Source organism: Massilimicrobiota sp. An142, from assembly GCF_002160725.1.
Taxonomy (GTDB): Bacteria; Bacillota_I; Bacilli_A; order Erysipelotrichales; family Coprobacillaceae; genus Allocoprobacillus; species Allocoprobacillus merdigallinarum.
This window is the reverse complement of sequence record NZ_NFLD01000008.1, coordinates 1-101,147: the sequence shown is the minus strand read 5'-3', so window position 1 is coordinate 101,147 and position 101,147 is coordinate 1. Positions and strand designations below refer to the sequence as shown.

The following is a 101,147-nucleotide window of genomic DNA, read 5'->3' as shown; positions in this document are numbered from 1 at the left end:
TGATTATTCGCATGTAAAAGCACTGGTAGTCGCAGACATCTGCACCACCTCAATCGCATAAAGTGCACCACTTATATTTATACACAATTATAGTCAATCATGTCCAAACATGATTGACCTTTTTAAAAAATTATTTTTTGATTCTAAAGTTTTCATTACCCATATACACATCTATTCTATTATGAATGATTCTATCAAGCAATGCCTCTGTTAATGTCGATTTATGTAATTTATCATACCAGTCTCCTGATGGATACTGACTGCAGAAAATTGTTGAACATTTATCATGTCTTACCTCCATAAGCTCAGATATAAACTGTTTTTCTTTATCAGTCATTTCATACATTAACCATTCATCTAATACAAGCAGATCGTATTTTGCGTATTTCTTAACTACTTGTGATAGACTTTTACCCATATTCCTCAGTTCATTATACTTTTCTAATAGCTCAGGCATTCTAATGTAAAATATTTTATATTTTTGTTTTGCCGCTTCATTTGCTAATGCACATGAGAGCCATGTTTTCCCTGTACCACATGGTCCATGAATAATGATGTTGGTTTTTAATGTAATATAATTACATGTAGCCAGTGAGCTAATCAGTTGATGTGTAATGCTTCGATTGTCAGTATAGTGAATATCTCTTAGATCTGCATCTACATAGCGTAATTTAGCCGATTTCTTTAATCTTCTTACCGTTTCGTTATATCTTTGCTGATAAACAAAGTCGATGACCATATTTATTTTTTCATCAAATGTCAAAGTAATATAAGCAGGATTTGTTTCAATCAATTTAATGGCATCTACAACATCTATAATCCCAATTTCTGATGCTTTTCTTACAGTTTCATTATCTATCATTTTGATTTGCCTCCGTAGAACTCTGCACCTCTCAGGTGTCCTGTCGTTTTTCTTTCTTCAGATGCATTTCCTTGTTTTCCTAGTTTATCTTGATTGTTAGATAGAATGGCATTAAGATGTTTATATCTAGGTGATGGATATTTACTTAAAGCTATCTGGCAGGATAATTCAAGTCTTTCATTTGAATATTTATCACTTAGATGTAATACGCTCATTGCAGGGTTATAACCCTGTTCCTTAACTTTACATCTTTCAAATATAATCTCTACAACCTTTCTTGTGTAGGGTCCGATTTTGCTCGCCCATTTTTTTATACGCACATCATCCCACTCACTTACTTTCACTGATTCAGGCATATCCTGTTCATAGGTAGAATATTTATTCTTTATATAGGCAGGAAACAGCTTGTGGATGTTGATTCGCTTGTTTTGATAATAAATAGTCAATGTTGTTTCTGACACTTTTAGATCAACGGATTTGCCTACATATTCATAAGGAACTGAATACCAGTTTTTTTGATAGGTGATATGGCAATTGACTTGTACTTTTCTGGAATAAAACCAATGACATACTTCAAAAGGTATTTCAGGAAGTGGTTTAAGTGCCTGCTTTTCAACAGCTTCAAATATTTCTTTTCTGCTTCCATCTCTTTTCTGGAATGGAGTAGTATTAAACTCATCAAGCTTTTCTCTTACTGCTTGATAAAGTTCTTCGAATGAATGAAACTCTACATTTCTTAATGATGCAATAATGGTTGTAGCTATTTTGCCAATGGTACCTTCGACACTCGCTTTCTGCTTAGGTTTTCTGACTTGTGCAGGCATAATAGCTGTCATATAATGATTTCCAAAATCAGAATACATATCTGTGAGAATGATTTCTCCTTCTTTAGGATGACTGACAACACCTGTTTTAAGATTGTCACATACAATTCTAACTGTTGAACCACCGAAGTATTCAAACATATGTTTATTACAGTTAATCCATGTATTCATTTTCATATCCTTGGTAGGTTCCACATAAGAATATTGAGAAAATGGTAAAGTTGCGACAAACAGATAAACTTTAACCAATTCACCAGTAGAAGGAACCATGTAATGCATTGTAGGCCCGGACCAATCAATTTCTGTACGAATCCCAGGTTTGTGTTCAATGTGGTTGGTATAGTTGTGTCTTTCGACATGTTGAGCATAACCTCTACAATATTTTGAGTAACTTACTGGATATTTACCATCCTTAGCACTCAAGCAATATTCTTTCCATAATAGTTTTAAGTTAACACCAGGCTTAGACAATTCTTTATGAACATAGTCATAATCCACTGCTAAATAAATGTTTTCAGATTCGTACATTTCAGGGAAAAATAATTTACCCAGCTCATCATCTGAGTACTGATCAATAGTACTGATATCGAATTGAAGCACCTCCATTCTATGTTTTGTTTTGGATGAGGTATGTTTACTAATATGATATTGTTTGGATATCGTATTGAGGGATATGCCTCGATCAATCAATTGTAAACATAGTCTCAAATTGAATTTTACAGCCATAATAAAAGCTCCTTTCATATAATATTAGAGACAAAGTCTCCAACATTATAATAATATAAAAAAGACCACCTATAATATAAAAGGTGGTGCAGTTGCGTATATTCAATAATATCATCTCAGTGGTGTAGTTATTGAAATTGGTGGTGCACTTTATGCTATTGATGGTGCAGTTTATTGCAAATAATCAATGAATGTAAGCATATGTTTTCCCTTCTTTCATCCTTATTAAACACTATAGAGTAACTACAAGGTCAAGAATTTTTATAAAAAAGTTCTCTTTCTACTTATATAATACACCTATACATAAATAATTAAAATAATTTATGCAATAATGAAATAAAAAAATAAATTGATTTTTTCTCTATCAAATATGGTTTTAAAAACTACATTTATATTGACATTCCCATATATATTTGTTAATTTATAATTAAGAGATTATGGATACGAGGAGATTGGATATGAAGATTATTACGGATACGGGAGCTTTACTATCACCAAAGGAAGGGGAAAAAATAGGGGTTGATGTTCTTCCTTTAAATGTTATAGCTGATAAAAAGAGTTATAAAGAATATGTTGATGTGACAAGTCAGGAATTTTTAGATATTGTCAAAGAAGGACATGTACCTAGTTCATCACAGCCTTCTATTGGTGAAACAATGGAATTATTTGAAAAATATCCAGAGGAAGACATTTTGGTTATTAATATGGCTGATGGATTATCAGGAACATATCAAAGTACAGTGAGTGCAAAGGAAAGTGTAGAACATAGTGAAAATATTCATGTTATTAACTCTATGACTTTATGTGGACCACAAAGGTACTTAGTAGAAAAAGCTGTTGCTTTAAGAGAACAGGGATTGGATATTCATCATATTATGAAAGAATTACATAAAAGCATTGCATGTGAAAAATCATTTTTAATTCCTCAAGACTTTGGCTTTTTAAAACGTGGAGGACGCTTAACACCACTTGCAGCAACACTTGGTGGTATGTTGAAGATTACACCTATTATGACAACTACAAAAGATGCTAAAAGATTAGAAAAATATGCTATGAAAAAGACTTTTAAAAGTGCTGTTAAAGAAATTATGAAAGCTTTCCAAGAATTAGGTGTGAATGAAGACTTTAAAATTTATGTGACACATGCAGGGGTTTTGAAACAGGCTCAAGATGTTGTCAAACAGTTACAGACTGTTTTTGAAAATACAGTCATTGAAATGTATGATCTTTCTCCTGTTTTTATAGCTCAAGGTGGACCGGGTTGTATTGCTGTTCAAGCGATTAGAAAATAAAGGAATAAGGCTGTTAATGATGTCATTAACGGTCTTTTATTATATAATGAAAAAGAGGTGATGATGGTGAACTGTCAAGATATATTAGAGTTTCAAGGTGTTTGGAGAGATTATCAACAAAGAGTATTGAATCAATTAGATATTTATAAAAAAGATCATAAAATTCATATTGTCGCTGCGCCTGGTTCAGGAAAAACGACTTTAGGTATTGAAATTATCAGACGCGTTAATAAACCAGCATTAATTCTTGTACCAACAATTACTATTCGACAACAATGGGTGACAAGAATCAAAGAAGCTTTTTTAAAAGCAGGATTGAAAAGTGAGGAATATATATCACAGGATTTAAAACATCTTCGATTGATTAATGTTTCAACGTATCAATCTATTCATAGTGCCATGCGAAAGGTTAAAGATCAAGAAGATGAAGAAAATGTAGATTATCAGGATTTTTCTTTAATTGAAGCTATAAAAGAAGCAGGAATAGAAACATTATGTTTAGATGAATGTCATCATTTAAGAACTGAATGGTGGAAAGCGTTGGAGGATTTTAAAAAGCAAATCACTACTGTTTTTACAATTTCCTTAACTGCAACACCACCATATGATTCTTCCATAGCCATGTGGACAAGATATTTAGATATGTGTGGAGACATTGACATAGAAATTACAGTACCTGAATTAGTCAAAGAAGGGAGTCTGTGTCCACATCAGGATTATGTTTATTTTAATTATCCAACAGCTAAAGAAGAAGCAAAGATGAAAGAATTTCAAGATGATGTACAAAATGTTTTTTCATTTTTCATGCATCATCAAAAATTCCAACAGGCTCTTTTATCACATCCATATGTGAGATCTATTCAAAATTTAGATAAAGCATTAGAAAATCCAGCGTATTTATCTTCTCTATTGATTTACTTGGAAAGTCAACAACTCTCTTATCCAAGAGAATATTTAAAAATATTGGGAACAAAGAAGTTGGAGAAGATGTCTATAAAATGGATGGAAATTTTATTGCAGGGATTTTTCTTTGATGACAGGGATTCTTATATTATCAATGAGGAAGATTTTGAAGAGCTTTACAAATATGTCAAATCACATGGATTGATTGAGAAAAAGAAAGTCATTATGCAAGTTGATATTGCTTTTGAAAAGATGCTGATTTCTTCGGTTGGAAAATGTGAAAGTATTCGAGATATTGTATGCCATGAATACAAACATATGAATAGAGAGTTAAAATTATTAATTTTAACGGATTATATCAAAGGTGAATATGAAAAAGCTATTGGTGATGATACAATGAGTGTGCATGCTTTAGGGGTTCTTCCTTTCTTTGAAATGTTAAGAAGAGAAAGTATTCAACATCATCAACCATTTCATTTGGCAGTCTTATGTGGATCTATGATTATCATTCCTGCTTTTTTAAAAAATCAATTAAGACAACTTGTCTCACAACAAATAGAAATGACATTTCAGCCATTTAAGGCCATTGATGATTATGTTAAAGTGAATGTGAAAGGAAATCATCATGAAATCATAGAAGCAGTGAGTGATTTATTTGAACAGGAAGATATTCAAGTTTTAATTGGGACAAAGTCATTGCTTGGTGAAGGTTGGGATTCACCTTGCGTAAATACTTTAATTCTCGCAAGTTTTGTTGGTTCATTTATGTTAAGTAATCAAATGCGTGGAAGAGCCATTCGTACCTATCATAAAAATCCTGATAAAGTGAGTCATATCTGGCATCTTGTCTGTGTTCCTCCTCAAAAAGGAATTATCAATCATAGACAGGAGATTAATCAGACTGAAAGTGATTTTGAAAACTTGAGAAGAAGGATGGAACATTTCTTAGGCCTTCATTATGATAAAGACTTTATTGAAAATGGTATTGAAAGATTGACAGCAATTCAGTATCCATTAGATCGTTCACATATTAAAAAAACCAATCAAAAAATGTTAGAATTATCCTCTCAAAGAGAACAGTTAAAAGAAAGATGGGATCGTTCTTTAGCTATATATGATAAGATTGAAGTTGTTGAAGAAGTAGACATGGAAGATCAAAATATGACAAGTGTCTTATTGTATGATGCGATTAGACATGTGTTATTAACTATACTGAGTTTTGTACTTACAGGTATTTTGATATGTGTACTAGCAAGGCTTTTACACATTCAAAGCAAGTCTATGATTTATGTTTTATTTTCTTGTATTTTCATTGGTGTTGTGAGCGTGTTATGGAGATTAAAAAAAGTATTTACATGGATGAATCCTTTGAATCGTTTACAGTCTTTTGGTGATGGTATTTATCAGGCTATGTTAAATATGCATTTGTTTGAAATGTTGAATTGCCGTGTACAAACTGAATCACAGGCGGTTTTATACTCTATTTATTTAAGTGGAGGAACTGCTCATGATAAGGCTTTATTTGCAAAATGTGTGAATGAATTTTTTGATGAAATTGATAATCAACGCTATATCCTTTACAACAAACATCAAAGAAATAAGATGGATAGATACTTTGTCGTTCCTGATATTTTTTCTAAACGTAAAGAAGATGCGATGATTTTTGCGCAGTGTATGCAGCCTTATATAGGAAAATATCAATTGATTTATACAAGAAATGAAGCAGGAAGAAAGATTTTGCTTCAAGGAAGAAAAGATGCTTTAGCTAATAGACAAAATAGACTCTTAACAAGAAAGAAAGTTAAAGGGACTTTGGAATAGATTTATTTTGATGTCAATGCCTATATAAAATTTATTTCAGTGTTTGAAAATAAGAAGAAATCATCTGGTTTTGATTTAAGATTATTGGACTATTGTTATTGTCAATAGTCCTTTGTGCTATAATAAGAAAAGGAGAGGATTATGATGCAGGAATTTTCAAATATATTTTTAACAGGTGGATTCATTATATCATTAATAAGTATCATAGCGTGGTGGCAATTATTCAAAAAGGCTCGTTTAAAAGGATGGTATGCATTGATTCCTATTTATAATATTTATTCTTTTTGTAAGATGGTTACAAGCTCTGGATGGACAATGTTGATAGTCCTGATTCCTTTTATTAATATCATATTTATCATTTATCTCCTTATGAGATTATCTTATGCTTTTGGGCATGGATTATTATTTGCCTTAGGATTATTTTTCTTTTACCCAATCTTTATTTTGATTTTAGCTTTTGGGCAGTCAAGATATATAGGTTAAAGACTTTCAAGTTATGAAAATGAATATGAAAAAATGGGAATATTGATTATAATATGGAAAAAGGAGGAATGAAAGATATGAGTTTCCCAAGTGGATTTTATTGGGGTGGAGCAACTGCTGCTAATCAATTAGAAGGTGGATGGCAAGAAGGTGGAAAAGGTATTTCTTGTCCAGATATCTGTACAGGTGGTACAGCAACAACAAGTAAAAGAATTACACCAGTTTTAGAAGAAGGAACTTTTTATCCTAGTCATGATGCAATTGATCATTATCATAGATATAAAGAAGATATTGCATTATTTGCTGAAATGGGATTTAAAATGTATCGTTTTTCAATTGCATGGACAAGAATCTTTCCAAATGGTGATGAAGAACAGCCAAATGAAGAAGGATTAAAATTTTATGAAAGCTTAATTGATGAATGCTTAAAATATGGTATTGAACCAATGGTCACTATTTCTCACTATGAAGTTCCATTTAATCTGACAAAGAAATGGAATTCATGGGTAGACCGTAGAATGATTGATTGTTATTTAAGATTCTGTAAAGCTATTTTTACACGTTATAAAGGTAAAGTGAAATATTGGTTGACATTCAATGAAATCAATAGTGCAACAACACCAATGGGTGGATTCTTATCACAGGGAATTTTAAATGAAATCAAAGCTATGGACTTTATGGATCAGGTTGATAATCCAAACAATCGTTTCCAGGGATTACATCACCAATTTTTAGCAAGTGCTTTAGCTGTGAAAATGGCACATGAAATTGATCCAAATAATCAAGTTGGATGTATGCAAATTATGGCAACAAGTTATGCTTTAACTTGTCATCCTGAAGATGAAATCGTGAACCAACAAAAAGGGCATTTAATGAACTGGTTCTGTAGTGATGTGCAATGTCGTGGAAAATATCCTAACTATATCAAGAGATATTTCAAAGACAACAACATTACTGTACATATGGAACCTGGTGATGATGATATTTTAGCGGCAGGACCTGTTGATTTCTATACATGTTCATATTATATGTCAAATTGCCAAACTGCTGACGAATCAAAAGGAACTGGTAAAGGTAATATTTTAGGTGGGGTTCCAAACCCATACTTAAAAGCAAGTGACTGGGGATGGCAAATTGATCCAATTGGACTTCGTTATTCATTAAATGAAATCTGGGATCGTTATCAAAAACCAATCTTTGTCGTAGAAAATGGTTTAGGTGCTTATGATAAGATTGACGAAGATGGAAAAGTTTGTGATGATTATCGTATAGACTATTTAAGAAGTCATATCCAACAAATGCATGAAGCTGTTTTAGATGGTGTTGATTTAAGAGGTTATACACCTTGGGGATGCATTGATTTGGTTTCTGCTTCTACTGGTGAAATGGCTAAACGATATGGATTTATCTTTGTTGAAAGATATGATGATGGAACAGGAGATTTCTCTCGTCGTAAGAAAGAATCTTTCTATTGGTATAAAAAAGTCATTGAAACAAATGGTGAAGATTTAGATTAAAAAATAACCGCGCTTTGAGTGCGGTTATCATTTTATAAAGCTATTTATTGAAGTTGATGATTTGATAGCTTTTCAGGTATAAGTTTTTGATAAGTTTGTTGAATCCATTCTTTTGTCAGACCATTATGATAATGATAATGTGATGTTTCATATTGAGTTGTATATTGATCATAAGGAATAAGTTTAAAGTTTTGTAAATGTTCATCATAGTAATTGATAACAGGGATATAGTCAATGTTTTGAATAGAAATTTGATTATTTTCTTCTACAATGTCAAGTGAAACCATCATTGAAACATTATATGCATTTTTAAATTCCTGGTGAGTACGATCGACAATAGGGTCTGCACTTACAAAATTTCCTAGAGAATACATACATAAAGTGCGATTATTATTGATCCATTCCATAGGCTGTGAACAATGAGAATGATTACCAATAATAATATCAACACCTAAATCACTAAGCAATTGAGATACTTCTTCTTGTTGAGTTGAAATATCATATGTAAATTCATTTCCCCAATGCATCATTGCAATCAAGACATCACAGTTTTCTCTAGTTTGAGTTACTTCTTTCGTTAATAAATCTTTATATGCCTGTGTCATTTTTCGGTCACTAGGACGATTAAATAAAGCAACTTTGGCTTGATTTTCATCACTGACAATTTGATTTGTTGCATATGTATAAGATACAAAACCAAACTTTATTCCATGAATAGTCATATATTTTCCTTGATCTCTATCATCTTGATTATAGTAAGTTCCCACAGCTAAAATATCTTTTTCTTTTAAGAAATCAAGGGTATTATCAATGCCTTGATTTCCTCGATCATTAGCGTGGTTATTAGCAGTTGAAACGACTTCTAAATCAAGCGATGCTACCTGTTTACCAATTTCACGAGAAGCATTAAAAGAATAGCCTGTCCCAGAAATGTTCAGTTCTTTACCACCAATAGGTGTTTCCAGATTAGCAATAGATAAATCATCATTTTGTAGATAAGGTCTTACCAAATCATAATAGCCTTTATCTTGGCTATCATCTTCGATCCAGTCATAATAAGGCTTCTCATATAATAAATCACCAATAAAATGACAGCTTACTGTGTTTTTTGTTTCTTCTTTTTGAGGTTGTGTTTGTGGTTGCGGTTGACATCCAACAAGCAAAAGGACCAAACAAACAAATAATTTTATTTTTTTCATGAAATCACCATAATGATTGTATAATATTGTCGAAAGCTGTTCAATACCTATGATATAATAAAATATAGAGAAAAGAGGGTTTATATGATTGAAAAAGCAAGATTAGAAGATTGTGATGAGATTTATGACTTAATGTGTATATTAGAAAATCAAAAATTGGATTATGATCATTTTAAACAAACTTATCACCAGGGAATCAATAGTAATGATGTGATATATCTGGTTTATCGACAAGACAAAATATTAGGGTTTTTAAGCTTTCAGATTCATCATTATTTACATCATAATCAAGATACAGGAGAAATTGTTGAACTGGTTGTTTTACCAGAAAGTCAAGGTCAGAGAATTGGCGGACAGTTATTACAGGCTATCGAAGCTAAGGCCAATGAATTGCGTTTAGAACAGATTGAATTATCAACATCGACTTATAGAAAACAAGCTCATCACTTTTATGAACAAAATGATTATGAGATGTTGCATTATAACTATACAAAGAATTTATAGAACTATAAGATAGTTCTTTTTTTGTATATAACAGTATATATCAGTTGACAACAGTTTCATACTGTTATATACTGTTTATGAACAGGAGGGAGAAAATGAAAATGATTATTAATCATTCTTTAATGACACCTATATATGAACAAGTTGTTGATCAAATCAAAACAATGATAAGAAAAGGAGAACTTAAAGAAAATGATCAGTTACCATCTGTTCGTACTCTCTCAAAAGAGTTGAAAATAAGTGCCCTGACTGTCAAGAAAGCGTACGATAACTTGGAAGAAGAAGGGTTTGTAGTGACAGTTCATGGAAAAGGAACATATGTGAGTGCGAATAATCGTGAATTGTTATTAGAAGAACAAAAAAAGGAAATCGAAGCCGATTTGGAAATGGCCATTCAAAAAGGTAGAAGATGTGGAATCAGTGATGAAGAATTAAAGAGTTTATTTGAGATGATTCTGGAGGGTTAATTATGTTAAAGGTAAAACATTTAAAAAAGAATTATGCTTCATTTTCATTAGACTGTTCTTTAGAAGTCAAACCAGGTTATGTCACTGGCTTGATAGGACAAAATGGAGCTGGAAAGAGTACAACATTTAAAGCTATCTTAGGATTAATTCAATGTGATGGTGAATCAATTGAAATATTTGGTCAATCTGCTTTGAATGAAGAGGATAAACAGTTATTAGGTGTTGTTTTATCGGATTCAGGTTTTAGTGGATATTTAACAATATCAGATATTATTCCTATATTAGAGAATTTATATAAACGATTTGATAAATCATTCTTCTTACGTATGGTGAATCAGTTTGAATTGCCTAAAAATAAGAAAATCAAAGAATTTTCTACAGGGATGAAAGCAAAATTGAAAATTATCGTTGCGATGAGTCATCAGGCTCAACTGTTGATTTTGGATGAACCAACAGCGGGGCTAGATGTGATTGCGAGAGATGAATTGCTTGATATGATGAGAGATTATATGGCAGAAGATGATCAAAGAGCTATTTTAATCAGTTCTCATATTTCCAGTGATTTAGAAACACTCTGTGATGATGTCTATATGATTCATGATGGTCAAGTGATCATGCATGAAGAGACGGATGTCTTATTAAGTGAGTATGCTTTATTAAAGGTAGATGATCAACAATTTGAACAGTTGGATAAGGCGTATATCTTAAAATACAAAAAGGAAAGTTATGGTTATAGCTGTTTGACTCATCAAAAACAATATTATAGAGAAAATTATCCTAATATTGTATTAGAAAATAGTCATATTGATGATGTGATGACAATGATGATTAGAGGTGAAAAATCATGAAAGGTTTATTGATTAAAGATTTTAAATTGATGTTGATGCAAAAGAATTTCTTTATCATTATTATTGTTGTGGCATGTTTGATATCAATCAGTTCGCAAGATCCAACTTTTATGATTGGTTTTATAACATTGATTTTATCATTATTTACCGTCAGTACGATTTCTTATGATGAATTTGATAATGGTTATCCATTCTTATTAACACTTCCTTTTTCTAGAAAAACTTATGTTTTAGAAAAGTATGTTTATGGATTGATTTTAGGAACAGGAGCCTGGATAGTATCAGTGATAATATGTGGTTTGATGCTTATTGTTCAGGGGAAGCCCGTGACTTCAGATATGTTGATTGGAGCTTTTGTGATTTTACCGATGTTTCTTGTCATAGAATCATTGATGATACCTGTTCATCTGCGTTTTGGTGGAGAAAAAGGAAGATATGCTCTCATTGCTTGTGTAGGGGTCCTTGTTGTGATTGGATTTGTGGTGATGAAAATAGTGGAAATCTTTCATATCGATGTTCTTCCATTGATTTTAGCTATTGATGCTTTAGGTCCAGTAATGTTTATGGTGATTCTTTTGATGATTGGATTTTTAATTATGTTGGTTTCTTTAAAAGTCAGTCTATCTATTATGAATAAAAAAGAATTCTAGGAGAATCATCAATGGATTTTACAATACTCATGGTTGTGTTGCTTTTAGGGGTTGGGATACCGACGAGAAATAAGGCTATTCGAGCTTATCGTCAAAGAAAGAATCGAAAGAATAGAAAAAATGATCAATGAAAAAAGATTATCAGTTTTTGAGGCTGATAATCTTTTATGTTTATAAATTGTCAATATAATCAATCACTTGATGAAGTGAATCAAGAATACAAGTTGTTTTGTTAGCATAATCTTCATCAGGGTATTTCATATCTGGAATACAAATCACAGATATATGAGCGTTATGGGCTGCTTGTATACCTGCTTCACTATCTTCTAAGACAAGTGCTTCACTTGGCTGAACATTTAACTTTTGACAAGCGTTCAAGAAAACATCGGGAGCAGGTTTTCCATGTTCGACCTCATCACCACAGATGACATCATCAAAATAATTGAGAATGCCATTATCAGTTAATAAAGCATTGACTCTTTCACGACGACTTGAAGTAGCAATCATTGTTTTATAATGATGTTCCTTTAAATAAGTCAACAATTTCACAAGACCATCTTTTAATGGAACACCTTCTCTTGCAAATTGTTCATCCATTAACTGATGTACCTTTTTCGCAACTTCTTCAATAGGAAAATCTTCGCCATATTGATCAAACATTGCACGTCTTGTTGCTTCCATAGTACGCCCTAATAAAGTTGTATAAAACGCTTTTGTCATTTCTAAGTTCATCGTTTTTAAAACATCTTTATAACATTGATAAGTGACATTTTCTGTATCAATCATTAATCCATCCATATCAAAAATAACCGCTTTTAACATTTTTTATTCCTCCACTTTATATTGAGTATAAAAAAATGATCTATCTGTGTCAATGAAAAAACAAAGATTATGACAAGATTATTTTGCTTATTTTAAATGTTTATATTATAATGGTAACGGTTTGGAGGTTAGCGTATGAATAATATGATGGAAAGATTGGAAACAATCGCAAGAAGATATGAAGAATTAAATGAAATATTAATGGATCCAAGCATTGCAAATGATGTTCAAAAGATGACAGAAGCCTCTAAGGAACAGGCAAGTCTGGAAAATGCTTATCAGTTATATCAAGAATATAAAAAGGTTTTAGATGGAATTGAAGAAGCGAAAGAGTTAATGAAGGAAAATGATCCTGAAATCAAAGAAATGGCTGAATTGGAATTAAGTGAATTGGAAGAAAAGAAACCTCAAATTGAAGAAAAATTACATTTAGAATTAATTCCTAAAGATCCAAATGATAATAAAAATGTTATTGTAGAAATTCGTGGAGCCGCTGGTGGAGATGAAGGGAATATCTTTGCAGGTGACTTATATAGAATGTATGTCAAATATGCAGAATCACAGGGATGGAAGATTGAAGTTTTGGAAGCACAGGATAGTGAAGCTGGGGGCTATTCTTTGATTTCCTTTATGATTAAAGGGGAAGGTGTTTATTCAAAATTGAAGTTTGAATCTGGTTCACATCGTGTACAACGTGTACCAAAGACAGAAACACAGGGACGTGTGCATACTTCTACAGCGACTGTGCTTGTGATGCCTGAAGCAGAAGAAGTTGATTTTGAATTAAATCCATCTGATTTAAGAATTGACACATATCGTGCATCAGGTGCAGGAGGACAGCATATCAATAAAACAGATTCAGCAGTACGTATTACACATATTCCTACTGGTGTTGTGACAACTTCTCAGGATGGACGTAGTCAGCATGACAACAGAGATAAAGCAATGCGTGCAATGCGTACAAAATTATATGAAATGAAATTACGTGAACAGGAAGAAGCAATTGGCAGTGAACGTCGTAGTAAGATTGGAACTGGAGATCGTAGCGAAAAGATCAGAACATATAACTATCCACAAAATCGTGTCACTGATCACCGTATTGGATTAACAATTCAGCAGTTAGACCGTATTATGGAAGGGAAACTGGATGATATTATTGAAGCTTTGATGAATGAAGATCAAAGATTGAAACTTCTAGGAGAAGAACAATGATTTTAAGAGAACTGATTCGTCAAAGTGAAGCCATGCTTGATGAAAAAGATAAAGACTGTAATGTTGCGAAAGTTCTGTTTTATCATTTGGCTCATAAAGAGCCTCATCAATTGTATCTGATGATGGATGAAGAAGTTGATGAAGAATTATTAAAACAGTTTCAGGATGGTATGCAAAGATATATGAATGGGGAACCTATTCAATATATTAATGGAAAAGAAAACTTTTTCTCTAGAGATTTTATAGTCAATGAAAATGTGTTGATACCACGTTATGAAACAGAAGAACTGGTAGAAAATATTCTTTATAAAATTGATGATTATTTTGATGATTATTCATCTATTGATTTATGTGATGTAGGAACGGGTTCAGGAGCGATTGCGATTACTTTGGCATTAGAAGAACCAAAATTAAATGTCGTCGCAACAGATATCAGTGAAGAAGCATTAGAGGTCGCTAAAGCGAATGCCAGTGAATTAGATGCCCAAGTGACTTTTTATCAAGGGGATATGTTAGAGCCATTGATAGACCGTCAACAGAAGTTTGATATATTTGTATCCAATCCACCTTATATTCCACAAGATCAGGAAATTGAAAGTGTTGTGAAAGATAATGAACCCCATGTGGCTTTATTTGGTGGAAATGATGGTTTGTATTTTTATCGAAAGATCTTTAAAGATGTTCGTCATGTTTTAAAAGACCGTGCTTTACTTGCTTTTGAAATGGGATTTGATCAAAGAGAACTCATGTCACAGGCAGTTGAACAGTATTTTCCAGGTATTCCTTATGAAATTATCAAGGATATCAATGGAAAAGATCGCATGTTGTTTATTTATTATCATTTGAGTTAACATTATGGAAAAGATTTTAGAAACATCAAGATTATACTTAAGACGTTTAGAAGTTACAGATGCTATGCGTATGAGTGAGTATCGTCAAAAAAAGGAAGTCGCTTATTATCAATCATGGAAAAAGTATTCAGTAAAAGATGCAACAAAACGTATTCAGCAATGTTTAAAGTTAACAGATTTGAATTTACCAAAAACAAATTATCATTTAGCAGTTATCTTAAAAGAGAATGATCAGATGATTGGTGATTTATTTGTAGATGTGGCTAATGAAAAGGTTTTTGTTTTGGGATATACAATAGATAGTATTTATTGGTCTCAAGGTTATGGAAGTGAAATTGTGGAAGCTTTTTGTGTGTTTATGAAAGAACAGTATCATTTTCAAAGAGTGATTTGTTATGTTTATAAGGATAATCAGCGTTCAAAACATTTGTTAAAAAAACTTGATTTTCAAAAGTTTGAAGAATCTTTCTTCTATCATGATGAAGGGTATGTCAAATATTTATAGCTCTATGTCAACAGCGATATGGATGCCTAGTTAAATAAGTAGCATATATTGCTTCAAATGATTGAATGAGGACTAAATATCCTCATTTTTTTTATTTTTCATATTTTTTCCATAAATTTATATTATAATAAAGAAAAATAGGAGGTGTTTATATGAAAGTCTTATTGGTTGAAGATGAAAAACTAATACGTCAGTTCATTGTAGAGTATTTTCAAAAACAGGGAGAAGAAGTTATTGAAGCCAGTGATGGATATGAAGGTTTATCACTATTAGATGATAGCTTTGATCTTGTTTTATTAGATATTATGATGCCTGGTATTGATGGTTATGAAGTTTGTAAACAGATTCGTCAAAAGAATGATATTCCTATTTTATTTATTAGTGCTTTAAGTGATGATGATAATAAATTAAAAGGATATGATCTTGGTGCTGATGATTTTATATCTAAGCCATTTACACCTTCATTATTATATGCAAAATGTAATGCTTTATTAAAACGCTTTAAAAAAGATGAGCAGGGGATGATTATTGAAGAAGGAATCATCCGTATTAATGATGATACGCATGAAGTTTATATTGATGGAGAAAAAGTATCTTTATCACATAAAGAATATCAGATGTTGATGTATTTTATTGATAATAAACGTAAAATTTTATCTAGAGATCAGCTTTTAGATCGTATCTGGGGTTATGATTATTATGGTGATCAGCGTATTGTTGATACTTATGTCAAAAAATTAAGAAAAAAATTAAAAGCAGCTTCAGTCTATATTCAAACGGTAGTCAAAATTGGCTATATGTTTGATTCTAAGGGGTAATCTATGAGAAAATTAAACTTTAGTTTAGTTATCAAAATAGCCTGTATTATTTTATTAGCTTTTTTAGCAGTATTAGGTAATGAAATTCGTTTAGGGATTGAGCGCTATATTAAAAACACATTAGAAACTGATGCTGAAATAACGATTCGTAACTTAGATAAGTTTGCCAAAAATTATATTGAAAGAATTGCAGTGAATCCAGTTGATTTATCTTCCCAACAATTTTTAAGATTATATCATCATGCGCTTTCTGGGGATTTAACGAAAGTCAAATGTTTGGTTGATGCTGATGGAAAGATTTTAGATATGTCTAGAGATGGGGTTGAAGGACCATCATTATCTTTGATTGTTGAAAAAGATGATACGAATTATTCTGTTGGTATTGATTTTTCTTCATTGAGCCAAAAAGATTTGGAAAAATTGGAGAAGGTCATTATACAACATCAAAATTCACAATTAGATATATCTATTGATGTTCATATAGGCCAATATAATGAATTTAATGGTGAAATGAGAGATTTGGATTTTAAAGAAATAAAAGTCAACAATCAGACAGTTATTGAGCATCAGGTTGAAGGTGAAATAACACATATAGAAGGTGTTGCCAGTTCTTATATGAGTGCCAAGATGGAGCTGTTGTTTCCATATTCAGCAGATGGTTTATCATATTCTTCTAATTTAACGCAAAAAGCAATGTTAACTGATTATCATGATGCTTTTAATGGATTAAAACAGCAAATTCAAAAAAACTTTGAACAATTTAAGGATTCAGGAAAAGAATTTAATTCATCAATTTATGATTATACACAATACTATTTGATTAATCCTTATGAATATAATGGTAAATATTATTCTACCATTATGATGCGATTAGAAGATTGGATCACACCTAATCAAACGCAAGAAGAAGTCACTGTAGATGCAGCAACAGTAGGTTATATTTTTATAACGCAGGAATATGAAAATCTACGTATGAAAAGTTTACAACAATTTATGTATGATAATTCATCAACGTATATTTTAGCTATTGTTTTGATTATTATTATGTGCTTTATTGTGGCTTATATGATTGTTCGTCCAATCAAACAATTAGAATTAGCTGCCTGGCGTATTTCTCGTAAGCAGTTTGAATATCCTATTGATACCTCACGCCATGATGAACTTGGTGATTTGGCTCGAAGTGTTGATAAGATGAGTAAGGAATTAGAAAAAACAATCAATGATTTGCATCAGGAAATTGAACGTGTTCAACAACTAGAGGTTGTCAGAAAAGAGTTCGTTTCTAATTTTACACATGAAATTAAAACACCACTAGGCATTATTAATGGTTTTAGTGAAATGGTTGAACTGGAACAGGATGAAAAGAAACGTAATGAATACATACAAATCATTCAAAATGAAACAAGACGCATTAATGAACTTGTTTTAGCTATGTTAGACTTATCAAAACTAGAATCTCAAAATATGACATTGGATCTTGAAGAAGTAGATTTATTAGATATCGTTGACGAAGCTTTAGAATCAATGGCTTGTCTGTTTGAAGCACAGAAAGTTCATTTGAAAACTGATTTAGATTCTAGTATTATCCAAGCCGACCCTTTTAAGATAGGAATGGTTATTACAAATTATATAAGTAATGCTTTGCGTTATACAGAAGCAGGCGAAGAAGTCATTATTCATTTGGACGAACATTGCTTCTCGGTAGAAAATACAGGGGCCCATATCCCAGAAGAAGACATACAAAAAATCTGGCTCTCTTTTCATAAAGTTGATAAAGCCAGAAATGAAGGTGGAACTGGTTTGGGGTTAGCTATCTGTAAAGCTATATTGGAATTGCATCATTTTGAATATGGTGTTGAAAATACACCACAGGGTGTCCTCTTCTATTTTAAATATTAGTTCCCTTTAGGGGGAACTTTTCTTATTGACAAACATCTATCCAGTCTTGAGGATGGCAACATTCTTCTAGTTCATGACAAGATAAACGAATCGCACTATGATCATTACCAGCTGCAGGGTAGACGTATGCTAACTTTTGTAAAGAGATATCAAGATAAATTTGTACATTGTCTTTGACTGCAAAAGGACATACACCACCAGGACTATGTCCAATATAGGATTCAACAAGTTCATTAGGAATCATTTTTGCTTTTTTATGGAAGTATTGTTTATATTTTTTATTGTCAATTTTGGCATCACCAGCCATAACAATTAACAAAGGTTGTTCATCTATTAAAAAAGATAAAGTTTTAGCAATCTGTTGAGGTTGACATCCTAATGCTTTTGTGGCTAATTCAACAGTTGCGCTAGAATCCTTTAAATCAATAATACGATCTGCTAAATGAAGTTGATGAAAATATGTTTGAACACGTTTATATGACATAGTTATGACCTCCTTTGATGTCTCTCAGTTTTAGTATAATCTTTTGAATAGGATAAGTAAAATCTATAGAATGATGACTGTTTAAAAAAATAATGATTGTCTTTTAAATATGACAAATAATGCAAAAAGGAACCTCTATAATAATGGCAAGAGGTGGGAAAAATGGAACTGATTCTTAGTCCTAGTCGTATGAAAAAGATTAGGTACCAATTTATTTTTTATATAACTTTAATTTCTTTTTTAATTTCTATTGTACATATTTATTCAACATCATTATTATTTGCATTGCCTTTTTTTTATGTGTGCTTTATGTGTGGGTATCAGTCTATTATAGGTTATGCTATAGGGCTTGGTATAGGGGTTATATTCTTAGATGTTCCTTATGATGTTTTTGTGATAAGTGCTATATCTTTTGTTATTTTAGAATTCTGTTTACTGTTTCAATCCATGAAATCAAGATATGTGCCCTATCTTTTAACATTGATTGGAGGCATCTATTATGCTTATATTCAAATAGATTTACTTTCAACTTTATTACTCACTATTTTAACATATATCAATACAATGATTTTCACATCTTTAACACCGATATTTATGCATGGCGAAGCTGAGCTTTTGACTCATGAAAGAATGAAAGCTTTAACAGTTGTAATTCTTATATGTACAATGGGGTTATTGCCATATTCTCAAATGTCAACAATGATATTAATTCGTATTTTTATTTTAATTATGATTTATCATGAATGTTTAGATGATTTATTGCCAGGATTATTTTATAGTGCTATGTTGATGCTGTTGATGGATCTAGGATATAAAGATGATATTTTATCTTTTTTACTACCCCTTTTCTTTTTCTATATGATTCCTTGTCATAAAAAATCAACTATCGTCTCTCTGTATTTTGTATCTCATCTTATTTTGCCATTCTTTTTAGATTTTCAATATACATATCATGGATTTATTGTCGTTGCCAGTGGCTTGATTTTTTTCATTTTACCGATGCGTTTACATAAACCTGTCTTATCTTCAAGTTACCAGGAAATGACTTTTAAACAACAATTATCAAAACAGGTTGATTCTTTCTGTCATTTATTTGAACAGATGACAGCTCTGTTTACGAAAGCACCTGCACCTAATCGTTCTTTAGAATATGTGGGTTATATTTATGAAGATATGTGTCAGAATTGTTCAAGTCAAACCACTTGCTTTCATAAAAAATATGGACCACACCGTTTAGTCAAATTAATGAATAAAGGATTAAAAGAAAGTTATAGTGAAGCTGATGAAGATTTTATTCATCAATATTGTTTAAATCCAGAAAAATATCTAGCTTTAGTACAGCAGTATCGTAAAGATTATCGGAAAATCAGACGAGTTCAGGAAGAATATAAAGTGATGAAAAATGATCTCTACCATCAATTTTCATTATTAAATCATGTTTTTCATCAGTTTTCTCATCAACTGGAAATTGGACATATTGAAGAAAAGCATATTTATGAACATATGGAAGGTTATCATTTTCAATTGGCACATCTTAAAAAATACTATGAATCACAATCAGTCTATTATTTAGAAATAGGTCTATATGATATGACTAGAGAAGAAATTGAAAATGAATTTATACCGATTCTTGAAGCTTATCTTAATGAAACATTGGATATAGAAGTTATCAAAACACCCATGCATCAGTTAGGTTATACATATCTTGTTTTAAAACATCATACCCGTTATTTTATTCAATATGGAGTCTCACAATGTGCTAAAGAAAGTATTGCCTGTGGGGATAGTTATACGATTTTTTCTATGAATGAAAATGACTATTTTGCCTTGAGTGATGGTATGGGACAGGGACAAAAAGCAAGTGATGATTCAAGCTTGACATTAGATGTCATGAAACAGTTAATTACAAATGGCATTTCTTTAAATGATACCATTCAATCAGTGAATGCTTTATTAAAGATTAAAAATCGTAATGATATGTTTACTACGGTTGATATGATAGAAATCAATCTGGTCAATGGAGTGACAACATTTATGAAATATGGAGCTTGTCCAACCTATATTTTACGTGATCATGAAATCATAGAAGTAGAATCTAAAACGTTACCGATGGGTATTATTTCACCACTTGAAACAATGATTCAAAAACAAACTTTGAAAGAAAATGATATGATTTTTATGGTAAGTGATGGTTTTTCAGGACATTTTAGAGAATTTTTAAAGGATAATGAATATTTGATTGGTGATGATCATCCTAAAGATATTGCTCATTTATTTATGACATTGGCAAATGATGAACAAAGGAATGATGATATGACCATCATGGTTTTAAAAATATGTAAGCAATAATCCCAAAATATTGGGATTTTTGTTTTGGAATTATCATTTCTTTGATATAATGTCCTCATGGAGTGATAGCATGAATTTAGAGTTATTAGATCGTTCAAAATATTACGTGATTGGTGTGTCTGGTGGATGCGATTCAATGTATCTTTTAGATACTTTAAGAAAGGAAGGGTATCATTTACTGGTGGCTCATGTGAATTATAATTATCGTCATGATAGTTATATGGATTATGAGTTAGTCAGTGATTATTGTGCAACGTATGGAATTCCTTTCTATTATAAAGAATTTCATCCTCAAGATTATCATCAGGGTAATTTTCAAAATCAGGCAAGAACGTTAAGATATAATTTTTATAAAGAAATCTATGATCTTTATCATGTTGATGGTGTGATTTTAGGTCATCATTTAGATGATCATCTGGAAACTATTTATATGCAGTTATCCCATCATAATACGGTTCACTATTTAGGAATTAAACAGGAAACACATGTTCAAAATATGCGCATTATTAGACCTTTAATGTGTCTATATAAAGAAGAAATCATTAAAAGATGTCAAGATGGGCATATTCCTTATCATGATGATTATACAAATTTTGAAACGGATTTTGAAAGAGATAAAGTTCGTAATACTGTTTTGAATCATTATACATTACAACAAAAAGAAGAACTTTTAAAAAAGGCTGAAGCACATAATCAAAGAATCAAAGAATTAGAGTTTAAAGTTCAAACCTATTACCAACAATATAAAACAGATGGCATTATTTACTATTATTATATTCCTAAAGAGTTAAGAGAAATCTTCCTTTATTTAATTTTACGTGATGTGATGCCAACACAGTTAATTTCTTATTCACTTATTCAGGAAATCAAGCATCAGATTGATAGTGTGAAACCAAATATTCAAATGAATTTACCAGTTAATTATCTGTTCATAAAAGAATACGATAATATCTACATCATTGATAAAGATAAAACCAAGGGCTATCATTTTGAATTTAGAGAATATATGCCTTTTGGTTGTGAGTATTTCCATTTATTAGATAGTGGTCATATCAATGAAGGGGTCTTTCTTGCCCCTGAAGATTATCCAATTACTATCCGTACAATGAAAGAAGGCGATAGCATTATGACATCTTCTGGAACAAAAAAACTCTCACGTCTATTTATAAATGCAAAAATTCCTGCTTTGAAAAGAAAAACATGGCCTGTTGTCGTGAATAAGGATGGAACTATTGTTTTAGTTCCGCATATTGCAAAAAACATTGATTATTTGACTACAAAACCAAATGTATTTGTGATAAAATAAAAAGGCTTATTATAAGGAGTGAGAAGTATGCATAAAGATGTTAAAGAGATTTTATATACTCAAGAAGAAATTGTTGAGAAGTGTAAAGAATTAGCAAAACAAATTACAAATGATTATAATGATAAAGAAGTGATTCTGGTTGGTTTATTAAAAGGATCTGTTCCTTTTTTAGCGGAATTATCTAAATATATAGAATTAGATGTGACATTTGATTATATGGATGTCAGCAGTTATGAAGGTGTTGAATCACGAACAATTACAATCAAGAAAGATTTGGATCAGGATGTCAAAGGTAAAGATATCTTACTTGTAGAAGATATTTTAGATACCGGTAAAACATTAACAACAGTCAAAGCAATGCTTGAAGAACGTGGTGCAAATTCTGTTGAAATTGTCACAATGTTAGATAAAAAAGAAGGACGTACTTATCCAATTGAAGCCAAGTATGTAGGATTTGAAATTCCTAATGCATTTGTGATTGGATTTGGATTGGATTTTAATGAGAAATATCGTCAACTACCTTATGTAGGTATTTTAAAAGAAGAATGTTATCAGTAGTGAAAAGGAGATTATATGAACAATAAGAATAAGAGTTTAATAAAAGCCATATTGCCTTGGGTTCTTGTCATTATTTTATTAAGTTCATTAGTTCCATTATTAAATATGGGGCGTACAAATGAAGTGAACTATACTGAGTTTACGGAAATTGTCAATAAAGAAAATGTAACTGAAGTATCAGTGATGCCTGGTATTTATGTGACAAGTGTAGAAGGACAATATACAAAGACTGAAAAAGGTCAAGAAGTCAATTATACATTTACAACAAATGTTCCACAAACTGATCAGGAATTAGATTCTTTAATTCAGTTAATGGAAGACAAAGGTATTACAGTTGAAGTTTTAGATGCAAAAAGTGAAAATATGTTGGTAGATACTTTATTAGGTTTACTTCCATATATTTTATTGATTGGTGTGATGTTTTTTGTAATGAGAAGTATTGGTGGTGGCGGGGGTGCCAATGCCAAAGCTTTCGATTTTGGAAACTCACGTGCGAAATTAGAGAAAGACAGCAAAACAAGATTTACAGATGTTGCTGGAGCAGATGAAGAAAAAGAAGAATTAAAAGAATTAGTAGATTTCTTGAAAAATCCAAAGAAATTTGCCAACATGGGGGCTAAAATTCCTAGAGGTGTATTACTTGTAGGGCCTCCAGGTACAGGTAAAACATTACTTGCAAGAGCAGTGGCTGGTGAAGCCAATGTACCTTTCTATTCTATTTCAGGTTCTGAATTCGTAGAAATGTTCGTTGGTGTTGGTGCTGGACGTGTGCGTGATATGTTTAAAAAAGCAAAACAAAATGCACCATGTATCATCTTCATTGATGAAATTGATGCTGTGGGGCGTCAAAGAGGAACTGGTGTCGGTGGTGGACATGATGAACGTGAACAGACATTGAACCAGTTGTTAGTTGAAATGGATGGATTTAGTGGTAATGAAGGTATTATCATTTTAGCAGCAACAAACCGTGCTGATGTCTTAGACCCTGCATTACTTCGTCCAGGACGTTTTGATAGACAAATTCAAGTTGCAAACCCAGATAAAAAAGCGAGAGCTGAAATCTTACGTGTGCACGCACGTAATAAGAAATTTACAGATGATGTGAATTTTGATAACATTGCACAACGTACTCCTGGGTTCTCAGGTGCAGAGTTAGCTAATGTATTAAATGAAGCGGCTTTATTAGCGGTTCGTTTAGGACATAAACGTATTACTTTAGATGATGTTGATGAAGCGATTGACCGTGTTATTGGTGGACCAGCGAAAAAATCACGTAAGTATACAGAAAAAGAAAGAAAATTGGTTGCTTATCATGAAGCAGGACATGCAATTATTGGTTTAACTTTAGAGGATGCCAATAAAGTTCAAAAAGTCACAATTATTCCTAGAGGTCAAGCTGGTGGATATAACTTAATGACACCAAAAGAAGAAACGTATTTCCAAACAAAATCACAGTTAATGGCAAGCATTACTGGATTCATGGGTGGACGTGTAGCTGAAGAAATCTTCTTTGGTGATGTCTCTTCTGGTGCGCATAATGATATTGAACAGGCGACTCGTATTGCCAGATTAATGGTTACTGAATTAGGTATGTCTGATTTAGGACCAATTAAATATGATTCTGGTCATGATGCAGTATTCTTAGGTAGAGATTATTCATCTACAAGCAATACACATTCTGGTCAAATTGCTTATGAAATTGATCAGCAAGTTCGTAAGATTATTGATACTTGTTATGAACAATGTCGTCAGATTATCAATGAACAAAAAGATAAGTTAATTATTATTGCGAATGCTTTATTAGAGCATGAAACATTAAATAATGAACAAATTGAATCATTATATAACACTGGACATATGTTAGAAATGGATAATGGTGTGGATGATGATCATCATGATCAAAACCCACCAGTAGAAGAAAAGAAAAACACAGTGAATTTAGATGATGATTTACTAGATGAAATGAAATAAGCACGTATGTGCTTATTTTTGTAAGAGGAGATTACAATGAAAAGAAGTACAATGAGTAAATTATTGGTTCTTATTATTATTGCGTCTATGGTTATTCCGTTAATTGGTTACTTTGCGCTAGGAGGTTAAAAGATGAAAGATTATTTAGTGAGAGGTTTAGTACAATCAAAAAACTGTCGTGTATTCGCATGTACAACACAGCATTTATTAGAAACAGCAAGACAAAAGCATGACTTATGGCCAACAGCTTCAGCAACTTTAGGACGTTTGATGTCAGCCACTTTGATGCTTGGAGCGATGAATAAAAATCATGAGAAAATGACCGTTACAATGAACGGTGGTGGATCTATTGGCACATTAATGGCATGTACACATAGTGATGGGAAAATTAAAGCTTTTGTTGGAAATCCACATGTTCATTATACTTATGAAGATACAGGTAAACTCGGTGTTGGTTTAGCTGTAGGAAATCAGGGAACTTTACAAGTGATTAAGGATATGGGATTAAAAGAACCATTTGTTGGGACTGTACCTATCCAGACAGGTGAAATTGGTGAAGATTTTTCTTATTATTTTATGGTATCAGAACAGGTGCCATCTGTCGTTTCATTAGGTGTTCTTGTTGATACAACAAATGAAATCTTATCTAGTGGTGGATTTATTATCCAACTTTTACCTGAAGCCAGTGATGAAGATATTTCTTATATTGAAGATAAAATGAGAAATTTCCCAGCGGTTTCTGCTTTATTAAATGAAGGTCATACACCTGAAGAAATATTAAAAATGATTTTTGAAGATGTTGAAATATTAGATACGCAAGACTTATCTTTTGAATGTGACTGTTCAAAAGATAAAATGAGAAATGCATTAATGACAGTAGGAAAAGATGAAATACAAGCCATGATTGATGAAGATCATGGTTGTGAAATGACATGTCAGTTCTGTAATTCAAAGTATACTTTTAGTGAAGATGAATTAAAATCATTATTAGAGGATATCCAGTAGGATATTCTTTTTTTATGTTGTGAAATCATAGAATGTCTTACGACTATTTGATGATACAAAAAATTTTGGAGATAATAGTTTGTTAGAAGCTGAAAAGAAATGATTGTGTGATATATTCCTGATATAATTGTATTGTAAAATATAATTTATCATGAAAATGCGTTATGAGAAAGTGAGATGAAAATATGGAAAATGGTATTATCATTTATCAATCAAAGTATGGATCAACAAAAAAATATGTCAATTGGTTAATTGAAGAAACTCAATTTGATTATATAGAAACACCACATGCAAAGATAAAAGATATAGAAAAATATAATACAATTGTATTATGTGGTGGTATCTATGCTTCTGGTATAGCAGGTTTATCATTTCTTAGGAAAAACTATCATTTATTAAAAAATAAAAAAATAGCTATACTATGTGTTGGTGCATCACCATTTGACAAGAAAGCATTTAATGAAGTAAAAGCACATAATCTTAAAGAAGATTTAAAAAATGTACCAACATTTTATGCGAGAGGTGCTTGGGATGAAGAAAAAATGTCATTGAAAGATAGAACTTTATGCAAAATGTTACAAAAAGCTATAGCAAAGAAAGATCCTAGCACTTATGAACCTTGGATGAAAGCACTCATGAGTGCAGTAGGAGAAAAATGTGATTGGACTGATAAGGAATATCTAAGACCATTATTGGAATATATTCAATAAAAATTATAATTTGAGAGGAAGTGCAAAAAATGACAATTTCAAATATAAAAGACAGCATTGATAGTAATATTCATAAAGTTTGGGAAACTGTTTTAGCAGTTGATAAATATACTCAATGGCGAAGTGATTTAAGTAAAACGGAAGTAATAAATGAAGAACAATTTATTGAATATACCAAAAACGGCTATCCCACCACTTTTACTATCACTGTTGTAGAACCACATAAGCGCTGGGAATTTGATATGGAAAATAGCAATATGAAAGGATATTGGATTGGCATTTTCACTTCCATAGACGATAAAACGGAGATTGATTTTACAGAACAGGTAACAGCAAAGAAATTCTATATGAAGCCATTTGTAAAATCATATTTAAAAAAACAGCAAACACAGTTTGTTATGGATTTGAAAAGAATATTAGAGAAATAAATCCTAATTTATAGAGGCGATGAAGAATATGAAAAGATATGTTGCCTTATTGAGAGGAATCAATGTAAGTGGAAAAAATAAAGTCTTTATGCCAGCATTAAAAGAAGGTTTTGAACAACTTGCATTTGAAGATGTTAAGACTTATCTTAATAGTGGAAATGTTATTTTTTCTAGTCACGAAGATGATATAAAGAAGTTGACAAATCAAATTGAACTCATGATTCACAATCAGTTTCATTTAGACATTTCTGTTTTTGTTATATCAAAACAAGATCTTCTAGATATTTTACACAATTCACCTCAATGGTGGGGCAATAATAACAAAGATATTTATGATAATCTTATTTTTATTATACCACCAGCAAAATTCTTGGACGTCTATAATGAAATTGGGGAACCAAAAAAAGAATTAGAAAAGATAGAGAATTATAAAGAAGTGATATTTTGGTCTTTTAGTCGTAAAGATTATCAAAAAACAAATTGGTGGTCCAAGACAGCAAGTGCAAATATCAGTTCAAAACTAACGATAAGAACAGCAAATACAGTCAGAAAAATAGCCAATTTGTAATCACTTTTCAAATAATGATATAAAATGAAAAGTCATATAGATAAAGATAAATTTTTATAAAAAAAGAAGGCACAAGGGGAAGGTGCCTTCTCTTTTTGGGGTTTACCAATATTAGGAATATAACTTTGATAACTTACATCTATTTTATATTGGGGAGGAAAAATAGAGGGGAAAGTGTAAGTTATCTGTTTATATGGTTGACAGATCTTTTATTTTTATTCAAATAAAATTCAATAAATTTGAGTGAGGGTAAATAAATATTTTTAGGTAACTCATTTAATGAAAACCAGCGCCATTCATCTTGTTTATCAGGTTCCATAACTTGGAGCTTACCATCATATTTTTTGGCCATAACATGAATCGTTACAAAATGTTTATCTTTTTGGAAATCATCAACAACATTAACAATATGTAAATCATCAATATGAAGATTTGTTTCTTCTTTGACTTCTCTTTTTGCACATTCATATATTGTTTCATCAAATTCCTGTTTGCCACCTGGTAGACACCAGCAATCAGGTTGATAGATACCACCTGTATCTTCATAATGAGCATTTCTATGTCCCATGAGTATTTGATTATCATGAATAATCATAACACCTACACCCACTTTTATGTGTTTTTCCATCATGATCACCTCAATCATCATTATAACAAAAAATACGATTCTTTTGATGAGAATCGCATTTGTTTATTACTAACAATGTATTTTGAATGGGAGAGGGAAAATATTACATTGCCAATGGAAAATTTATTCTTTATCGCCTCCTATGTTTTATACTATATCAAGTATTTGTCTTTGTATTTTCAAGAAAGTATGTTATATTGTGTTATGGTGAAAAAAATGAAAATTGGAAATATAGAAATTAAAAATAGAATTATTATGGCGCCTATGGCTGGTATCACAAATGTTGCGTTTAGAAAGATTATTAAAGAATTTGGAGCTGGGCTAGTCGTTAGTGAAATGGTTAGTGATAAAGCCTTGTGTTATGGTAATCAAAAAACGATCGAAATGTTGACGATTGATGAAGATGAACATCCGGTCAGTATACAGATATTTGGTGGGGATGTAGATTCCATGGTCAAAGCAGCCAAGTTTGTAGACGAACATTCAAACTGTGATATTATTGATATTAATATGGGATGTCCTGTTCAGAAAGTTTTAAAAGCTCATGCAGGAAGTTATTTGTTGCAGTATCCAGATTTGGTTTATGATATTGTTAAAAATGTGGTGGAAGCTGTCAGCAAGCCAGTGACTGTTAAGATACGTATTGGCTATGACTTTGATTCTATTAACTGTGTAGAAATTGCAAAATTGATTGAAAAAGCAGGAGCGAGTGCTATTGCTGTACATGGAAGAACACGTTCACAAATGTACGAAGGTCATGCCAACTGGGACTATATCAGACAGGTGAAAGAAGCTGTCTCTATTCCCGTTATTGGTAATGGAGATGTCAAAACGGCTCAAGATGCAAAACGTATGTTGGAAGAAACAGGTTGTGATGCTGTGATGGTTGGAAGAGCAGCACTTGGGAATCCATGGGTTATTCAACAGATGGTTGCTTATGTTGAAAATGGAGTTTTATTAGAAGAACCAACAATGGATGAAAAACTCAATCAATGCTTATCACATGCTAAAAGATTGATGAGTGTTGAGGGCGAAAAAAATGCTATGAGACAAATGCGAGGGCATGCTCCATGGTATATCAAAGGTTTAAAATCAGCAAGTGCTATTAAGAATCATCTCTCTAAAGTCAATACATATAATGAATTAGAAGAGATTATAGAAAAATATCGCATTTATTTACATACAGGTGATAAAGCAGTTTTTGAGGAAAGATAGGGGAAAAGATTATGGGGAAATAAAAAAGAAAATTGTTTTACCAATTTTAGGTATATTTGTTATTGTATGCATTATAGGTATTATTTTATGGAATAGGCAAGATTTTCATTTAATCAAAGATACATTAACTTTAGAATATGGAGAAACTTTACCAAATCAATTTGATGATTTTATTGATACTGATGGTGATATTGCAAACATTGAATACAGCAGTCAGGATATAGATGATTTTAAAGATATCTTAGATGTTGGAAATTATACAATTGATTTCCAATTGGGAGATAAGAAGGAAACGTTGCATGTCTCAGTCGAAGATACAACTGCTCCTCAGTTACAATTACAAAAAGAGGCAACAGCTTTACAAAATCATACTATTGATTATGAGAGATGTTTATCTATACAAGATTTATCAAAATGTGACATCACGATTAATGATGATGACGTGAATTACAACACACCTGGAAAATACATAGCCAAAGCTATTGTCAAAGATCAATATCAAAATCAATCAACAATAGATATACCTGTCACAATTGAAGAAGTGACTTTAAAAGCTTCAAAGACTACAATGACTTTGAAACCAAATGAAACACAAACATTAAAACTCACAACGAACAGTCATCATGCTATTACATATTCATCAAGTAATCCAGATGTTGTGACTGTAGATGAAGCAGGACATATATCTGCATTAAAAGCAGGTTCTGCAACTATAAGTGCCACTGTAGATGGACATACACAAACATGTCATATTACCGTCCCATCTACACAAAAGAAATCAACGACATCTTCTCATCATACAACACATCATTCTTCAACAAATAGAACAACACAATCATCAAATACGAATATTGGAGAAACAGTTTATATTACAAAAAACCGGTAGTAAATATCATCGTGCTGGTTGTCGTTATTTAAGAAAAAGTCAAATTGCAATTTCTTTAAGTGAAGCTAAAAATGAAGGATACACAGCATGTAGTGTGTGTTTCTAAAATATAAAAATCATCAAAATATATAAATAGGAGATTTTAGAAATGTTGAGTTTAATCATCATTTAGAAAATCTCTTTTTATTTGGCTTAAGAACATATTTTCAAATAAATTGCTACTATTTTGATAATTAAATAATAGAACTATTATAAAAATTTTGAATTGATGAAGTATATAAATATATGATCTATAAAAAAATGGTAAGCATAATCACTTACCTTACCTTTTTGAATATTTTCTCCTTATAAAAAATTCATAAATGGCCATAACAACAAACATTCCAGGTACAGCAGTGAAAATGGCTATATGAAGAACAACTGTTTGGTCGAAAATAACGCCTTCTAAAATGAAAATCAATCCATATATAAACAATAATAGTGCAGTGGCATGATTATGTTTAGCAACATCTGTTATATTTTTGGCAAGTATAGGGCGAATGTTATGATAAATTGTAAGAGGCTTCTGAGATAAATAATGATAAATTCCAGTGGCTATAACTACGAATCCAATAATAATGACTAAATAATTTTCAGTGGTCATATGATACCTCTCCTTCATCATTTTCCTTTTCATTGTTCATATTTATATATTGTTCAATCGTTTGATCTGAATAACTTAACAGATGACCAAATTCATAAGCGATTTCTGTTCTTAACTGAGAATATTGTTGATTTATAATAGATTGCCTTTTGTGTTCTTTTAATGCAATATATTCTTCTATATATTTCTTTTCTTTATAAAAAATAATATTATATGTTTTTCTATTGAGTGAATAAGGAAATAAATCAGTAATTAAAGGATCATCATCCAAATAATAATAAGTTTGATATTGATTTGTGATAGTTTCCACAAAAGGAATATAGCTATCTCTTTCTTCTTTGGTAGTACAAGGATGAGCTAAAGCTATATTTTTTATACCAGCTTTGACCATTTCATTAAAACAATCAATAACACCACATTGATAGGAATAGGGATCAATTTGTTTCATGGTTGTTCAAGTCCTCTCTTTTTGAATGTCATTGTTATAATAATTATATCATATACACCAACAAGTTAAAATAATGATGATATAGACAAGAAACGTTTTTATAATGATGCTTAAAGAATAGTTTGATAAATATGATAGATTTCATGAATAATAAAACAGGACTATTTTGTCCTGCTTTAATAATAGAGTACGATTACTAACTGAATTCTGGTCTTAAGATATCAATATATTTAAATTTTCCATCGTTATATTCAAAGTGTAAAATACAGCAATTAGTGAAACCGCCATTATCCCTTACTATATTTGGATCAGTTACTGAACTTAAGAAGGAATAACAGGCACCACCATGAGATACAGCTAAAACATTTTGATGATCGTCATTTTCCATGATTTCAAGTAAACATTTTGACATTCTTTCTACAACATCATGCGTATATTCTCCACCATAATGAGGGAATAAGTCATCATAATTGAATTCACTCCAACGCTTTGGGTTTAAATCTTCACTTTCTCCTTCAAAATCACCAAAATTTCTTTCTTTAAGTTGTTTTAATCTTTTATAGGGTGTATCCTGTCCGATAATAATTTCTAATGTATCACAACATCTTTCAGATGTAGAACTATAGTAATGATCAAATGAAATATCTTTTAAACATTTCTTTGCTGCTTTGGCCTGCAAGATGCCAGTTTTGGTTAAAGGGGAGTCACACCAACCCTGTATTTTTCTTCTTTTATTAAATAGCGTTTCTCCATGTCTCATCAAATATAAATGTTTAGTCATCAATATCACCTCATATTGATTATATCAAATTTATTATAAATAACCAAATACTTCTTTTATGCCATTCCCTATGCTTATAGAGCATATTTATTAATCATTTTCTTTATTGTTACCAATCTAACAACATTGGGTGATATAATAATGTTTAATTCAATTATTTCTGTTATGGTAAAGGTCATTGTATATTAGATATGCGAATGGTTAGACAGTCACTTTTAACGATAACTAGCCTAGTGTTAAGTTCGCTCTAAAAACTAAAAAGGTAAGGAGTCACAATCCTTACCTATTTGCATTTGGTACAATGCTATCTGATTTACAAGCAGATTATAACATGTAACCTACCTAATCTCAAGTATGATTACTTTTAATAATTTTTTACAGAATATTGTTATGCATTTACTTGATTAAGATTACTTATAGTATATCAGATGAAAAAGTATTTGTTTTTTTGATTTTCAAATTTAAATTATCTTGTTTTTATCGCTATTTATTTCTTGGTTTCATCTGAGGGAACAAGATAACTTCTTGGATAGATTCTTGACCAGTTAATAACATAACAAGTCTATCAATACCCATACCCATTCCACCTGTTGGAGGTAATCCGTATTCCAAAGCTTCTACATAATCTAAATCCATTTCAATCCATATATAATTTTTATATATGTTTTTACGTATTTTTGTGTGTTAATGAATATAGAAAAAAAGGAAAAATTTGTAGATTTTATATTTAATTACTTCGTTTTGTATGCCAAAATGTATGCCACTTTATGAAAATATTCATATAACTAGTGATATCTATTTTTCATCATAATATTTCTTAATATTAAATTGTTAAAGAAATTATTATTTGATATAATGCATTTGTTATCGTTCCTCCCTTTGAAAGGAGGTGATACAATGTTTCTCGATTTGATTATTTCTGTCATGGCAGGGGTAATTGTATATTACATATGCAAATGGTTAGACAGATATTTATAACGATAACTAGCCTAGTGTTAAGTTCACTCTAAAAACTAGAAAAGGTAAGGAATGCGACTCCTTACCTTTTTGCATTTGATACAATGCTTCTCGATTTATGAATAGATTATAACACTGAATCTATTCAATTTCAAGTATGATTATTTTTCTTTGTTTTATACATAAATATCTTACTTTTCTAGACTAGTATTTTATCTGCTTTTTGATTTATTAATTGAAAATCAAATAAATCCGAATTATAGCTAAATATAATTTGTCTAGACACCCTATCTTTTTCTTGATTATCCATTTTATACCTTGTTAAAAAATCATCTATATCTTCATCTTCTTTTATAAGTGATTGATATGATAAAATAGTATTAGAATATTCATCTCCCAAATATTTAAAAATCACTAGATAACGATTTGAAGAATTTTTCAGCCACTGTAATATTTTTCCCCACCAAAAATTATCGGAGTTTCCTAAAGACATTCCATAAATACAGATTATCTCACTATCATTAATAAGTTGAGATACTTTTTCGTTTTTTAAATTTCCTAATCGATCATTTAAAAACGGTTTAATAAAGACTGTTTTTATTTTTCTATTATTTTTTAAATCTTCATTATATATTTGTGTATTATCATTGACTCCCATAATCATATCTTGACTTAAAGAACCATGTATTTTTATACATTCACCTATGGAATGCAAATATTTTGTTCCTCCATATTCATGAGAACCTACACTGCTATATTTTGATGTTGTAATATCAATAACATTTTGAAAAAGATTTGTATAATTAAAAATTATAAAATTAAAAATGACTTTCTGTTTACATGAATTGATTATAGAACTTAATTTTTGAGATCTGGCCAAATCAGTTCTTTTATAAAAATTATTTATTGAATTACATGTTTTATCAGCTATTTCATCCGATAATTGATCATAGTTAATATCTTTCTCTTGTTCTGATAGATATTTTGAAAACTCTATTTTAAAATTCCCAAATGCCCCAATGAATTCTTCCATATTATCAATAGTTATATTTCTTAGTTCTTTCCCACAAGCTAGTTCAAAGTCAGCCCATTCATCTGGATTATCTTTTATTTTATCTACTATAATATTTTCATAATTTTGAGATAATAAATAATTATAAAAATCTTTATATCTAGATTTTAAACCCATTTTTAAATCAAAACCATTACCAATAAAAAAAGTAATTTTCATATGTACATTCACTCCTGTCCCATTTTGGATTAAACATTTTATTTTAAACCCTATATGAATAGATGTCATCATTTAAAGTCTAATCTTTATAAATATTGAAATAGCTATTTCAATATTTTTTCTTTAACAATATTTGTTTCTTAATCATACAAGAAAATTATAATGTCTATCTTAAAAAATTTAGTAGGTAATCTTTTAATAGCGTTATAAACTTGAATATCTTTTTCTTTATCAGCATCAAAAACCAACCTGATCTGCTTAATGTTTGGTAAGGCTTCTAGTTCAGCAATTTCTAATAATCTATTTGTTATAAATGTTTGTACTTGTTGTTCATCTCTTTATTAATTATAACAAACAATATGAATATAACAAATACTTTTAACGTATCGCTATTCATTCTTATAAAATATATTTGATAAAAATTTAGTACGATTTTATAGTAAATTCCGTTATAAAAGTTAAGCAAAAAAGCATAACTTTATGATCAATAGTCATGAATTGTTTCGTATTATCATATCATAAATTTATGCTTATATTTATATTATTAATTCATTGATAATTCAAATTGTCTTGATTTTATCACTATTTATTTCTTGGCTTCATTTGAGGGAATAAGATAACTTCTTGGATAGATTCTTGTCCAGTTAATAACATCACGAGTCTATCAATACCCATACCCATTCCACCTGTTGGTGGTAATCCGTATTCCAATGCTTCTACATAATCTAAATCCATTTCGTTTTTTTGTTTAAATAATTGTGTACCAAAATATGATAATGGGAGCCTATTGGCACTAAGTTAAATATTTTTTTATATGTAATTATTTATAAAAACATATAAGTTGTGTCCATTTTTTTGTCCACTTATAGTTATTTATTATTTTTATCATAATAATATATGAAATATAAAAGATGATAGTAACATTTACTATCATTTTCTAACTACTTCTACACCGATTGTTTGATGATCCATTTATAATTCACTCTCCTTTAGTAATAATTATAACTCTTATTGTTACTAAGTACTAGATATTATTAGATTAATTAATCTTTAATGTTCATAATAATTTTTTTGTTCATATTAAATATTAATATTTAATTATGATACATAACATATAAGTAGAAGTATGTGTTAATCATAATGGTCATTGTCCGACCATTACGCATACTTGCTACATATCCCTTATAGGATATGACTGATATAAAAAGGAGGAAAAGAATATGGCGAAGAAAAGCATTGTAGCACGAATTGATTTTAAAACAACTCAGGAAAAGAAAGCACAGATGCAACTGAAAGCACAACAGAATGGTGTTACACTTAGTTATTTGATGAATAATCTAGTAGATTCATATTTACAAGGTGAAAGTTTTATTGTGAAGAGAAAAGAGTTTTCTTCATGCTTAGTAAGACTATTACAAGATTCACAGTGTATAAGTGATGAGGAAGTAAGAACAGCTATTCAAATGGAATTGGAGGAAATGCAATGTCTAATCTAATATATAAAAACAGACAATATCTTAATAGTGATGCACTGGAAAATGTTGTTGCATATGCATTAAGAACTGACAAAGATGATTTGGACAATCCTATGCAAAGAATAATTTGGGGAGGTCAAGGTATTATTACAAGAACACCACAGACTGCTATTGATGGATTTAATGCTGTAAAAAAAATATATCAAAGAAATGAAGGGAATCTTTTGCATCATATTATTATTACATTTAGAACACGACACAATCATAAGCCTATTACTAATTATGAGGGAATTCAGATCATGTCAAATGTAGGTTTTCAATTACTCGAAGAGGGATTTCAAAACATGTATTTTGTACATAATGAATATGATTCTATTCATGTTCATTTTATAATCAACTCTATTAATTTTATGACAGGAAAACGAATTGCTGATAAAAAATATCTAACTCATGGTATTCTTTCTAACCTGTATCAAATGACACCTAATTTGCAATGGGATTTTAGGATTGTTTATAAAAAGAATAATAAAATAGATAATCTTTATGAATAACTTTATATAATGAGTATGTAGAAAGTATAGGGATATGGAATAAGCATTACTGGTGTATTAAAAAATGTTAAATTAAGCTAAAAAAATTAGCTTTTTTAATTTTGAAAATGATCATTAAAATATGCTGTGGATTCATATTAATTGTATAAAATCAATAAAACATATAGATATACATCAAATGATAGGAGGTTTTATATTATGGATGAACCATTGATGACAGTAGAGGAAGTATCAGTAATGCTTAACATTTCAGAACAGACAATTAGAAGGTATATAAGAAGCAAGGAATTGAATGCAATCAAATTTAAAAGAAGTTATCGTATTACTAGAGATGATCTAAACAGATTTATAAAAGAACGATATGGACGTTGAGTAATAAAGATAAAGTTCAATCTTTCAATTATATATTATATCTATGAATATAAAATTGAAGGAGGTAATAAGCAATGAGTGAACTTTATATTCAAAACGTTATTCGCAGTCTTAAACAATTAGAGATTGCAAAGGAAAAAATTGATAAAGAAATCAAGGAACATGAAAGTGAAATCAAGAAGTACATGCAGATGTATAATTTAGAAGAACTTCATGGAATGAATGGGGAGAAGGTAATTTATAAGGAGATTCTTGGTCGAAGATTTGATACCAAGAGTTTCAAACAAAACTTTGCAGAATTGTATTATTCTTATATGAAAGATACAAAAAGTCTTAGATTTAAGTTCAATTATTAGGAGGATAATGCAATGGGTAAAATGGTTTTTGCTATACTGACAGCTATTGCTGTCTATATTTTTGAAAGAGATAATGGTTAGGGATTAGCATGAAGCTAATCCCATTAATTTTTATGATGAAAGGAAGATAGAAAAATGAATATAAGAGATTTAGTATTATATTTTGCATTGAAGTATGAAGGTGATTTCAATAGAATATATAATGCACTTTCAAATAAGGAAAAGTTTGATGGAGAAGCATTATGTAAAATGAAGGAACAGCTAGATTGTCAGTATATCAGTATATTTGATGAGGAATATCCTTCAGGATTAAGGAAAATCAATTGTCCACCATTTGTGCTTTTCTATAAGGGAAATATTGATTTGTTAGATGAAAAGACACTGTGTTTAATAACACCAGAAAGCAATCATTCGACACAGGAACTATTGAATCAATTTGTTGATGATATGATAGAAGATGATGAGTTTGTACTGGTTAAGCCACATAGAAGCTCTTTGGATGATTATGCAGTTAAGACTATAAAAATTATGGATAGAGGTATTTCATTCTATGGTGATGTTGATAATATAAATACACTTGTTTTTAGTGAGTATCCTTATTATGTCGAGCCACCAAAGAAGTATCTTCCTTTTTCGTATAGAATTGTCAGTGGTCTAGCAGATAAAATTGTGATGGCTCAATGCTATGATACAAATGAAGATATCATGGCACTTGCTTATGCAATTGAGCAGAATAAGGATGTCTATATGATTGGAAATGAGTATGAGCTGTATGATATATTGAATCAACAGAAAATCAAGCATATTGAAAACTATGGGGAGCTAGAGTCAGCAGTATGAAACTATTGACAAAAGAAATAGAAGAAGAATTATTGAAGTATGGCATTGATGGTCAAAGAGAACTTGTTTTTCATTCTAAGGTTATTGCTAGGTTTTTCAATCCATATGGTATAGGAACATGGCTCATTACTGGTGGAAAAAGGCTTGTGGATGGGGATTGGTTATTATTTGGGTACGTTAGTCTTATATATAATGAATGGGGATATATATTATTATCTGAATTAAAATCATTAAAATTAGGTAATAAAATTCCCATCATAGAAAGAGATAGATATCTAAGAGAAAATACAACTGTTCATGATGAGTGTGTAAGATTAGGTATCAGGGAATCTGAATATGAATGAACAAGAGTTAGATCAAATATACTATGAACTTGAAGAAATAGAAGCAATATTAGGTATATTAGCTTCGATAGAACATGATTTGTCACCACAGTACATAGGAATTGTTGCAAATCAATATCATTTTAAAATTATTAATATACGTAAAAGAATAAAGAGTAAATTAGAAAAAATAACCCCTTAGCAAAATGAATTGCTAAGGGGAACTATTCTTCAAGTATAGTTTTTGCAATCTTTATAATTAGATTAAGCTGTTTATTTGTAGCTTTAGAGCATATTTCATCAAGCTGTTTCAAATAATAGTTCTTTTCAAGCGTAGATGTTCCAGTAATAAGAAATGCGAGGTCTAATTCAAGATAGTTAGCAATGACTGATAATGTGTCTAGTGTAGGGCATGATTTACCATTCTCTATCTTTGAAATATAATAATTAGATAAATTTAAATCATTAGACATTTTTTCTTGAGTAATACCTGATTCCATTCTTTTATTTTTAATTCTTTTACCAATCATGGCATAGTCAATAGTCGAATTGAGCATAAATAATCACCTCGTATATTGTTTATCATACAAATTATTCCAAAAATTAAACACAAACTAATAGAACAAGTTGAATTAATAAGACAATATGTGATAAAATAATTTTGCTAGAAGAAAGAAGGAGATATAGAAAGATAAGATGGATATAATTATCGTTTAGTATAAAAAATTATAGGAGGGAAGCATATGAAAAAGATAGCCGTAATATTTATGGCACTAGCATTGATGATACCATTTAGTACTTCATTTATTAATGTCAATGCAGAAGATAGTGATATCATTAGAAATGATGAAACAGGGATACCTGATAAAAATTTATATCAATGGGGTGTTGAAACGTATGACTTAAATAAAGATAGCGTTTTAACGCAAAACGAGATTGATCAAAAAAATAACAATCAAACTAGCTTATCTTTACATATGAACGATAGAGATATACGTTCTTTGAAAGGAATACATTATTTTGATAATGGAAATATTTACAATTTAGATATTAGTGGCAATAAAAATCTTAAATCATTAGACGGTATAGAAGAGTTAAGTGCGATTAATGGTGGTTTAATTGCTAGTGATTGTGCTCTAGAAAGTATTGAAGGAGTGCAAAAATTTAAAAATTTAAAAGGTTTAATGGTGGATAATAATAATTTGAAAACTATACCAGATTTGACATCATTAATTAATTTGTCAGATATGGGATGTCCACATTCAAATGGCAATTATGATGGTACTGATTTTGGATGGGTATGTTTTTATGGCAATATGTTAAGCGATACTGAATTGAAAAATAAATTACCAAAACAGATATCTTCTAATCTGACATGGTTGCTATATGATTCATTTCTACAGATTAGTGATGGGGTAGTTACAGTAAATAATGTTAATGATGATAATTTGAATGTTGAATATTTTACTGAATTATTAAAAAATGACAATATTAATACCATAAGATTTTACTATCTAAGTAAGATTCCTTATCAATTGATTGAAACTTTAAATCAGTATGATAAGTGTATTACTGTTAATTATAATACTAATAATGATAAATATAGTACCTATTGGGAATTAGCACCAGAGAATACAAATACTATAAAAAATGATGTGGATTTGACATTTACAGAAAATTCACCATATGAGAAAAAAATCAAAGAAGTGACACAAGAAGATAATTTAGTATTTTATTCTTTTAATGCTAATGAAAATATTGGAAAGCAACAACATTTTTTAGGAGATACAGAATATTCTGTAATTGCTTCTATAGGTTATGAAAATTTAGATAATCCTATGGTTGGAAATGATCTTAAAGATTTATATGTATATTCATACAATGACAATACTGGTGTTATAAAGGAAACAGGTAAAGTTAGTATTAATGCTGATAACTATTTATCAATTCAGATTTCTTTAGAAAAAAATGCCAATACTGTATTTGTTTCAACAAATTCAAATTTAGCTACACCTATTAGAAATAACGTAGAAACAATTTCATCAGATCACATTGATGAAAGTCAAATTTCTCAATTGTTAAATGATGAAAATGTCGATGAAATTATTGTTAATATTAATGATGCAGATACTTTAAGTAAAAATCTTATTAATCAAATTAAGGCATCAGGAAAAACAGTTACATTTAATATTGTGGATAATGATAAAATAAAATACTCATGGAGTTTTGATGGTAGTGAGATTAAGGAAGACTATGATAAAGATATTAATCTGAATATAGAATTTAAAAGTATTTATGAAAAGGAAATAGAGAATATTAATTCAGATATAGGTAAATTTTACTTACAATTTTCACATCATGGTAATTTACCATCAATGGCTACAATGAGAGTAGATGTAAGTGATAAGTTTAAAGATGGTGATTATGTATTCTTGTATTATTATAATGAAGATACAAAAGAAGTTGAAAAAGCAAGTCAAGGTATCGAAGTAAAAAATGGATATGTTGAATTTGTTATTACTCATTGTTCAACATATTTCTTGGCTGAAAAGGAGTTGCCTACAATAGAAGTATCACATGAAGCAGATAATTCAAATATAGAAGATTTAAAAGTTGAAGATAATCAAAAAATTGAAACTACACCAGTTCAAACTGCAGATAGCAATCAATTATTATTGCCTATTATTGGTATTGCAATTTCATCTATTGCTATTGGATATCTTTTTATAAAAAGACGTAGAGCATAGTGCTTTTAGAGTATACCCTAGTGGTATACTTTTTCTTTGTACCATTAAAGTTGAATAACGTATTTTGGAACGTTCCACTTAAAATTGTGACTTAGTGGAACGCTTTTTGTTTATTAAGTTTTATGAAAAGTGGTGATAAATTTGAAAATTGGATATATCAGAGTATCAACTGTTGAACAGAATATTGCAAGACAGGAAGTCATCATGAAGAAGCTGGATGTTGAAAAAATATTTATTGATAAAATTAGTGGTAAAAATAAGGAAAGACCTATGCTTAAGGAAATGATGGATTTTGTTAGAAGTGGTGATATTGTTGTTGTAGAATCAATCAGTCGTTTTGCACGTAATACACGTGATTTGTTGGAACTGGTCGATCAATTGGTTGCTAAAGGAGTGCAATTTGTCAGCATGAAAGAAAGGATTGACACGTCTACACCATCAGGTAAGTTTATGCTTACTGTTTTTGGGGCTGTTGCTCAGCTAGAACGTGATTACATTCTTCAAAGACAAAAAGAGGGAATTGCCATAGCTAAGGTTAATGGTAAATATCAAGGTAGAAAGAAAATTCGAAATGATAGATTTGATGAAATATATGAAAAATGGAAGAATAACGAAATGACTGCTGTACAGGCAATGAAATTGCTGAATTACAGCAAGACTACCTTTTATAGAAGAGTAAAGGAGATGAAAGAAGATGAAGAAAAAAGTTGATTTTATATCATTGAAGATATGTAGAGAAAAGACAGTTGAGTATGAAAGCAAAGGTATTACAAATCCAGATAGAGCATTTGAAGCCATCAGCAATATTATTGATAATACAGATCGTGAATGTTTTGGAGTTATCATGATGAATAATGTCAATGAAATCAATTCGTTTGAGATATGTTCGGTAGGTACAGTCAATATGACATTAGCTCATCCTAGAGAGGTATTTAAGGGAGCTATACTTTCCAATGCTTCAAAGATAATGCTCTTTCATACGCATCCAAGCAATACGATTGAACCATCTCAGACAGACATTGACACAACCAAAGAGCTTATTGAAGCGTCAAAGATTTTACAGATTCCAATTATAGACCATATTATTACCAGTGAAAGAGGATATTTCAGTTTTGCCGAACATGGAATCCTATTTGGAGAGTAGCATATGGAAGCATACAAGTTTAGAAGATATAAGGTTCCTTACAAAAAGAAATATTACTATATATACATTCCCTTTGAACATGATCGTCTTTGGATCATTGACTGGGCAGACTGGTGGTATGGTGGTGCATGGATTGATGGAAATGTTCAATGTCTAAAATACTTGATTGCTAGTTTCTGTATATTAGCATTCAATCCATATGCAATAATCTATTTGCCTATAAGGAAGAATAAAAGACCAAATACATTTGCGTTTGATGATAATTGTGAATATGATATTATTTTCAGAACAACAAAAGTATGGATTGATGATAAGGATTTAAAGAAGATTGTCAAGAATCTCAAATATACTAGGTGGACGACTTATAAATGCAGAATCAATCTTGAAAGAATGAAAAGATATTTTCATGACAACATCAAAAAAATAGAAGATATTCCTGATTACAAGATTCTAGTCAATGCAGATGGTCATATCAACGGAAGCATTATCTATTATTCTTTTCCACAGGTATGGTACCAGCAAGAAGCTATTGATCTGGTAGACTATTTCTTCAATGAAATCTTTACCAAGGATGATTTTTCAGATTGCTATGATGAAAAGTATGACTGGTTTTCTAAACCATTTACAAGCTTTGTATGGAGTGGGAAAAGAAAGTCAAAATATACATATAAACGACCTTCACTGACATTCTATATTGAGTTTTATGATATTGATATCATGAATAAATATGCGAAAGAAAAGATTTATCTTGTAGATAAGAATAAAATATGATATGCTTTAAGCAATAAGAAAGGGTGTGATGGCTATGCTAAGACATATAAACAAACACAATATAATAGATAAAAGAAAAGTAGCTAATCACAAGTGTACGGAAAAACGAGCATAGTGGATTATCTGCTATGCTTTTTATATGCTCTTGTGATTGCTTGAACACAGGAGGATTTATGAAAGTTGAAATAATGAAAAATAACAAGCTATGGATGGAGGATAATGCAATAAGACAGCTCGAATTCATAGCAGATTTTAAAGGCGTTGAATCCATTGTAGGATTGCCCGATCTTCACATGGGAAAACAGCCTGTAGGGTGTACTGTCTGTACAAAGCAATTTATATATCCGTTTCTAATAGGAAATGACATTGGATGTGGAATAACCCTATATGAAACTCAGGAAAAGACAAGAAAGATAAAAGTAGAAAGACTTGTGAAAAAACTTGAGAATACAGGGATCTATGGAAAATATAGCATTGGTGGAGGAAATCATTTTATTGAATTGACTGCCATTGATAAGGTCTATAATCAAGATTTAGCTAATCAACTAGGTATTGATACAAAGAAAGCCTATTTGTTGATTCATTCAGGCTCAAGAGCTATAGGAGAATCAATCTATAGAGAATATGCTTCATTAGAAGGATTGGAAGAAGGTAGTGAAAGATTCAATTCCTATATTGAAGAACATGACAAAGCTCTTGCATATGCAAGAGATAATCGCAATCATCTTGCTGATATATTTACACAAATGGCAAATATCAAATCAGATAATAGAATTGTCATTGATTGCATACATAATTATTTGGAAATGGCTGATGGGAAATACTATCATAGAAAAGGAAGCATATCATCATTGGGTCATACCTATGCGATTATAGCAGGAACAAGAGGGAGCTCTTCTTACATAGTGAAAACTATACCTCGTAATGATGAGTTGTACTCGGTGAGTCATGGATGTGGTCGAAAGATCATGAGAAGTGAGTGTAAGGGAAAACTTCAGTCAAAATATAAAAGAGATGAACTGAAAAGAACTTCATTAGGAAGCTATGTCATATCAAAGGACAAGGCATTGTTATATGAAGAAGCAACTGAAGCGTATAAAAGAATAGATGACGTTATTGAAACACTTTTACAATATAAATGTATAGAAATTATCGCAACATTAAAACCAATGGTGACTTATAAATGTTGATACAGATTAGCGCTGGACAAGGTTCACCAAAAGAATGTGAATTAGCATGTTATCTATTCTATAAGGAACTTTTAACAGAATTTCCTAACCTTGAAGTTGTTTCAACGAATTTCAGTGATAAGCAATGTTTAAAGAGTGCTGTTTTTTACAGTGAGCAAGACCTATCTTTTTTGGAAGGAAGTGTTCAATGGAGATGTAGAAGTTTATTTAGAGAAAATCATAAAAGAAAAAACTGGTTTATTGATGTGTCTATACTGCAAGATAAATTCAGATTTGATAAGGATGATGATATTAGATATGAAGCTTTTCGTTCATCAGGTAAAGGAGGGCAAAATGTCAATAAGGTATCTACAGCCATTAGGGCTATACATATACCAACTGGAATAAGCGTAGTATCAATGGATCAGCGTAGTCAGATTCAAAATAAGAAGATTGCTTATTTAAGGTTAATGAAAAAGATAGATGAAAAAAACTCATCTATCAATAAGGTTATACAATATGAAAATTGGAATAAGCATAATCAGCTTACTAGAGGAAATCCAGTAAGGGCTTATAAGGGATTGAATTTTAAAAGGGTAAAATAATTCAGAGAGGAATTTTTCTCTCTATTTTCATTTGCAATAAAAAGTGATATAAAAATGTGACAAATTGCTATATATAGTGTTTTGTCAAAAGATATAATTTACCATTAATATTTTTGATTATTTCATTAAATGATGATGTGAATAAACTAGTAATTTTATTCAGTTTTCATAGTACGATTTTGAATGTCTTTATATATGAAAAAAATAATGTTTTCATAATTTTGAAAGAATATGTTAGAATCTTTAGAATGTTCTTCTTGAGAATGTAGTATAGATAAAATGTCAAGTCCTTTTTCAAAATCAGCAATATAGGTTGGTTTTTTAAGTTTACTGATTAAGATAGTAATATTATTAGATATTTCTTTTTCTGTACCATTTAAAAAAGCATAATTAGATATAATTGAAATTAGATAGTTTAATTGATACTGTAATTCAACTAATTCATTAATTAGATCGTTTTTATTAATAAATCTATGGACGATTTCTCTATATAAAGTTGGACTTAAAAAATTTGGAATATCTTCAAGGTAAGATTTTAGGTAATTAAAATTAGACATATTGTTTTCTGAATATTTATTTTCACTATCAATATAGATACTATTAAGATAAGTGATAGAATTATTTTTATTAATACTAAAATTTATGTATTTATCAAAATTAAAAGAAGTACTTCTTATGCTTGAATAGTTTAAAGAGATATTTTTAGAAAGGTGACTTAATAATGGGAAATTAAATTGCATAAAAAATTGAAAAATAAATAAAAAGTAAGTTTTTCTATAATATAGTTGTGAAGAAGCAGACAGTTCAAAATATTTTAAATATTTATACATGTTGAGTAGTAGAGAGTTATACTGATTATAAAATTTTTTGATTTTGTTGTCTAAATCTGATAAGTTATCAAAATTTTCTTTATCTACATTATTAAGTATACAGGACATTTCTTTTAAAATATCGTGATTAAAGATAAGAAACTGTTTATAAGTAATTTGAAAAAAATCAATAGATATCTTAGTTTCGTGTCTTCTAATATCGAAGTCGGATTTTTTATATTTAGTATAAGATTCTGATTCAGAATTCAATTCTTTGAATTTTTCAGAATTCATTATTTCGAGTGCCTTATCAAAATCTGATTGGAGTTCTGGATGTTCAGCAACTAAGGATAGTATGTCAAAAATATTACTTTTACCGTATAATTGAGCAAAATAGGTAAATTCTTTACCAAAAGTTGATATGAAATTAGGGTCTTTATCGAAAGGACCTGATATGTCTTTTGGAGAATGACCATACTTTTTAAGATATTTTGATAAATTACGATTACATTCTTTGAATTTTCTTATGTCATAGTAAATGAGTTGATCTAAAGTTACATGATCTTTTTTTTCAGTCTCATAGGTAAGATTATATAAAACAAAAAATAAAATATAAAATAATAATTCATTGTATATATTTAGTTTTGATTCGTTGCCTTTTTTTGATTTGTTGCATTTTTTTGAATCGTCCTCCAATGGTTTTGATTGTGATAAAAATTTAAATAAATCATTTGTAATCTGTTTAATGGGGTTTTTTATGTGTTTAATAAATTTTTTTATATTTTCATTGTCTATTTTATGATTTTTCTTATCAACTATGTTTAAAAGCAAATTATACAATTCATCCATTGTATCGTAATTAAAATCATATTGTAATGAAGAAGGGAATAAATAATTTTTCCTATATTCTGAATTTTTTATTTGTTTTTCATCAACTGGTTGCTTTTCATTAATTGTTAAATTGGTAAAATTTCCTAGCATAATTTTCTCCTTAAATTTTAAAAAAAGTATTGACAAAGTTTTTGAAGTGCAGTTTGTAGCTTGAAAAACTTTATTTAAAATCATGATATCATAGCACCAGAAAAATAAAAAGAGGAGGAAAAAAAGATGGATAAAAAAATGTTAATTAATCCTATCAAAAGATTGCGAACTGATGTTGTCAGAAGAATGGAGGTGGAAAATCCAATAACACTAGAAAAGCAAGCAATAAATTACTGTTATCCAATAACTGATAACCAAAATAGTTTGGAAGTGATGTTGAAGTGGAAGGAGGTTGTTATACCAGAAGATTATCTTTACATAGGTGATTATTTGATGAAAGAATTTCCAAAATGGTACAACGATTCATATATCTTTGTATGCTCGGGGACAGGAACTGGTAAGTCAACCTTTATTGAGAAATTAGCACAGCTAGGTCAATATCGCATTTTAGTTTTAACTAATCGACGAGCAAATAGAAAGCAAATTGAAAATCATTTGAAAAACAGTTGTTTAAATAGAAACTATATGCTTGTTAGGGTTCTATCATATCAAGAATTAGAAAAAGATGTAGATATGACATCTGATATATTAGACCAATTTGATTATATTGTATGTGATGAAGCGCATTATTTTCTAGCGGATTCTGATTTTAATTCTTTGACTAATCTCAGTCTTATGAAAATTATGGGAACGAAGAGAGCAATCAAGATTTTCATGAGTGCTACAAATCAATACATACAAATTCGAATTATAGAGAGATTAAAAAGAAAGTATAAGAACGAACTTTTAGTTGCACAGAAAACTTTCATTTACACTATGAAAAATAATGCTACAAAAATTCGTAATATTATCAGTTTTGAATCATTTGAACGTGATCTCTTAAAGCAAGTTATTAAATCTAAAGATAAATGGCTCGTCTTTGTGAAATCAATTCCACAAGGCAAAGATATCTATAACCAACTTTCTAAAGTTTTGGGAGAAAATGAAGTCGTATTTTTGGATAGAGAATCTGCTGATGGAGGAACTGAAATCCAAAAGAGAACATTTGAAATTTTGATTCAAGAGGAAACTTTTTATCAAAAGGTGTTAATAAGTACTTGCTTGTTGGATAATGGAGTCAATATACGTTCGACTCAATTGAGAAATATTGTTTGTTTAGACGACGATCCAGTAGAAATTGTTCAAATGATTGGCCGTAAAAGATCGGTTATAACAGAACATGACTATTTTGACTTGTATTTGATTTGTGAATCAAATCAATCTTTAGCAGTTTCTGTGGGAAATTGCTACACTAAAAAGAAGAAGTTTAAATCCGTTAAGCAAGACATTGAGGTGTATAAAGAATTAAAACCTGTGCATTATCTTAATACAAAAGAAGGTATAGATTATCGCAACATGAGCTATTATGATCCTTATGTATTTGGTTATAGATTCAATTATTTAGGATTTTCAAAAATGTATACCGAAATTAATAACTTAAATCAGTTAAGAATGGCTGAGAATCCATTTGATGTCAAGGTGAACTGGGTTTTAGAAAAAGTTGGAGGAAGTATTGAGGGGGAAATATTGTCATCAAGTCGATTGAACGCCGATAGATTTCTTCTTTCAATTCAAGATTTACTCAATAAGGAATTTCCTTATGAAACAAAAAAAGACCAAAAATATTTTCACTCTGTGATGTCAAAACATTTTTGGGAATGGTTCAAAAAAGAAAAAGGGGAACGAAATGATCGTCCACTATCTGTTGATAAGCTAAAAGAAAAATTCATCATGTTAGACATCGGATTGGATTTTGTCATTGAAAATGGGAAAATAAAATTAATTAAAATTTGAGGAGGAGAGAATTATGTCTGAAATTAGAATGTTTACTCGAGAAGAAGTTGCTGAAATCTTACATGTTCACGTAAATATGATTAGTATATTACGTGAAGAGGGGCTATTGCAAGCAATTAAGGTTGGAAAAAATTACATTTTTCCAAAGTCAACCATTATTGAATTTGAGCGAAACTATTTAGGGCTAGACTGTAGTAATAGAGCAAAAGCAATCGAAAGTAAGCGCATTGTTGATTCAAAGAAGAATAAGGATGTTAATTAGATGGCTCTAAGAAAAGAAAAAAATGGGACTTGGACATTTTATGGACAATTCCCAAAACAGTCAAATGCTAAGACGAGATACTATAAAAAAAGAGGCTTTAAAACACGCAAAGAAGCTAAATTTGCTGAAATAAAGTTTCTCGAAGATCATCAAAAAATACCTACTAGTCAAATACAACTTAAAGATGTTATTAGGGAGTATCATATAGATGCTCCCCTCTCTTTAAAAGAATCAACATTAAAAGGATATAAAAGAATTGAAAATAATATTATTATTCCTACTTTTGGAAATAGATGTATTAATGAAATCACTTCTTTTGAAATTCAAAGATGGATTAATAATATCTATAGTGATGGAGTTAATGGGAAAAAATATGCTGATGAAACAATTAAAGGAATATTACTACATTTATCAGGATTACTTACATACGCTGTTAAACGTGACTGGCTTATTAAAAACCCATGTTCCTCAGTAAAACAGCCTAAAAATCCCAATGCTAAACCTAAAGAAAAGACTAGCAAAGATAATTATTGGGAAATTGATGAATATAATAAGTTTATGGAACATATTGAGGATGAACAAAGATATGATATCTATGAATTTTGTTTTTATACAGGAGTAAGGATTGGAGAACTATGTGCTTTGCAATGGAAACACATTGATTTAATTTTAGGAACAATAACCATTGAACAATCTTTAAGTGCTTTAACATCTAAAATTACATCCCCTAAAACTGGTAATTCATATCGAACTATAAAATTGCCTCATAAGATTGTTGAAAAACTTACAACAAGATATAATTACATTAGTCAATTAAGAAATTTTAATGATGAATGGTTTATCTTTGGTGATCAAAAATATATTTCTAATGGAACAATAAGAAGATGGTTTAATGAAGATGTAAAGAAATATGGAGTTAAACCTATTACTTTTCATGGTCTACGTCATTCTCACGCTTCATATTTATTATCTAACCCTATGCTATCTGAACAACTAATTGCTGATAGGTTAGGACATACAGTTAAAACTCTTAGAGATACGTATTTTCACATATATAAGAAACATAGAAAATTATTAGATGACTATATTGATAATTTATAAATGAAAAAGAAGCGATTGCTTCTTTTTTCAATCTAAAATGTCCACTATAAAAAAGTATGTCCATTTTATAAATGTGGTATAAAAATCTTCAAAAACATACAAAAATTAATTTCTCATATGTCCACTTTATGTCCAGTATAATAATTTATCTAAAATCATTATTCATAAAAAAGCACATATTTAATTCATTATAAACATCTAAAACCATTTTATAAATTCATAAATATGTGCTATATTTTCATTATATTTTTAATTTATAAAATCAAAATTATCTTGATTTTATCGACTATTTTGCTCTTGGTTTCATCTGAGGGAACAAGATAACTTCTTGGATAGATTCTTGACCAGTTAACAACATAACAAGTCTATCAATACCCATTCCCATTCCACCTGTTGGTGGTAATCCGTATTCCAAAGCTTCTACATAATCTAAATCCATTTCGTTAGCTTCATCATTTCCAAGTTCTTTTTCTTTTAACTGATTTGCAAATCTTTCATATTGATCATCAGGATCATTTAATTCGTTGAATGCATTTGCATATTCATTACCACAGATAAATAATTCAAATCTCTGTGTGAAACGAGGATCTTGAGGATTTTTTCTTGCTAGTGGAGAAATTTCTACAGGATGTCCATAAACAAATGTAGGATCAACAATTGTTTCTTCTACATATTTTTCAAAGAATTCATTAATAATATGACCATAACCAAAGTGTGCTTCGACTTCAATACCATGTTCTTCAGCTAATTTTTTCGCATCTTCAAAAGTCATATCTCCTGCAAAATCAATTCCAGTTTGTTCTTTAATAGCATCTGTCATAGAAATACGTTTAAATCCAGGAGCTAAAGAAAGCTGATGTCCTTTATATTCAATATCATATGTACCACAAACATCTTTCGCAGCATTAGAAATGATACCTTCAGTTAAATCCATCATTCCTTCTAGATCACTAAATGCTTTATAAACTTCAATTGTTGTAAATTCTGGATTATGAGTTCTATCCATACCTTCATTTCTAAATAAACGTCCAATTTCATAAACAGCATCCATACCACCAACAATTAATCTTTTTAAAGATAATTCAGTCGCAATTCTTAAATAATAATTCATATCTAAAGTATTATGATGTGTAATAAATGGACGAGCAGAAGCACCACCTAAAATGGGATTTAATACAGGTGTTTCAACTTCAGTATATCCTAAACCATCAAGATAATGTTGAATAGAACGAATAATCTTTGGTCTTGTAAAAGCAATCTTTCTTGCTTCTTCATTCATAATTAAATCAACATATCTTCTTCTATATCTTTCTTCAACGTCATTTAAACCATGATATTTTTCAGGTAAAGGACGTAATGCTTTTGTTAAGTGAATATACTCAGAAGCTTTGACAGATAATTCACCAGTATTTGTCACAAAGACAGTCCCAACAATCCCAACGATATCTCCAATATCACTTTTTGTTAAAACTTCATAACTGTATTCACCAATAACATCTTTTCTGACATAAATTTGGATTTGTCCTTCTTTATCTTGAATATGCATGAAACATACTTTACCTTTACGACGTTTTGTCATAATTCTTCCAGCAACTTTGACTTCAATCGCAGCTTCTTCTAATTCTTCATGTGTTTTTCCTGCATATTTTTCTTTGATCTCTGTTGAAAAAGCAGTGACATCAAATCTTTGCCCAAATGGATCAATACCTTTTTCTCTTAAAAAATTTAACTTTTCACGTCTTACTAATTCCTGTTCACTAAAATGTCTTTCTTCCATAATATCTCCTTTCCAATAAAAAAACTCCCATCCACAAGGGACGAGAGATTATCGTGTTACCACCCTCATTCGTTTATGCATCACTGCATAAACCTTTTCAACTCCTATCAGAGTCTAGCCTGTAACGCGGCACACGTTATTTTATCACATACGATCCAAAATACGGCTCCTAGTCTTTATTCGTCGTTACTATGATTGTCCATTTCCACCATCAGGACTCTCTTGTTATCAATCATAACAATTACTCTTCTATTCATCGCCTTTTTTCTATACGCCTGTATTATATAAATAAACTTTCTTGTTGTCAAGACTGCATTTTTTATTTCATTTGAGACTTCATTATGATTATCATATTCATCAAGAATGAACTTATATATGACAGAATAGTTGTATAGAAAAATAGGGAATGATAAAATGATGATAAGGAGTGAGACTTATGTATTATCAGACATATTATCAATCACCTTTAGGAAATCTTTTGTTGGTATGTGATGAAGAAGGTTTGATTGGATTATGGATTGAAGGGCAGAAATACTTTTTAGGAAATATCAAAGAAAATATTATAAAGAAAGATAATCATCCCATATTGATACAAACTCAAAAATGGTTAGATGATTATTTTCATCAAAGACAACCTTCCATCAATGATTTAAAATTAACACCAAAAGGCACACAGTTTCAACAGATGGTATGGAAAATATTGTGTGAGATTCCTTATGGTCAAACAATGACTTATGGGGAAATTGCTAAAAAGGTGGCAAAAGCATTAAATAAAAAAACAATGTCAGCTCAGGCAGTAGGTGGGGCTGTTGGGCATAATCCTATATCCATCATTATTCCATGTCATCGTGTTGTAGGAAAAGATGGAAGTTTAACAGGATATGCGGGTGGTATTGATAATAAAATCAAGTTATTACAATTAGAGAATGTTGATATGACACGTTTATATGAACCTCGCCAGAGATAAAGAATATATAAGTATGTATATTCTTTTTTTGTGGGAATATATAAAAAGAGGACTATTTCCGGGGAAATATGTCGATATACGATAGAAATATATAAATGTTCATTTTCAATTCAAATAAAAAGGATTTAATAGTATATATTCTATATAAAGGGGATAAGAGAATGCTACAAATTAAGAATATATATAAACAATATAAAACGGGTGATTTAGTTCAAAAGGCATTAGATGGCGTAAGTCTTAATCTCAGAGATAATGAATTTGTTGCGATATTAGGACCAAGTGGAAGTGGAAAGACAACACTTTTAAATATTATTGGTGGATTAGATCGTTATGATAAAGGTGATTTGATTATCAATGGCATTTCGACTAAAAAGTATAAAGATAGAGATTGGGATTCCTATCGTAATCATACCATAGGTTTTGTCTTTCAAAGCTATAATCTGATTCCTCATCAGACTGTCCTGGCTAATGTTGAATTGGCTTTGACGATATCTGGTATTTCTAAAGCAGAGCGTAAAAAGAGAGCAAAGCAAGCTTTGGAAAAGGTGGGTTTAGGTAATCAGGGACACAAGAAACCAAATCAAATGTCTGGAGGACAAATGCAGCGTGTCGCCATTGCAAGAGCGTTGGTTAATGATCCAGATATTTTACTCGCCGATGAACCTACTGGGGCACTTGATAGTGATACCAGTGTTCAGGTTATGGAACTGTTAAAAGAAGTTGCCAAAGATCGTCTTGTTGTGATGGTAACACATAATCCTGAATTGGCAGAAGCTTATGCAACACGTATTGTTGAATTAAGAGATGGAACAATCCGTAGTGATTCTGATCCATATGAATTCAGTGAACATGAATTGGATAAACCAAGACATGAAAACATGGGAAAATCTTCAATGTCCTTTTTAACAGCTTTATCTTTAAGTTTTAATAACTTACGTACCAAAAAAGCCCGTACGATTTTAACATCTTTTGCGGGGTCTATTGGAATTATTGGGATTGCATTGATATTATCGCTTTCTAATGGTGTCAATCAATATATTCGATCAATTGAAGAAGAAACATTATCTGAATATCCACTGCAAATACAAAGTACAGGTTTTGATATGACATCTTTGATGGTAGATGTTCAAGATGGTCAAAGTGAAAATAAAGAAGAAGGCCAGATACAAGTTATTCAAATGATTACCAATATGTTTTCAAAGATTGGTTCTAATGACTTGGCTTCTTTAAAAGAATATTTAGATAGTGGTGACAGTCATATTAAAGAATATACAAATGCTGTAGAGTATACGTATAATGTATCACCACAAATATACAGTACAGATACAGAAAATATCAGACAGGTTCATCCTGATAAATCGTTTCAATCACTTGGTTTAGGCTCTTCAAGTAGTGGAAACAGCATGATGTCAACAATGATGAGTACCGATGTTTTTTATGAAATGCCTAGTGATGAAAGTCTATATGTAGATCAATATGATGTTAAAGCGGGACGTTGGCCAAAGGCTTATAATGAGTGTGTTCTGGTTTTAACACAAAATGGTAAGATTAATGATTTAATGTCGTATACATTGGGGTTAAGAGATTTTTCTGAATTAGATGATATGGTAGATAAGTTCTCTCAAGAGGAAGAAGTCAATGCTCCAGAGAATACAGATACTTATTTATATGAAGATGTATTAGGAAAAGAGTTTAAGCTTGTCAATGCAGCAGATTATTATGAATATGATGAAGAATATGATTTATATAGAGATAAAACAGATAATCAATCCTATATGAAAAAATTGATTGAAAATGGTGAAACTATAAAAATTGTTGGGATTGTTCAACCAGCCAAAGGAACAACAGCGACAATGCTTCAAACGGGTATTGGTTATCCCCAGTCACTGACAACACATGTGATTGAACAAGCTCAAGCAAGTGAAATTGTGAAAAAACAATTAGAAAATAAAGATATTGACGTGTTTACAGGTAATGCTTTTAATGAAGCTAATAATAAAGAGTTTGATATGAATTCATTGTTTAGTGTTGATACAGAGAAGTTAAAGAGTGCGTTTTCAATAGATCAAAGTCAATTGACAAAAGGAATGGGTGAGCTGGATTTAAGCCAGATTCAATTAGATATGTCAAATATGCCTTCTATTGATATGGATGCAATCTTATCACAATTAAATGTTGAGTTTACAAGAGAACAGATTGAATCTTTAAGTCAAAGTATCACAACTGATTTTCAAAATTATATGGTTGAAAATCAGTTGACGGATTCAACTCAGATACAGACTTATTTTATGACTTATATTAAAACATCTCGTGCACAAAGTTTGATTCAACAAAATGTTATTCAATTACTTCAAGATAGTGGTTTAACAGGGCAGTTTGAAACATTATTACAAAATCAGATTCAAACAATGATGACACAATATACAGCACAGATTTCTCAATCCTTAGAAGAACAAATCAGTGCTCAAATGTCTAAACAAATGGGAACATTAGCTCAAAATATGCAATCAGCGATTCAAATTGATCCAACTGCATTTTCTGAAGCTATTCAAATGAATATGAGTGAAGAAGAGTTGTCTGAACTTATGGTCTCACTTATGACAACAGAAACTTCAACTTATGAAAATAATTTAAAAACATTAGGATATGCTGATTTTGATGAACCTAGTGGCATTAATATTTATCCAAAAGATTTTGAAACAAAACAAAATGTTGTGAATATTTTAGATGATTATAATGCCAAAATGGAAAAAACTGATGAAGATAAAGTGATTTCTTATACAGATTATGTAGGTACTTTAATGTCATCAGTAACTGACATTATTAATGTGATTAGTTATGTACTGATTGCCTTTGTCGCTATTTCTTTAGTCGTATCTTCTATTATGATTGGTGTTATTACTTATATCAGTGTCTTAGAACGACAAAAAGAAATTGGAATCTTGCGTGCAATAGGTGCATCTAAGCGTAATATTTCACAAGTTTTCAATGCCGAAACATTTATTATAGGATTACTTGCAGGTGTTTTAGGTATTGTGATTACATTGTTATTGTTGATACCAGGAAACATGATTATTCATTCGATTGCTGGTAATGTAGATGTCAGTGCCTCTTTACCAGTGGCAGGTGGTGTCATCTTAGTTGTGCTTAGCGTTGTTTTAACTTTGATTGGTGGTATTATTCCTTCCAGCAAAGCAGCGAAGAGTGATCCTGTTTCAGCATTACGTAGTGAGTAAAGACAAACGAAATGTTTGTCTTTTTCTATTTCCATTCTTGAAAAAAGAAAGCAAAATCAATCAAAAACTTATATAATAGATATCAGTTATGGGGGTGGAATCATGCAATCAAAAATATTATTTTTTGATGTTGATGGAACATTATTAGATACTACTAGAGGTATTCCTGACATACCACAAGGGGCTCTTTACCAATTAAAAAGAATTCAAGAGCAGGGACATAAAATATTTATATCCAGTGGTAGACCTAAAGCTATGATCAATCAGTATTTATTAAATGTAGGATTTGATGGATATATATTAGCCAATGGTGGATATGTTGAAATTGATGGGCAATCTATTTATGAAGATAGAATGGATTACAAACTATGTGTGAAAACTGTTCAGATGCTAGAAGACCTGCGATGTGACTATATGTTAGAAACAGCTGATGCGATTTATATTGATCCTAGCTATCATGAACTTTATGATTTCTTTTCTCAGGCTGGTATGAAAGAAATGTTCCAATTGGATTTTGATAAAGATGAGGTTTTAAAAAGAACAATCAAGATAGAAGCTAATGTTTTAAATAAAGATAAAGCAAAAATAGAAAATTATATTCAGGATAAATTTGGCAGTGTTATTCATCATGATGAACATGGCAGTGAAAATGCTTTTGAATTCTTTTCACCAACCATTTCTAAAGCTGTCGGCATTCAAAAAGTTTTAGATTATTATCATGTGAGTCGTCAACAGACATATGCTTTTGGGGATGGATTGAATGATATGGAAATGATTGAATATTGTGAAGTTGGTGTTGCGATGGGGAATGCTGTTGAAGTATTAAAACAAAAAGCAGATCTGGTTTGTTGTGCTATTGAAAATCAGGGCTTAGAACGTATTTTAAAAATATTATTTCCTGATGAGGTTTAAACATGGATAGTTTATTATTTAGTTTCAATGCGACAGTTCCAGTTTTCTTGATGATGGTTTTAGGAATGCTTTTAAGAAAGTTAGGGTGGATGAGTGAAGAATTTGCTTCTCAATTAAATCGTTTTGTCTTTATGCTTCCTTTGCCAGTTCTTTTGTTTCAAGATTTGGCGACAGTTGATTTTTTAGAAGTATGGAATTTTTCTTTTGTTGCATTTTGTTTTGTTGTGACACTTATAAGTATTTTGATTGCGATGATAATATCAAAATTTTTAAAAGATAAAAGTATTCAAGGTGAATTTATTCAGGCAACGTATCGCAGTAGTGCAGCCTTGCTGGGAGTCGCTTTAATTCAAAACATATATGGAAGTTCTACAATGGGACCACTAATGATTATAGGAAGTGTACCTTTATATAATATATTTGCTGTGATTATCTTGTCTTTCTATCAGCCTCATGGGGATGGAGTCAATTGTGATTTATTGAAGAAGACATGTCTAGGAATATTAAAGAATCCGATTATTATTGGGATTGCAGTTGGATTTTTATGGTCTTTATGTTCTTTACCAATGCCGACCATTCTTTCAAAAAGTGTATCCTATGTTGCCAATATGGCTACACCATTAGGTTTGATAGCGATGGGTGCTTCTTTTCGTTTGGATAAAGCTATCAGTCAGATAAAACCTGCCTTTTTAGCATCTTTCTTTAAATTGTTTGGATTCTGTTTCCTGTTTTTACCACTTGCTATCATCTTAGGTTTTCGTCAGGAACAGTTAATAGCTATTTTGGTTATGCTAGGTTCTGCATCAACAGTGACATGTTATGTCATGGCAAAGAATATGGGACATGCTGGTGTTTTAAGCAGTAATGTTGTCATGTTAACAACATTACTGAGTGGTTTTTCTTTAACATTTTGGATATGGGTTTTAAGAGTTTTATCTTTTATTTAAAATGTAAAATGTAGTAGAATAGAAAGAGGTGATGAGTTGATGGAATATTTAGATATCGTAGATGAAATGGGAAATCCAACGGGAGAAATTGTAGAAAGAGAATATGCACATCGTCATGGCATTCGTCATCGTACTAGCCATGTCTGGTTATTAAGAAAAAAGCAGGATGTCGAAATTCTTTTACAGAAACGTAGCCTCAATAAAGATTCTTATCCGGGATGTTATGATATTTCAAGTGCTGGTCATATTCCAGCAGGAAGTGACTTTGAAACTTCGGCATTACGTGAATTAAAAGAGGAACTGGGAGTCGAGACGACAAAGGGTGAATTACATTATATTGGTACAAGTTACAGCAATAGCCACAATGTATTTCATGAAAAACCATTTCATAATGTACAAGTTTCGCATGTTTATGTCTTATGGTATGATGGCGATTTTGTCTTGCAAAAAGAAGAAGTGGAAGAAGTTCAATGGATGCCACTTGCCAAATGCCAACAATTGGTTTTACATAAACAAGTTCCTCATTGCATTAAGATAGAAGAATTACAGATGATAGATTATTATTTAAAAGGAGTCAACAATGAAAGCATTAGCCAGTGATTTTGATGGAACATTATATTTTGAAGATGGTGTCAAAGAAAATGATCAACAAGCTATTGTTCATTTTCAAAAACATCATTTATTTGGATTATGTACAGGTAGACCATTGATAGGTGTACAACATTATATCAAAGATTGTATTCAACCAGATTTTTATATTGTAAGCAGTGGCGCTTGCATTTTAGATAAAGAATGTCATGTCTTATATGAACAGACAATATCTAAAGAGATTATGAAAGCTATTTATCAACAATATCATCAAAAAGCTGAAGTTTCTATTCAGGCAGATTTTCGTATTTATACATTAGTGAAAGATTCAAAAATTCCAATAGCTCAAACATATGTAGAGTCTATTGATTGTATTGGAGATGAACATATTTTTGGATTATCAATTAATGCTGTTCATGAACAACAGGCCAAAGAATGGACACATGATTTAAATGAAACATGCAAAGAAATTATTGCTTTTCAAAATAAAGAATATATAGATATTGTTAAAAGAGGATGTTCTAAAGGAGAAGCAGTCAAGAAATTGAAAGAATTATTGCATTTGGATATGGTCTATGGCATAGGAGATTCTTATAATGATATTCCTATGTTAGAAAGTGCTGATTGTTCATTTACATTTCATGATTCACCACAAATTGTTCAAGAAAAGGCAACACATATCGTATCATCTATCAGTGAAGCCATTGAGATGATTAATGATTAAGAAATGATTGAAAAGGAGAAAGTCATGAGTAGTGAATTAGAAAAGATGGAACGTGGAGAATGGTATGATGCCAATAATGATGCTCAATTATTAGAAATGCGCATAAAAGCTAAAGATCTATGCTTTGATTTAGATCATACAAGACCTGGGGATGTTGAAAAAAGAAAAGACATCTTGACACAGTTATTAGGTTATTATCCAGAAAATCTGGAAATTATAAGTCCATTTATGTGTGATTATGGAAGTCGTATTCAATTAGGAAAGAATATTTTTATTAATAGCTCTTGTTATTTTATGGATGGTGGAAGTATCACAATAGGTGATTATGTTTTTGTAGGTCCATATTGTGGTTTTTATACAGCGAATCATCCTCTAGACTATCAAAAACGTAATCAGGGATTAGAAATTGCTTTGCCTATTCGTGTGGGAAGTAATGTCTGGTTTGGCGCTCATGTTTCCGTCATGCCAGGAGTCACGATTGGTGATGATTGTGTCATTGGGGCAGGAAGTGTAGTGACCAAAGATATACCACCACATAGTCTTGCTTATGGAAATCCATGTCGAGTTGTGAAACAATGGGATGAAAATCAGAAATCTTTCTGATTTTTTTCTTTTTTCTTCATGTATTATTCATATATCTATGATAGTATCATATAGACTATGTTGGAGGGAAATGATGGAAAAGTTAATTTATGATCAATTATGGATATTTTTTGTTTATTCTTTTGTCGGTTGGGTCATAGGAACTATTCTTGCGGCATATCGTCGTAAGAAGTTTGTTGATGTTGGATTTTTATATGGACCATATTGCCCATCCTATGGTATTTGTGGCGTTTTGTTTTTTATTTTATTACATGAACTTCATGATCAATGGTTTTTTATGTTTTTAGGAGGAGCAATTATTTCTTCCTTTGTTGTATATATGACAGGTTTTTTCTTACAGAAAATTTTTCACCATAAATGGTGGGATTATTCAAGAAAGAGATTCCAATTCGGTAGTTATGTGCATATGCCTTATACAATTCTTTGGGGGTTGATGGCTATCATCTGTGTTGAATTTATTGAGCCAACACTTTTAAACGCTGTTCATTTGATTCCTTCATCCGTTGGAGAGATTCTCTTGATTATTATGGGTGTTGTTATGGCAGTCGATTTTGTTGGAACAATCACAGGTATTTTAAGTACACGTTCACGTGTGAAAAAAGGTGTCATTAAAGAGGTATCAGAAAACATGCAAAGAACGGCAGATCGTTTAGGCATGAGAATATCTGAATGGACACTTAAACATTTTGTGAATGCATTTCCAAATCTTGATAAAAAAGAAATTTTAAATGAGCCAAAAGTTGAAAAATCAACTGTATTTGCAAAAGGATGTTCTTTTTATAAATTATTATGGTTATTTCTTATTGGTGCATTTTTAGGAGATATTGTTGAAACATTATGGTGTCATTATACAACAGGCATATGGATGAGTCGTAGTAGTGTGATTTATGGTCCTTTTTCTATTGTTTGGGGAATTGGCTGTGCTTTATTAACTTTACTGTTATATCAGTATCGTTATAAAAGTGATCGCTTTATTTTCTTATTTGGAACGGTTGTAGGTGGAGCCTATGAATATGCATGTAGTGTTTTTACAGAAGTATTCTTTGGAACAGTTTTTTGGGATTACAGTCATCTTCCTTTTAACTTAGGAGGACGTATTAATTTATTATTCTGTTTCTTTTGGGGAATTGTGGCTGTGATTTGGATTAAAATCATTTATCCAAAATTATCAGACTTCATTGAAAAAATCCCAAAAAAAACAGGAACAATTCTTTCATGGTGTTTTATTGTTTTTATGACAATCAATATTATCATATCAGGATTAGCTATTCAAAGATATTCAGAAAGACAAAATGGACAAATCAATGCTCAAAATCCTGTAGAAGAATTTCTAGATCAGCATTATCCAAATGAAAGAATGGAACGTATTTATCCTAATGCAAAGTTTCCACAGAAAAAATAAAAAGCCTTAAAAAAGTGAAGGTGACAGATATAAATATCTTGACTTAACTTTTTTAAAGCATAAAAATCATTTATTTCATATATCTTGACTTTCCCTTCCAAAAGACATGTATTTTGTGTATGAATATAAATTTTTTATAATATATTGAGATGTTTTCTATGTAGTGTAGAAAGCATCTTTTTCATATTATAGGAATTTGGTTTTGTTTGGTTAATAAATGCTTAAAGTAAATATTTATAATAAGCAAATTAAAAAGTAACCAGATATATGATTTTTTGACCTATTGTATTGTTCCTTTTCCACATTTTATGCAGATGCATGACAATGAACTACATAACCGAGATATGCATATAAGTGGATTTTTAAATACTAAAAAAGTGGATATTGGAAGCACAGAAGTGGACATTCAAGATACAAAAGTGGATATTGAAAGTACACTTTTAGTAAAACACAAAAAGATTTATCTGTTAATAATACAACAAATCATGTTCGTAGATTATTTGAGAAGTTCGGGTATGATGAAGCATATATACAGTTATGAAGGTCATTGATTTGAAGCAATCTGCTGCCTCTAAGCTTCTTTCCAATTTAGTGCAGAAAGATATTATAGAGCCAGTATCTGGTCATGGAAAAGGTAAATATAAATTCAAAAAGTAAGCATCAAGATGGAGAAGATGCTAAACATCATGAACTGTATGAAAAACTTTTGAAATGAGGCACCGCAATCCCACAGGTTTTAGACGGTTGGTTAAGATAACAAAAAGCCAAAGCTTATGTTATACTTCTACTATGGAAATATGGAAATTATAAAGCAGTTCTCTTATTCCATTAATAACTGACACAGTAATTGGACGGCTAAAGGAATATCTTCAATTGAAAGTCCAGAATAGTTAATCACGATTGTATGTGAATCAAAAGGTTGGTCATAAAATTGGGAAAGCATGCTCATGTTGATTCTTAAATCTTGAGCACGTTTTAAAATAAAATTATCACTATATGGCAAAGAGAAATGAAGTAGAAAATGTAAACCTGAGTTTTCTTCAGTAATTGTAATTTGGGAAAAGAGAGGACTTTGTGAAAGTTGGAGAAGAAATTCATCACGGATGGATTTATAGTAGTTACGCATACGGTTAATGTGTTTTTCAAAGTGATGGTTTTGGATAAACTCGGCAAGAATAATCTGTTCAAAGCTTGATACACTACATGTATAGAAACCTAATTTTTGTTGGAAAATTTGAACGAGATGAGGTGGTAAAATCATATAACTGATACGAAATGATGGGGCTAGTGTTTTAGAAAATGTATTCATATAAATCACATGTTCATTTTGATCAATTTGAAAGAGTGGGGAAAGTGGTTTTCCTCGCATACGAAATTCACTATCATAATCATCTTCAATAATATAACGATGAGATTCTTCTGCCCATTGAAGTAATTCCAAACGTCTTTGTATGGGCATTGTGATACCTGTTGGGAAATGATGAGCAGGAGAGATATGCACGATTTGTGCCTGACTTTTTCTTAGTGCCTTTATATCAATGCCTTGTTGATCTAAGGGAATGTAATGATAATTGACATGATTGATGTGATAGACTTGGGAAATACTGTGATGACCTGGATTTTCTAAGGCATATATCTGATCTCTTCCTAATAATTGAATCACTAAATTATAAAGGTATTCACTTCCAGCTCCAATAATCACCTGATCAGGAGAAATATTCATTCCACAAAAGGCATAAAGATGTGAACAGATGGCACGCCTTAAAGATTCGCAACCTTGATGTGGAGAACGTGAAAGCAATTCTTGTGATTGAGATGAAAGGACTTGACGTGTCATTTTAGACCATGTAGAAAATGGAAAATGTAAAGAAGATACAGAATTTGATTTTAAGTCTATACGATAATGAGTTTGTTTTGGTTTTGTCATAACAGAAGAATGATTTTTTATATAATGGGGATAATGAAGTTCACTTACAAAATATCCTTTTCTTTCTTTAGAATAAATATACCCTTCAATTAGAAGCTGATGATAGGCATTCTCTACAGAATCAAACTGACATTTTGATTTTTCGCAAAAGCACGTTTAGAAGGTAATTTTTCATGGGGTTTGAGTTTTTGATGGATAATATCATTTTTAATGCATTGATATAAATATTCATACATAGGTATATCCAATTCTTTAAATGAATAAGTTAACATATTTTCACTCCTTGATATTATTATACTCAATCTGGATATATAAAAAAATACAAAACTGGATATTTTCATAAGACCAATAATCATATATACTGTTAGTCATATAGGGAGTGATAGATATGAATACAAAAATATTGAAAATCGTTTTAGTTGGTTTAATGGCTGGCTTATGTTATATATCATTTATGTTTTTACAGATTAAGATTCCCACACCAGGTGGTTTTACATCTTTTCATTTAGGAAATACTTTTTGTGTGTTGGCAGCTTTATTGCTAGGGGGATTACCTGGTGGTGTTGCAGGTGCTATTGGTATGGGAATTGCAGATTTGTTGGATCCGGCTTATGTGATTGTAGCGCCTAAAACAATTATTTTGAAATTAGGGATTGGTATCATAACTGGTTTGGTTGCACATCGTATTTTTCATATCCAGCATAAGCAAGGGAAAGCGTTATGGAAAGCAGTTATTTTATCAGCTACAGCAGGTATGTTATTTAATGTGATTGGAGAACCTATTTTTTCTTATTTTTATACTGCTTTTATTTTAGGTGCTCCTGATAATGCAGCAAAAGCATTAGCTTCATGGAATGCTATAACAACGACAGTGAATGCTTTGATGGCCATTGTTATTTCATCAATCCTGTATATGGCTATGGCTCCAAGATTACGAAATAATGGTTTATTAAAGAAAATTGCGCCAAAGGAATAGTAGAAATCTATTCCTTTTTGTATTATAATAATACAGGATGCCGACATAGCTCCAATCGGTAGAGCAGGCCACTCGTAATGGTCAGGTTGCAGGTTCAAGTCCTGTTGTCGGCACCATATGTAAAAACGCAACTGCGTTTTTTTCTTTATAAGGGGGAGCGATATGATTTTGAATCAGGAAAGTAAAAGATATTTTTTCATTATATTAGGGGCATTTATTTTTGCATTGGGAGTAAATTTATTTGTAGTACCTGTGCAATTATATAGTAGTGGGGTATTAGGAATTGCTCAAATTATAAGAACACTATTAGAACAAATCAGTAATGGCATGTTTCCATCTTCAATAGATATATCAGGAATTATTAACTTTGCGATTAACATACCTCTATTTATGTTAGCTTATCATACCATTTCTAAACGTTTTTTTGTCAGAACGCTATTATCTGTTATTTCTCAAACTATCTTTTTAACATTCATCATGATTCCAACAACACCACTTGTTGATGATATTCTTACCAATTGTATTATTGGTGGAATTGTGACTGGATTTGGTATAGGTCTAACATTACGCTGTTCTGGAAGTGGTGGAGGATTAGACATTTTAGGTGTCTATTTTACAAAAAAGTTACCACATTTTTCAGTAGGAAAATTATCATTATTTATTAATTTATCAATCTATGTTGTGTGTGCATTTTTATTTCATATTGAAATAGCCATTTATTCTGCCATTTATACGACATGTTTTACACTTGTTTTAGATAAAACTCATTATCAAAATATCAATGTAACATGTGTTATTTTTACAAAACAATTAGAAATTCAAAATAAAGTTTTATCTGAAATGGGACGTGGAATGACTTTTTGGCAAGGAAAAGGTGCTTATACAAAAGAAAATACTTATGTTATGGTAACAGTGATTAGTAAATATGAAGTGAATCAACTCAAACATATTATTAAAGGTCTTGATCCACAAGCATTTACTTTATTTTTTGAAGGTATGTCAGTGGATGGACACTTTGAAAAAAGATTATAGATTTGCAGTATTTGAAACAAATTTGGTTTTTATAGAGATTTGATTATAATGAAAATAGGGGGGATTTGATGGACAAGAAATTAATCTTTTTAGATGCAGATGGAACATTGACATTGCCAGATGGACGAGTATCACCAAAGGTGCAAGAAGCTATTCATCAAGTTCAAGAAAATGGACATGAAGTCTTTTTATGTACAGGAAGAAGTTATGCAGGAGCTAGACCACTTTTTCCAATTGGTTTCGATGGTATTATCAGTAGTGCGGGTGGATATATTGAGGTGCATGGTCAAAAAATCTTTGAATCATGTTTGAGTCAAGAAGATATTCAACTGGCAAGACATATTTTTGATCAGCATCACATTTTATATAATTTAGAAGCTAATCATATGACTTTTCAAGATGAAAAGATGAATTATGAATTTGTAAAACATCGTTTAAAAGATGGAGAAAATTTAAATTCTGAATTACAGAGATTATTAAATGAACAAAAAGAACATTTTAATATTCATCCATTAAAGGAATATGATGAAAATCCTATTCCTATTCAAAAGCTATGTTTTATGTGTGAAAAAGAGGAAGATTTAGAAGAACCTAAACGTGTTCTATCAGATAAATTTCATTTTGTCATTCATGAAATCTTTTCTCAAGATGTCATTAATGGTGAAATTATTATGAAAGGAACAGATAAGGGAACAGCTGTTGAAAAGGTATGTGAATATTTAAATATTCCTATTCAAAATACAATTGCTTTTGGAGATAGTATGAATGATTATGCGATGATTCAGACTTGTGAATATGGTGTTGTCATGGCAAATGGATCAAAAGAACTCAAACAATATGGAAATGCTATATGTGAAAGTGTACAGGATGATGGAATTTATCATGAATTGCATCGCTTAGGTTTATTTTAAAAAGTTGTCATAAAACGTTTATAACGTCTTTTGACAACTTTTTCTTTCTTTATATGCCATAGCTTCTCTTTGAAAATGTTTATAACCAAGATATGAAAAAATAATGAGGACAAGAGAATAACCAAGTGCAATTATCAAATCGAACTTAATGAAAAGCACAATGATAGCAAGAATCAAAAGCCAAAGTGAATGTTTATAACGCTGAAATTTTTCTTCAGGGTTTAAAGAATACCAGAACCATTTGTGCATAGATATCGCACTCCTCTTATTTATTATAACATAAAAAACCTACTTACGTAGGCTTTCATAAGCTTTTAAAGCATGTTTATGAACATCAAAAGAGCTGGCAATTAAAAGGTATAAAAATCCAGTCTGAACAAAGAAAATAGTATAATCTAATATCCCGTGAATAAAGATCATCACTGTAAAGGATATAATCAATGCAACCAATGTCTTATCAACTTTTAATTTCCATAAACGATATAATCTTTGAATATTAGAATAAATATATGGAGCAATAGTTAATAATCCGACAATTCCAAAACAAAGCAATGGATCTAAATAAATACTATGAGCATGTTCGGTTGGATGACCATGATATAATGGATAAATATGCATATAAGTCATAGGGCCTTCACCAAACAAAGGATGTGTTATAATATTTTGAATAGCAACTTCCCAGATACCAGCACGTGTCATGAAATAAGCAACAATATTATCAACACGTGGGAATTTTGATGGATTTAATAGGAAATAAATACAAGCCACAATAACAAGAGCTAATATGCATGCACATGTTTTATAATGCTTGTCTACAATCAACATAATTAAAATGCCACCAGCTAATGCAGGCCATGCAGTTCGACAGGCAGTCAATAATAAAACAAAAAGATTTAATCCAATGACTGCGACATAATAAATAAATTTTTTCCATTCTAATTTTATATCTTTAATTTTTAATATTTTATAGAAAGTTAAACAAACAAAGAATTCAATCATCATAGCATAGTAATTAGCATTAAAGAAAACGGAATTAATACGATCTTGAGGACGATTGAAAATCATGATTTCAAATTGATCAATATTGTAAGAATTCAAAATACCAATATATTCAATTAAACCATATAAAGCTGCAAAAATACTTAAAACAATAATACAGTTTGTTATATATTCAAATAATCGTGAATCAATATGAATACGATAATATAAAACAAAAGATAAAATCACTAAAATACCAATGCTACAAACAAAACCATAATAGTTTTGATAAAACAGAGAAACAATAGCACTTAATAAACTAAAATAAATAATAAAACGACTTTTAGGTATTTGTCTATAAGCTTCCTGTATTTCCCCTTTCCATAATAAACGAAGTGTTAAAAATATTAAAATCCCTCCACACATATAAAAAGGTAAAAACATTGAAAAAACAGCAACAATGATATATCTTTGATGATGTGTAAAATGTGTTTTTAAATACTGAATCCCAAAAATAAAAAACACCTCCCAAACGTATCTCTATTTTACAACATTTCTAAATTTATGTATACTATAAATAATCAAGATAACAAAAATGTAAGAAATGAGGGAAACAAGCTGAAATATTTATATATTTATAATTATTCGCCACATGAACAGAACTTATGTGAAATGGAATTTAGACATATTTTTCATGAAGATATGCAAACAAAATATTATATAACGAATCAGGATTTTGATTATTCCAGAAGTGTTTATATCAGGGGAAAATTAAATATTTTATATGAAAGTGCCTGTTTTGATGAAATAATCAATTTTATTGAACAACAGAATTATTGTTATTATGATTTTAAAGTCATCTATTTAAAAAACGAAATCACACATGTGCCATATCAGGAATCAATTGATAAATGTAAACAGATTGCCTTGCCTATTGCTGGTTCAGTGAATATGCATCATCCTCAAACAATCTTTGCGATTACAAAAATTCATGAAATATGGTATTTTGGTATTTATCAAAATGATATGAGCTGGAATCAACATAATGATAAACCTTATTCATATTCACATTCATTAGCCTTAAGAGATGCGAGAGCAGTTGTTAATATTGCTTTAGGAAATGATTTATCTAAAACGATTGTTGATCCATGTTGTGGAGTAGGAACTGTTGTTTTAGAAGGATTGAGCATGAATGCTCATATTGTTGGTTATGATATCAATAAATATGTGGCTTATCAGGCAAGATTGAACTTAGAACATTATGGGTATGATCCATTATTGATTCAAAGATGTGATATGAGAACATTAAAGAAAACATATGATGTCTGTATTTTAGATATTCCTTATGGTGTATATAGTCCATTTACATATCAGCAACAATGCGAACTTTTAGAAAAGACCAGAGATATTGCATCAGAACTGGTTTTAATTTCACATGTTCCAATGCAAAAAGAATTAATAAATATAGGATATCATATGAAAGATCAAGCTATGATACAAAAAGGGAGCTTTCAAAGATATATAACACATTGTCTATAGGAGTAGGAAAAATGAAACATATTTTTATGATGCATGATACAAAGCGTCATCATGATTTAGAAGGCATGATTCATGATATCATGCAGGAATATGTATATGAAATTGTTTATACAACATCAATGCAAGATAGTCAAAAATACATTCAAAATTGTTTAGAACCATCAAGATTTTATGCAGTTGGTGGAGATGGAACAATCAATGGCTTGTTGCAGGCGTTAGTACATAGTGAACATGAGCTCGTTATTTTACCTTTTGGAACGGGGAATGATTTTTGTCGTACACTTACAAAAGAAAAGGATATCCGTCAACTATTAATTCAATCATTAAAGCAAAAAAGCCAAAAAGTTGATACCATTCAAATCAATGACAGATATTATCTTAATGCAGCATGTTTTGGATTAGATAGTATGATTGCGAATAAAGTCCATGATATTCCAGATATTCCATTTGTACCTGAATCACAGAGTTATATTATATCTATTTTTAAACAAGTATTTCGTTATGATAATCATCATGTAAAGATTGTATCAGATGGAAAATGTCTTTATGATAATCAGACGATTCTCTGTACATTAAATAATGCACAATATTATGGTGGTGGTTTTCAAATCACACCTCAAGCTCAAATTCAGGATGGTTATATGGATATCTGTGTTGTCGATCGTGTACCAAAGATTAAAATACCTTATCTAGTCACTTATCTTTTATCACATCAATTACATAAACGACATGAAGTCCATTATTATAAAGTAAAAGAAGCAACAGCTTACTGTCGTCATAGCTGTAATATTGATGGTGAAGAATATAAAGCAGACAGTTATCATTTTCAAGTATGTCCACAATCATTAAACTTAGTGATGTATAAAAAAAGCTGATATGAATAAGTCGTTCATTGTGACTTACTCAATCAGCTTTTTCATTACATATAACTACAATGATTTTCTTTTTTATTAACAACAAGAATTCCTACACTAATAAGTGCTAATGAAGCGATAAAGTAACCTTTCCATTAGCATCAACTAAGATTGGAGTTTTTCTTTCTTCATAACTATAACAAAAAAACACTAAGATATTTAACTTAGTGTTTGTATTCTTCTGCAAAGAAAACCTGATGCCATAATGAGAAGCAATAGACAGTCCAGATTTTTTTATAATAGTCATGTTTATGATTTTTATGGTCTTCTAACATAGATAATAGTTTTTGATCATCAAACAATTGTTTAATAATAGGTGTCTGTAAACCATCATAAACTTTTTGATAAAGATCATCTTCACGCATCCATTCTCTAAGTGGAACAGGGAAACCTAATTTCTTTTTCTTGTAAGCTTCATTAGGAATGACTTTTTTAGCAGCTTGTCTTAATAAGACTTTTGTATTTTCTTTTGTGACTTTTTGATTATCTTTTAATTGACTTGCGACTTGGAAAACTTCTTTATCTGTAAAAGGAACACGACTTTCAATAGAATGAGCCATTGTCATTTTATCACCTTTTTGCAAGATGTCTTTAATAAACCAAGTTTGTAAATCAAAAGCTTGTCTTTTTTGAATATTTGTTGCTTTTTGAACACGATCAAAGACATTTCCAACAATATCTTTATGACTATGTAAATGACTTGTATCTTTTAATAAATGTTTACAATCATTATCAGAGAAAACAGGATTAACACCTACATAATAATCTTCAATACGTTCACCATTTCTAATTAAGAAAGGAATACCTTTAAATGTGGGTAGATGTTTACATATAGATGCAATAGCATGACGAATGAAGAAAGGAATTTTTCCATACAATCCACTATCAATATCTCCACGATAAGTATTATAACCACCAAAAAATTCATCAGCACCTTCACCAGATAAAACAACTTTGACATCCTGACTGGCAAGTTGACTAACAAAATATAAAGCGACTGCAGCTGGATCGGCAGTTGGTTCATCTAAATGATACATAATCTTTGGTAAGACTTCCAAATATTCTTCTTTAGTAATAATTTTGCTTTTGTTTTCAATACCTAATTGTTGTGTTAAATCTTTAGCGTAGTTAATTTCATTATATCTTTCATCATTATATCCAACTGTATAAGTATGTTGAGGTCTCGCTAATGAAACAAGATATGATGAATCAATCCCACTGCTTAAGAATGATCCAACTTCAACATCAGCAATCAAATGATGTTGGATAGAATCTTTCATGATTTGATCAATAGCTTGAATCATTTCCTGATCAGTTTTATATTGATCTTTGAATTCAATATGATAATAACGTTTAATTTGAATCTTTTGATCGTTATAAATAAGATAATGTCCTGGTAACAATTGTTTAACATTTTTAAAGAAAGTCTTTTCACCAGCTACATAATTCATTTTTAAATAAATATCTAAGACTTCAGTATTTAATTCTTTTTTAAAATCAGGATGATCTAAGAAACCTTTGATTTCACTTGCAAATAAGAAATGAGCAGGATCATCATAATAATAGAAAGGTTTAATTCCAAAATGATCTCTGGCACAGAATAACTCATGTGTCTCAGTATCATATAATGCAAAAGCAAACATCCCTCTTAAATAATTCACAACATCATAACGATATTCTTGAAAACCATGTAAAATCACTTCTGTATCACTATGAGTTTGAAAAACATGCCCTTTGGCTTCTAAATCTTTTTTTAATTCTAGATAATTATATATTTCTCCATTAAAGACAACGACCAAATGATCAGATTTCATAGGTTGCTGACCACCAGCTAAATCTATAATAGATAAACGGCGATGTCCTAAAGCTACATAATCATCAATGAACTGACCTTCACCATCAGGCCCTCTATGAGCAATACGATCCATCATCTTTTTTAGTACTTGACTTGCATTTTCATTAACAGGTGCGAATCCAACTATTCCACACATCGTAATCACTTCCTTCGTGAAAGCATTATAACATGCTTTTTCATATAAAAAAATAAAAAAGTAAAGAAAAAGAGGACTTAATCCTCATTGATGTCTACATATAATTCAACATATCCACAAGATTTACATAATGCCGCTTTTAAAGCATATTCCTTTTTCTTCAGGTTTTCATTTTTTTCGATGATTGTAAAGTCACTAATAGGTTGTGCAGTATCTTTAATATAACAATCTTCTTTCATTTCTTTATGACATCTTGGACATTTTCTCATGCATACCACCTCTCTAATATTATTATACAAAATTTTAAAAAGAAAACAAAGAAAAACAGAAAAATGTGTTCATTATGATTTTACAAGAAATCCATTATTTCCCATTTTATTCGTTGAAATATATGTTATAATATGTCGAGAGGTGATTGGATGATAAAACTTGAAAATGTAACAAAAGTATATAAAACCGGTGTAAGAGCCGTTAATAATATGAATGTTGATATTGGTGATGGTGAGTTTGTTTATGTCATTGGTCCAACTGGTGCAGGTAAATCAACTTTCATCAAATTATTGTATCGTGAAGAAAAAGCCAGTTCTGGTAAAGTTATAGTAGCAGGACAGGATGTCTCTAAAATTAAAGATCGTAAGGTTCCTTATTTTAGAAGAAATATTGGTGTTGTTTTTCAAAACTTTAGATTATTACCTAAAAAAACAGTCTTTGAAAATGTAGCTTTTACATTAGAAGTGACTGATACACCTAAAGTTCAAATCAGAAAAAAAGTGAGAAGAACATTAGAACTTGTTGGATTAGAAGATAAAGCCAATGCTTTTCCTCATGAATTATCTGGTGGTCAACAACAACGTGTAGCGATTGCCAGAGCGATTGTGAATAATCCTAAAGTTTTGATTGCTGATGAACCAACAGGAAACTTGGATCCTGATACTTCTCATGAAATTATAGAATTATTAGAGCGAATTAATGAAATTAATCATACAACAATATTAGTTGTCACACATGATAAAGAAATTGTTCAAAAACATAAAAAAAGAACAATTTTAATTGAAGATGGTTGTATTAAAACGGATACAAGTGTAGGAGGTTATGTTGATGGAATTCATTAGTTGTATAAGAAACTTTCCTAAACACTGTAAAACAGCTTTTCAAAATATTTGGCGTAATGGCGTTATGTCTGTATCATCTATTTTTGCAGTGACTATAACCTTATTATTAATTGCAGTGATTGGAGTTATTGCGATTAATATTCAGGATATGACTTATAGTATTGAAGATAGTTTAACAATCTATGTACAGATGGATAGAGAAATCAGTGATAAAGAAGCACAACAGATATTGCCTGAAATTGAAAAAATTGATGGCGTTAAGAAAGCAACTTTTTCATCTAAGGAAAATGAGTTAGATAAGTTAATTGAAATGCAGGATGAAGATGGGAAAAAATTGTTTGAAAGTTATCGTGAAAACAATCCTTTAGGAGCAGCTTATGTTGTTGAAGTAGACGATGCCAAAGAAATAGATACGGTAGCTGATCAGATTAGTGGTTTAGAACATGTCAATCAAGCGACATCTGGTGGAGACTCTACAAATTCTTTAGTGAATAGTTTAGAAACAGTTAGAAATGGTGGTGCTATTTTCGTTGTAGGACTGACTATTATCGCATTGTTTATGATTGCCAATACAATCAAGATTACAATTACATCACGTCAAACAGAAATCAGTATTATGCGTATGGTTGGAGCAAGCAACTGGTATATTCGTTTACCATATATGCTTGAGGGTGTTTTTATTGGTTTATTAGGTTCTATTGTTCCTATTCTGGTGATGTATTTTGGATATAATTGGATATACAGTGGAGCTGTGGATTTATTGCCAGCCATGTTATCAATGCGTGAACCATTCCCATTTATTTGGCATTGTTCAGGAATAATGGTTGCTTTAGGATGTGGTGTTGGTTTGATTGGAAGTTTTGTATCAGTTAGAAAATTCTTGAAATTTTAAAAGCTTTGGGAAAAGACCCGAAGCTTTTTTTGGAGGTTATATGAAAAGGTTTATTATGATTGGTGGAACGATGGGAGTTGGCAAAACAACCACGAGTCAACTTTTAAAAAAGAAATTAAATCATAGCGTTATGTTAGATGGTGATTGGTGTTGGGATATGCATCCTTTTATTGTCAATGAGGAAACCAAAGCTATGGTCATCAATAATATTGTATATCAGTTACAGTCTTTTATTGACTGCTCTGTGATTGAAAATATTATTTTTTGTTGGGTGATGCATGAACAATCTATCATTGACCAAATTTGTGATCGTCTTTGTTTAGATGACTGTCAGGTTTATTCAATATCCCTTGTCTGTGATGAACAGACATTAAGACAACATCTTCAAAAAGATATTGACTTAGGTCTAAGAGAAGAAAGCATCATCAAAAGAAGCTTAGAGCGTATGTCTTGTTATGATAAGTTATCTTCACATCAGATAGATATTTCTTCATTGAAGCAAGATGAAATTATTCAGGATATTATCGAATATATTCAAAAATAACATACGTTTGACTTCATTATCTATTTTCCTTATAATAGGGAATATATAAAGGCAGGGACATATGATGTTTACAAAAAAAGAGATATTCAGTATTCCAAATATATTATGTTATTTTCGTATATTACTTGTACCCGTATTTTTGTGGGCATATTTTGATTTGCAATCAGATAAGGGACACTTGGTGGCTGCTGGGGTGTTGGTGCTATCGAGTTTAAGTGATTTTCTTGATGGATTTATTGCCAGAAAATGTCATATGATTACAGAACTCGGTAAGCTGATTGACCCTGTGGCTGATAAATTGACACAGTTTGTAGTGGCATGTACATTAATGTATACTTATCCAGCCTATGCATGGCTGGTTGCGATTATTGTCTTGAAAGATGGTATGTTGTTGTTTGTGGGATATTATATTTATCGTAAAAAAGATAAACATCTTTCTCAAGCTCAAATGCCTGGTAAGGTCGCAACAGCTGTATTCTTTATTGTATCTATTATTCTGGTTGCTTTTTATATTCCAGGAACAATGATTTCATCAATTTTGATTTATTCAACGCTTATTTTAATGATTATTGCGATGATTTATTATGGGCATGGTTTATATCGTTTATATCGTGAGAATTAAAGGCTTTTATAGCCTTTTTTCTATGCTTTCTTTTATGAATTCTGTATAATAAAAATAGGTGATATATTATGGGAAATAAAAGAGAATTAAAACGTTTATGTTATATGGAAGCTTTGGAAGATAATGTGGTTGGAGTAGAGATGATTTTAAATAGATTTAATCAGATTGATAATAAAAAAGGTGTTTTTGATTCTTATATTTTGACACATGATCGTACCAAAGCTATTTTGGATTTAGAATTGTCACTGGCTACACTTTGTATTTTACTTAGAAAGATGTCTGAAAACTTGATGGTTGTTATACCATCAGAATTACGACGTGATATTAATAGTATTATTCATTCTAATCGTTTTGAATACAATCGTTTAGAAGTTATTGTTTATTCACAAAAAGGGAGAGAACCAGTAGATTTAAGAGGGTTGCTTCGCTTTTGTCATTCAGTGCTTGATAGTGACAAAGTTCGTAAATAAGGGATGTTAAAATATCATTGGTGATGACAATGAATTTAAGAAAGAATATAGGTATCATTATGATGATGTTAGGTGTGATTTTAACGATTAATCATGAACAACAAAATGAGTTTATTCAACACCTGGAAACAAGTATTAAAGCTTATTGGCCTCTGGTTATTAGTTTTATAGGTATCTATATGATTTCTACACCTAGAAAAAGAAAATAAAATGTATATATAACTTTATTTTTTAAGTCAAATTTTGTATAATGAACGCGTATGGAGGTATAGAGAATATGAAAAAAAGACCTGTAGTTTTATGTATTTTAGATGGGTATGGATTAAGTGATCGTGTTGATGGAAATGCTGTCAAATTAGCAAATACACCTAATTTAGATGATTTAATGGCCATGTATCCAACAACAACTTTAAAAGCTTGTGGAAATGCCGTTGGATTACCTGAAGGACAAATGGGAAATAGTGAAGTTGGGCATTTAAATATTGGTGCGGGAAGAATTGTGTACCAATCATTAACACTCATTAATAAAGCTGTAGAAGATGGAACATTCTTTACAAATGAAGCTTTCTTAAAAGCAATTCAACATGCAAAAGATAATGGTTCTAAGTTACATATTTGGGGATTATTATCAAATGGTGGTGTTCACTCTTCAAATGAACATATTTATGCATTGTTAAAACTTGCAAAAGATCAAGGATTAGAAAAAGTTTATGTTCATGCATTCTTAGATGGTAGAGATGTAGCTCCAGATAGTGGTGCTGATTTCGTACAAGAATTACAAGATAAGATGAATGAAATCGGTGTTGGTCAAATTGCTTCTATTTCTGGTAGATATTATGCTATGGACAGAGATAAAAGAATGGATCGTATTGAATTAGCTTATAATGCATTAATTGGAAAATCTGGTGAAACTTATAGTGATCCAGTTCAATATGTCAAAGATTCATATGCGAAAGAAGTTTATGATGAATTCGTGATTCCTGGATATAATCCAGATACAAATGGTGCTATTGCAGATAATGATGCTATTATCTTTGCAAACTTCAGACCAGATAGAGCAATTCAAATGTCTAATGTGTTCACTGCTGATGTTTATGATAACTTTAAACCAGCAGATAAACCACAAAATATTCATTTTGTATGTATGATGAGATATGCTGATACTGTTAATGGAGATATCGCATTCCATTCATTGGATTTATCAAATACTTTAGGTGATTATTTATCAGCTCAAGGATTAAAACAATTAAGAATTGCTGAAACTGAAAAATATGCGCATGTTACATTCTTTATGGATGGTGGAGTTGATAAAGAAATTGAAGGAGCAACTCGTGTTTTAATTAATTCACCAAAAGTTGCCACTTATGATTTACAACCAGAAATGAGTGCATATGAAGTTAAAGATGCATTAATTGCTGAATTAGATAAAGATATCTATGATGTTGTGATTGTCAACTTTGCAAACTGTGATATGGTTGGACATACTGGAATTATTCCTGCAGCTATCAAAGCAGTCAGCGTCGTTGATGAATGTGTTGGAGAAGTTTATGAAAAAGTTCTTGAACTTGGTGGAACAATGTTAATTACTGCGGACCATGGTAACAGTGAAAAACTATTGGATGAAGAAGGAAATCCATTTACAGCTCATACAACAAATCCAGTACCTTTAATTCTAACAAATACACACTTAGAATTAAAAGAAGGTGGAAAACTAGGAGATTTAGCTCCAACAATCTTACAGTTATTAGGATTACCAATTCCTAAAGAAATGACTGGAGAAAGCTTATTAAAATAATAGAAATGAAGGCTAAGACGAATCAAAACGTCTGGCCTTTTTTTTGTAGACAACATGAAAATAAGTCTATCTATGTCAAAATATGATATAATAAGTAAAAGGGAGGGGTTTATTATGAAACCAAAATTAAAATATGCTCCATTGGCTATCGCAACGGCTATTGTCAATGTTATAGCACTCATTGGAACATATATGATTTATTCACCGTTAAACAGTCTTGCAAATGCATCAAGTTCAGGTGATTATGCAAGCTTGGCGAATTTTTCAACAGATTCATTGACAAATGCTTCTTTGATTTTTTTATTAGGCATTGTCGCAACAGCGGTGATTGCCATTTTATTACTTGTATTTTTTATTTATGAAGAAAGAAAAATAGCTATCATTATCAGTTGTGTTATAGGGGCAATTGAATTTGTTTTATTCTTACGCTTCTTTGATACAATCATGTCAACAGTCATGGGAGGATTAGGATCATTGATATGGGGGTCTACACAATCAGAAAGTCATATGGTTGCATCAATTCTAGGAAGTTTACAATTGACATTGGTTGTGACATTCATTGGTGCTATCTTCCACATTATTATTCTTTTACAGATGTATCATGTGATTCATCTTTCATTCTTACAGCCATATACACCATCACTACTTTGTGGTGAGGCTATAAACGTTAATCAGGAGAGTTCTTCTCAAGAATCAAATCCCGATGAAGGAGGGGAATCACAATGAAAAAAACATATTCTTTTAAATCACTATGTTTATTGATTCTCATATTTGACTTGATATTATCTATCAGTTTATGGAGAATTGCGACTATGGCATCAGATGTATTCAGTTTGATGGGTTCATTATCAAGTCTTATAAATTGGGCTATCTTTTTGATGGTTGGTGTATTAGGTGTGATTGTTGTAACTGTACTTTTATATCTTTATTATTTAAAGACAGAAAAAGTTCAGGGTATTTTATGGGATGCTATTTTACACACAGTCTTTTCTGTATTTTTTGGATTCCAGATGATAGATCTAGGTGATTCATTACAAGGTTTGGGTGGAAATCAAACTTTCACAACTATCATGGGTATTCTTGTTTTTGCTTCAGCATTATTACATTTATTTATCATGTTGCGTTTAGATCAAGTGATTCATGTGACTGTTTTAGATGCTTATTTACCAGCAGGTAAAGGACAGACGATTCAATCACCACCACCAGTGCATCAAACGGTTACAGAAGATACAACAGCTCCAACACAAGAAGTGAAGACACCTGCTGAACCAGTCATTACAAAAGAAAAAGCTATTGCATTTTTGAAAACTAAAAATGGGAAAATGATTTTAGGTGCTGTCATTGTTGTTGTGCTTGCTTTTGTAGGATATAAGATTTGGGATACATTCTTCAATAAAACGGTTATTGATGCTTTTGCAAACATGACCGTATCATATGATGGATATGATGGTGCTGGGGAAGCCTATGTTGATGAGTCAGATATTGACTATGATATGACTAATGCTCAGTTAGCACAGTTTGTTGGTGATATTTCATTTGATATTGAAAATAATGGAGAACTTTCTAATGGTGATAAAGTAACAGTAACAGCCGTATATTCAAAGGAAACAGCTAAGCAATTAAAAGTTGTTTTAAAAGAAGAATCAAAACAATTTGATGTTTCAGGTTTAATTGTGAAATATCAAAGTGCTTCTGAAATTGATAAAACGCTTTATCAAAAAGCATATGATGCTGCATTACAAGAATCAACAAATTCATCTTATTATGATACTGATTCAAAAAGAACTTTCTATAAGTCTTATTATATTAAAGAAAATACAGAAAATATTGAATATCAAAGAAATTATTTAGTCTTTGTCTTTAAAGAAACTTATCAGGGTTATGACTATTCAACACATCAAGATGTTGAAAAAACAAGATATATGTATTATTACACAAACTTTGATTCTAGTTATGATAGTGATGATGAATATATGGGAGAATCACGTTTATATAATGATTCATTTGATTATGTTGAAAATGAAGTTGATGTATTGACATCACTCAAAAAACAGTCGATTGCTGATTATGGAAATTCAAAAGTAGAAGAAGTCACTATTCCAGTTTCATAGATATAAACGAGTTTAGATGAAGAAAACGCACGTTTGTGCGTTTTTTAAATACAATAAATGCATAAAGTTAATATAGAGTTTAAAAAGTCATGATAGATTTTGAAAATGGAAAGACATAAGTTGATTATTGATGAGTCTTTATGTTATATTAAACAAAAGTGGTGATAATCATGAAAAAATGGATATGCCTATTTATAACATGTCTATTATTAATAGGATGTCAACATACACAAACAGAGAAATTGGTTATTCAAGGTATTCAAGAAATACCTTATGAAGAATTGGTAGAAAAGCTTGATCAAAAAGTCACTTTTTTATTATATATAGGTAGACCAGACTGTGGTGATTGTCAGGATTTTTATCCGGTATTAGAAGAGTACATCAATGAGCATGAAGGAACAGGTATTTATTATTTGAATATTAAGGAATATCGTGATCGTGCTCGAGATGATGATGCAACACAGGCAGAAAAAGACTTTTATGAAAATATTTATCAAAGATTAGATTTTGATTGGACACCTACAATTGAGGTTATTAGAAATGGGAAAATAGATGAAACTTATCAGTATTTGGATGAAGATTATTTTGATATCCAAGATCGTGAACAACAACAAAAAAGGAAACAAGCGTTTTTAGATGAATTTGAAGTCTTTATGAATGATTATTTTGAGGAGGAATAGAATATGAAAAAATGCCCGAGATGTGGACACGAATTAAAGGAGAATGAGAATTTTTGTTCTCATTGTGGATTAGATTTAAGGAACAATTATCGTTATCAAAAACCCAAAAATAAAGCGATGACTTATTTGTTGTATGTCATTATTTTCTTTTCATTTATAACTATTCCTTTATTATATAGTCGTGTTCTTAATAATATGGTAAGCGATGAAACCATCCAACACAATGAGCGAGTGGAGCTTCCTGAAATTCAGGGTGATGCAATGAGAGTGATTGCTGTTTATGATACATTAGCTGATTTTCAAAATCAGTTTACAAATGTTGATGGTATTGTTGATGATATAGAAAAATTTGAAGCTTCATTATCACAAAAGCAAGCTGGATCATGGACAAAAAAATATCAGATTCAAATTGCAGATAATTACAATATTTTTTATGATTTGACTTATCAGATTCAAATAGATGAAAACCTCACACTTCAGGTTCAACGTACATTTGATAGAGCACATAATTATAATGATGAGAAAATTACTTTTATCAAAGATCATGCGACAACTTTTGATGAATTATTTTTGACAGAAGACCAACAAAAACTTGTACAAACATTTACTGGTCAACAAAGCACAACAACACAATTGATGCAGGATTTTAAAGAACGTCAAAAAGAATTTGAAGAGAAAAAAGAAAGACTAGGTCATTATGGTATGGGAAATTATGATGGACAATCTTCATTTGTTGTATACCGTAGAGATCAATCTTATTATTCAAAGTTGACTTATGTGCATACACCTCAAGATTATATTGCTTAAAAATTTAAAAGAAGGGTTGGTTTCTATATGGCATAGAAGTCAATCCTTTTTGCATTATAGGATTATATGGAAAATAGGATTGTATGGAAAATATGATAAAATCTATTTATGTGCAGGAATAACAATATACAAAATTTCACTTTGCTTTTTGATATAGGTTAGATATAATAGGAACAATAGGTGATATGTAATGAAGATATTAATTAGTGATGTAGATGGAACATTGGTTCATGACAATCAAAATATAAGTCAAGATAACATTGATTGGATGAAAGAACTACAAAAACAAGGGCATAAAATAGCACTCTGTACAGGTCGACAACTTTTTGAAATGAAATGGATTTTAAATGAGATTCCATTTCCTTATGATTATTTAATATTAAATAATGGAGCTCAAATTCTAGATAGAAATCATCGTGTTTTATATGAAAAAAAGATGGATGCGTATACAGGGAGAGCTATTTTGGATTATGTGACACAATTTAATGATCTATATTCTTTTTATAGTGATGGAGCAGTCAGTTATGGTTTTAGTCATGGACAGTGTGTAGAACATATGACAAATCTTGAAGAGCCAGTTGATGTTTCATTTCAGGAACTTTATCAGAATGCACCACATTTTGATATTATTTCTTTTCATCAGGATAATCAGGAAATGACAATCACCAAAGCCTGTTATGAATATATTCAAAAGCATTATGGGGATAAACTCAGTGTGTATTATAATTTGCATTATGTTGATATTGTCGCAAGAGGATGTTCTAAAGGCAATGGTATGACATGGCTTTGTCAGCATTTAGGTATCAATGAACAGGATATTTATGCGATAGGTGATTCATATAATGATTTGTCTATGCTGCAAGCTATCAGACAGGGATATACTTTTAAACATGCTCATGAAGATATCAAATCAATGGTACCAAGACATGTTCATTATGTTCATGAAGTGATTCAAGATATGTTAGGAGGGAAAAATAATGAGTTGGCAAGATAAGTTAAGAAATGTTCAACCTTATGAAGCAGGAGAACAACCACAAATTAAAAATTTAATTAAATTAAATACGAATGAAAATCCATATGATCCAGGTGAAAAAGTGAAACAGGCGATTTTGAATTTTGATTCTTCACATTTGGCTTTATATCCACGTCCAGATGCGGATGCATTAAGACAGGCATTAGCTGATTATCATCATTTAGATACACGTCAGGTTTTTGTTGGAAATGGTTCAGATGAAGTGCTGGCACTGATCTTTTTAACATGCTTTAATGGTCAAGAACCAGTGCTGTTTCCTGATATCAGTTATTCTTTTTATCCAGTTTATTGTGAGCTGTATCAGATAGCTTACAAAAAAATTCCTTTAAATCAAGATTTTGAAATCAACAAAGCAGATTATATTCAGCCTAATTCTGGTATTATTTTCCCTAATCCTAATGCCCCAACAGGACTGTGTGTTTCATTAGATATGATTGAAGATCTTTTAAAACATAATCAGGATAGTATTGTTGTGATTGATGAAGCATATATTGATTTTGGTGGGCAAAGTGCTGTTCCATTGATTCAAAAATATCCAAATTTATTGATCACACAAACATTTTCTAAATATCGTTCATTAGCGGGAATTCGTTTAGGGGTAGCTCTAGGAAGTCAGGAAGTCATCGCTAAACTATATGATGTGAAAAACTCATTTAATTCTTATCCTGTTGATAGTTTGGCACAGGCTATTGGTGTTGCGAGTATGGAAGATAGTGATTATATCCAACAAAATGCTCAAAAAATCATAGAAACACGAGAATATACAAAGTCTGAATTGAAAAAGTTAGGTTTTGTAATGCCTGATTCAAAAGCCAATTTTATCTTTGTGAAACATCCTCAGTATGATGCTCAGAAGTTATTTTTACAATTAAGAGAGAAAGGTATACTGGTGCGTTATTTTCATCAACCAAGAATTGAGCAATATTTAAGAATAACAATAGGCACAATGGAACAAATGAAAATATTGGTTCATGAAATCGAAAATATTTTAAAAGCATAATCATATAAGCTTTGTGATATTCATGATATAATACATATAAAGGAGTTACTATGAAAAAAGATTTTGCAGTTATTTTTGATTTAGATGGGACATTATTAAATACAGATTTGTTAATTAGAAAATCTTTTGAACATGTCTTTCATCATTATAAGCCAGACTATCAAATTAGTGATCAGGAACATTTATCATTTTTAGGCCCAGCCTTAAAAGATACATTTTCTAGATATTTTCCTGATGAGATGATTGAGGAACTGATTGATTATTATCGTGCATATAATCATGCTCATCATCAGGACTATGTGACCATTTACCCTCATGTTGAAGAAACCTTAAAAACATTATCAAAACAAGGTTATCCATTAGCGGTTGTCACAACTAAATATCGTCAGGCTGCTTTGATTGGGCTGGATTTATTTGAAATTACTCCTTATTTTGATATGATTTTAGGAATGGATGATGTTGAACATGTCAAGCCAAATCCTGAAGGTATTTTAAAAGTAATGAATACATTTCATTGTTTAAACGGTTTATATATTGGAGATAATGTGACTGATATACAAGCTGGAAAAAATGCGGGTATTTATACAGCTGGTGTCAAATGGACACCTAAAGGTTATCAGGATATGCAAGCTTTAGCTCCTGATTTACTGATAGATGATATGTCAGAAATTATAACATTTGTAGAAAGGAAGATGAATGGATGACTGATTTAATTGTTGTGGGTGCTGGTCCAGCTGGTTTAACAGCTGCCTTATATGCTTCGCGTGCAGGAGCCAGTGTTTTGGTTTTGGATGGTGGAGCACCTGGTGGAAAGATGAATTTAACAGCTGAAATAGAAAATTATCCTGGATTAATAACAAAAGGGCCAGAATTGGCTTATGCCATGTATGAACAATGTTTATCTTTTGGTGCACGATATGAATATGGTGAAGTGACACGTATTGAACATCATGAAGATCATCAAGTTGTATATGTAGGTGATAAAACATACGAAGCACGCTATGTCTTTATTGCGACAGGTACAAAAGAACGTCATATGGGAATCCCTCATGAAGAAGAAATGAGTGGAAGAGGTGTGTCTTATTGTGCTGTCTGTGATGGACCTTTCTTTAAAAATAAAGATGTCTGTGTTGTAGGTGGCGGAAACAGTGCCATTGAAGAAGCTATTTATTTAAGTGATATTGTGAATCATGTGCATATTATTGTGCGTCGTGATGTGTTACGTGCTGATCAATATTTAGTTAATAAATTACAAGAAAAAGACAACATTGAAATCCATTATTTAAAGAAACCTCATGAAGTGAAAGTTGAAGATCAAAAAGTTGTGGGGCTGATTGTAGAAGATTCTCACACAGGAGAACTTTCTACAATTGAAGCACAAGGAATTTTTCCGTTTATAGGATTAGATCCTATTACAGAATTTGTAAAAGATTTGGGAATAGTGAATGAAAAAGGGTATATTGAAGTTGATATGAATCAGGAAACAAAAGTTGCTGGTATTTTTGCTGGTGGGGATGTGACTGATAAACAACTGCGACAAGTTGTGACTGCTGCTAATGATGGTGCTATTGCAGGACAATATATTGCTTCATTATTCAAATAGAGAGAAGGGAAATAGATTCTTTTCTCTTTTTGTATAAAAAAGAGTACACTTATAATGTGATTTTTGATATATTATAAAAGAGAAGGTGAGTTATATGAATAAAATTGAAGTTATTGTTGTAACGGGGATGTCTGGGGCTGGTAAAACTCAGGCAATGGCTATCTTTGAAAATATGGAGTATCGCTGTATAGATAATTATCCTATTCCATTATTAAAAGAATTTGGAGATTTAATGCGTACTTCTACGAAATATTCTAAAGTGGCTATGGCAGTATCGCTAGGTGATGCGATTTTGGCTGTGAGAATCTTATCAAACATGGATTGGGTAGATTTGACAGTTATTTTCTTAGACTGTGATGATAAAGTTTTACTATCACGTTATAAACAGACAAGACGCTCTCACCCACTCATGATTAGTAATGTGGCATCATCTTTGGTTGAAGCTATTGAATTTGAACGTGAAATGGCAGATCCTATTAGTCAGTTAGCTAATATTGTGATTGATACAACATTATTAAAGCCATCAAAATTACAAGATAAATTAGAAAGTTATTTCCACAAAGGAAATCGTGATACATTTAGAGTTTCTTTTATTTCATTTGGATATAAACATGGAATTCCACGTGATGCAGACTTGTTATTAGATGTACGTTTTTTACCAAATCCTTTTTATATTGAAAGCTTAAGAAAATTAACTGGAAATGATAAAGAGGTTTATGATTATGTGATGTCACAAAGTGAAACACAGGAATTTGTTCGTAGAACAATAGAATATTATGATTATTTATTAAAGAAATATGAAGAAGAGGGTAAAATGCAAATGATTATTGGAATTGGATGTACTGGGGGACAGCATCGTTCAGTCACACTTACCAATTATTTTGCAGAGTATTATTCAAAATATTATCAAGTTTATAAATGGCATCGTGATGCTGATCATTAAGGAGGTTTTATGATGATTTCTTTTTCAAGAGTCGTCAAAGAAGAAATTGTGTTCAATGATTTTGATCAACCATGTGAAAAGGCAATACTTTGTGCAATGATTAAAATTCTTGGAACATTGTCACTCAATCAGTCAGGCTTAACGCTAACATTAAGAACTGAAAATGCAAAAATCGCATCTAAATTGCATAAATTCTTAAAGGATTTATATCAACCACATATAGAATTTCGTGTTTCTAGAAAAATGAAATTGAAAAAAAATAACATTTATACATTGATGGTTTCTAAGGCAAGAGAAATCTTAGAAGACTTACATCTTATGGAAGGCATTGGTATACAAAGTTTTCCAGATATTCATTTTTTAGAAACAGATGCCAAGAAAAGAGCTTATCTGGCTGGGGTCTTTTTGTCTTGTGGAAGTGTGAATAATCCAGATACATCTAACTATCATCTGGAAATGAGTGTGAATGAACCAGAATATGCTTCATTTATTATGGAGTTGATGAATTGTTATGACTTGCATGCCAAAATGATTAAAAGACGTAATAAATATGTTGTGTATTTAAAATCAGCAGAGAAAATTGGGGATTTTTTAAGAGCCATAGGTGCTTCACAATCAGTTATGAATTTTGAAATGACACGTATTGACCGTTCTATGGCCAATACTGTCAATAGATGGAATAATTGTGATATTGCTAATGAAGTGAAAGCGATGAGTGCTTCTACAGCCCAAATTGAAGATATTGCCTATATCATTGATAAAGTAGGCATTGAAATTTTAGATGATAAGACACGTACAGTGGCTTTATTACGTTTAGAAAATCCTGAGTTGACTTTAAATGAATTGGCAGATACGTATTATCAGCAGACTGGTCAAACCATTAGTAAATCAGGATTACATCATCGTTTTAAAAAGATTAAGGAAGAAGCTCAAAAAATACGACAGATGGAGAATGAGTGAGTATGGAAAATATAAATATTCGTTTTGGGAGAAGAATTAAAGAACTCCGTTTGATGCAAAATGTTTCTCAGGAAGAACTTGGATTTCGTTGCCAGTTATCTAAAAACTATGTTTCAGATGTTGAAAGAGGTCGTAGAAATGTGTCTTTAAAGGTTGTTGAAAAGTTTGCATCAGGTTTAAAAGTACCAGTTTACTATTTGTTTGTATGGCATGAGGAGGAAGACGCAGTTCATTTATAGTTTATATTTATCATATAGACTATATCGCAAAAGGAGAAATGATATGGGATATAATTTTATATATTTGTTATGTGTGCTTGTATTAATTATGTTAGCTTTAAGATTATTTTTACCAATCCTGATTGTTTTGATTGGGGTTATTTTGGTTATCTGGATAATAAGAAAGCTTTTCTTTTCACACCGTCAGTCACATGAAGATAAAGAAGATCAGGAATATTATGAATCTCTTTATCAGGATTACCAAAATCAGGATAGTGATGTTATTGACGTTGATTATAAAGTTGTTGATGAACATGAAAATCCTCATCAACAGTCATAGGAGGATTGAGATATGATTTGTCCAAATTGTCAAAATGAAGTCAGCAATGATATGAATTATTGTCCATATTGTGGTCATCCATTATACAAGTCACAAGAACAAAATGATGGATATTATGAACCACTGTTTTTTGATGAAGAAACTGTTGAAAAGGAAACAAAGACATCGTCTTTTAAAGATATACCAGTCAATAAAAAAGTAAATAAGTTACTCATTTTAGTAAGTGTTATTGTTTTGGCTGTTTTAACTGTTGTATCCTATGAATATGTCTATCATGGACCAATGCTTAATTATACGTCTTTTCATGATACATCATCAGATACGTTACCACAACAACCTATGACAATATCAGGAAAAACAGGTTTTTCAAGTTTGGTTGGAAATATCAATCAAAATGGTGAGGCTTATTTTGATGGTGAGACGCTTTATATGTGTAATGATCAGGGGTATCTTGTATCCATGGATCAAAACTTAAATAACCGTCAAACATTGGTTACAGAGAAATGTCAAAATATCATGATTCATAATGATAAGATTTATTATACAAATCAACAGAATTATTTATGTGAAGTTTCATTAGATGGTAAAAATCAAAATCAATTCATAACTAAAGCTATTTATTATCCATATATAGATAATGATCGCATCTACTATCAATTAGATGAGGATAATGAATCAATCTATGTTTATGATATCAATACACAAAAACAGACAAAGCTTAATGATAGACAATCTTATTGTATTAATGTTGTAGATGATTATATTTATTATACATCTGATGATGGTATTTATCGTATGAATAGAAATGGAGAAAATGATGAAAAATTATTGAGTGGATCATTTTATAATTTAATTTATTTAGATGGAAAACTTTATTATTTATCATCAGATGGTATCTGTTTGTTAGATATAAATAGTAAAAAGACAGAGGTATTAAAAGCAAATGTTATTAATTTCTTAAATATGAATGAGCAGTATTTATTTTATCAGTCTATGGATGGCAGTGTTGTTAGATATGATTTGTCAACACAGCAAGAAAAGACAATTTACAATGGATTGGTTGATACAGGATATATTGTTGGTGATAAATTGATTGTGAAAACATATGTATCAGCTTATCAACAAGAAAGCTATTATGTCATTATGGACTTTGATGGTGCCCAGCAACAAAGATTGTTCTTTGATGGACAGGGTGATTATATTTAATTGTCACTATATTGATTTGAGCTAGATAAAATATCAATATATATGAATATGAAAAGAAATAGTTGTTTTAAACAGCTATTTTTTATTATATAAGAACAATAAAATTTCATAGCTTTCCTAGTGAACTGGTGCTATAATAGTGCATATATTAAAAATGAGGTAAAATTATGCTAATAAGAGAGATTATTGAAGCCACTGGTGGCACATTGTTGAGCGGAAATATCAATGATGATATTCATGGATTTACGCAAGATACAAGACAGATTCATGAAGGAGATATGTATATTCCGCTGGTTGGAGAAAAAAATGATGGACATCAGTTTATAAAACAGGCTTTTGAAGCTGGCGCAAGTTCTGTTATAACATCTCAGCCCATAGATTATCCTGATAAAAACGTGATTTTAGTGAAGGATACTTTACAGGCATTAACAGATATGGCAACTTATTTAAGAAAACATCGAGATGTGAAAGTTGTGGGAATTACAGGAAGTGTAGGAAAAACAAGTACCAAGGATATGATTTATGCTGTGGTATCAATGCAATATAAAACTCTGAAAACTTTAGGTAACTACAACAATCATATCGGTTTACCTTTAACAGTTTTAAGACATCAGGATGAAGAAGTCATGGTATTAGAAATGGGGATGAATCATCTTGGTGAAATTCGCCATCTGACACATATTGCAAGACCTGATATTGCAGTTATTACAAACGTTGGAACAGCACATATTGGGGAACTAGGGTCACGAGACAATATTCTAAAAGCGAAGATGGAAATTGTTGAAGGATTAACTCAGCAGGGACGACTTATTATCAATGATGATAATGATATGTTGCATACTGTACAATCTCAAGATTATCCTATTATTCGTGTTGGTGAAAATAATGACTGTTATTTAAAAGCTTATCATGTTGAGTTATTATTAGAAGAATCTTATTTTGATTTGGATTATCAGGGAAAAACTTATCATGTTCATGTGCCAGTTTCTGGTCAGCATTTTGTGATGAATGCGTTGATTGCGATTGCGGTAGGGCTAAGCTTAGATATTGATATTGAAAAGTGTATTAAAGGTATTGATCAATTTGAGCTGACAAAAAATCGTATGGATATGATTGAACTGAGTCATGGAATCAGATTGATTGATGGCACATATAATGCCAACTTAGATTCGATGAAGTCAAGCCTTGATGTTTTAGCAAAGTATCCTAATAGAAAGATAGCTATCTTGGCAGATATGTTAGAGCTAGGAGCGTATGAACAGGCATTTCATCAGGAAGTTGGACAATATGTTGCTAAAAAGCATATAGATCAATTAATGTGTGTAGGACCTGCAAGCCAGAATATTGTTTTAAAAGCGCAGGAAAATGGTATAGAAGCTTATCATTTTGAAAGTAATCAAGATTTAATTCAAGCTCTAGAGGGATGTATACAGGATGATGATGTGATTTTATTAAAAGGATCACATGGCATGCATCTTGATGAAGTTGTAGACTATTTAAAGGAGAAATATAAAAAATGAGAAAATTAATGATTATATGTGGAGGACAATCTACTGAACATACCATTTCAAGAATGTCTTGTACATCTGTTTTAAAAAATCTTCATAGAGATCGTTATGAGTTGACTTTGGTTGGTATTGATCAGTCTGGAGAATGGTATCTTTTAGATGCCAGTCAGGAAGATTTAACTTTAGATTCATGGTTAGATCACTCAACACATATTGAAGATATTTATCATTTGTTGAAACAACAAGATGTTATTTTCCCTGTTCTTCATGGACAATATGGTGAAGATGGAACGATTCAGGGGTTATTTGAATTGGCTGGTGTTCCATATGTAGGATGTAGAACATTAGCTTCAAGTGTGGCCATGGATAAAATTTATACCAAAAAGATTTTAGAAACAGTAGGAATTCCACAAGTGAAATCTTTATATGTGAAAAAAAGATATGATGGTCAATATGTTGTTGTGAATCATCAATTTGATGAAACTGATGATATATTAACAGCAGTGAAAAATCAGTTAGGGTTTCCTTGTTTTGTGAAGGCGAGTCGTTCTGGATCAAGTGTAGGTTGTTATCGTGTAGATCACGAAGAAGACTTGCTAGAAATATTACATCAGGCAGGACAATATGATAGTCATATTGTGATAGAAGAATGTATTGATTGTATCGAATTAGAAACAGCTGTATTAGGAAATGATGATCCTATTGTTTCTCGTGTAGGACAAATTATGCCTCATGGTGAGTTTTATACTTTTGAATCTAAATATGAGGATGAAGAAAGTCAGACTTGTATACCTGCACTTGTCGATCAGGAGATTCAAGATCAAATTAGAGAATATGCATTAAAAGTTTTCAAAGCTATTGATGGACATGGTTTATCTCGTGTGGATTTCTTCTTGGATAAAAAGACAAACAATGTTTATTTAAACGAAATTAATACAATGCCAGGATTTACAAAAATTTCAATGTATCCACAATTAATTGAAGATTATGGTATTTCTTATAGTGATCTTATTGATCGATTAATTGATTTGGCTTTTGATAGATAGAATAACTCTAAAGGGTTATTCTTTTTTTATTTCCAATGAATAAAAATATAATGGAAAACATGAGGTGTTTGATTTTATGGATTGTATGGTCACATCGTTATTTGGATTGAGTATATGCTATATACAATCAAAGTGTTTTATGAATCAATAATGGAGATGGAAAGGTGATAAATTGCTTTTATGAACAGTATTGAGATGTTTGTAAAATAAATATGTTTTTTTGAAAAAGACGAAAAATAATATATATAATTTCATAAAACTAAAAAAATAAATAGAAAAAAGAGAAGAATATAGTTGACTATGTTTGAGAAAAGGTATATGATATATCCAACAACTCTATAATAAATACAGTGATAGGAAATAGTAAATAACAAATGATGCATAGAGAAGTTCTGGCTGGTGGAAAGAACTGTGAAAGTGTTATTGAACTCGTCCTTGAGTGGAGCACTGAAAAATAAGTAAGCTGCTACGGAATGCGACCGTTATCACGCTAGAGTATGAACTTATATGAATAAGCGTACTTGATAAGGTTATTGTCGTGAGGCAATAATGAATATGAGGTGGAACCACGAAGTCATGAACTCTCGTCCTCAACTATGATGTTTTTCATGGTGAGAACGAGTTTTTTTATTATAGGAAAGGGGAGGAAAATATATGAACTATAAAAAATATAGAAGATTTGAAACAATTAAATTGGCAGATCGTACATGGCCAGATCATGAAATTGAACAAGCGCCTATCTGGTGTTCGGTTGATTTACGTGATGGGAATCAAGCTTTAATTACACCAATGGATATTAATGAAAAAGTAGAAATGTTTCAAATGCTTGTTGATTTAGGCTTTAAAGAAATAGAAGTTGGTTTTCCATCATCATCACAGATTGAGTTTGACTTTTTAAGATTGTTAATAGATAAAAATTTAATACCTGATGATGTAACAGTGCAGGTATTAACACAAGCGAGAGAACATTTGATTAAAAGAACATTTGAATCCTTAAAAGGATTAAAGAAGGCGATTGTGCATATTTATAATTCAACATCTATTTTACAAAGAGATGTTGTGTTTCATAAGAGTAAGGAAAAAATTAAGAAAATTGCTGTTGATGGAACAAAATTAGTCAAGGAGTTATCTCAGGATTTTGATGGCGAAGTTATCTTAGAATATTCGCCTGAAAGTTTTACTGGTACGGAAGTTGATTATGCGATGGAAGTCTGTGAAGCTGTTTTAGATACTTGGGGTGCTTCAAAAGAACATAAAGTGATTATTAATTTACCATCTACAGTTGAAATGGATACACCAAATGTATATGCCGATCAGATTGAATGGATGTGCCGTCATTTTAAAGATCGAGAAAGAGTTATTGTGAGTGTTCATCCACATAATGATAGAGGTTGTGGTGTAGCTTCTACTGAACTTGCTTTATTGGCAGGAGCTGATCGTGTTGAAGGAACATTGTTTGGAAATGGGGAAAGAACAGGAAATGTTGATATTGTGACATTGGCTTTAAACATGTTTACACATGGTATTGATCCAAAGTTGGAACTGGGACAAATCAACCAAATTAAAAATGTTTATGAAAAATGTACAAAAATGGAAATTCCACCAAGACAGCCATATGCTGGAGAACTTGTTTTTACTGCCTTTTCTGGCAGCCATCAGGATGCCATTAATAAAGGTATGTATGCTTATCATCAACGTGGTGATGGTATTTGGGAAGTCCCTTATTTACCAATTGATCCAGCTGACTTAAATCGTCAATATGAGCCAATTGTACGTATCAATTCACAATCAGGTAAAGGTGGAGTGGCTTTTGTTATGGACACAGTCTTTGGATATCATTTACCAAAAGCTTTACAGGCTGATTTTGCAAAAGCTATTCAAAATATTAGTGAAATTGAAGGAGAAGTTTCTCCAGAACGTATTTATGACACATTTAAAAAGGAATATATAGATTTGGAATATCCATATAAATTTATTAAACAGAGATTAATAGATATTAGTGATGAAGATAATGAATATGAAAGACGCGCTGAAGTGACAATTGAAGATCATGGTGAAGTGAAAACTTTAATTGGATATGGCAATGGACCTATTGATGCAGTTAAGAATGCATTTAATGCAACAGATGATTTTCTATATACAGATTTAGTGGATTATAGTGAACATGCTTTAACATCTGGTTCAAATTCTAAAGCTGCTGCCTATGTCCAATTAAGACCACAAGGTGAAGAGCTTTGTGAATATGGGGTAGGAGTGCATTTGAATATTACAACAGCGACGATTAAAGCTATGATTTCAGCTATGAATCGTATTTATAAAAATATAAAAAAGGAAGGATAATTTATGGAAGAACTTATTTTATCAATTCTTGTACACAATAGTGCAGGAGTTCTGACACGTGTGAGTGGTTTGTTTTCAAGACGTGGTTATAACATTGATAGTTTAACCGTAGGACCAACAAACACAGAAGGGATTTCAAGAATGACAGTGGTTGCACATGGGAATCAGCAAATTCTTGAACAGATTGAAAAACAGCTTAGAAAATTAGAAGATGTCATTGAAATCTTTGCGTTACCAAGCGAAATATCTGTTTACCGTGAACTTGTCATGATTAAAGTAGAAGCTGATTGTAGTACACGTGCAGATATTGTTTCAATCGTCGATATATTTAGAGCTAAGATTGTGGATGTGTCACCAGATTCAATGGTTATTGAAGTAACAGGAACACATAATAAAATCAATGGTTTATTAGCAATGTTAGATGGCTTCAATATTGTTGAGATCGTGTGTACTGGTTTAGCTGGTATTTCAAGAGGTCTTAATAATTTTGAAATAAATAAGAAAGAAAACAGGGGGTAAAAAAATGTCAAAAATTTATTATGAATCAGATTGTAATTTAGCTTTATTGGATGGAAAAACAGTCGCTATTATTGGTTATGGATCACAAGGGCATGCTCATGCATTGAACTTAAAAGAATCAGGAGTGCATGTTATTGTAGGACTATATGAAGGTTCAAAATCTTGGGCAAAAGCTGAAGCTCAAGGATTTGAAGTTTATACTTCAGCTGAAGCTGCTAAAAAAGCAGATATTATTATGATTTTAATTAATGATGAATTACAGGCAAAATTATATAAAGAATCAATTGAACCAAATTTGGAAGAAGGAAACATGTTGATGTTTGCACATGGATTTAATATTCATTTTGGTCAAATTGTACCACCAAAAAATGTTGATGTGACAATGATTGCACCTAAAGCACCAGGACATACAGTACGTAGTGAATATCAGGCTGGAAAAGGAACACCATGTTTAGTAGCAGTAGAACAAGATGCAACAGGTCGAGCTTTAGATATGGCTTTGGCTTATGGTTTAGCTATTGGTGGGGCAAGAGCAGGTATTTTGGAAACAACATTCAGAACTGAAACTGAAACTGACTTATTTGGGGAACAGGCTGTATTATGTGGTGGTGTCTGTGCATTAATGCAGGCTGGTTTTGAAACATTAGTAGAAGCAGGATATGATCCAAAGAATGCATATTTTGAATGTGTTCATGAAATGAAATTGATTGTTGATTTGATCTATCAATCAGGATTTGAAGGAATGAGATATTCTATTTCAAATACAGCAGAATATGGAGATTATATTACTGGATCAAAGATTATTACTGAAGATACAAAGAAAGCTATGCGTCAAATCTTAAAAGATATTCAAGATGGAACATTTGCGAAAGATTTCTTATTAGATATGTCACCAGCTGGAGGACAAGCTCATTTCAAAGCTATGCGTAAATTAGCTAAAGAACATCAAAGTGAAAAAGTTGGAAAAGAAATCAGAAGTTTATATAGCTGGTCTGATGAAGATAAATTAATTAATAACTAAAATACACACACTTTGTGTGTGTTCAGTAAAGAGTCATTTGACTCTTTAGTGATGACATACAAAGTCATAAGGGGGAATATATATATGTCAATGACAATGACACAGAAAATATTAGCTGATCATGCAGGATTGAAAGAAGTTGTGGCTGGTCAGTTAATTGAAGCAAAACTAGATGTTGTAATGGCTAATGATATTACAGGGCCAATGGCTTTGCCGATTTTTAAACAAATGGCTGATCATGTTTTTGATAAGGATAAGGTTGTTTTGGTTCCTGATCATTTTACGCCTAATAAAGATATGAAATCAGCAGAAAATTCAAAGGCCATCAGAGAGTTTTCTAGAGAACAGTGTTTAACACATCATATGGAACAGGGAAAATGTGGTGTTGAACATGCGATTTTACCAGAACAGGGGATTGTCGTTGCTGGAGAGTGTATTATTGGGGCTGACTCACATACTTGTACTTATGGAGCGTTAGGGGCTTTTTCAACAGGTGTTGGAACAACTGATATTGCGACAGGTATGGCCACAGGAGAACTTTGGTTTAAAGTGCCAAGTGCCATTAAGTTTGTTTTAAAAGGAGCATTACAGCCATATGTCAGTGGTAAAGATGTGATTTTACATATTATTGGATGTATTGGTGTTGATGGTGCTTTATATAAATCTATGGAATTTACTGGGGAAGGTGTTGCTTCTTTAACGATGGATGATCGTTTTACAATTTGTAATATGGCGATTGAAGCAGGTGCTAAAAATGGTATTTTCCCAGTTGATGACAAAACAAGAGAATATATGAAACAACATTCAAAGAAAAGTTATAAAGAGTATCAGGCAGATGAAGATGCAGAATATGATGAAGTCATTGAAATTGATTTATCAAAAATTACACCAACTGTAGCTTTCCCTCATTTACCAGGAAATGCACATACAATGGAAGAAATCAATGAAAGTGAAAAGATTTATATTGATCAAGTTGTGATTGGTTCATGTACGAATGGTCGTTTAAGTGATTTGCGTAAAGCTGCGGCTTTATTAAAAGGAAAGAAAGTGGCTGATACAGTTAGAGTCATGGTCATTCCTGCAACACAGAAAATCTTTGTGGAATGTATTCGAGAAGGTTTGGCAGAAATTTTTGTGGAAGCAGGGTGTGCATTCAATACACCAAGCTGTGGACCATGTATGGGTGGTCATATGGGTGTTATGGCAAAAGGTGAAAAATGTGTTTCTACAACAAACCGTAACTTTGTAGGAAGAATGGGAGATACAGAATCTTTGATTTATCTAGCTTCTCCTGAGGTTGCGGCAGCGAGTGCTATTGCAGGATATATAGCTGATCCAAGAAAGGTGGGAGAATAACATGAAAGCCCAAGGAACTGTTTTGAAATATGGGGATAATGTGGATACGGATGTGATTATCCCTGCACGTTATTTAAATTCATTTGATGCAAAAGAATTAGCCAGTCACGCCATGGTGGATATTGATCCAACATTTGTAGAAAGATTAAATCCAGGAGATATTATGGTGGCTGGAAAGAATTTTGGGTGTGGTTCTTCACGTGAACATGCTCCATTAGCTTTAAAAACAGCTGGAGTCAGCTGTGTTATTGCCCAGTCTTTTGCTCGTATTTTTTATCGTAATTCGATTAATATTGGATTTGCTATTTTGGAATGTCCTGAAGCCGCTCAAGACATAGATGAAGGCAATCAGGTAGAAGTTGATTTTGATACAGGAATCATTAAAAATATAACAAAAAATAAACAATATCAGGCACAGCCATTCCCTGAATTTTTACAAAAAATGATTCAGGCAAATGGATTGGTGAATTATGTTAACGAAAAGAAAAGAGGATAATCTATGGAAAAAACAATTGCAGTCATTAAAGGTGATGGTATTGGTCCAGAAATTGTCAATGAAGCATTGAAAGTCTTAGATGCTATTGCCAAGAAATATCATCATACTTTTCATTATCAATATATAGATATGGGTGGTATATCCATTGATAAATATGGTGTGCCTTTGACTGATGAAGCTATTGAAATGGCTCAAAAAAGTGATGCCGTTTTATTAGGCTCTATTGGTGGGGATACAAATACTTCACCATGGTATCAGTTAGAACCATCATTAAGACCAGAAGCCGGGTTGTTAAAGATGCGTAAAGCTTTGGGGTTGTTTGCCAATTTAAGACCTGCTTATTTATATAAAGAATTAAAAGGTGCCTGTCCGTTAAAAGAAGAACTAAGTCAGGATGGTTTTGATATGATCATTGTTCGTGAGTTAACAGGTGGACTTTATTTTGGTGAAAGGGAAACCAAAGAGATTGATGGACAGATGGTGGCTCATGATAATCTGATTTATAGTGAAGCAGAAATTCGTCGTATTGCTAAACGTGCATTTGATATTGCAATGAAGCGACGTCATAAAGTGACAAGTGTCGATAAGGCTAATGTTTTAGATACTTCTCGTTTATGGCGAAAAGTTGTCAATGAAGTTGCCAAAGATTATCCAGATGTGGAATTAGAACATATGCTTGTGGATAACTGTGCAATGCAGTTAGTCAAAGATCCACGTCAGTTTGATGTCATTTTGACTGAAAATATGTTTGGAGATATTTTAAGTGATGAAGCTAGTATGATTACCGGATCAATTGGTATGTTATCAAGTGCATCATTAAGAGAAGATAAACTGGGTATGTATGAACCAAGTCATGGAAGTGCACCAGATATTGCTGGAAAGAATATTGCCAATCCTATCGCAACAATTCTTTCAGCAGCAATGATGCTTCGCTATTCATTTGATATGGATGAAGAAGCAGATGATATTGAACAAGCTGTAGAAAAAGTTTTGGAAAAGAACTATCGTACAATAGATATTATGTCTGAAGGAAAACAACAGGTGACATGTTGTCAAATGGGACAATATGTTGTAGAGAACTTATAGGAGGTAAATGCATGAAAAGTGATCAAGTCAAAAAAGGAGTAGAAAGAGCTCCACATCGTTCATTATTTAATGCTTTGGGAATGACTGAAGAAGAACTAGATAGACCACTCATTGGAGTGGTAAATTCTTATAATGAAATTGTTCCAGGTCATATGAATTTAGATAAAATTGCTGAAGCAGTGAAAAAAGGAATTTATTTAGCAGGTGGAACACCTGTTGAAATTCCTGCAATTGCTGTTTGTGATGGTATTGCTATGAATCATACAGGAATGAAATATTCATTAGTCACAAGAGAATTGATTTGTGATAGTACTGAATGCTTAGCCAACGCACATCAGTTTGATGGTTTGGTAATGATTCCAAACTGTGATAAAAATGTTCCTGGTTTATTAATGGCAGCCGCAAGAATTAATGTGCCAACAATTTTTGTGAGTGGTGGACCAATGCTGGCTGGAAGAAGATTAGATGGCAAACAAACATGTTTATCATCATTATTTGAAGCTGTGGGACAATATAATGCAGGGAAAATCACTGCTGAAAAATTAAAAGAATTTGAAGAAAAAGCATGTCCAACATGTGGTTCATGTTCAGGTATGTATACAGCTAATTCTATGAACTGTTTAACTGAAGTTTTAGGAATGGGATTAAAAGGTAATGGAACAATTCCAGCTGTCTATAGTGAGAGAATCAGATTAGCTAAACATGCCGGTATGCAAATTATGGAATTAGTCAAAAAAGATATCAAACCAAGAGATATCATGACAAAAGATGCTTTCTTGAATGCTTTGACTGTTGATATGGCTTTAGGTTGTTCAACAAACTCCATGTTACATTTACCTGCTATCGCATATGAAGCTGGAGTTGAGTTAAATTTAGAAATTGCTAATGAAATCAGTCAACATACACCAAACTTATGTCATTTAGCACCTGCAGGGGATACATTTATGGAAGATTTGAATGAAGCTGGTGGTGTGTATGCTGTAATGAATGAATTAGATCAATTAGGTATTTTACACACAGATGTCTTAACTTGTACAACAAAAACATTAAAAGAAAATATTGAAGGATGTGTTAATTTAGATCCAAACATCATTCGACCAGTAGAAAATCCATATATGAAGACAGGTGGAATTGCTGTTTTAAAAGGAAACTTAGCACCTGATAGCTGTGTTGTGAAACAAAGTGCAGTGGCACCAGAAATGTTACAACATAAAGGACCAGCAAGAGTCTTTGATTGTGAAGAAGATGCAATAGCTGCTATTCGTGCTGGAAAGATTGTTGCTGGTGATGTTGTTGTGATTCGTTATGAAGGACCTAAAGGTGGTCCGGGAATGCGTGAAATGTTATCGCCAACATCTGAAATTGCTGGCATGGGATTAGATAAAGATGTCGCTTTAATTACTGATGGTCGTTTCTCAGGGGCAACACGTGGAGCATCTATTGGTCATGTTTCACCAGAAGCAGCAGTTGGAGGACCAATTGGGCTTGTGAAAGAAGGAGATATGATTGAAATTGATATTATCAATCATCGTATTGAATTATTAGTGAGTGATGAAGAATTAGAAGAAAGAAGAAAGAATTTTAAACCAAAATTACCAGTTGTCAAAGGATATTTGAAAAAATATGCGTCAATGGTGACTTCTGCAAACACTGGTGCTGTTTTAAAAGTCAAGGAATAGGGGGAAGTATATGTTATTAACTGGAGCCGATATTGTCATTGAATGTTTATTAGAACAGGGTGTTGATACTGTTTTTGGTTATCCTGGAGGAACAATTTTAAACGTTTATGACAGTTTATATCATTATCGAGATCGAATTAATCATGTTTTGACTTCTCATGAACAAGGGGCTTCACATGCCGCTGATGGCTATGCCAGAGCTACAGGAAAAGTAGGTGTCTGTATGGCTACAAGTGGACCAGGGGCGACAAATCTTGTGACAGGCATAGCAACAGCTTATATGGATTCTGTCCCTTTAGTAGCGATTACTGCTAACGTAGGTGTGCCATTGTTAGGAAAAGATAGTTTTCAGGAAGTTGATATTACAGGTGTGACAATGCCTATTACGAAACATAATTATATTGTCAAAGATGTAGAAAGTTTAGCACCAACAATTCGTAAAGCTTTTCAAATTGCCAAAGAAGGTAGACCTGGACCCGTTCTTGTGGATATTACAAAAGATGTCACAGCTGCAAAATGTGAATATCATCATCAAAAACCAGAAAAAATAGAAAGACGTAGTTATACTTATCCAACATCAACATTAAAAGAAGCTATTGAAATGATTGAAAAAAGTGAAAAGCCATTTGTTTTTGTTGGAGGAGGTGTTGTCAGATCTAATGCTTCCCAGGAACTACGTGAGTTTGTAGAAAAGATTGATGCGCCTGTTACCGATTCTTTGATGGGAAAAGGTGCTTTTGATGGAACCAATCCACGTTATACAGGAATGCTTGGAATGCATGGAACAAAAACAAGTAATCTTGGTGTTTCTAACTGTGATTTATTAGTAGCAATAGGTGTCAGATTTAGTGACCGTGTGATTGGAAATGCTCAAAAATTTGCGAGACATGCTAAAATTATTCATATTGATGTTGATGAGGCAGAGATTAATAAAAATGTCAATGTGGATTTAGGAATTGTAGGCGATGCAAAAAGTGTTTTGAATGCATTAAATTTATTATTAAAGCAACAAAATCATTCACAGTGGTTAAAGGAAATTAGAGCTTTAAAAGAACAATATCCATTATCTTATGATAGTGATAAATTAACAGGACCATATGTTATTGAACAAATTGAAGCACTCACAGATAATAATGCGATTATCTGTACTGAAGTAGGTCAAAATCAAATGTGGGCAGCTCAATATTACCATTTTAAAAGACCAAGTCAGCTCATTACCAGTGGTGGACTTGGAACAATGGGTTATGGCTTAGGGGCTTCCATTGGTGTAAAGTATGGAAAACCTGATCAATATGTCTTTAATATTGCTGGAGATGGATGCTTTAGAATGAACATGAATGAATTAGCAACAGCTTCACGTTATCAAGTTCCTATTATTGAAGTCATTTTAAATAATCATGTTTTAGGAATGGTTCGTCAATGGCAGACATTATTTTATGGAAAACGTTATTCAGCAACTGTACTTGATGATAAAGTTGATTTCTGTAAAACAGCAGAGGGACTTGGATGTAAAGCCATAAGAGTCACAAAGAAAGAAGAAGTGGCTCCAGCTATTTTGGAAGCAATGGATAGTCAGGGACCAGTAGTGATTGAATGTATGATTGAAGAAGATGATAAAGTCTTCCCAATGGTTGCTCCTGGTGCACCAATTGATGATGTTTTTGATCAAAATGATATACAGGAATAGTCAAAAACTATTCCTTTTTGTATACAATAAATATCCACCAGAAGTTGGTGGATATTTAAAATCATAATATTTTTAATGAAGATGTTGTTAATAATGTTATGCTTCATCTATGTTGATTCATATATTCTTTTAATATAGCTAAAGTTATATTTTTTGCAATTATAGAAGATTTGATACTGTTTTTTTCAAAATTTTCAACACCTTTGTGTTCAGCAGTATCAGTAATACAGCGAATTGAAAGAAATGGTATCTTGTTTACATAGCATACATGAGCGATACTGGCTGTTTCCATATCAACTGCCAAAGGTGCAAATTCATCATTGATTTTTTTACGTCCCATATCTGTTATAAAAGCTTCTCCTGTCACAATTCGTCCCCAAAATACTTTGTTTTTTGATTCTATGTTTTTTACAGCTCTTTTTGATATTTTTATTAAGTCTTGATCTGCTTTAAAAAATACAGTTTTTAGCCATGGATGAAATTCTGTTAAAGTATCTTGTGCAACATCATGGTAACAGACTTCGGTAGATATAACAGTGTCAAATATTTTCAATTTTGGATTCATCCCACCAGCGGTCCCTGCATTTATAACTATATTTACATTAAAATGATCAATCAATATTTGTGTTGCGATAGCAGCATTGACTTTACATACCCCAGAAAATAGGGTGACAACTTGCATGCCATAAATCTCTCCCTCATAAAATTTAAGCATTGCCTTTTTTGTGATATTATAGTTATCTATCATAGCTAAAAACGGAGAAAGTTCATCATCAGTGGCACATACAATTCCGATTTTCAATTTTATTCCCTTCTTTCGGTGCGCACGTTCTTGCGCTTAATATATATTTCTTTTGAAATCATCGCTCCTGCAATGCGATGTAAAGCAACCGACTTACCTCGCGGGGATAACCCAACGGGGACCAAAGCATGTCGGTA

At 31.2% G+C, this 101,147-nt stretch carries 102 protein-coding genes, 1 tRNA gene, 2 pseudogenes and 2 other annotated features; of the genes and pseudogenes, 84 read left to right on the top strand and 21 right to left on the bottom strand.

Features of this window, described 5'->3' with window-relative positions; translation table 11 throughout:
• Window positions 1-130: 130 nt before the first annotated feature.
• On the bottom strand, window positions 131-862 hold the full coding sequence (locus B5E87_RS05525) for an ATP-binding protein (protein ID WP_087243929.1): 732 nt from the start codon (window positions 860-862) through the stop codon (window positions 131-133).
• Window positions 859-2,412 carry an IS21 family transposase gene (gene istA, locus B5E87_RS05520; protein WP_241147137.1) on the bottom strand — a complete coding sequence of 518 codons (1,554 nt, stop codon included), beginning with the start codon at window positions 2,410-2,412 and terminating at the stop codon, window positions 859-861. The genes B5E87_RS05525 and istA overlap by 4 nt, the downstream gene beginning before the upstream one ends.
• A gap of 458 nt (window positions 2,413-2,870) precedes the next feature.
• On the opposite strand from istA, the gene B5E87_RS05515 reads away from it, so the two are divergent.
• The 4 genes from B5E87_RS05515 to B5E87_RS05500 all read left to right on the top strand — a co-directional run bounded on the left by B5E87_RS05515 (window position 2,871) and on the right by B5E87_RS05500 (window position 8,428).
• The gene (locus B5E87_RS05515) at window positions 2,871-3,704 is read left to right on the top strand and encodes a DegV family protein (protein WP_087243927.1); all 834 of its coding nucleotides are present in this window, start codon (window positions 2,871-2,873) and stop codon (window positions 3,702-3,704) included.
• 63 nt (window positions 3,705-3,767) lie between these two features.
• Complete coding sequence (locus B5E87_RS05510; protein WP_087243926.1) at window positions 3,768-6,428, top strand: DEAD/DEAH box helicase family protein; 2,661 nt, start codon at window positions 3,768-3,770, stop codon at window positions 6,426-6,428.
• 141 nt (window positions 6,429-6,569) lie between these two features.
• The gene (locus B5E87_RS05505; protein WP_224762573.1) at window positions 6,570-6,911 is read left to right on the top strand and encodes a DUF5684 domain-containing protein; all 342 of its coding nucleotides are present in this window, start codon (window positions 6,570-6,572) and stop codon (window positions 6,909-6,911) included.
• A 77-nt stretch (window positions 6,912-6,988) separates the two neighbouring features.
• On the top strand, window positions 6,989-8,428 hold the full coding sequence (locus B5E87_RS05500; RefSeq protein ID WP_087243924.1) for a glycoside hydrolase family 1 protein: 1,440 nt from the start codon (window positions 6,989-6,991) through the stop codon (window positions 8,426-8,428).
• A 44-nt stretch (window positions 8,429-8,472) separates the two neighbouring features.
• On the opposite strand, the gene B5E87_RS05495 is transcribed toward B5E87_RS05500, so the two are convergent.
• On the bottom strand, window positions 8,473-9,627 hold the full coding sequence (locus tag B5E87_RS05495) for a CapA family protein (protein WP_087243923.1): 1,155 nt from the start codon (window positions 9,625-9,627) through the stop codon (window positions 8,473-8,475).
• Window positions 9,628-9,711: 84 nt separating this feature from the next.
• Here B5E87_RS05495 and B5E87_RS05490 point away from each other — a divergent pair, with 84 nt between their 5' ends.
• The 4 genes from B5E87_RS05490 to B5E87_RS05475 all read left to right on the top strand — a co-directional run bounded on the left by B5E87_RS05490 (window position 9,712) and on the right by B5E87_RS05475 (window position 12,096).
• Entirely contained in the window at window positions 9,712-10,131 is a 420-nt protein-coding gene (locus B5E87_RS05490; protein WP_087243922.1) for a GNAT family N-acetyltransferase, read from the top strand.
• A gap of 95 nt (window positions 10,132-10,226) precedes the next feature.
• Entirely contained in the window at window positions 10,227-10,598 is a 372-nt protein-coding gene (locus B5E87_RS05485; protein WP_087243921.1) for a GntR family transcriptional regulator, read from the top strand.
• Between the two features lie 2 nt (window positions 10,599-10,600).
• Window positions 10,601-11,446: an ABC transporter ATP-binding protein gene (locus tag B5E87_RS05480; protein WP_087243920.1), complete on the top strand. Its 846-nt coding sequence runs from the start codon at window positions 10,601-10,603 to the stop codon at window positions 11,444-11,446.
• A complete protein-coding gene (locus B5E87_RS05475) occupies window positions 11,443-12,096 on the top strand; it encodes an ABC-2 transporter permease (protein WP_087243919.1) in 654 nt (217 codons plus the stop codon). Before B5E87_RS05480 ends, B5E87_RS05475 begins: the two co-directional genes overlap by 4 nt.
• Window positions 12,097-12,267: 171 nt before the next feature.
• Here the strand turns inward: B5E87_RS05475 and B5E87_RS05470 are convergent, their stop codons facing one another.
• Window positions 12,268-12,918: an HAD family hydrolase gene (locus tag B5E87_RS05470; protein WP_087243918.1), complete on the bottom strand. Its 651-nt coding sequence runs from the start codon at window positions 12,916-12,918 to the stop codon at window positions 12,268-12,270.
• Window positions 12,919-13,053: 135 nt separating this feature from the next.
• Between B5E87_RS05470 and prfA the strand changes: the two genes are divergently transcribed.
• From prfA to B5E87_RS05445, 5 genes are all read left to right on the top strand, one after another.
• Window positions 13,054-14,130 (top strand): peptide chain release factor 1, encoded by a 1,077-nt coding sequence (gene prfA / locus B5E87_RS05465; RefSeq protein ID WP_087243917.1) that lies wholly within the window; start codon window positions 13,054-13,056, stop codon window positions 14,128-14,130.
• The gene (gene prmC / locus B5E87_RS05460; protein WP_087243916.1) at window positions 14,127-14,981 is read left to right on the top strand and encodes a peptide chain release factor N(5)-glutamine methyltransferase; all 855 of its coding nucleotides are present in this window, start codon (window positions 14,127-14,129) and stop codon (window positions 14,979-14,981) included. The genes prfA and prmC overlap by 4 nt, the downstream gene beginning before the upstream one ends.
• 4 nt (window positions 14,982-14,985) lie before the next feature.
• Window positions 14,986-15,486: a GNAT family N-acetyltransferase gene (locus tag B5E87_RS05455; RefSeq protein ID WP_087243915.1), complete on the top strand. Its 501-nt coding sequence runs from the start codon at window positions 14,986-14,988 to the stop codon at window positions 15,484-15,486.
• A gap of 152 nt (window positions 15,487-15,638) precedes the next feature.
• Window positions 15,639-16,304: a response regulator transcription factor gene (locus B5E87_RS05450; protein ID WP_087243914.1), complete on the top strand. Its 666-nt coding sequence runs from the start codon at window positions 15,639-15,641 to the stop codon at window positions 16,302-16,304.
• Between the two features lie 3 nt (window positions 16,305-16,307).
• On the top strand, window positions 16,308-18,203 hold the full coding sequence (locus tag B5E87_RS05445) for a sensor histidine kinase (protein ID WP_087243913.1): 1,896 nt from the start codon (window positions 16,308-16,310) through the stop codon (window positions 18,201-18,203).
• A 22-nt stretch (window positions 18,204-18,225) separates the two neighbouring features.
• Here B5E87_RS05445 and B5E87_RS05440 read toward each other — a convergent pair whose 3' ends face one another.
• Window positions 18,226-18,687 carry a YbaK/EbsC family protein gene (locus tag B5E87_RS05440; protein ID WP_087243912.1) on the bottom strand — a complete coding sequence of 154 codons (462 nt, stop codon included), beginning with the start codon at window positions 18,685-18,687 and terminating at the stop codon, window positions 18,226-18,228.
• A 162-nt stretch (window positions 18,688-18,849) separates the two neighbouring features.
• On the opposite strand from B5E87_RS05440, the gene B5E87_RS05435 reads away from it, so the two are divergent.
• From B5E87_RS05435 to B5E87_RS05405, 8 genes are all read left to right on the top strand, one after another.
• The gene (locus B5E87_RS05435) at window positions 18,850-21,036 is read left to right on the top strand and encodes a SpoIIE family protein phosphatase (RefSeq protein WP_087243911.1); all 2,187 of its coding nucleotides are present in this window, start codon (window positions 18,850-18,852) and stop codon (window positions 21,034-21,036) included.
• Window positions 21,037-21,106: 70 nt separating this feature from the next.
• Window positions 21,107-22,342, top strand: a complete 1,236-nt coding sequence (gene tilS, locus B5E87_RS05430) for a tRNA lysidine(34) synthetase TilS (protein WP_191341358.1) — start codon at window positions 21,107-21,109, stop codon at window positions 22,340-22,342.
• Between the two features lie 27 nt (window positions 22,343-22,369).
• Window positions 22,370-22,900 (top strand): hypoxanthine phosphoribosyltransferase, encoded by a 531-nt coding sequence (gene hpt, locus B5E87_RS15390; protein WP_087297786.1) that lies wholly within the window; start codon window positions 22,370-22,372, stop codon window positions 22,898-22,900.
• A 15-nt stretch (window positions 22,901-22,915) separates the two neighbouring features.
• The gene (gene ftsH / locus B5E87_RS05425; protein WP_087243910.1) at window positions 22,916-24,871 is read left to right on the top strand and encodes an ATP-dependent zinc metalloprotease FtsH; all 1,956 of its coding nucleotides are present in this window, start codon (window positions 22,916-22,918) and stop codon (window positions 24,869-24,871) included.
• A gap of 132 nt (window positions 24,872-25,003) precedes the next feature.
• On the top strand, window positions 25,004-25,876 hold the full coding sequence (hslO, locus tag B5E87_RS05420; protein ID WP_087243909.1) for an Hsp33 family molecular chaperone HslO: 873 nt from the start codon (window positions 25,004-25,006) through the stop codon (window positions 25,874-25,876).
• 185 nt (window positions 25,877-26,061) lie between these two features.
• A complete protein-coding gene (locus B5E87_RS05415; protein WP_087243908.1) occupies window positions 26,062-26,586 on the top strand; it encodes a flavodoxin domain-containing protein in 525 nt (174 codons plus the stop codon).
• Window positions 26,587-26,615: 29 nt separating this feature from the next.
• The gene (locus B5E87_RS05410; protein ID WP_087243907.1) at window positions 26,616-27,014 is read left to right on the top strand and encodes an SRPBCC family protein; all 399 of its coding nucleotides are present in this window, start codon (window positions 26,616-26,618) and stop codon (window positions 27,012-27,014) included.
• Window positions 27,015-27,042: 28 nt separating this feature from the next.
• Window positions 27,043-27,582, top strand: coding sequence for a DUF1697 domain-containing protein (locus B5E87_RS05405; protein ID WP_087243906.1), 540 nt, complete (start codon window positions 27,043-27,045; stop codon window positions 27,580-27,582).
• A gap of 181 nt (window positions 27,583-27,763) precedes the next feature.
• On the opposite strand, the gene B5E87_RS05400 is transcribed toward B5E87_RS05405, so the two are convergent.
• Window positions 27,764-28,210, bottom strand: coding sequence for a nucleotide triphosphate diphosphatase NUDT15 (locus tag B5E87_RS05400; protein ID WP_087243905.1), 447 nt, complete (start codon window positions 28,208-28,210; stop codon window positions 27,764-27,766).
• A gap of 216 nt (window positions 28,211-28,426) precedes the next feature.
• On the opposite strand from B5E87_RS05400, the gene dusB reads away from it, so the two are divergent.
• The gene (gene dusB / locus B5E87_RS05395) at window positions 28,427-29,425 is read left to right on the top strand and encodes a tRNA dihydrouridine synthase DusB (protein WP_087243930.1); all 999 of its coding nucleotides are present in this window, start codon (window positions 28,427-28,429) and stop codon (window positions 29,423-29,425) included.
• Window positions 29,412-30,311 (top strand): Ig-like domain-containing protein, encoded by a 900-nt coding sequence (locus tag B5E87_RS05390; RefSeq protein ID WP_087243904.1) that lies wholly within the window; start codon window positions 29,412-29,414, stop codon window positions 30,309-30,311. The genes dusB and B5E87_RS05390 overlap by 14 nt, the downstream gene beginning before the upstream one ends.
• Window positions 30,312-30,633: 322 nt before the next feature.
• On the opposite strand, the gene B5E87_RS05385 is transcribed toward B5E87_RS05390, so the two are convergent.
• The 6 genes and pseudogenes from B5E87_RS05385 to B5E87_RS05360 all read right to left on the bottom strand — a co-directional run.
• Window positions 30,634-30,954, bottom strand: a complete 321-nt coding sequence (locus B5E87_RS05385) for a hypothetical protein (RefSeq protein WP_087243903.1) — start codon at window positions 30,952-30,954, stop codon at window positions 30,634-30,636.
• Complete coding sequence (locus B5E87_RS05380) at window positions 30,944-31,402, bottom strand: hypothetical protein (RefSeq protein ID WP_087243902.1); 459 nt, start codon at window positions 31,400-31,402, stop codon at window positions 30,944-30,946. Before B5E87_RS05380 ends, B5E87_RS05385 begins: the two co-directional genes overlap by 11 nt.
• Before the next feature lie 196 nt (window positions 31,403-31,598).
• Complete coding sequence (locus B5E87_RS05375) at window positions 31,599-32,183, bottom strand: histidine phosphatase family protein (RefSeq protein WP_087243901.1); 585 nt, start codon at window positions 32,181-32,183, stop codon at window positions 31,599-31,601.
• Window positions 32,184-32,666: 483 nt separating this feature from the next.
• A pseudogene (locus B5E87_RS05370) lies at window positions 32,667-32,822 on the bottom strand (amino acid--tRNA ligase-related protein); the annotation flags it as partial.
• 517 nt (window positions 32,823-33,339) lie between these two features.
• Window positions 33,340-34,371 carry an AbiH family protein gene (locus B5E87_RS05365; protein ID WP_158095560.1) on the bottom strand — a complete coding sequence of 344 codons (1,032 nt, stop codon included), beginning with the start codon at window positions 34,369-34,371 and terminating at the stop codon, window positions 33,340-33,342.
• A 582-nt stretch (window positions 34,372-34,953) separates the two neighbouring features.
• Window positions 34,954-35,118 (bottom strand): annotated as a pseudogene (locus B5E87_RS05360) (amino acid--tRNA ligase-related protein); the annotation flags it as partial.
• A 473-nt stretch (window positions 35,119-35,591) separates the two neighbouring features.
• Here B5E87_RS05360 and B5E87_RS05355 point away from each other — a divergent pair.
• The 7 genes from B5E87_RS05355 (at window position 35,592) to B5E87_RS05325 (ending at window position 38,490) form a co-directional block, all read left to right on the top strand.
• The gene (locus tag B5E87_RS05355) at window positions 35,592-35,867 is read left to right on the top strand and encodes a hypothetical protein (protein WP_087243899.1); all 276 of its coding nucleotides are present in this window, start codon (window positions 35,592-35,594) and stop codon (window positions 35,865-35,867) included.
• Window positions 35,855-36,397 carry a relaxase/mobilization nuclease domain-containing protein gene (locus B5E87_RS05350; RefSeq protein WP_087243898.1) on the top strand — a complete coding sequence of 181 codons (543 nt, stop codon included), beginning with the start codon at window positions 35,855-35,857 and terminating at the stop codon, window positions 36,395-36,397. Before B5E87_RS05355 ends, B5E87_RS05350 begins: the two co-directional genes overlap by 13 nt.
• A gap of 198 nt (window positions 36,398-36,595) precedes the next feature.
• Window positions 36,596-36,769 (top strand): helix-turn-helix domain-containing protein, encoded by a 174-nt coding sequence (locus B5E87_RS05345; protein WP_087243897.1) that lies wholly within the window; start codon window positions 36,596-36,598, stop codon window positions 36,767-36,769.
• A gap of 74 nt (window positions 36,770-36,843) precedes the next feature.
• On the top strand, window positions 36,844-37,125 hold the full coding sequence (locus B5E87_RS05340; protein WP_087243896.1) for a hypothetical protein: 282 nt from the start codon (window positions 36,844-36,846) through the stop codon (window positions 37,123-37,125).
• A gap of 135 nt (window positions 37,126-37,260) precedes the next feature.
• The gene (locus tag B5E87_RS05335; RefSeq protein ID WP_087243895.1) at window positions 37,261-37,965 is read left to right on the top strand and encodes a DNA-processing protein DprA; all 705 of its coding nucleotides are present in this window, start codon (window positions 37,261-37,263) and stop codon (window positions 37,963-37,965) included.
• Window positions 37,962-38,309, top strand: coding sequence for a DUF2958 domain-containing protein (locus B5E87_RS05330; protein ID WP_087243894.1), 348 nt, complete (start codon window positions 37,962-37,964; stop codon window positions 38,307-38,309). The genes B5E87_RS05335 and B5E87_RS05330 overlap by 4 nt, the downstream gene beginning before the upstream one ends.
• Window positions 38,302-38,490 carry a hypothetical protein gene (locus B5E87_RS05325; protein ID WP_087243893.1) on the top strand — a complete coding sequence of 63 codons (189 nt, stop codon included), beginning with the start codon at window positions 38,302-38,304 and terminating at the stop codon, window positions 38,488-38,490. The genes B5E87_RS05330 and B5E87_RS05325 overlap by 8 nt, the downstream gene beginning before the upstream one ends.
• Window positions 38,491-38,512: 22 nt before the next feature.
• Here the strand turns inward: B5E87_RS05325 and B5E87_RS05320 are convergent, their stop codons facing one another.
• Complete coding sequence (locus B5E87_RS05320) at window positions 38,513-38,845, bottom strand: helix-turn-helix domain-containing protein (RefSeq protein WP_087243892.1); 333 nt, start codon at window positions 38,843-38,845, stop codon at window positions 38,513-38,515.
• A 186-nt stretch (window positions 38,846-39,031) separates the two neighbouring features.
• Here B5E87_RS05320 and B5E87_RS05315 point away from each other — a divergent pair, with 186 nt between their 5' ends.
• The 6 genes from B5E87_RS05315 to prfH all read left to right on the top strand — a co-directional run bounded on the left by B5E87_RS05315 (window position 39,032) and on the right by prfH (window position 44,724).
• Window positions 39,032-41,035, top strand: coding sequence for an LPXTG cell wall anchor domain-containing protein (locus B5E87_RS05315; protein WP_087243891.1), 2,004 nt, complete (start codon window positions 39,032-39,034; stop codon window positions 41,033-41,035).
• A 141-nt stretch (window positions 41,036-41,176) separates the two neighbouring features.
• Window positions 41,177-41,746: a recombinase family protein gene (locus B5E87_RS05310; protein ID WP_087243890.1), complete on the top strand. Its 570-nt coding sequence runs from the start codon at window positions 41,177-41,179 to the stop codon at window positions 41,744-41,746.
• Window positions 41,730-42,179, top strand: a complete 450-nt coding sequence (locus B5E87_RS05305; protein WP_087243889.1) for a JAB domain-containing protein — start codon at window positions 41,730-41,732, stop codon at window positions 42,177-42,179. Before B5E87_RS05310 ends, B5E87_RS05305 begins: the two co-directional genes overlap by 17 nt.
• A gap of 3 nt (window positions 42,180-42,182) precedes the next feature.
• Entirely contained in the window at window positions 42,183-42,950 is a 768-nt protein-coding gene (locus tag B5E87_RS05300) for a hypothetical protein (protein WP_087243888.1), read from the top strand.
• Between the two features lie 173 nt (window positions 42,951-43,123).
• Window positions 43,124-44,140 (top strand): RNA ligase RtcB family protein, encoded by a 1,017-nt coding sequence (locus B5E87_RS05295; RefSeq protein WP_087243887.1) that lies wholly within the window; start codon window positions 43,124-43,126, stop codon window positions 44,138-44,140.
• On the top strand, window positions 44,134-44,724 hold the full coding sequence (gene prfH / locus B5E87_RS05290; protein ID WP_087243886.1) for a peptide chain release factor H: 591 nt from the start codon (window positions 44,134-44,136) through the stop codon (window positions 44,722-44,724). Before B5E87_RS05295 ends, prfH begins: the two co-directional genes overlap by 7 nt.
• Window positions 44,725-44,879: 155 nt before the next feature.
• On the opposite strand, the gene B5E87_RS05285 is transcribed toward prfH, so the two are convergent.
• Window positions 44,880-46,514 (bottom strand): hypothetical protein, encoded by a 1,635-nt coding sequence (locus B5E87_RS05285; protein ID WP_087243885.1) that lies wholly within the window; start codon window positions 46,512-46,514, stop codon window positions 44,880-44,882.
• Window positions 46,515-46,640: 126 nt separating this feature from the next.
• Between B5E87_RS05285 and B5E87_RS05280 the strand changes: the two genes are divergently transcribed.
• From B5E87_RS05280 to B5E87_RS05270, 3 genes are read left to right on the top strand one after another with little or no spacing between them, the layout of a single operon-like run.
• Window positions 46,641-48,347: a DEAD/DEAH box helicase family protein gene (locus B5E87_RS05280; protein ID WP_087243884.1), complete on the top strand. Its 1,707-nt coding sequence runs from the start codon at window positions 46,641-46,643 to the stop codon at window positions 48,345-48,347.
• Between the two features lie 13 nt (window positions 48,348-48,360).
• Complete coding sequence (locus B5E87_RS05275; RefSeq protein WP_087243883.1) at window positions 48,361-48,609, top strand: helix-turn-helix domain-containing protein; 249 nt, start codon at window positions 48,361-48,363, stop codon at window positions 48,607-48,609.
• Window positions 48,610-49,710, top strand: coding sequence for a site-specific integrase (locus tag B5E87_RS05270; RefSeq protein WP_087243882.1), 1,101 nt, complete (start codon window positions 48,610-48,612; stop codon window positions 49,708-49,710).
• Between the two features lie 286 nt (window positions 49,711-49,996).
• Here the strand turns inward: B5E87_RS05270 and lysS are convergent, their stop codons facing one another.
• A complete protein-coding gene (lysS, locus tag B5E87_RS05265) occupies window positions 49,997-51,487 on the bottom strand; it encodes a lysine--tRNA ligase (protein ID WP_087243881.1) in 1,491 nt (496 codons plus the stop codon).
• Window positions 51,488-51,520: 33 nt separating this feature from the next.
• Window positions 51,521-51,753 (bottom strand) — a binding site (T-box leader).
• A gap of 170 nt (window positions 51,754-51,923) precedes the next feature.
• Between lysS and B5E87_RS05260 the strand changes: the two genes are divergently transcribed.
• From B5E87_RS05260 to B5E87_RS15225, 9 genes are all read left to right on the top strand, one after another.
• Window positions 51,924-52,454 carry a methylated-DNA--[protein]-cysteine S-methyltransferase gene (locus tag B5E87_RS05260; protein WP_087243880.1) on the top strand — a complete coding sequence of 177 codons (531 nt, stop codon included), beginning with the start codon at window positions 51,924-51,926 and terminating at the stop codon, window positions 52,452-52,454.
• Window positions 52,455-52,615: 161 nt separating this feature from the next.
• Window positions 52,616-55,690 carry an ABC transporter ATP-binding protein/permease gene (locus B5E87_RS05255; RefSeq protein ID WP_087243879.1) on the top strand — a complete coding sequence of 1,025 codons (3,075 nt, stop codon included), beginning with the start codon at window positions 52,616-52,618 and terminating at the stop codon, window positions 55,688-55,690.
• Window positions 55,691-55,792: 102 nt separating this feature from the next.
• The gene (locus B5E87_RS05250; protein ID WP_087243878.1) at window positions 55,793-56,602 is read left to right on the top strand and encodes an HAD family hydrolase; all 810 of its coding nucleotides are present in this window, start codon (window positions 55,793-55,795) and stop codon (window positions 56,600-56,602) included.
• Window positions 56,603-56,604: 2 nt separating this feature from the next.
• Entirely contained in the window at window positions 56,605-57,549 is a 945-nt protein-coding gene (locus B5E87_RS05245) for an AEC family transporter (protein WP_087243877.1), read from the top strand.
• Between the two features lie 39 nt (window positions 57,550-57,588).
• Window positions 57,589-58,149 (top strand): NUDIX hydrolase, encoded by a 561-nt coding sequence (locus tag B5E87_RS05240; protein WP_087243876.1) that lies wholly within the window; start codon window positions 57,589-57,591, stop codon window positions 58,147-58,149.
• Window positions 58,130-58,861 (top strand): HAD family hydrolase, encoded by a 732-nt coding sequence (locus B5E87_RS05235; RefSeq protein WP_087243875.1) that lies wholly within the window; start codon window positions 58,130-58,132, stop codon window positions 58,859-58,861. The genes B5E87_RS05240 and B5E87_RS05235 overlap by 20 nt, the downstream gene beginning before the upstream one ends.
• Before the next feature lie 24 nt (window positions 58,862-58,885).
• Window positions 58,886-59,464 (top strand): sugar O-acetyltransferase, encoded by a 579-nt coding sequence (locus B5E87_RS05230; RefSeq protein WP_087243874.1) that lies wholly within the window; start codon window positions 58,886-58,888, stop codon window positions 59,462-59,464.
• 73 nt (window positions 59,465-59,537) lie between these two features.
• On the top strand, window positions 59,538-60,866 hold the full coding sequence (locus B5E87_RS05225; RefSeq protein ID WP_087243873.1) for a putative ABC transporter permease: 1,329 nt from the start codon (window positions 59,538-59,540) through the stop codon (window positions 60,864-60,866).
• A gap of 344 nt (window positions 60,867-61,210) precedes the next feature.
• Window positions 61,211-61,417 (top strand): hypothetical protein, encoded by a 207-nt coding sequence (locus B5E87_RS15225; RefSeq protein ID WP_206399233.1) that lies wholly within the window; start codon window positions 61,211-61,213, stop codon window positions 61,415-61,417.
• 269 nt (window positions 61,418-61,686) lie between these two features.
• Here B5E87_RS15225 and pdxR read toward each other — a convergent pair whose 3' ends face one another.
• A complete protein-coding gene (gene pdxR / locus B5E87_RS05215; protein ID WP_479684543.1) occupies window positions 61,687-62,871 on the bottom strand; it encodes a MocR-like pyridoxine biosynthesis transcription factor PdxR in 1,185 nt (394 codons plus the stop codon).
• Window positions 62,872-62,906: 35 nt separating this feature from the next.
• A complete protein-coding gene (locus B5E87_RS15385) occupies window positions 62,907-63,065 on the bottom strand; it encodes a GntR family transcriptional regulator (protein WP_241147135.1) in 159 nt (52 codons plus the stop codon).
• A gap of 116 nt (window positions 63,066-63,181) precedes the next feature.
• On the opposite strand from B5E87_RS15385, the gene B5E87_RS05210 reads away from it, so the two are divergent.
• The 4 genes from B5E87_RS05210 to B5E87_RS05195 all read left to right on the top strand — a co-directional run bounded on the left by B5E87_RS05210 (window position 63,182) and on the right by B5E87_RS05195 (window position 65,712).
• On the top strand, window positions 63,182-63,769 hold the full coding sequence (locus tag B5E87_RS05210; RefSeq protein WP_087243872.1) for an ECF transporter S component: 588 nt from the start codon (window positions 63,182-63,184) through the stop codon (window positions 63,767-63,769).
• 39 nt (window positions 63,770-63,808) lie between these two features.
• Window positions 63,809-63,885, top strand: a tRNA-Thr gene (locus tag B5E87_RS05205).
• A 46-nt stretch (window positions 63,886-63,931) separates the two neighbouring features.
• Window positions 63,932-64,801: a YitT family protein gene (locus B5E87_RS05200; protein WP_087243871.1), complete on the top strand. Its 870-nt coding sequence runs from the start codon at window positions 63,932-63,934 to the stop codon at window positions 64,799-64,801.
• Between the two features lie 68 nt (window positions 64,802-64,869).
• On the top strand, window positions 64,870-65,712 hold the full coding sequence (locus B5E87_RS05195; RefSeq protein ID WP_087243870.1) for an HAD family hydrolase: 843 nt from the start codon (window positions 64,870-64,872) through the stop codon (window positions 65,710-65,712).
• A gap of 288 nt (window positions 65,713-66,000) precedes the next feature.
• Here B5E87_RS05195 and B5E87_RS05185 read toward each other — a convergent pair whose 3' ends face one another.
• Complete coding sequence (locus tag B5E87_RS05185; RefSeq protein WP_087243868.1) at window positions 66,001-67,215, bottom strand: O-antigen ligase family protein; 1,215 nt, start codon at window positions 67,213-67,215, stop codon at window positions 66,001-66,003.
• A gap of 39 nt (window positions 67,216-67,254) precedes the next feature.
• Between B5E87_RS05185 and B5E87_RS05180 the strand changes: the two genes are divergently transcribed.
• A complete protein-coding gene (locus B5E87_RS05180; protein WP_087243867.1) occupies window positions 67,255-68,229 on the top strand; it encodes a TRM11 family SAM-dependent methyltransferase in 975 nt (324 codons plus the stop codon).
• 11 nt (window positions 68,230-68,240) lie between these two features.
• On the top strand, window positions 68,241-69,104 hold the full coding sequence (locus B5E87_RS05175; RefSeq protein ID WP_087243866.1) for a diacylglycerol/lipid kinase family protein: 864 nt from the start codon (window positions 68,241-68,243) through the stop codon (window positions 69,102-69,104).
• 203 nt (window positions 69,105-69,307) lie between these two features.
• Here the strand turns inward: B5E87_RS05175 and asnB are convergent, their stop codons facing one another.
• A complete protein-coding gene (gene asnB, locus B5E87_RS05170; RefSeq protein WP_087243865.1) occupies window positions 69,308-71,134 on the bottom strand; it encodes an asparagine synthase (glutamine-hydrolyzing) in 1,827 nt (608 codons plus the stop codon).
• A gap of 77 nt (window positions 71,135-71,211) precedes the next feature.
• A complete protein-coding gene (locus B5E87_RS05165) occupies window positions 71,212-71,403 on the bottom strand; it encodes a hypothetical protein (RefSeq protein ID WP_087243864.1) in 192 nt (63 codons plus the stop codon).
• A 150-nt stretch (window positions 71,404-71,553) separates the two neighbouring features.
• On the opposite strand from B5E87_RS05165, the gene ftsE reads away from it, so the two are divergent.
• The 30 genes from ftsE to ilvB all read left to right on the top strand — a co-directional run bounded on the left by ftsE (window position 71,554) and on the right by ilvB (window position 100,208).
• A complete protein-coding gene (ftsE, locus tag B5E87_RS05160) occupies window positions 71,554-72,246 on the top strand; it encodes a cell division ATP-binding protein FtsE (protein ID WP_087243863.1) in 693 nt (230 codons plus the stop codon).
• Window positions 72,233-73,138, top strand: coding sequence for a permease-like cell division protein FtsX (gene ftsX / locus B5E87_RS05155; protein ID WP_087243862.1), 906 nt, complete (start codon window positions 72,233-72,235; stop codon window positions 73,136-73,138). The genes ftsE and ftsX overlap by 14 nt, the downstream gene beginning before the upstream one ends.
• Before the next feature lie 40 nt (window positions 73,139-73,178).
• Window positions 73,179-73,682, top strand: a complete 504-nt coding sequence (locus B5E87_RS05150) for an AAA family ATPase (RefSeq protein ID WP_087243861.1) — start codon at window positions 73,179-73,181, stop codon at window positions 73,680-73,682.
• Between the two features lie 61 nt (window positions 73,683-73,743).
• Entirely contained in the window at window positions 73,744-74,304 is a 561-nt protein-coding gene (locus B5E87_RS05145; RefSeq protein ID WP_241147134.1) for a CDP-alcohol phosphatidyltransferase family protein, read from the top strand.
• Window positions 74,305-74,372: 68 nt separating this feature from the next.
• Window positions 74,373-74,774, top strand: coding sequence for a hypothetical protein (locus B5E87_RS05140; RefSeq protein WP_087243859.1), 402 nt, complete (start codon window positions 74,373-74,375; stop codon window positions 74,772-74,774).
• A 29-nt stretch (window positions 74,775-74,803) separates the two neighbouring features.
• Window positions 74,804-74,983 (top strand): hypothetical protein, encoded by a 180-nt coding sequence (locus B5E87_RS05135; RefSeq protein ID WP_087243858.1) that lies wholly within the window; start codon window positions 74,804-74,806, stop codon window positions 74,981-74,983.
• Between the two features lie 68 nt (window positions 74,984-75,051).
• Entirely contained in the window at window positions 75,052-76,569 is a 1,518-nt protein-coding gene (gene gpmI, locus B5E87_RS05130) for a 2,3-bisphosphoglycerate-independent phosphoglycerate mutase (RefSeq protein ID WP_087243857.1), read from the top strand.
• Between the two features lie 114 nt (window positions 76,570-76,683).
• Complete coding sequence (locus B5E87_RS05125) at window positions 76,684-77,295, top strand: hypothetical protein (RefSeq protein ID WP_087243856.1); 612 nt, start codon at window positions 76,684-76,686, stop codon at window positions 77,293-77,295.
• Window positions 77,292-78,680, top strand: a complete 1,389-nt coding sequence (locus B5E87_RS05120) for a hypothetical protein (protein ID WP_087243855.1) — start codon at window positions 77,292-77,294, stop codon at window positions 78,678-78,680. Before B5E87_RS05125 ends, B5E87_RS05120 begins: the two co-directional genes overlap by 4 nt.
• Window positions 78,681-78,850: 170 nt before the next feature.
• Complete coding sequence (locus tag B5E87_RS05115; protein WP_087243854.1) at window positions 78,851-79,360, top strand: thioredoxin family protein; 510 nt, start codon at window positions 78,851-78,853, stop codon at window positions 79,358-79,360.
• A 3-nt stretch (window positions 79,361-79,363) separates the two neighbouring features.
• On the top strand, window positions 79,364-80,167 hold the full coding sequence (locus tag B5E87_RS05110; protein ID WP_087243853.1) for a zinc ribbon domain-containing protein: 804 nt from the start codon (window positions 79,364-79,366) through the stop codon (window positions 80,165-80,167).
• 190 nt (window positions 80,168-80,357) lie between these two features.
• The gene (locus tag B5E87_RS05105) at window positions 80,358-81,161 is read left to right on the top strand and encodes a Cof-type HAD-IIB family hydrolase (protein WP_087243852.1); all 804 of its coding nucleotides are present in this window, start codon (window positions 80,358-80,360) and stop codon (window positions 81,159-81,161) included.
• Window positions 81,145-82,200, top strand: coding sequence for a histidinol-phosphate transaminase (hisC, locus tag B5E87_RS05100; RefSeq protein WP_087243851.1), 1,056 nt, complete (start codon window positions 81,145-81,147; stop codon window positions 82,198-82,200). Before B5E87_RS05105 ends, hisC begins: the two co-directional genes overlap by 17 nt.
• Window positions 82,201-82,250: 50 nt before the next feature.
• On the top strand, window positions 82,251-82,904 hold the full coding sequence (gene ppaX, locus B5E87_RS05095; RefSeq protein WP_087243850.1) for a pyrophosphatase PpaX: 654 nt from the start codon (window positions 82,251-82,253) through the stop codon (window positions 82,902-82,904).
• Entirely contained in the window at window positions 82,901-83,803 is a 903-nt protein-coding gene (gene trxB, locus B5E87_RS05090) for a thioredoxin-disulfide reductase (RefSeq protein WP_087243849.1), read from the top strand. The genes ppaX and trxB overlap by 4 nt, the downstream gene beginning before the upstream one ends.
• A 94-nt stretch (window positions 83,804-83,897) precedes the next feature.
• Window positions 83,898-84,746 (top strand): RNase adapter RapZ, encoded by an 849-nt coding sequence (gene rapZ / locus B5E87_RS05085; protein WP_087243848.1) that lies wholly within the window; start codon window positions 83,898-83,900, stop codon window positions 84,744-84,746.
• 12 nt (window positions 84,747-84,758) lie between these two features.
• Entirely contained in the window at window positions 84,759-85,706 is a 948-nt protein-coding gene (gene whiA, locus B5E87_RS05080) for a DNA-binding protein WhiA (RefSeq protein ID WP_087243847.1), read from the top strand.
• 2 nt (window positions 85,707-85,708) lie between these two features.
• Complete coding sequence (locus B5E87_RS05075) at window positions 85,709-85,945, top strand: helix-turn-helix domain-containing protein (RefSeq protein ID WP_087243846.1); 237 nt, start codon at window positions 85,709-85,711, stop codon at window positions 85,943-85,945.
• 43 nt (window positions 85,946-85,988) lie between these two features.
• Window positions 85,989-86,264, top strand: coding sequence for a DUF4834 domain-containing protein (locus tag B5E87_RS05070; RefSeq protein WP_087243845.1), 276 nt, complete (start codon window positions 85,989-85,991; stop codon window positions 86,262-86,264).
• 12 nt (window positions 86,265-86,276) lie between these two features.
• Window positions 86,277-87,470: a DUF5050 domain-containing protein gene (locus B5E87_RS05065; protein WP_087243844.1), complete on the top strand. Its 1,194-nt coding sequence runs from the start codon at window positions 86,277-86,279 to the stop codon at window positions 87,468-87,470.
• Between the two features lie 167 nt (window positions 87,471-87,637).
• Window positions 87,638-88,990, top strand: a complete 1,353-nt coding sequence (locus tag B5E87_RS05060) for a UDP-N-acetylmuramoyl-tripeptide--D-alanyl-D-alanine ligase (protein ID WP_087243843.1) — start codon at window positions 87,638-87,640, stop codon at window positions 88,988-88,990.
• Window positions 88,987-90,024 carry a D-alanine--D-alanine ligase family protein gene (locus B5E87_RS05055; protein WP_087243842.1) on the top strand — a complete coding sequence of 346 codons (1,038 nt, stop codon included), beginning with the start codon at window positions 88,987-88,989 and terminating at the stop codon, window positions 90,022-90,024. The genes B5E87_RS05060 and B5E87_RS05055 overlap by 4 nt, the downstream gene beginning before the upstream one ends.
• 341 nt (window positions 90,025-90,365) lie before the next feature.
• Window positions 90,366-90,619: a binding site (T-box leader), on the top strand.
• Between the two features lie 59 nt (window positions 90,620-90,678).
• Window positions 90,679-92,364 carry a 2-isopropylmalate synthase gene (leuA, locus tag B5E87_RS05050; protein ID WP_087243841.1) on the top strand — a complete coding sequence of 562 codons (1,686 nt, stop codon included), beginning with the start codon at window positions 90,679-90,681 and terminating at the stop codon, window positions 92,362-92,364.
• A 3-nt stretch (window positions 92,365-92,367) separates the two neighbouring features.
• Entirely contained in the window at window positions 92,368-92,883 is a 516-nt protein-coding gene (ilvN, locus tag B5E87_RS05045; protein WP_087243840.1) for an acetolactate synthase small subunit, read from the top strand.
• A gap of 4 nt (window positions 92,884-92,887) precedes the next feature.
• Complete coding sequence (gene ilvC, locus B5E87_RS05040) at window positions 92,888-93,904, top strand: ketol-acid reductoisomerase (protein ID WP_087243839.1); 1,017 nt, start codon at window positions 92,888-92,890, stop codon at window positions 93,902-93,904.
• Between the two features lie 84 nt (window positions 93,905-93,988).
• Window positions 93,989-95,260 carry a 3-isopropylmalate dehydratase large subunit gene (gene leuC, locus B5E87_RS05035; RefSeq protein ID WP_087243838.1) on the top strand — a complete coding sequence of 424 codons (1,272 nt, stop codon included), beginning with the start codon at window positions 93,989-93,991 and terminating at the stop codon, window positions 95,258-95,260.
• A 1-nt stretch (window position 95,261) separates the two neighbouring features.
• Window positions 95,262-95,756, top strand: coding sequence for a 3-isopropylmalate dehydratase small subunit (leuD, locus tag B5E87_RS05030; protein ID WP_087243837.1), 495 nt, complete (start codon window positions 95,262-95,264; stop codon window positions 95,754-95,756).
• A 3-nt stretch (window positions 95,757-95,759) separates the two neighbouring features.
• Complete coding sequence (gene leuB / locus B5E87_RS05025) at window positions 95,760-96,842, top strand: 3-isopropylmalate dehydrogenase (protein WP_087243836.1); 1,083 nt, start codon at window positions 95,760-95,762, stop codon at window positions 96,840-96,842.
• An 11-nt stretch (window positions 96,843-96,853) separates the two neighbouring features.
• Window positions 96,854-98,521, top strand: a complete 1,668-nt coding sequence (ilvD, locus tag B5E87_RS05020; RefSeq protein ID WP_087243835.1) for a dihydroxy-acid dehydratase — start codon at window positions 96,854-96,856, stop codon at window positions 98,519-98,521.
• 10 nt (window positions 98,522-98,531) lie between these two features.
• On the top strand, window positions 98,532-100,208 hold the full coding sequence (gene ilvB, locus B5E87_RS05015) for a biosynthetic-type acetolactate synthase large subunit (protein WP_087243834.1): 1,677 nt from the start codon (window positions 98,532-98,534) through the stop codon (window positions 100,206-100,208).
• Window positions 100,209-100,311: 103 nt separating this feature from the next.
• Here the strand turns inward: ilvB and B5E87_RS05010 are convergent, their stop codons facing one another.
• Complete coding sequence (locus B5E87_RS05010; RefSeq protein WP_087243833.1) at window positions 100,312-101,010, bottom strand: 5'-methylthioadenosine/adenosylhomocysteine nucleosidase; 699 nt, start codon at window positions 101,008-101,010, stop codon at window positions 100,312-100,314.
• Window positions 101,011-101,147 lie beyond the last annotated feature (137 nt).

Excerpts from the sequence above, each read along its gene's own strand:
- B5E87_RS05335 (WP_087243895.1), top strand. The coding sequence starts at position 37,261 with ATGAATATAAGAGATTTAGTATTATATTTTGCATTGAAGTATGAAGGT.
- rapZ (WP_087243848.1), top strand. The coding sequence starts at position 83,898 with ATGAATAAAATTGAAGTTATTGTTGTAACGGGGATGTCTGGGGCTGGT.
- B5E87_RS05400 (WP_087243905.1), bottom strand. The coding sequence starts at position 28,210 with ATGGAAAAACACATAAAAGTGGGTGTAGGTGTTATGATTATTCATGAT.
- hslO (WP_087243909.1), top strand. The coding sequence starts at position 25,004 with ATGAAAGATTATTTAGTGAGAGGTTTAGTACAATCAAAAAACTGTCGT.
- B5E87_RS05500 (WP_087243924.1), top strand. The coding sequence starts at position 6,989 with ATGAGTTTCCCAAGTGGATTTTATTGGGGTGGAGCAACTGCTGCTAAT.
- B5E87_RS05250 (WP_087243878.1), top strand. The coding sequence starts at position 55,793 with ATGCAATCAAAAATATTATTTTTTGATGTTGATGGAACATTATTAGAT.
- B5E87_RS05195 (WP_087243870.1), top strand. The coding sequence starts at position 64,870 with ATGGACAAGAAATTAATCTTTTTAGATGCAGATGGAACATTGACATTG.
- B5E87_RS05200 (WP_087243871.1), top strand. The coding sequence starts at position 63,932 with ATGATTTTGAATCAGGAAAGTAAAAGATATTTTTTCATTATATTAGGG.
- dusB (WP_087243930.1), top strand. The coding sequence starts at position 28,427 with ATGAAAATTGGAAATATAGAAATTAAAAATAGAATTATTATGGCGCCT.
- B5E87_RS05345 (WP_087243897.1), top strand. The coding sequence starts at position 36,596 with ATGGATGAACCATTGATGACAGTAGAGGAAGTATCAGTAATGCTTAAC.
- B5E87_RS05325 (WP_087243893.1), top strand. The coding sequence starts at position 38,302 with ATGAATGAACAAGAGTTAGATCAAATATACTATGAACTTGAAGAAATA.
- ilvB (WP_087243834.1), top strand. The coding sequence starts at position 98,532 with ATGTTATTAACTGGAGCCGATATTGTCATTGAATGTTTATTAGAACAG.
- B5E87_RS05505 (WP_224762573.1), top strand. The coding sequence starts at position 6,570 with ATGATGCAGGAATTTTCAAATATATTTTTAACAGGTGGATTCATTATA.
- B5E87_RS15385 (WP_241147135.1), bottom strand. The coding sequence starts at position 63,065 with ATGTTAACTTATTCATTTAAAGAATTGGATATACCTATGTATGAATAT.
- B5E87_RS05285 (WP_087243885.1), bottom strand. The coding sequence starts at position 46,514 with ATGCTAGGAAATTTTACCAATTTAACAATTAATGAAAAGCAACCAGTT.
- B5E87_RS05175 (WP_087243866.1), top strand. The coding sequence starts at position 68,241 with ATGAAACATATTTTTATGATGCATGATACAAAGCGTCATCATGATTTA.
- gpmI (WP_087243857.1), top strand. The coding sequence starts at position 75,052 with ATGAAAAAAAGACCTGTAGTTTTATGTATTTTAGATGGGTATGGATTA.
- B5E87_RS05485 (WP_087243921.1), top strand. The coding sequence starts at position 10,227 with ATGAAAATGATTATTAATCATTCTTTAATGACACCTATATATGAACAA.
- B5E87_RS05315 (WP_087243891.1), top strand. The coding sequence starts at position 39,032 with ATGAAAAAGATAGCCGTAATATTTATGGCACTAGCATTGATGATACCA.
- B5E87_RS05065 (WP_087243844.1), top strand. The coding sequence starts at position 86,277 with ATGATTTGTCCAAATTGTCAAAATGAAGTCAGCAATGATATGAATTAT.
- ilvD (WP_087243835.1), top strand. The coding sequence starts at position 96,854 with ATGAAAAGTGATCAAGTCAAAAAAGGAGTAGAAAGAGCTCCACATCGT.
- B5E87_RS05320 (WP_087243892.1), bottom strand. The coding sequence starts at position 38,845 with ATGCTCAATTCGACTATTGACTATGCCATGATTGGTAAAAGAATTAAA.
- B5E87_RS05410 (WP_087243907.1), top strand. The coding sequence starts at position 26,616 with ATGACAATTTCAAATATAAAAGACAGCATTGATAGTAATATTCATAAA.
- B5E87_RS05375 (WP_087243901.1), bottom strand. The coding sequence starts at position 32,183 with ATGACTAAACATTTATATTTGATGAGACATGGAGAAACGCTATTTAAT.
- B5E87_RS05240 (WP_087243876.1), top strand. The coding sequence starts at position 57,589 with ATGGAATATTTAGATATCGTAGATGAAATGGGAAATCCAACGGGAGAA.
- B5E87_RS05440 (WP_087243912.1), bottom strand. The coding sequence starts at position 18,687 with ATGTCATATAAACGTGTTCAAACATATTTTCATCAACTTCATTTAGCA.
- lysS (WP_087243881.1), bottom strand. The coding sequence starts at position 51,487 with ATGGAAGAAAGACATTTTAGTGAACAGGAATTAGTAAGACGTGAAAAG.
- B5E87_RS05120 (WP_087243855.1), top strand. The coding sequence starts at position 77,292 with ATGAAAAAAACATATTCTTTTAAATCACTATGTTTATTGATTCTCATA.
- prmC (WP_087243916.1), top strand. The coding sequence starts at position 14,127 with ATGATTTTAAGAGAACTGATTCGTCAAAGTGAAGCCATGCTTGATGAA.
- ftsE (WP_087243863.1), top strand. The coding sequence starts at position 71,554 with ATGATAAAACTTGAAAATGTAACAAAAGTATATAAAACCGGTGTAAGA.
- B5E87_RS05295 (WP_087243887.1), top strand. The coding sequence starts at position 43,124 with ATGAAAGTTGAAATAATGAAAAATAACAAGCTATGGATGGAGGATAAT.
- asnB (WP_087243865.1), bottom strand. The coding sequence starts at position 71,134 with ATGTGTGGAATAGTTGGATTCGCACCTGTTAATGAAAATGCAAGTCAA.
- B5E87_RS05235 (WP_087243875.1), top strand. The coding sequence starts at position 58,130 with ATGAAAGCATTAGCCAGTGATTTTGATGGAACATTATATTTTGAAGAT.
- B5E87_RS05445 (WP_087243913.1), top strand. The coding sequence starts at position 16,308 with ATGAGAAAATTAAACTTTAGTTTAGTTATCAAAATAGCCTGTATTATT.
- B5E87_RS05135 (WP_087243858.1), top strand. The coding sequence starts at position 74,804 with ATGAATTTAAGAAAGAATATAGGTATCATTATGATGATGTTAGGTGTG.
- B5E87_RS05125 (WP_087243856.1), top strand. The coding sequence starts at position 76,684 with ATGAAACCAAAATTAAAATATGCTCCATTGGCTATCGCAACGGCTATT.
- B5E87_RS05140 (WP_087243859.1), top strand. The coding sequence starts at position 74,373 with ATGGGAAATAAAAGAGAATTAAAACGTTTATGTTATATGGAAGCTTTG.
- B5E87_RS05455 (WP_087243915.1), top strand. The coding sequence starts at position 14,986 with ATGGAAAAGATTTTAGAAACATCAAGATTATACTTAAGACGTTTAGAA.
- B5E87_RS05515 (WP_087243927.1), top strand. The coding sequence starts at position 2,871 with ATGAAGATTATTACGGATACGGGAGCTTTACTATCACCAAAGGAAGGG.
- B5E87_RS05380 (WP_087243902.1), bottom strand. The coding sequence starts at position 31,402 with ATGAAACAAATTGATCCCTATTCCTATCAATGTGGTGTTATTGATTGT.
- B5E87_RS05305 (WP_087243889.1), top strand. The coding sequence starts at position 41,730 with ATGAAGAAAAAAGTTGATTTTATATCATTGAAGATATGTAGAGAAAAG.
- istA (WP_241147137.1), bottom strand. The coding sequence starts at position 2,412 with ATGGCTGTAAAATTCAATTTGAGACTATGTTTACAATTGATTGATCGA.
- B5E87_RS05145 (WP_241147134.1), top strand. The coding sequence starts at position 73,744 with ATGATGTTTACAAAAAAAGAGATATTCAGTATTCCAAATATATTATGT.
- B5E87_RS05365 (WP_158095560.1), bottom strand. The coding sequence starts at position 34,371 with ATGAAAATTACTTTTTTTATTGGTAATGGTTTTGATTTAAAAATGGGT.
- B5E87_RS05255 (WP_087243879.1), top strand. The coding sequence starts at position 52,616 with ATGCTACAAATTAAGAATATATATAAACAATATAAAACGGGTGATTTA.
- B5E87_RS05480 (WP_087243920.1), top strand. The coding sequence starts at position 10,601 with ATGTTAAAGGTAAAACATTTAAAAAAGAATTATGCTTCATTTTCATTA.
- B5E87_RS05070 (WP_087243845.1), top strand. The coding sequence starts at position 85,989 with ATGGGATATAATTTTATATATTTGTTATGTGTGCTTGTATTAATTATG.
- B5E87_RS05210 (WP_087243872.1), top strand. The coding sequence starts at position 63,182 with ATGAATACAAAAATATTGAAAATCGTTTTAGTTGGTTTAATGGCTGGC.
- ilvC (WP_087243839.1), top strand. The coding sequence starts at position 92,888 with ATGTCAAAAATTTATTATGAATCAGATTGTAATTTAGCTTTATTGGAT.
- B5E87_RS15225 (WP_206399233.1), top strand. The coding sequence starts at position 61,211 with ATGCATATAAGTGGATTTTTAAATACTAAAAAAGTGGATATTGGAAGC.
- B5E87_RS05475 (WP_087243919.1), top strand. The coding sequence starts at position 11,443 with ATGAAAGGTTTATTGATTAAAGATTTTAAATTGATGTTGATGCAAAAG.
- B5E87_RS05165 (WP_087243864.1), bottom strand. The coding sequence starts at position 71,403 with ATGAGAAAATGTCCAAGATGTCATAAAGAAATGAAAGAAGATTGTTAT.
- B5E87_RS05450 (WP_087243914.1), top strand. The coding sequence starts at position 15,639 with ATGAAAGTCTTATTGGTTGAAGATGAAAAACTAATACGTCAGTTCATT.
- B5E87_RS05260 (WP_087243880.1), top strand. The coding sequence starts at position 51,924 with ATGTATTATCAGACATATTATCAATCACCTTTAGGAAATCTTTTGTTG.
- B5E87_RS05350 (WP_087243898.1), top strand. The coding sequence starts at position 35,855 with ATGTCTAATCTAATATATAAAAACAGACAATATCTTAATAGTGATGCA.
- B5E87_RS05470 (WP_087243918.1), bottom strand. The coding sequence starts at position 12,918 with ATGTTAAAAGCGGTTATTTTTGATATGGATGGATTAATGATTGATACA.
- prfH (WP_087243886.1), top strand. The coding sequence starts at position 44,134 with ATGTTGATACAGATTAGCGCTGGACAAGGTTCACCAAAAGAATGTGAA.
- B5E87_RS05415 (WP_087243908.1), top strand. The coding sequence starts at position 26,062 with ATGGAAAATGGTATTATCATTTATCAATCAAAGTATGGATCAACAAAA.
- B5E87_RS05055 (WP_087243842.1), top strand. The coding sequence starts at position 88,987 with ATGAGAAAATTAATGATTATATGTGGAGGACAATCTACTGAACATACC.
- B5E87_RS05385 (WP_087243903.1), bottom strand. The coding sequence starts at position 30,954 with ATGACCACTGAAAATTATTTAGTCATTATTATTGGATTCGTAGTTATA.
- B5E87_RS05225 (WP_087243873.1), top strand. The coding sequence starts at position 59,538 with ATGGAAAAGTTAATTTATGATCAATTATGGATATTTTTTGTTTATTCT.
- whiA (WP_087243847.1), top strand. The coding sequence starts at position 84,759 with ATGATTTCTTTTTCAAGAGTCGTCAAAGAAGAAATTGTGTTCAATGAT.
- leuD (WP_087243837.1), top strand. The coding sequence starts at position 95,262 with ATGAAAGCCCAAGGAACTGTTTTGAAATATGGGGATAATGTGGATACG.
- leuC (WP_087243838.1), top strand. The coding sequence starts at position 93,989 with ATGTCAATGACAATGACACAGAAAATATTAGCTGATCATGCAGGATTG.
- prfA (WP_087243917.1), top strand. The coding sequence starts at position 13,054 with ATGAATAATATGATGGAAAGATTGGAAACAATCGCAAGAAGATATGAA.
- B5E87_RS05075 (WP_087243846.1), top strand. The coding sequence starts at position 85,709 with ATGGAAAATATAAATATTCGTTTTGGGAGAAGAATTAAAGAACTCCGT.
- hpt (WP_087297786.1), top strand. The coding sequence starts at position 22,370 with ATGCATAAAGATGTTAAAGAGATTTTATATACTCAAGAAGAAATTGTT.
- ilvN (WP_087243840.1), top strand. The coding sequence starts at position 92,368 with ATGGAAGAACTTATTTTATCAATTCTTGTACACAATAGTGCAGGAGTT.
- B5E87_RS05150 (WP_087243861.1), top strand. The coding sequence starts at position 73,179 with ATGAAAAGGTTTATTATGATTGGTGGAACGATGGGAGTTGGCAAAACA.
- leuA (WP_087243841.1), top strand. The coding sequence starts at position 90,679 with ATGAACTATAAAAAATATAGAAGATTTGAAACAATTAAATTGGCAGAT.
- B5E87_RS05340 (WP_087243896.1), top strand. The coding sequence starts at position 36,844 with ATGAGTGAACTTTATATTCAAAACGTTATTCGCAGTCTTAAACAATTA.
- ftsX (WP_087243862.1), top strand. The coding sequence starts at position 72,233 with ATGGAATTCATTAGTTGTATAAGAAACTTTCCTAAACACTGTAAAACA.
- B5E87_RS05300 (WP_087243888.1), top strand. The coding sequence starts at position 42,183 with ATGGAAGCATACAAGTTTAGAAGATATAAGGTTCCTTACAAAAAGAAA.
- B5E87_RS05355 (WP_087243899.1), top strand. The coding sequence starts at position 35,592 with ATGGCGAAGAAAAGCATTGTAGCACGAATTGATTTTAAAACAACTCAG.
- B5E87_RS05180 (WP_087243867.1), top strand. The coding sequence starts at position 67,255 with ATGTATACTATAAATAATCAAGATAACAAAAATGTAAGAAATGAGGGA.
- trxB (WP_087243849.1), top strand. The coding sequence starts at position 82,901 with ATGACTGATTTAATTGTTGTGGGTGCTGGTCCAGCTGGTTTAACAGCT.
- ppaX (WP_087243850.1), top strand. The coding sequence starts at position 82,251 with ATGAAAAAAGATTTTGCAGTTATTTTTGATTTAGATGGGACATTATTA.
- B5E87_RS05270 (WP_087243882.1), top strand. The coding sequence starts at position 48,610 with ATGGCTCTAAGAAAAGAAAAAAATGGGACTTGGACATTTTATGGACAA.
- B5E87_RS05510 (WP_087243926.1), top strand. The coding sequence starts at position 3,768 with ATGGTGAACTGTCAAGATATATTAGAGTTTCAAGGTGTTTGGAGAGAT.
- B5E87_RS05275 (WP_087243883.1), top strand. The coding sequence starts at position 48,361 with ATGTCTGAAATTAGAATGTTTACTCGAGAAGAAGTTGCTGAAATCTTA.
- B5E87_RS05115 (WP_087243854.1), top strand. The coding sequence starts at position 78,851 with ATGAAAAAATGGATATGCCTATTTATAACATGTCTATTATTAATAGGA.
- B5E87_RS05525 (WP_087243929.1), bottom strand. The coding sequence starts at position 862 with ATGATAGATAATGAAACTGTAAGAAAAGCATCAGAAATTGGGATTATA.
- B5E87_RS05245 (WP_087243877.1), top strand. The coding sequence starts at position 56,605 with ATGGATAGTTTATTATTTAGTTTCAATGCGACAGTTCCAGTTTTCTTG.
- B5E87_RS05435 (WP_087243911.1), top strand. The coding sequence starts at position 18,850 with ATGGAACTGATTCTTAGTCCTAGTCGTATGAAAAAGATTAGGTACCAA.
- ftsH (WP_087243910.1), top strand. The coding sequence starts at position 22,916 with ATGAACAATAAGAATAAGAGTTTAATAAAAGCCATATTGCCTTGGGTT.
- B5E87_RS05330 (WP_087243894.1), top strand. The coding sequence starts at position 37,962 with ATGAAACTATTGACAAAAGAAATAGAAGAAGAATTATTGAAGTATGGC.
- B5E87_RS05490 (WP_087243922.1), top strand. The coding sequence starts at position 9,712 with ATGATTGAAAAAGCAAGATTAGAAGATTGTGATGAGATTTATGACTTA.
- B5E87_RS05405 (WP_087243906.1), top strand. The coding sequence starts at position 27,043 with ATGAAAAGATATGTTGCCTTATTGAGAGGAATCAATGTAAGTGGAAAA.
- B5E87_RS05110 (WP_087243853.1), top strand. The coding sequence starts at position 79,364 with ATGAAAAAATGCCCGAGATGTGGACACGAATTAAAGGAGAATGAGAAT.
- B5E87_RS05280 (WP_087243884.1), top strand. The coding sequence starts at position 46,641 with ATGGATAAAAAAATGTTAATTAATCCTATCAAAAGATTGCGAACTGAT.
- B5E87_RS05105 (WP_087243852.1), top strand. The coding sequence starts at position 80,358 with ATGAAGATATTAATTAGTGATGTAGATGGAACATTGGTTCATGACAAT.
- leuB (WP_087243836.1), top strand. The coding sequence starts at position 95,760 with ATGGAAAAAACAATTGCAGTCATTAAAGGTGATGGTATTGGTCCAGAA.
- B5E87_RS05060 (WP_087243843.1), top strand. The coding sequence starts at position 87,638 with ATGCTAATAAGAGAGATTATTGAAGCCACTGGTGGCACATTGTTGAGC.
- hisC (WP_087243851.1), top strand. The coding sequence starts at position 81,145 with ATGAGTTGGCAAGATAAGTTAAGAAATGTTCAACCTTATGAAGCAGGA.
- B5E87_RS05230 (WP_087243874.1), top strand. The coding sequence starts at position 58,886 with ATGAGTAGTGAATTAGAAAAGATGGAACGTGGAGAATGGTATGATGCC.
- tilS (WP_191341358.1), top strand. The coding sequence starts at position 21,107 with ATGAATTTAGAGTTATTAGATCGTTCAAAATATTACGTGATTGGTGTG.
- B5E87_RS05495 (WP_087243923.1), bottom strand. The coding sequence starts at position 9,627 with ATGAAAAAAATAAAATTATTTGTTTGTTTGGTCCTTTTGCTTGTTGGA.